This window comes from Endozoicomonas elysicola (genome assembly GCF_000710775.1).
GTDB classification, from domain to species: Bacteria; Pseudomonadota; Gammaproteobacteria; order Pseudomonadales; family Endozoicomonadaceae; genus Endozoicomonas; species Endozoicomonas elysicola.
Genome location: NZ_JOJP01000001.1, coordinates 2399400 through 2514742 on the forward strand (window position 1 = coordinate 2399400; position 115343 = coordinate 2514742).

Sequence of the window (115343 nt, forward strand, 5' to 3'; positions counted from 1 at the left end):
CCAGTTGGTCATCCGTAATCAGGAACAATTCGAGCTTGAGCACCTTGTTGTGGTTGGTTTGCCTGCTGATGATCTCGCAATGCGTCTGCTGGATGATGGTGTTGGCTTTATCACAGCATTAACCCGGGATTTCAGTGCCTATCGGTGTTTACTTCCATTAGAAAGTCGTTTGACTGATCGATTTTCTCTGACGTTTGCGCCGGTACTGTCAGCTGAGCTTTCCCGCCCTGTTGATGGTGTTCTTGTTTTTCTTCAGAAAAGTAAGCCATTGATGGACTTCTGGCTTGAGATGGTGCTGAACTTTTTACCAGAAGGCGTACCCGTCTGGCTGGTCGGTGAAAACGATGAAGGTATCAAATCCTGGAAAAAGCGGCTGAAGGGCAGTTTTGGCGTGGTTAAGAGTGTGGATAACGCCCGTCACTGTGTATTGCTGGAAGCTTTAGAGCCATTGAAAAAGCCGGATAACTTCACTCTTGAGCAATGGTTTGAAACGTTTTCAGTCAGCGCAGCTTCTATGGATATGGACATTACCTCGTTACCCGGAGTCTTCAGCCATGGTCGCCTGGATCGGGGGACTCAGGTTCTTCTGGAAACACTGGATGTGGTGCCTTCTGGCAAAGTGCTGGATTTTGGCTGTGGCGCTGGTGTGATTTCCGCTTATATTAATGCCATGGCGGGTGATCATGATTTTACTCTGGTGGACTGTGATGCTCTGGCCTTGGCCAGCAGTAATAAAACCATGAGTGCTCTGGGGAGCAAGTCGTTTGCAGTGTTACCAAGCGATGGCCTCTCGGAAGTGACCGGTCAGTTCGATATGATCATCTCCAACCCTCCCTTTCATCAGGGTGTTAAAACGCACTACGAAGTGACAGAGCAGTTTCTCTCCCAGTCGCACCAGATGCTTCGCCGGGGAGGTGAACTGAGAATTGTAGCCAATAGCTTCCTGCGTTATCCACCCATTATTCAAAAGGCTTTTGGCCACTGTGAGACGTTGCTGACTAAGGATGGGTTTTCAGTTTATCGCGCAGTGAATAGATAATGGCATATATAAGAAGTCGCCTTTAAGGAACCTTTTCTTCTGTGTTAACTCTTATTTTAAGGTTTACGTCTGTGGAAAGTTTTGGGTTTATTTCTTGGGACTATCTGTTTTTTTAAAATATACCTTCCAGCTAGGGGGGGCATATGTCCAATTGTGAACCTCCCCTGGTTTTGTAAACTTTCCGGCAGATTACTAAGTTCTGTTGACATAAGGTTCCAAACTCAGTGGTTCGTAAAGCCCTATTACACGAGGCGAGCTGGTACAGATGTAGTGGTTCTACATCAAACCAGTTCAACGAAGCTGGAACGCGGCTTTACGAATCATCCTCCGGGCTCAAGTCAGAATGCTTCTGCCGTTGTTGCAATGGCTTGAAAGACCTGAGTATTCCTGCGCCCTTGCGCCTAGTCAGATGCATTCTGACTTGAGCTGAGAAAGGAAACTTATGTCAACAGAACCTAACTCACTTATATTCAGGCACTGTTTTAGATGGGGTGCTTTTGCATACATGCAATAGAAGGTTGCCGTGATGCTCAGTCTGCGTAATTCGGGTCCAGTTGAGTCTTCTAATGGGTCTGGAGGAGCTTCTACGGGTGGCGTTTTCAACCGTGCTACCAGTTTTGGAAGAGACTGCTTTGCCTGGGTTCAGTCCAGGCTTTGCTGTTGTCTGAATCGAAGTGATCCTGATACGACCACTGCTATTGAAAGACGAAACTCACGCCAGCTTGAGATTGATGCAGTGCCTCACTTTTTCCCCGTCGCCGGAGCTACCTCTGACACCTTCTGCTTTGAACAATGGGATGGAGGGGGTGTAAAAAATCAACATCTGTGGTCTGCTCCACTTCCTGATTTATCGTCAGTTAGCACTGATGATGTTGAGGAAACCCCTGGAGGGTTAAGGTTACTTGAGGGAGGCTGGGGTAAAGGGGATGTTTATGAAGATGATGATGATGCACTTTGGGGTTGTTTTGGTTTATTTAAACAAAGGAAAATAAATTCCGGAGCATTTGGGACTGTCTACCAATATCAAGATATTGAAGGTACCGCTTATGCCGTAAAGATTCATAGCTTGGCAAATGATGGAACAACAGTCGTTTATCATGAGCACGAGGGTGGAAACTGCTATGACGATTTCAAAGCACGTAGGGGTGAGTTTGTTGGTCTAACGTTACCTCCTCATCCGAATGTCGCCAAAGTTCATACATTTATTATGCAGGATATAAACAGTGGTCAATACATACCCATCCATAGTATGGCGGATATAAGCGAGCATGATTGTCGAAGTTTGCAGTTAAAAATAATTATCAGTGAGTATGTTCATGGTATAGACCTTCTTGAGTTGCTGGCAAAACGGAAAAGCTTTGAACAAATCCCTGCAGGGGGGGTGTCACTGGCAAAGGAGCTTGCCTCGCAGCTTGCAGAGGCTCTAGATTTTTTGCATACCAGCAGAAAAGTAATCTATCGCGACCTTAAGCCTGATAATATCATTGTTACACTTTCGGACACAGGTCAGTGGGTCTTTAAACTGGTTGACTTTGGTCTTTCAAAGCAACTGTTTGAACATGGCCTAACGGGAACTTTTTGTGGATCTCCCATGGCTATTGCTCCTGAGATGCTCGGTTATGAAGAGGATGATAGTCGACTTTACTCTTATTCAGTTGACTTGTGGAGTTATGGGATTCTTTTATGGGAGACCGCAGCAGCCGGGTCGCGCAAGGAAATAGAGTCAATAATCAATAAGAAGTTTGCAGAAATGTTTCCAAACGAAGTGGTCACTAGTGACATGGCCGTGTCAGAGTCATCCTCAGTGTCTGATTCAGACTGTTTGAGTACAAAATTAGTACGAATGGGAGGGGATATTATCGGTCAGTTGTTTGATGCCAGTATTGCCCGTGAAAAGAACCACCCGGATGCTCCTTTATTAAAAAAAATGGTAACTGGTTTACTGGCACTTAACCCTGATGAGAGAATGAGGCTAGGGGAGGTCAGGACGCTTTTGAGAGAGCCCGCTTCATTAAGCTGACTGGGAGCTCTTATCTTCCTGATCAAGCTTCACACTTATCCGAACGGCAACAATATGAATAATAATATTAAGCCCGCGTGGATGTTTCTCGGGGTATTTCTGGTCACACTGTTGTGGGCTCTGGAGTCGGATAACCGGCCAAGAGTTCGACTGGCAATGCCATATTCATCTGATGATCTCCGTTCATCAACCATTGATGTAGCAAGCCCGCAAAGCCGTCAGGCTGATAATCTGAAGCCTGACGAGCAGTTGGCGAGTGAGGATCGGTCAGTCCGGTTCGGGAAAACGGAGAAAAAGAATAACCTTCAGCCGCACAGAGACAGCTTGTTAAGCGATGCTTCGAGAGATCTGTTGGTTAACTCTGCTAATCGACAGTTGCCTGCACAGGAACAGGCTTTTTACTTGCCGGATAAGGAACCGGTAGAACCGTTTCGTGACAATAATCCCCTGCATGCAGCTGATCGACTATATAGCTGTTTTGGGAACAGTTGCCTGAATATCGTTGCTGATCAATAGGAGCCTGTCCGAGAATAGACTGCCACCCTCGCTACGAGCGCTATTCTCGGTCAGGCTCCTGGCGCTTACAACGCCAGATAATAAGGCGACATCAGCAGCCTTATTTCTTCAGTATAATGCGGGTGCTGGTCATATATAGTCACCGTCTGCTCATGAACCTCCTGTGATTCTTCCGTATCGTTCAGGTGCTTTAGCACCAGAATATAACGGTGGTTATTGTGACTACTTGAAGAACGTAACCCAACCTGTTTTATCAACTTAAGTCCTTCTTGAACCGCTGCCGTCAGAAACAGAGTGGTGGATTCCACGGGGAGTAGAATCCATGCCTCTCCACTATTGGCCAAATGCTTGCCAATCGCTTTTGCAAGATCTGAAAAGCTCAAGCTGTCCGTATGGCGAGCGAGGTTTCTGCGATGATCGTTACCTTTGAACGCCTGCTGAAAAAATGGAGGGTTGGAGATAATACAATCAAAGCGTTGTTCACTGGTTGCAGAGAAGGACTGTATTGAGCTGTTGACCAGGTGCAACTGATCAGCCCATTGACTCTGGGCAAAATTATCTTCAGCCTGTTTTGACGCTTCTTCATCAAGCTCAATTGCGGTAATGCTTGATTGACTGTTCTGTGCTGCCATCAGACTGAGCAGTCCGGTACCCGCACCAATATCCAGAACAGTCTGGCTGTTCTGAAGAGAAGGTGACTGGCCGAAGAGGGCGCCAAAGATGCAGGCATCGGTGGTGACCTTCATGGCGCACTGGCCCTGTTCGATTTTGAACTGCTTAAAAGCAAAGTAACGGTTTCTGACCATGATATTTACTTTCTAGATAGGTGCTGCTGAGCCAGTACGGCAACAATAATCATAATCAGCCCTGCGTAAGTGGCCGGATAAATGGATTCTCCCAGTATATTGGCAATAAAGATCAATGATAAAAATGGGCTCAGATAGCTGATATTACTGATCATGGCCGTATTGTCTGCCAGCTTGAGTGCTTTCAGCCATAGAATATAAGCGAAGCCCATCTCAATCAGACCAACATAGGCCGCAGCAGCCAGGCCTTCTGTGGAAACTGGCCATACGCTGGAAAAGAGGAGGGTGGCACCAATAATCCAGGGCAGTCCGCAGAGAAAACAGATCAGTAGACTGACCACCGGATCCCCGTCACGACGAGTATTAAAAATCCAGTACAGTGCCCAGATAATGGTACTGGAAAGGGCAAGGACTACCCCCGTTGGGCTGGAAAAATTAAGATTCCGAAATTCTCCACGGGTACAGATAATCAATACACCCGCATAGGCGAGCAGGCAGCAGAGCAGGCTTTTAAAGGACAGTTTTCTGCCCAGCAAGGGAACGGCAAGCAGAGTCAATGCCATAGGCCAGCTGTAATTTAACGCCTGAGCCTGCTGAGCAGGCAAGAGGTCATAGGCGCCAAACAAGGCTACGTGATAGAGAAAGGGATTTAACAGCCCTAATAACAGGAATAGTCCGGGAGAGCGCTTAAATTGAGAGGCAATCAACCCTGTTTTGCCCTGAATGATCACAATGATGCTCAGCAGGATGGTTGAGGTAGCCACAGACCAGAAAACCAGTTGCCATGGGTCAAGGTGTTTAAGGGCTATTTTAAAGGCGGTGGCAATGGTCGACCACAATAAGGCCGTAGCCAGGGCGTAGAAACAGGCTTTGCTATTGTCTGTCATGAATACTGCTTGGAGACGTTAAGTGAGTAAGTTTGCGTTGTGACAATACTATCTCACAGGTCCCAAAAGAAACAGGCAAAAGCGTTTAACCACAGAGATCACAAAGACCACAAAGGAAACAACTTGTCTTCGTGCTTTTTTTGACCTCTGTGGTTACCTATAGATATGGGGGAAATACCTGATAGAGGTTAGCGTTCAATGGTGATGGTAACATGACGGTTATGTCTGCGGCCTTCTCTGGTTTGATCTCCGGCCTCCAGTACACCACCTGCAACCGCCTTGATTCGATTGCCATTGATTCCACGTTCTTCCAGGTACTTTTTGACACTTTCAGCCCGGCGCAGCGCGAGTTTCCTGTTGTATTCCACTGGTCCGGTTGAATCGGTGTAACCAACCGCAGTCAGGCGAACATTGGGTTGTTTTTTGGCAGCATCAGCGATTTGGTCCAGCTCCTGGCGACTCAGCTGATCAATGTCCGTTTTATCAAAGCCGAAGTAGACAATGCCAAGCTCTCTCTGCAGAGGACAGCCATCGGCATCAACGGGAACGCCTTTGGGGGTATTTGGGCATTTATCCATTGCATTGGGAACACCGTCGCCATCACTGTCCGAAGGGCAGCCATACTGGTCAACAGCAACGCCTGCCGGTGTATTGGGGCAACGATCCATATTGTCTGGAACGCCATCACCGTCAGAATCCGGGCAGCCGTCAGGGCCTACTTTTACACCATAAGGTGTATTGGGGCACTTATCCATGTAGTCAGGAACACCATCGTTATCAGAGTCGAGAGGGCAGCCACTCTTATCAACTTTGACACCCGCTGGCGTATGAGCACATCGATCTTTTTTATCGGGCACACCGTCGCCATCATTGTCACCTCCAGTCAATGCACAGATAGCGGCACCAACGAGAGCACCTCCAATAGCGCCATAGCCTGCTGATTTTCCACTGTCGGATGAGCTTTTACCATTGGCTGCAGCACCAATAAGACCACCTGTACCCGCTCCAATAAGGGCACATTGACTCCATCGACTCATATGGCCATCACTGGCACAGCCGGTGAGAAAAAGAGCGATCATGAAAAGGGTCAGCATTTTGCAGGGAGTGATGAAACGCATGAATCAAACTCCAAGTGTGTCGGGTTAGGGATGTGTTGACGTCTAATCGAATAAGAATTTCCCATCGCATGATCTGAACACTGTGCCTGACATTATCTGCCGAGAACTCCATTCAGGTTTTTAAGTAAGTCTGATCAGGAGTGAAGAGGGGCTTTGGTTGTCAGTTCATACTCAAGTAGTTAACCACATGAAATCATATTTTCTAATTAAGTGGGCAGCAGCCTTAGGACGTTACGACTCAGGTCACATGGCTATAACTATGCTCCCTATGTCGTGCCTTTGCATTACAACTATCCACTCAGCCAGAAATATTCTATTTCATATGGCCAACTGCTTATAACTGAAACAGGGTGCATAAAATGTGATGAGTTATTGGAGGATTAGCAGCTTCGAGTATAGGTCAAAATAATTAGTAGCCAGTAGAAAGTTACCAATAAAGCAAAAGGTTACGTTTGATATGGAATGATTTGCAGAGATGAACATCGTGCTGGTTTGATCGGTGCAAAAGTAGGCAGCAAGTTGGCGGCAGACTCTTATTTTTCCTGGAATGTGACCGATAACTGTGAGCATGCCCACCAAGATTCCAGTATCCATACAGCGAGTTATAGCACTCTTTCTGCGCCTCGTGAGGCGAATATCAGTGAAATCATGCTGGTTGTTTCTGCTTGTTTTACACGGTATGGAAAGTCAGGCTGAGATAATGCTGCACAGAGCTGTTGAGCCTGCCCGAATGGGGCTGGATATCAGTATTTCCGGCGAAAACCTGACGCTTTATATTGCCCTTAAGGAAGAGTCTTTATCAGTACTAAAGAAAAAAATGGATGTGGGGCTCTTGTATGGTCAGCTTAAGCGTATGTCGTATTTTGCCTTGCCGCCAGCTGCTGCCCGTTGTCGGGTGAAAGGGCATAAAGTCAATCAGGGGGCGGATCAAATTAACGGCTTTCAAGCGTTCCATTGTGAAAGACCTGAGCAGCTCAAATTCATTGATGTGAAACTTTATGATGCCTTGCCTGACTTGAAAGCCGTCGATGTGTGGCTGACCACCGAGAAGTGGCAAAACAAGACCGTTGTTTATCCTGACAAATTGCAGGTCATCATCAAGTCGGGGGTATTGAAATGATAGGTTCTCAAGCCGTTTCTATTCATGACCTTGAGCAAAAAATTGGTGAAACAGAAATTTTGAATATTCCGGAACTGGCAATTACTGCTGGTGAGACGGTTTGTATTCAGGGTGGCAATGGTTCTGGCAAAACGGCACTTTTAAGGGCTTTGATGGGGCTGACTCGTTGTAATAGCGGGGATGTGATTGTTCTGGGCAATGATATGAGAAGAATCGGTGCCTCTTCTCTGGAACGGCTCCGTGCCGACGCTATTGGGTTTGTCTTTCAGCATTATCGTCTGGTTCCTTACCTGAGTGCTTTCGATAATATACTGCTGCCCTGTTATTTCTCGTCAAAAAGGAAAGAAGAAGCTGAAAGGCGTTCTGAGACCGCAGCGAACGATGCCTTCCGTCTGATCAGGAAACTCAGTTTGAAAGACCCATCCCGGCTATCAAAAGATGCTGCGAATTACAGCGCTGGTCAGCAGCAACGTTTTGCTATTGCCCGGGCACTGGTCGGTAAACCTCAACTTGTTCTGGCAGACGAGCCTGCTTCTGCCATGGACAGTAATGGTAAGAAAGCCGTTTACCAGCTTTTGCAAGATGAATGTCGTGCAAGTGGAGCAACATTGATCTGTACAACCCATGATGAAAATAGCATTGATGGTTTTGACAGGTACTTGGATATGAAGACGTTGAACCTGGCCAGGGAGCGAGAAAACCGATGGTCATTATGAAGATTATGCGCAAAAGCCTCGGTCAGAGGGCTGGACGCTCAACAATATCAATTCTCGCACTGGCTTTCAGCGTTGCTCTCCTTTTAGTTATCAGCCATATCCATGAAGCAGTGAGATCCTATGCCAGACAAGTGTCTTCAGAGGCGGACCTTATTGTAGGGGCTCCTTCGCAGCCGGTACACCTTGTACTTTACAGCCTTTTCCGCATCGGACCTCCCCCTCGCGTTATTCCTTGGGAAGTTTATGAGGATATTGCTGGCCTTAAGGAGGCAGAATGGGTTGCGCCCGTGTCGACCAATGAAAGCCATCGAGGCTATACCGTCACCGGCAGCACTGGGCGTTATATGGATACTCTAAAACTAAAAGCAGTTAATTTTATTGGGTCCAGCGGGGCGGGCACGGTGTTCAGAAATGACCTTTCGGCATTTATAGGCTCTGAGCTGGCTGAAGAATATCATCCGGGAGAGACGTTAACCATTGCCAATGGTTTTTCACCTTCATTAAAGGATGAATATCAAACCCCATTTATTATCCAGGGTGTTTTAATGGAAACTGGAACATCACTGGATAATAACATACTGATACCTATAGAAGGGTTGAGAAAAACCCGAAAAGCTCATGGGATAAAATCTGACTATATCAATTTTATATTGATAAAGCTGAAGCACCGACAATCGCTGTTTAAGGTTCAGCAGGCCCTGAAGTCAAAATACCAGGTACCTCTTGAAGTGGTTATTCCCGCTTTAGAGCTGGAAAAACTGGGTCATTATGAGCGGATGTTGAATAATGTTTTTATGGCCATGAGCTTTATCATCGTACTTCTTTCGCTGATGATGATTTTTTTCAATCTTTCCGCCGGTTTTGCAGAGCGAAAACAAGAGGTCGAATTATTACGGATGGTTGGAGCAAGACCCTGGCAGTTGGCAGGCCTTACGCTGGCTGAGCCAGTACTTCAGATTATCTTTGCGCTGTTTTCTGGTGTTGTCTTATACAAAGTTTCCACTCTTTTCCTGGGTGGCTGGATTCCGGTTGTCAACAGCATCGCGTTACCTGTCGGGCACCTGTTCTGGCTGTTGTTGTTGTTTTTACTCGGATTTTTGATTGCCTGTTTGCCCGCATGGCGGATGTACGGTTTTTCTAAAAGAACCTAGTACATCATCTCAATGAGATTGATGGGTAGAGTTTTTTCAGCTTTACCCATGCGTCCTCAGTTTCGAACTGCCAATCCATTTTTGTGTCAACCTGATTTCGAACATTTTCCCAAGCAGTTACTAATCAACGCCCCCTAGAGGGCGGGCTTCACATTGTTCGAGGGATTTTTATAACATTATGGAACCTCCTGCTTCGCAATGCGGCATAACAAATTTAAATAAAGATGGGTGAACAGTCAGGCCTTTTTACTGCTATACAGAGAGAATATAGTTTTCAGGTGTTTTGGTTTCAAGGTATTTGAACTTTTGATTTTTGGCTGTGTGCTTAGTGGATCAGGACACGCCATGGATAGGAGTGGTATTGAAGGCGAAACATCAACATAAAAAAACGCAACAACACCAACAGTCCCTAGTATTTGAAAAACTATGCAACTTCATTTTGATCCAGACTAGTTTTTGGCGGCATCCAGGGATGGGGCTGCCACCATAGGGTATAAGTACCCAAACATATAAAATCATATTTTCTGATTCAACGATCAGCCACTCGGCTGCGCATTGTATAGTGCCTAACCACGAAGCCAGAAATGAACGATTTAACAGGTGCAGCTACTTATCAATAGAATTAACCCAGTGCTTAATTTATTAATGTGAGCCACACTACAGTTTTCCTGTAGTGGCTATTGGTGCAGAGTATTTTGAGAATGAAATATCTTAAGGTTTGAAGAAGGGGGCGCATGTGATTTCTAATTTGGCTTATCAAGTTCTGTTATTTTTACCTTAAAAATATGATGAAAGATGGATGCTGTTTTTGCTTTGGTAAAGTGCTCAGAATAGTTGCGCATCATATTATCGATGCTTTGAAAACGCTGGAAGGTGAAAATTAATTTGGTTAACTGCTTATAGTCTGGAAAAACAGATTTTTCTTAAAACTCACTAAGTCGTTTTTATGAGTTATTCCCATTTGGCTTCAATGATTGAGAATCAATGTATTTAAAATTAATTCTCTAGTTAACTTTTTTACTTTATTCTTTTCGATCATCGTTGACCATTCCTCATTGGTCTAATTTTTGGAATCACTTAGTTAGGATATTGTATAGAATACACACAACCAAGGAGGGGAAGGTTATGACTAAAGTATTAGATATAGTTAAGGGGTTTGAGAAAGCAAGTACACCTGAATATCATAAACCAGGTAGACCAAGCTTTCATAATTTGCGTGATGTTAAAAAAACTGAGGGCGAAAATAACCTAAGTATTCTGGATAGAGCCGAAATATTTGACAGCGTTACTGACGCTGCATTGACTCAATCCACCATATATAAAATTGACAAGATTGGAAACGAGCTTTTTTCAGTTAAAAAAGTAAATGATGATGAAAAGAGTGATGATGTATCTTCCTGTGATGATTTCAGAAAAAAACTATATCCTGACCCCATGGATTTTTATCGAATTTGCTTTGATCAGGAATCTACTGGAGATGAATATATTGAAGATGAATGGCTGTAGTATGATATACCTACAATATTCATCACTCAAACAATTTATCTATTTTGAATAACTGGGTGTTTTCAGTCAACTCGCTGGCTACACCCAGCTTGACTCATGATTAAGATTGAGGATAAAGCTTAAGAAAAAATTACGCTTATCATTAGATAGTCATCACTCTGAATGAAATTTTGGCATATCTGGAAGCTAAAGATTACTGCCTTATTAAAGCCAGTAATTGATAGAGTTTATGTAAAACAAGCTAAGTAATTTTTTCTATTATCGTTGGGCGATATCATGGAACCACTGATTTAAGTCGTTCAACCACCTTTAGCCAATACAATGATAAAAGTTAAAGAGAATGGTGATGTTGAACCATTTTCAGCTGAAGATATCTTAAAATTTAAGAGGAAATACAAAGGCAATAAATTACAGGTATTGTCTCACACTCGTAACGACAACCCAGAACCTACAGCTTCAAGTTGCAAGCATCCCCACAAATATTCCGACTATTATTGGGCTGCCAAGATGATTCACTCCGTCATGAACCCCGAGGAAACAAATACTCAGGCAAGCAGCATGAGCAGTAGTTTAAGTGACTCGAAAGCAGCAGAAGATCAGGCGATGTCAGAAAGCACCTCATCAAACAGTGAAGAGTGTCTGGAGGCAAAACTAGTGCTTGTTTTGCATCAGGTATGCTTACTAGAAGCCACAATACAAGTATCTGGCTCGAACCTCGAACTACTGCCTGCTATTAAAGTTCATCCAGAAGAAACGAAGGAGGTTGAACAAGCTTCTGAAAAAACAGAAACTGCTTCTGATAGATCATATATGCCAGGTCGTTTTCTTGATACCCAAATGGATGTAGATAAATATATTGCTCAATTAAAGCTAAGACTTTCTGGTGGAAAACAGAGGCTAATACTGCAGTTTTATTTTACTGCCGTAGAAACCTGTACGCGTAAACAGCATCTGCAAGGTTCTCTGGTCAATACTCTCCGGGATAAAGTGTATGATCTTGCCACCGATATGATGGCGATGATGGAGCTTCCAGAAGATAAATCAGCAAAGCGTCTAGCTAGAGTGGTTGCCGAACAGTTAATTCAGAAAGTGAAAGATATGCACGATGAGGAGTTTCATTTCAAACGATACCATCATCACTATCTAGGTATTTCTGATGAAGAAAAAGCTAAAATTCATGCTCAAGAAAAGACGTTCAGGAAAAATGATAAGAACATAATTGAAGGTATCGCGGCAGTTATCCCTGCATAGCTGAACGGTACGTGGAATGGGCTGTAGAGGTTACCAAAGAACGTAAGTAACTGGGCATGTGAAATCGAATATTTCTGTTTTTTTGGGCAGGTGCTATGTAAGGCACAACGTTGGAAACATAGCCTTAGCTACGTAACCGAAGTTGTAACAAAGCACGATTGATGGATTCGCAAGCTAGCAGCAACGTAGCACCAGCTGTACAAGGAGATCAGAAATATATGATCTCATGTGGTAAACAATTTAAATCACATGGGGAAAAATAATGGAAATAATGCTTGGTAGTAAATGAGGAAAATACTCTAAAAATTATTGAAACCATTCATAAAAGCCAAAGTCTATTGAAGGACTTATCAATAACCTGAGGTTTTTGTTATGGAAGGTGTTACCAGTGGCCCTATCGGTGGCGGTACTCCATATACAGGTACAGATGCTGCTAAAGAGGCAAAAAATGATAACGGAAAAGGCGTTGAGGGGCTTTCAGATACACGGCCTCAGACGCCTCCCCCCGGCTTGGAGGCTGATAAGGGCGAAGCGAAGAAAATGGCAGAACTGGAGATTAGTAAGCAAAAGGATGTTACACCTCAGGTAAATCCACCTGGAGGCGACAGCGAGCGAACGGATTCAATAGTAGAAGGTGAAACACCTGCTATAGCAGGAGACACTGGAGAGCAAGGCGCTGAGGAGCAGGTGGCTTCATCGGACACGGAGGCTTCCAAAGAGACCGCTACTACTGATCAGGGAGAAAAAGTTGCCACAGGAGATAAGCCTACGGAAGGGGGGGAAGGAGAGTCCCAGTCTGGTGAAGGAGAGCAACAGACAGCTTAACTCTCTATTTTGTGTGACCTGTTTTGCTGACAGGTTGTGGATGCTAATCAGTACAGATGATATCAGTGAAAGATACCTTGCCAGATTTATGAAGTTATAGTTTTAGAGTCACAGAATAGGTATTCATTCCACATCTCTCATTTGTTGATTATCATCCAAATGCTCATTCAAAGAAGGGGGTGTTTTCACCCCTTCTCATTATGAAAGCGCTAAATTAAATCAGGCATATGCATCTACAAGAATTTGCCGACTGATGGTCAGATCCATATCACCCGTTTCTGACAATGCAGTCATACCATGTTCTTGTAATGCATGAATAACCCGGTCGACTTCTCCAGGCTCAATGCCATATTGAGACAGTCGCGTTTTTACCCCCAGAGATTCAAAGAACGCACGAGTCATATCAATCGCCTGATCAACTCGCTCATCTTCAGTGCCTTCTGAAATGTTCCATACACGCTCGGCATACTGAAGCAGTTTTTCCTGTTTCTTTGCCTTACGGATTTTCCAGAGAGAAGGCTGAATAATTGCCAGGCTTTGCGCATGATCCATACCGAACAGATCGGTCAGTTCATGGCCAATCATGTGAGTGCTCCAGTCATGGGGAACGCCAACACCGATATAGCCATTCAGTGCAGAAGTTGCGCTCCACATCAGGTTGGCACGCGCATCGTAGTTTTCGGGCTCTGCCAGCGTTACCGGGCCAACCTCAATCAGGGTTTTAAGAATGCCTTCAGCCATCCGGTCCTGAACCTGTGCATCTACTGGGTAAGTGACGTATTGTTCCAGTACATGGACAAAAGCATCGATCACACCGTTTGCGACTTGCACAGATGGTAGAGAGAAGGTCAGTGTTGGGTCGAGAATAGAGAACTGTGGGTAGAGCAGTGGACTCATCACCGGCAGCTTACCACTCTCGTGGGAAATAACGGCACCCATGTTCATCTCAGAACCGGTCGCTGGCAGGGTTGCAACGGTAGCCAGAGGAACCGCAGAGTCAATCGGCAGCCATTCAAAGCCATGTTTTAGCAGGTCTGTTGCGTTACCCTGGTAAGGTGCAGCAGCCGCAATAAATTTGGTGCCATCCATCACCGATCCGCCACCCACCGCCAGAAGAAAATCGATGTTTTCGCTGCGTACGATTTCCACCGCTTTCATCAATGTATTGAACTGAGGGTTCGGTTCAATCCCGTCAAACTCGACAACCTTTCTATTGCCAAGCCCTGTCAGTACCTTTTCCAGGGTTCCATTTCTGCGGACGCTGCCTCCCCCGTAAAGCACCAGTACTTTTGCACTTTCGGGAACCAGTTGATTCAACTCATGCAGCCGATCCTTGCCGAAAACAATATGAGTCGGATTGTGGTAATTAAAATTCATCATGTTGGTTTTCCCATGTTTCCAATGGGAGCCAGCTTATCGTTTCCAGTGATGAATAGAATGGCTATTTCTGTCAAAAGCATGCCTAAACCGATCACTGATGATTCTTCCAGGTATGAATTAAGTTATTCTCCATCACATCAGGTGCATATCCATGGAAACTGTTGTATGAATCAATTGGCTCAGTGCCTTTCAAGTCTGGCAAACGATGAGGGATATAACGCGACCCATCTTCCAGGTGTTGGTGTTTTCAAAGCCAGTGAGTCCCGTGAAAGAGAGCCACTTTGTTACAGTCAGGGTATTTTTATTGTGGCTCAAGGGGCAAAGCGGGTTTTTCTGGAACAGCAGGTGTATGAATACAATCCGGAAAATTATCTGGTACTGACCCTGCCTATTCCTGCCGAGTGTGAAACCCGTGTAAGTCCCGGGGAACCACTGCTTTCGTTATTGATTGATATTGACCTGAGTCTGCTGCATCCACTGGTGAGGCTGTTTGATGAACATAACCAGGCGTTAGCTACCAGTGAAGGGGGGATAGAAAGTAGAAGTCTTTATGTCTGCCCGGTTTCAGAGGTATTTGCCGCTACGGTAATGAGGCTGGCAAACTGTCTGCACTCACCATTAAAAAGCGCTGCACTCGGGCGTGGTCTGGTACAGGAACTTTTATTTCTTATTCTCTGCAGTGAACATGCAGCGCCTTTGTTTGCACTTGCCCGGCATAATACCCATTTGGCCCGGCTTGAACGTGCGATGAAGTATATGCATGAACACTATGATGAGACGCTGGATGTGGAGCGTCTGGCAACACTGGCCAATATGAGTCCTTCAACATTTCACCGAAACTTCCGGCAGATGACAGCATCGTCGCCTATCCAATACTTAAAAAAACTGCGCTTAAGCCGTGCCCGGGAGTTGCTTCAGGATCAGGGGCTCAGGGTAAAGCAGGCCGCTGCCATGGTGGGTTATGAAAGCCCGACTCAGTTTAGTCGGGAATTTAAACGGTATTTTGGTTTAACGGCTCAAGCTTGTGCTCTAGGGGGGGCAATTAGCCCTAAGAGCAGTTGGTCACATGCCTGATTGTAAAGCCAGGGAGGCTTTGTATAAATTCATCAAATGCAGTTTTCAGGCTCAGAATTGATTAATAGAATGCAGTCAATAAAAACACTGTTGCCCGATATCTTGAGATAGAAAGTGGTTGAACTTTCTTGTGAATAACTTTGTCGATAGTGGATAAGCTAAAGTTAGTTTGCGATTTTAAAAGGTGTGTATGCAACGAGTTATGACTGGCAATACCTCAGGTCAGCTGGCTGAAAAAGCGGACGCTGATCGTGAAAGAACTCTTGATTCATGTTACAAGTATAAGGGGGCGCAGAGTGAAAGAACCTGCAGGCTGCAACCTTCGATGAAATGTTCGCCTATTTCGCAGAGTGAAAGTGCCTTGCAGTCTTTTCAGGCTCTTGAGACAGGTTCTGCTATAGGCTCACGCCTCGCCAATTATAGTGTTTGTTCTCTTGAAGACGTGAATCAAGTGAGTCGTTATATCAGTACTGAGTCGTTACAGTCTTCTTCTTCAGTGGTTGACCTTCGTACTCATGATGATGACCCGACAACATTGAAGCAAATTGAAAAAAAAGTTGAAGAAAGTGAAGTATTCGAGTTACAGGAACTGTCGGATCTTTATTCTCAATTCAGAGGTAAGTCTTCTGGCTCTTATAAAGAAATCTGTGGACTGAAAGACTGTGTTAGTGAAAGGCACTTCGAGGTGAAAGAGCTGGCGGACCGGTTCTTAAACCGCAATGCAACCTATCACTTGAATCGACTCATGGATGATGTTGATCATTGGAAATGGCTAATGGGAGATAAAATAATTAGCCTGTATCAGTTGTTGGAGAGAAAAAATATTCTAATTAAAGACGTTGCTCCTTCTTTACGTTTACCCGATTTAACTGGTCAGCAGATTATGCAGTTAGATTTGGCTAACTGCCATCAATTAGCAAATAGCTGGCCAGGGCAGTTTCTGCCGGAGACCCTGAAGGCTGTTAAATACGCACTTAACCCTTTGGAACTCAAGATAGCTGATATTCGGGTTTGCCTTTCCCCAGAAGATAGAGTGATATTAAAATTGGCAATTGATAATGCGAATGGCAAAATAAAAGATTTATACGTGGCATTAACAGGGTATGCTGAAGATGGGGAAATAAAACAATTTTTGAGAGGGATCCTTCTTCCTTTCAGTGCAGTGTTTATGGTAGAACATTGGCATCGAAAAGGTGCATGCCATCGCTTTTCTCCGACTGTTGAGCTGGACTTAAACGGAGAACTGACTGGTATCTTATTATCACTGGAGGGCTCGACTGCATTAGAATATGGGGAGTCTCTCTCTGTTCGTATTAATAATCCCGAAGATCTTTACTTTCTGGGAGATGAGCTACCTGATGTAAAGGCTGCTAACTGGTTACAGTGTTTAGATCAAGTGTCTGATGAATTATTGAATAATAAAGATATGTTTAATGAGCAGGCTGGGTGTCAGTTTAGATTTCTTTGCAGCGACTCTGGTTCTGAAAATAGATTACCGGGCTTTCCAACAATTACTTTCCTATCTCGATTCAAGGAACAGTTGGCTTTTTCACTGAATAATTAGAATACATCATACAAGTTTAATATTTTTTGAGTCGTTATGCCCTAATGTTTAAAGGATGTACATGTTTCCTGCAACAGAAACTAGAAGTAACGAACTAAAGCATCCTGTACGTTCTTGTGATAATAACTTCGAAGGTGAATCTCATGGTTCTGGTCGTCTGGGGCAATTTCAAGTTCGTCCATGGAGCGATGTTGTCGAGAATAAAAAACAGAAGTGCTCAGTTTCTTACCCTTCAGGTAAAGAGGGGGGGCATCAATATCGTGGTTTCGCTCAGCGTCAAATGGCTTTAGTTGACGATGATTCTCTACTTTCTATAGTTCCTCGTGGAATAAAGCAAGAGTTAGTGGATGGTTTTGAGGGGCTGTCATCTGAAAAGAACCTATTAGATTCGGTTGCAGTTAGGTCAAATAAACTAGACCATGGAGAGAGAGTGCTTAGTATAAGAGTGCTCGCCGGTTCATTGAATGAAGCTGTTGATCGTTTCCTTAGTGAAACGAAAGAAACTCTAAATGATCTATCAACCTCTTATATGCGTTGGGATAAAGCTCGGGAAAATCTTTTATGGCTCAATGAACAATTCAAGAAAATTGGCTGTCAGCAACTTGCTAGTTATGGTCTTAAGTATCCTTCACTCTCTTTTCCTGCACGAGATGATGTTGGTTGGTGTAAAGTTGATCTTGGAAGACTGTGTGAATTTTTAGAATGTGACGTTCCATGTGCCTACATCCCGAAAGTAATAGCTTCAATCAAGAGTGAAATGAGTAAATATCAATTTTCAGTAGATACGGTTCGTCTGGTTTCTGATGTTGATAGAGTGCGTATGCAAGTTTCATTCTCTCATCAGTTAAATGGGGCATGCTCAGTATCCCTTCCTTTGAGTAAAAATTTCTTTATGGAGATGCATATTCGGTTGAAGACCTTGGTTATGGAGTTAAAGATAAATCAATCTGATATGAGTCTAAGAACTCATTGTCATTTGGCCATAGGTTTTCCTGGTGAAAAATCACTGTTTCTACACGCTGTATTTAAAGTGACAAAGTCTGATAAAAGTGGGCAGCTATATGACTACAGAGTGAGTTTTGATAAAACTGATAACCTTTATGACTTAACTCAAGCCCCCCCCAAATTGAGAGTTGCCAATTGGGAAAGAGTGTTTGACTGTATCGAAAGTGCTTCTTGTGAGGGAGCAGTGAGGCTGCATTATGACCCCTTGCTTGACCAGAGCTCAAACAGTCGACGATATGAGACTGCAATTCTTAAACACCTTTTTTGGCCAAAAATTTCTGATTAGCGCTTTAATGGTATTTTTGACACGACTTCAACTTAGCAAATGCTTTCTGTGCAGCAATGACCGCTCATGCGCTTGAAAATGAGTACCACAGACTATCAGCATCAAAACTGTTCGTGTAAGTAGCGAATCAGATCTGTTGAGGTAACAATGCCTGCCAGCAGTGTCCCATCCGTAACCAGCACTGAATGCCGGTTGCTATCAGAAAGGATTTCAGCGGCTTCTTTGACGGTTGCATTCATGGGCAGAGTTTGCAGGTCGTCACTCATCACATCAGCAATGCTATGCTGCTGATCCATCAAGGTGTCCTGCATACGGCTATCGGTATTGGCTGCATCGTAGACCAGACGCAACAAGTCGGTTTCGGAAAGCATACCGACTGGCTGGTTATGGTTCATCACGGGGATATGATGGATGTTGTGTTGGCGAAAGATGGCACTGGCTTCACTGAGCTTTTGACCCAATTGTAAAGTGACGGGGTTGTCTGTCATGATTTTCTGAATGGACTCATGCCTTTTCATTATTCAAATCCTGCTTTTATCGTCATCATGATGGTTGAAGGGCGCTTATTACTATAGGTGATCAGAGGCATATATCCATTAATAGTATAGGGATTTATATTTTTGCGTACTTGTATCTATAATATCCAGTGAGCTTTATCGGTATATTAAAGAAAATTGAAAAATAAGAAGAGATTTCCTGATTCACCAGCTATTAACCAATGGGATTGCTCTTAGCTGCTCAGAACAGGAAAGTAGGTTCTTCAGTTCTGGTAAAGGAGGGAAGCATGGGGCTTTCTGATTTCATCAAAGATAAAATTAATGATAGTAAAAAATCGGTAATAAAATCCAAAGCCAAGTCAGCCATAAAAGAGAAAATAGATATCGGCGATCACTTGGATAAAGTAATTACGGTTGGCAGCCAATTGGTTTGAGTGACTGTGGTGACAAGATCACGTTAATGAGCCGCAATGGTAGACAGATGGCAAAGCTCATTATTTCCAGTAGCGATTGGATTCGTCTTTAAAAAAGGGCGTAGCAGGTTACTTTTTGGCAATACCCTTAGGTTCTGTTGAAAAAAGTACACTGTATCAGCTCGAGCCAGAATGCCTCTGGTTATGCTGCTCATCGATTGTATAGATTTTCCGAAAAGGTTCGATCACTTCCCATTCCCCTGCAAAGCCGGCTGGAATGACAACGTGATCGCCAGCTTTCAGTGTCTTCTCATTACCGCTTTCATCACGGACGATGGAAATACCCTCCGAAATCTGACAGAACTCATGTTCGGTGTAGCTCACTTTTCAGTATCTGCGGTCGGATTCCCAGATAACAGCGTCGAACTGTTCACTGGGGGCGGAGTAATGGTTGGCGACAGCCTGTGATGGATTTCCAGTGATGCGCTTTTTCAGGCGCGTGGTAAGGCTCTTTTTCTGCCTGGGGAACGTTCTCAATTAGACATGTGACCAGCCACCCACTGGTACGTCCTTACATGGTTCTATTTATTTTATTGCGTTATTAAGCATCCACTCTATTGCAGGTGCGGACTATTATTCGATGACGTGTTATCCCAGTGTAAAGGTCTGCGAAGCCTCAGAGGTAAAGCTGACCATTTAGGCTATTGTTGGTGTTTCAGGTATGTGTTTACCCGTATAAAGCACACTGGGGGTGCTCACAAGTGGCTGGTCATATGTCTAATTGTGAGCACCTTCAGGCCTTCTTTTCATAGATTAACATTGTTATGGAGAGCTATTCATGAGTGATGCACTCGTGCTGGTCAGGCAGTTGCATCAGGAAATCCATGCCGTGGAGCACCGCATTCGTCATCATCCCTACTTTAAGGCCCTTGAAGCCCGGAAGTTTGAGCTGGTTGATCTGCAGTACTTCATTGGTGAACAGAGATACATAATTTCGTCAGATCTGCGTGGACTGGCATTGTTGATTTCCCGGTGTGAACAACTTCAAAGCCAAGTGTTCTTTCAGGATATTCTGAAAAGTGAATTTGTCGCTTTGGAAGCGCTTGAAGTATTGGCCAGTGCGGTTGGTATGGCCAAAGCTGAGCGTGAGACGTATGAGCCAGAGCCCGGAGCTCAGGCCTACAGTGCCTATATGGCCTGGTTGTGTCAGTATGGTTCGGATGCGGAAGTAGCGGCTGCGTTGTCGATCAATCTTGCCACATGGGGAGCCAACTGCGCTCGAATGGCCAGGGCTCTCCAGAATCTATACGGCTTTAAAGAACCAGACCTGCTGTTTTTTTCCCGTTTTGCCGAGTCGCCTGTGGAAGTGGGCAGTGCGGCGCTGGCCATTATTGACGCAGGGTTAAAAAAAGGCATTGCGCCTCGACGCATTCGCCGTGCTGTTCGCATGCTACAGGGTTATGAGCTGTTATTCTGGGATGCGGTCTATAAACTGAGTGTTGGAGGAGGAGAGCCTGATTGTTGAGTAAGGTGTCTCCTCGTATTGGCAGTTCAGGGCTTGCCCTCTGTTTTTCTGCGTTTATGTAGATTCTAACCGCTTGTTGGCTTCAGAGTATGGATAAACTCGCCGATTATTATTCTTAATCTTTTGCTGAAAATGGCCGGATAGGTAATGATGAGCGCGGATATACCTCCAAAAGATCGCCCTGAGTGGATAGAAATGGCACGGGGCCAACACCCGATGAAGAAGTATGTCCTGCAGTTGCAAATCGACAGGATCAGTAAAAAGATGGAAGCGAATGAGATGACCATCGAAGAAGGTGTGGACTACCTGTACGAGTACTTTTCCAAATACCCGAAAGGCTTTCGCAGTGACCTTGAGGAAGTTTTCAAAAGCTGGTGAGGCATAAACATACGGAATTGTTAATCGTAAAAAGGGTTTGTCATGAAAAAATTATACACTTTGGAAGACGTCTCCCGCTTGATTGAGCAAGGCAGGCTATTGTCGCTGGCTGGGGATGAGCGAATTCTGTCAAAGCTCCCAAAGGGACAGTGGGTTGCGGGTAGTACCCCCTATTTTATGGATGAACAGCAGGGAAAGTTTGAGCAGGATGCTATCTATGTAGATGATTTTTCGGACTTTGCAGAAGAGCATAAGGTTATTGTATATACGCCGGAAACAATAGCGTCCATTACGAAAGACCGCTTTGACAATGGTTTCACTTTTCTCGTTATCCCAGCCTTTTCCCGGATACATTCGGACTATGCCCTGCATGCCGGTGACTTCGAGAATATTTATGACAACCCTGTTCTCGGCTGGGTTTCAGGGATAGACCTTGATTCAGACGATAAACCCACCGTTTACAACGGGGTAACCGGAGAAAGTTCATCTGACTTTGCCATTGCCCTGCATATACAGATTCCTGATGGAAAAATGGCGCAGTTAGAGATTCTGAATATTCACAGTCAAGATCCCTGCAGTCCGGTGATTGAGTTTGAGAAAGACAGCTTCAGTGCACGTGAATGCCTTATTGACGGTAAAAGGCAAAACTTTGCCCAGTACATCAGTGAAAATGATATTGATACCAAACTACCCATTACCTGCAGTTATTCAGGTGCGGTCATTAATGTCTGTGTAAAAGAAGTGAATACAGAAAGTGGCCTGGTCGATTTTTATGCTCCGGTCTTTGAAGGACGACAATATAAGTTTGCCACCCCCATGGCAAACTATGCAGAGGAATTTAGCCGGCAGCTGCCGGGTAAGGGCAGTAATATGGCGTTCTCCTGCAACTGTATTTTGAACTTTCTTTATGGCGAGTTAGAAGGTAAAAAGGCGGGCTTCCCGGGACCGATCACCTTTGGTGAGATTGGTTACCGTCTGCTGAACCAGACCATGACCTACCTGGAAATTGTAGATATCGATTAGTTCATTCTTGTTGAGCTGGTATCGGCAGAGTTTCAGTTGTTTCTGCCAGTATCTATTGGCGGTGGCAGGTAATACCCATCGAATTTTCCCACGATAGCTTTGAATATGATGATCTGGATGTCAGTTCAATTCCCATAGTGCATAAAAGCGGATTGGTGAGTCATAGCAGGGCTATTTTGAGGAGCAACAACGCAGAACTGATGTTTATATCGGCAGTACACCATCATATGATTCCATGCGGCTGGGTATTTAAAAAGAATGGTAAACAGAGATGAAAGATAGGGAATGAACAGAGGGGGGGATAATTAAAATCGATTGTCTTATTATGGCAATAGTGATTGGGAACGACCCGTAATACCAATTGTATTTTCTAACTCCCTATTCCGCGGACTGCCTGAAGCGTAGATCTGCGTTGACGCTCCTCCCCATCGCTACGGCTATGACTCGTCACTTCGCCTTGTTTTATCATCAAGTCAGCCATGCTCATAAGGGGGTTAGAAAATTTAATTGGTATAACATTTTCGAAGTCGTTTCTGAAGTAGGAAAGCGATTAGTCGCTACTGTTCAGGATCATTAATCCTCCAACCGCAAAGCCCAGCGACCCAATACTCAGAAGACCGCCCATAACTGGAAACAGTAGTTCTTCGTCAATCATACCAAGCAGTGCCATCAGCTCAAAAGCAGCATGACAGAATACGGAGAGAAAGATTCCGGCAGTAATGATTTGGAGTCCTTTACCGACGCTGTTGCCCATCTGAAAGGAGGCGCAACCTAATATGGTTACTCCCACAAAGGAAAGAATCAGAGCTGTTGTATTAGCCAGAAATTCAATTTCCATTTGCAGCTCTCCTGATATATTTCTTCATTAGTTAAGTGGTGGTATCGGCAGTATTTCATTTATTGGTAATTAAAAATTTTCTTAGTTTATTTTGATATAAGGTTCCCGATTCTGCGTGTTTACACCAAAATGTTCCCGCTGTTGTCGCAGTGACTTGAATGACGTGATTACTTGTAATCTTTAGGTTATCCCTTCGTCCTTACGTCTGGCCAGAAGTATTCTGACTTGAGCTGAGAGAAGGAACCTTATGTCAACAGAACCTAATGAAGAGGGTAAATATAGGCGGTGTGATCAACCCTAAGGGCCGTCCACATGCCTAATTGGGAAGGCCGCCTAGTTCCGTGACAAAATAATAAACATCTCAGATGTAGGGGTTACTCAGAACTGCTGATTCCAGCGCAGAGGTCGCCTCAATTTTTAATGCAGTGTTACCTGCAGAGCTTTCAAAGATACCAATACTGTTTGTTTGAAAGGGGCGAGATGAATTGCTCGGAGCCTGCCCTTGAAGACAATATGCTAACTCATCCCTGCTTGCGTTCCTTGCCCAGGAAAGAGCACTGTTGAAAGAAGGGTGATAGCTAACAAAGGTCTCTTCTCGAAGGTGGGCTTGCTGTTGAGCAATAATTTTCAGTTTAAAGTCCGGAGATGATTTTTCCTTATTTTCCCTGCGATTATGTGTCAGCATTTTATCTAATAATACGCCAGAAAAACGCGTTTTAGTACAGATGTAAACCCGGTATGGCCTCTGTTCTGATATCCATTTTGGATAGCAGTGAATAAATGTGTCTTCTGTTTTTAGCCAGTGATAAACCTGACCTAAGTCTACTGTTTTACTTTTTCGATTTCTTTGAATTTGAAAATAATCAAAACATTGTTGATCAGAAAGTACATTGATTAATACTGTACTGTATTGTTCATTCAATTCTTTGGGGATTACCCTTGTCGCCGCTCGATTATAAAATGTCTGCCAACAGGTATATTCACGTTTTCTTGGTGAGCAGGGTGGTATTTCAACAGGGGATGGCTGGTACAGTGAAATAAGGTGCGTTTTAATCATACGCTGATCGTTAACACTTAAATATCGATGTTGGATTTTACGTACCTTTTTTTTGAAATCATTATTCAGATTGTGATCATCATTTATGGGTAAGTGTTTTACGGTATGGACCGAAGAAATAGCACGGTGATTGCACATCGTTTGAGTATTTTGACTGAGTTGTATTTCATTGGTGACATATGAGGGAGCGCTGTTTTTACAGCAGATGAAACAGGAAAAAGGTAAGCACAATGAAATATAATCCTGGTTTCAAGAGGGTATAGAGGTCCGACAAGTTAATATGATGAATGTCGGACACAAAGGCAAAGGCGTCGTATGTTAATAGAGCCAACAGTTAGCTTGATCTCTAAGCCGGTATGACCACCTTTTTCACTTCGTAATTGACTCTTTGCCCTGCCGGGGTATCTGTATACCGCTCGAGTTGTTTCTGGCCATTATCATAACAGAGCCTTTCTGTAGCCAGACCTTCATTCGTTCTTCTTGTACTTTGATAAGTCTCTAATTTTCCGAGTTTAGCTGGGTCAATCAGCCATGAGTTATTATCTTCAGATCGTTGGAAGAAATTTGACACGGAGATCCAGCTTATTGACCGTGAGATGATTTCCATTGCTGCATAAGCCAGCAAAGCAACCACTGCCGCAGGTATTAATGATAAGCCCTCTGCCATTGCTGCACAGAATGCCCCAACGGTAACTACAGCTTTTACCAATCGGCCCAGCCATGAGGAACCTTTGCTGGCATCATCCCCAGCTGTTGAGGTCGTCACTGGCGTTGTTGATTGAGTTTGCTGTGTTGCAGGCATGGCGCCAGTTGGTGGGTTGGCAGTCTGTGGCGGCTGTGGCATGGGTGCTGGCTGATAGGGAGAGGGCATCGGATATGCTGGGGGAGCCGGGGGGTAAGGTGCTTGTCCTGGATACATTGCTAAGACCTTTCTCTTTTTGTAAATGGTACTCACTTCAACCCTGTTTGATAGGGATATGTTCATTAGGTTCCTGAAAAATATACGTTCTTGTTCCTATACAATAAAATCGTTTAATAAATTAGCCAGATAATTCAAATAAAAATACCATTCTAAATAAAAGTTCTAGACTTTCTGCTACTCATATTTGAGCCGGGCAAGTCAATACTTATACTCAGACGGTTTTGTATGACATGTGTTGTGTTTTCTGTGAATATTGAAAAAAAGTAAGATATAGAATCAGCCAATAAGTAATAAGTGCCGTAGCTATGTGGCCGGATTTGCCTAGCAGTATGCCTATGGGGATACCAGTATCCACTGGTCATATTAAAGAAGCAATACAAGTGCAGAGTATGCCTGACCAGTCAGTGCCACTGAGCCCCTTGGGTTCTATTGACATAAGGTTCCAAACTCAGTGGTTTGCAAAGCCGTATTCCACAAGGCGAGCTGGAACAGGTATAGTGGTTTTGCATCAAACCAGTTCAACGAAGCTGGAAGGCGGCTTTACGAATTAGGCTACGCGCCCCGCCCGATGGACCTATAGGGCCTAAAGGCTCAAACCAGAATACTTCTGTCGTGTTGTAAGAACTTGAAAGAAGTGAGTGCTTGTGACCTTTAGTTTATTCCTGCGCTCTTGCGCCTAGCCAGAAACATTCTGGTTTGAGCTGAGAAAGGAACCTTATGTCAACAGAGCCTAATGCCAGCTGGGCTTAAGCCATTGGCGTGATCATACATGTCATGTTATCTCCGGAGTCAGCAGCAAGACCTTGAGAGGTTAATAGTGCAGCAACTTGTGCAGGGGTGTATGTTTTTAGCAGTTGACTCGCCACCCTACCCATTTCGTTGGGTGTGGCTACCTCAGAAAAACCATCACAAAATAACAATAGCTGCTTTCCAGGTAATTGGTCTTTAGGTATCTTGATGATTTTGGGTCTTGAGCTTGCTGCTGCATGGCCATCATCACCCAGCTTTCTGGTCATGGCGAGAACACCATTCACTCGTTCACAGCCAGACCAGTAGGAGATATCGCCTCCTCTGTTCTTCACCGACCGCTCATGCCTCTTATTATCCGGCTCAGCATCCTCTGTGAGGACTCGGGTATTTCCTTCACTATCAATCTCAATGGCCCTGGAGTCACCAGTATTTGCCACCCATCGGTCACCGTTTATTTTCAATGAAATAACCGCGGTAGTACCAGAGCCAAAGAAAGGTCTGTCTTTGCACAAGGTGTTGTTCAGGGTAACAAAAGCTATCTTGATGGCATTCCAGATATTGCGATCACTGAAGCCATGACTGTTAAAAGCCTGAAGCCAGAACTGTAAGTGAGCGATGATCCTGTTTCTGGCATATTCTGACCATTGGGTTCCACCGTGGCCATCAAACACTCCGGTAATCTCAATAAACTCTGTCTTTCCATTAACCTGAATAGGGAACTTGTCTGCAATGTGGGTATCTTCTGTTCTGCCTGTGCGTCGACCCTGACTGAAAGCAACACCGGTATCGAGTAACCCGGGAAGCGTTTCATACTCTATATAGATGTCGTGTGTTTCTTCTTTGCGGGTTGTTGGGTTCTTAGCGTTTACAGTACCAAGGAATACCTTGCCATTTTCGGGGGTTATGTCGGGATCAGAAGATAAAATAAGTGGGTAAAGACCAGTGTTTCCAATAAAATTCAGGTCTCTCTGCAGTATTTTTTTCAGTTTTGGCTCTTTCTCTTTTTCAAGTTCTGCATAGGCCAGTTCGCGGCCAAGCTTCTCCTGAATTTTCTGTTCATCAAGCTCAAGCCGATATTCCAGTTTCTCCCAGTCAACAATCGTTATTTCACCCTGTTCACACCAGCCCGTTAAGTCATGCCAACGTTCGGGGCGATAACACGCTGCCAGAACATATCGTTTCTTTATGAGCTTTTCTTTGATGACATCCACTTCCTCAGCCCAGTCCTCAAGCCGTGTCGGTAACAGAGCAATACTGTCGTTGGTTGCATCGGTAGTTTCTAGTGATAGTGGTGTTGAACATTCTTCTTCAGGCGGTTGGGTGAGGTCTTCAGGTGCACACACCTCCTTAATGTATGCCATATTGCTCGACTGAGATAGCTCGCAAGGGTGAAAACCCTCTAGCTGGGGCCCTTTGTATTCCGGTAGCACGAGCCGTTCCTGCACTCTCTGAGCCATATCCTTACTGAAGCAGTTGCGCCGCAGGAGTACTCTGCAATGCCTACTTAGACCAAAAAGGCTCTCTTCGGTCAGCTCTTCGAGACAGTTGCCAGACAGGTCGACTTTCAGCAGCTTTTCCAATGGTTGAAACGTATTGTCCGGGAGTATTTTGAGCCTGTTTTCACTCAGATCCAGGAGTCGAAGATTCTTTAAGCCCACAAATGCTCCGGAAGGAATACTTTCCAGTCTGTTGCCTCCAAGCAGCAGCATTGTTAACCGATCTTGTAAAGGATCGAGGAGAGGAAGTTGAGCCAATTGCTGGCAAGAGAGATCCATCAGACCAGGTTCTTTTTTGCTTGAGATCTGAGAGATTGTTGCTTTGACAAGCGGATCATCCTCAAGAGCAGAGCCCGGTTCTGGACTTAAGCAGGGCTCTCTGGCTGGTGAGTCATCAGGTTCGGGTTGCTCCTGTAGAAACGGCGCTGATGTATCACTGAATAGTATGGAGCTCCCAGCAGATACTTCTGGTTGTGCTTCTTGTTCAGCCAGGTGGATATGTTGTAAAAGGGAAGGTTTATCATGGACTGTTTGGGAGGGATCTTCCTCATCATCAGACAATAGCGCACTGCTATTATAACCATCATCTGACATCGTTTCAGTCCGGGAAGTCCAGGAGAGGGAAAAACAGTCGTTACTGCCTGTTTCAAACGGAAAAGGGTGCTGAACCGTTGTTGGATCCTGTTCATCTTCATCGTCGGAGACTACCTGACTGTTATAACCATCGTCTGATCGTGCTTCGGTCAGAGATGACCAGCGTCGGGTTAAACTTTTACTGTTGTCTGTTTCAATCAGAGGCAGGTCATGTGCAGCTTCTGCTCTTGCCTGTTCCGTCAATGGTTCATACGCTACCAGCGCAGGTTCATAACGGACTATTTGGTTAGGCTCTTCCTCAGCTTCAGACATTAGCTGGCGATTGCAACTATCATCCTGTTCCATTTCAGCCAAGGGTGTAATCGGGGGAGGGAACGCTACAGGGTTATTCTCAACGAGATCAGAGTTCGGTACTTCTTCTGGTTTTTCCGATTCTGGCGGTGGCATTTCTGTTACCAGTGAAGACGGGTCAGAAGAGGAGGTCTGGAAAGGATTCTTACTGTCCCTGGAAAAAAATGGGTCGGTACAACCATCACCTGACTCAGTTTCCACTGGGGGAGCCAAGCCTTCATTGCCTGTTTCAGTCAGTCTGGCGCTGTGAACACCGACCAGAGTAGCGCCCGTAAAAGGTGGCGATGCAATATCTGAGCTTATGGTTTGAGTGGTGGCATGACTGAAAAGGTCGAGGTCCAGTAGAATCAGGCAACGGTGGTGAAGTGTAGAAAAAACCTCTACAGGCAGAGTCTTGAGGCAGTTTGAGACCACGCTGATGCTCTGGATTTTCTCCAGTCCCTGGAACGCGTTGGGATGAATGGTATGGATGCTGTTTTCATCCAGCACAATGCGTTTAAGGTTTTTCAGCCCCTGAAAAGCCTTGACAGGGATGACCCGGAGTTTATTACCTTTAAGGTTCAGGGATATCAGAGTATCGGGTAGATCGTCTAGAGGAGGGATCGCTGTTAACCCCTGGTCAGACAGATCCAGCTCTACCCATTTCCTTAAATAGGTTTGAGGTGCAATGGTTGATTTCCCACCGACTTTAAAAGCCAGTATTCCCTCTTCTATAGTCTTTCTGTTCTGTACTTCAGCTTCACTGGCAGAGGCGCTTTCTGCCCACGCCTCTAATCGTTGTTCATAGGGCAGGTTACTGTCATACCATTTCGGGTATTCCTGTCGTTCCTGATTGCAGCAAGCCGCCTCCTCTGGACTTGGTAGCATTTGATTTACTGTGTGCAGGTGAGGGCCAGAATATTCCGTTTGCTGATGGCGTTCCAGCAGGTCTTGAACCTGGAGGGGACTGAAATGGTTGTAACTCAGTATCAGTTTACATTGTTTATTAAGGCCCTCGAGGCTGTTCTCGGGCAGTTCTCTGAGGCTGTTGTTAGCCAATGAAAGATAGTGGATATTATCAAGCCCCCGGAATGCCCCCGGGGCAATACAATGAATTTGATTGTCACTCAGCTTTAACCAGCGGAGATTCCCCAGACGTTGAAATACACCTGCGGGTAATTCTGTGATCTGATTTCCCGAGAGATCCAGAGCTGTCACTGTATCCGAGAGTTCATCAATCGGTGGAAATGTGGTTAACCCCTGATTGGACAGATCTACCAGAACAAAACCGGATTCAGGATCTTTATTGACGAGATGATGGGTTTCATTTCTTGCAAAAGCCAACACTGTATCACGCACCGTTTGTCGACCCTGTTTTTCTCTCTTATCGGTCGCCTGATTCTCCCAGGCTTCCACCCGGAGCTCATAGGCTCGGTCATGATCATAAAAATCGGTTATTGGTGCGGGGGTGTACAGTGAGCTCGAGTACAAGGAGAGGTTCTGGTGCAGCGATGCGTAATAGTCCTGCAGATCCATGGTTTGATTCTTTTCTATAGTAATTGTTATTTGGCAAGCAACCTGACATTGCCTTAAGTCATCAGGTTGCTCCTTGCTGTGTAGCGTGTGGCCAGGGTTAATACTCTCGACCCCAATGGATTATCGTCAGGGTTGGATGTTCAGGGGAGTGGCGAGTTCCCCAAATCTTATTCATTTATTGAGTCGCGTGACAAAGTGCCTATACAGTCCCGGGGTATGTTCACAGGATGAAGTAAGTAAGCGACAATTATCTAATGTCCTCGAATACACATTCTTGATCTTCATAAGAAAAATCAAATTGCGTTGAGGAAGGTTGCGGGCGCTTTGTTTTGAACTCCAGTGGTGACCTTCCATACGATTTTTCAGGGGCTATGGTTGAGGGTTCGGCATACTGTTCGTGCTTGTAAGGCACTCTTAAGTCCAGAGAGAGCTCTTCAAAACACTCGGGTTTCACATCCTCTTGCGTGTGATGAGTTTCCTGGTCAGAGCTATATGGGAAGAATGGGGCTTCTTCTTCCAGCCCATGCGTGTCGAAAGCTTCAAAGAGTATGCTTTTATCAGAGCCTGCATCAGATCCTGCATCAGAGCCTAAATCTAATGAAGGGACGGCAACCGCATAACCTCCAGAATTTGGTTGGAAGTTACAGAGAGTGTGCGACTGTGCGGTTTCTGGTAATGTACAAAATGAACTCTCTTGGACTGACATGGGGAACTCCAGCTCCTGAGCAGCTGGGCGGTGTGAGTCACTGTCTGGTTTCGCAGCTGTTCTTGCCGTCAGTTCTCTCTTCAGTCCTTGCTTTATACCGTCATGTATTTTCCACTGTTCAGCTCTTGGCATTAGATGAAAAATATCAAGCGCAGATGTTGATTGGGCACGGCTCAGTGTTTCTGACGAGAGCCAGTGTGAATCAACGGCATCTGGCCCTTTCAAACTCATAACCTGACTTTCCAGACTGTCCAGTGTTTCTGACTTATGAACTAAGTCCGATTTCAAGGAGGTATTTGCTTTTACGTAACCAGCAAGTATATCTTGAAGACACAGTTTCTCTTCGTGTTCCTCGTCAAGCATTGAATGCAGTTTCTCTATATTAGCAGCCATACTTGCAATTGTTTCTTCATGTCTTTTTTGTACAGCCTCAGAATCTTCACTCATAAGTTCTATTTTTGCTGTAAGTGTTAGGTCTGGTAGTGCATGTTCATTTTGTAGATCAGCCTCTTGATCTTCATAGGGCGAGCTTTTGATGGTTGTATTTACTTTTGAATGATGGGCAGACGCAGGCTTACGAAGCCCTGGTATTTGTTCTGAAAGAGGAGGCATACTCGTAACTTTTGCATCATACAATTTTTCAAGATCATGGGTTTCTGCTCTTATATCTTGAGTTACTTTATTTTTTGTTTGTGCTAACCGGTACTTAAATTCATCATATTCCCTTTTCAGTGCAAGGAGTGCCGCATTTACCTCGTCCAGCTGGTGCTTTAAATCTTGAATTTCTTCCTTATATTCAAGACTGCTGCTCATCATTTGGTCGAGAGAGTCTGCTCTTCTGGGAATTGCGCTTTGGGTACTGAGAAGTTCAAAATTAGCTAATTTTGCCTGGAGTTCAGCAAGCTGATCTTTTATTTGGGTGAGCCTTGCCTGTAATGATGCATTTTCTTGCTCAGCAAAGGCAATTTGCTGCTGTAGCTTCTCACGTGTTGTATTAGACTCAGCCTGATAAGTATTCATTTGTTCTGAAATAACCCGGACCTTATCTTTTTCTTCGCGAAGCTCATCAGTTAACTGTTCTTTCTGTCTGCGAACAGTATCAAGCGCCGTCTGAAGAGTTCGGGCTGTATTTTTCTCATTGAGCAATTGCTGTTCGTGCTCCAGCTGCAGTGTTTGACGGGATTGCGTTCTTTCAGCCAGTGTTTGTGTTAGACCGGTTATTTCTGAGAGGTGTAATTGAACCTCCTTAAGGGCGTTGTCTTTCTCAACACTGATCTCTGTGATTGCTTCTTCCACAGATTCGACCGTGGAACGAAGAGTACGGTTATCCTCCCTAGCCTGACAGACTGAGTCTTGAAGAGTCGAAAAAGTAGCCTTTGTTTGTGACAGCTCTTTTTGCAATGTCTCGACACGTTGCTTTTCGAGTTTGCATTGTTCTTGAGATTCCGTCAGTGCTGTGGATGCTTCTTCAAGTGCTTTCTGGTTTAAGAGTGCTTGCCCTCCCCACACAGCTTCAGCTTCCAGATGCTGGGTCTTAAGTTCTATTACTGTTTGTTGATGGTCTTTATTCAGCTGCTTTTGAGTACTGGCCATTCCTTCTACTTCTATGGTCTTAAGCGCCAGATGGTCGGTTAACTGTTTCTGGTCTGCCTGAAGTTCCTGAAGTTTAGAGTTCTGACTATCAAGTACAGATTGAAGCTCCAGAACTTTTTGCTGCGCAGTGGTATTTTGTTGAATCGCTTGATCTTTTTGTTGCTGTAGTTGCTGATGTGTTACATCCGCCTCAGAAATTTTAGCCTCAAGGGCTTTGATTTGTTCTGAGATAGGCTTAAACAAACTTTCAGTCTCATTGAGCTGTTGGGTAATTAACTGATTTTGCTGGCGAGCACTTTCAAGTGCTTCCTGAAGAGCCTGTGATGTTTTTTCCTTTTCCAATAGGCTTTGCTGGAACTGTTCATTCGTTAATTGTAGTGTTTGATGATAGTTAGCATTGAGAGCAAGCTGTTCGTTTAGCGCGGTAATTTCTTCGCATTTTGTATGCAGTTCCGATCTGTTTGTTTCTTTTTCAGACTCCGTTTCTCTCAATTTCATCTCTAATACAGAGGTTTTTGAAAGGAGAGCTTGATTCATCTCTTGAGCGTCTGTCAGCGCTGTAGATGATTTTTCATGAGCTTTCCTGACTGTGCGTAATTGCTCATTTAATGATGTTTCAGTTCTGTGATGCTTATCGTCGAGGGTTCTCATTGCTTGCTGGTGTTTTTCAACCTGCTTCCTTTGATAACCTTCCATTTTTGCTATTACGACTTCTTTCTCCTTGAGCTGCAGGGTTAACCGTTTATGATCCTCCTGCACTCTTTTAAGCTCAGAGAGCCAAGGTCTAAGCTCAGAGACTTCTTTTTCGGCGATGGCTTGCAACTGCAAAGCCAGGTTTCTTTCCTGCTCTAGCTTTTGGTGGGTTTCACTAAGTTGGTTCAGCTCAGCTTGATACTGTGATTTCTGGTGTTCAAAACCGTCCTTCAGATCATTATGCTGTTTCTGAAGCTGCTCAATTTCAAAGGCTTTAGCACTTAAGTCGCTTTGAAGCAGGGAGAATTTACTTGTCTTGGCGTTTTCTTTAGCCGTTTGACGTTGCAGTTGGGTCTGTAACGTCATGAATTGCTGTTTGTGTTCCTGAATTAATGCGTCCTTGCTCTTCAGTTCATTTTGGTAATTATGCTTATCACGAAGAAACTGCTGTTCGCTTGTTTGTTGAGCTTCTTTCACCTGCTTCAGTGTTAAAGAGAGCGCCTTTTCGGCTTGTGTATTTTGACGGATAGTGGCTTCTTTCTGGTCGAGCTGTCTTTCTAAATGTGTTTGCTGGTCTTGAGCTTTTTCCAACTGCTTCATGACGATATTCAGGTTTTGTCTAAGCTCGCCCAATTCACGTTGAGCCTCTGAGTTCTCGGCTGTAAGCTGTTGGAAAGCCTGTTGTGATTGTTTAGCCTTGGCCACCAGGTTTTTAAGGCGAAGAGCACTTCTGGTGATCATGTCGTTATAGCCATCAATGATCTGAATACTCTGTTCAAGCTCCTGACTCAGTTTTTTTACCTCCGACTTAGCAGATTCACTACGCTTCCGTAAAAAAATGCTATTTTCTGCACACTTTGAGTATTGGTCTCTGGCGTCAGTCAGCTGTTCCTTAAGCTGTATGGATTGCTGCTGCAACCCGGCGATGGCCTGATCCTTATCATGAATTTCAGCCTGGTGTCGCTCATGAGATTGGTAGAGTTGGTCCGCGGTTTCCTGACCGGTCTCTTTAAGGGCGGCGTTCTGCTCCTGCAATGTTTTATTGAGTTGCATGGCTACAGCATGTTGATGCTCAGCATCTGCCAGCTTTTGACTCTGGATTCCTGCATCGCTTTTCAGTGCGTCCACGTGATGCTGAGTGTGCTGTCCATCATTTGCCACTGGTTTTTGTGGGGCTGGAACGCTTGCATCAGCCACGTTCAGCGGGTTCTGGGTGCTGAGTTGAGGCTTTGGAGGGGCGTGCTGAATTTTCCGTGCAACAAGTTTAATTACGGTATATACGCCAGCGAAGGTAACAAGAGCAGCGCCTGCTGCAATCAACGTTGATACTCCGGCAACCCATAAAGCTCCAAACATGACTGCTGATAACGCAAGTGAAACCACTTCAGGTAGCACACTGACGATGCGATCTTTCCAGGTAGCTCGGGACTGGTTATGATTAATCTGGCTGATTTGATCAGACAGTGGATTCAACTGAGGGTTAAAATCCAATGCGGTCGTCATTGGCAATGCGGGAAGCATAAGAGATCCTTATCAATATTTCATTTCTCTTTATAATTCCCTTTTAGAAAATAGTGATGGATACAAAGTTCCAATACTTTTAATAATGAAAAGAAATTTAAATATTTTTTTAATAAGTAATTGTATTGAGGTATCGCAACGCTATTGGTTGTGTCTGAATATGGGTAATTCTCTGGTTTTATGTGGATTTTTCCATGGATTTAGCCGCATGGAAGAGATATTTCGATTAGTTTTATTACGGAATTAACCGTGGTGTTATCCTTATAGGATGCCAACAGTCTGCTGATAATGGAGTTCATGGATGAATGATGGCACTCTGCGCCCAGGTGAGTCCCTTGATGTATTGGAGGCAAGTCATGCTTGCATGCCTTCAGATACCGGTCTTTTGGAGGAATCAACAGAGTTATCTTCTCCCGACTGTATTCATCATCATCTCATCAATATTATTGATCCTGAGATCCCTCTTGTGGGTAAATACGGCCCTTCCATGAAAGAGGCAGTTGACCGTTACAACCGCCATGGCGAAGAGTTCAACGCACTGGTACATCAACAGCATCTCGGACATTCGCCAAAACGGCCGGCAGGAAGCCATAGAATTGATCTTCTGGTGTCGGATGCCTCATCCAGAGAGCTGTTGGTGAGTGGCCGTATACAGCAGCTGAAAAGACTACTGAAAGCCGATTATCTTCAGCTACAGGATATCTGTCGCGCGAATGCTGGCCGGCAACTTATGGACATACCGGAACAGGAGCGTGATGATGCCGTTATGGTCATTACTGCCATCTATGCTGAGCATGCACTCCTTAAACAGCAGCTGGATGAGACCTGGAAATATACCGATGAGCAGAAACGTGAGATTCGTAAACAGCTGGCACAGTTACCTGAAGAGGCTGATCTGGCAGACCAGATAGAAAGGCTGGTCCGCGATATTGACACGCACCGCGGCGAAGCAACCAAACTGAAGGGGGATCTGGAAAAGTATCAGAAACGGATTGCTGACAGTCCGGACGATAGCAGCTTCTTCGAGTTGAGGCTTAACACCTGTTGGGAAACCCTGGAAACCGAAGAGAAGTATTTGGCAGAGCATCAGAACCAGCTTGCGGAATCCGGACGACAGCTGGAACACGTGGTAGGGCTGAAAGTTCGGCTTAAAACCCTTGAAAACAGTCGACAGGAGGCACAGGCAAAGGTGGACGACTTTTGGTTGAATGTGGAAGAAAGCGTCCATGCTCCATGGGAGCAAAAGAGCTGGCAGGCATCAGCTTCTATTCATCCCAAGGTTAAGAATATTCTGAACATTCTGAGGGAAGATGTAGAAGTTCTTGTGCAGTGCTCTGAACTGCCCTGGGTGAAGGTAAATAGTAATCAGCAAGAGGATCCTACCTGGTACTATTTTGCCTTGGTTCAATGTAAAGAGTATTAGAAGGGGGCGTTAATACTCAATTGTCCGAGGTGAGACGGTAATCTTTAACGAGGAGATGAATAAAAAAACGGATTATTGATTCCTTTTTATTATTTTAATTTATTTTTATATTTCAAAATCTTTAACTTGACCATGAAACTAATTTATAACTTTCCTCTCTAAAACTGGAGTTCAATTTATTAACTTCGAATAAAAAAAGTGAGAGGGAATTATGATGGATGCTGGTCCTGTTTCTAATAATCTATCGGTTAATGTTGTGCCAGGTGCTGACCAGCCATCTACGATTGATCAAGTCCAGTCTGGAGCCAGACAGATAGATCAAACCGCTAAAGAAGTGGTTGAAACTCAGGGTTTCGGAACATTTTCCGTCATCTCCTTAGGCAAGGCTATTTTTAGGAAGTGCGGGCTCATTCTAGGTACCCCTCTTGTTTTAATGTCTCTGCTGATTAGCCCATTTTTATGTCTGTACGACGTCTGTAGATTTGTCAGCCTCTCGGGCAGAAAAATCACACAACCAGAAGGGCCAGTACAAAAACTCCTCCCAATGACGAAAAATCATGTCGAGAACGTTGATAAGCTGAAGCAAGAAAATACTGGACTTTCTAATGAAGTCGCTGCCCGGAAAATTGAGACTGACCAGCTTAATTCTGCAAAAGCTCAAACAGATCAACAGTTGGTGCAGTTTAAGCAGCAAAATGATCAGTTAAAGCAGCAAAATGACCAGTTAGGCCATCAGGTGGCTCAGCAGCAAAATGATAATGCAGAGATCGCAGCGCGCGCAGAAAATGCTGAAAGGCAGGCAGCTGCTTTAAACGACCAGCTGGCTCAGCTGCAACACGATAATGCAAACGTCGCAGCGCGTGCTGAAAGTGCTGAAAGGCAGGCGGTTGCTTTGAAGGGGCAGGTGGCTCATGCACAGCAGGAAAAGGGCCAGTTAGATCGTCAAATGGCTAAGCTGAAAAAGGATCAGGCAGACGCGGCAGCCCGTGCCGATAGCAGGGAGTCCAGCCTGAAAAAAGAGGCAGAGCAATGTAATAAAGATAAGAGTTTGTTGACTCTTGAATTAGAATCGCTAAAAGCAGAATTCGATGCTCAGGTGGCTGATAAAGAGTTACAAATTCAACAGATAAAAGAAGCGCTTGATACAGCTCACCAACAGCTCAGTGATTCCCATGCTGATGATCACAGGGCCAAAGAGGAGCTGACAGGGCAAATTCGCTCTCTTGAGGAACAATTGGTTACTCATCAAAATCAGGCGCGTGCTTTAGGGCAAAAGCACCAAGATCAAATGCGCGATCTTAAGCTTCAGCATCAAATGGGTATGGAAGTTTTAGAGGCTCAGAAAGATGCAATGATGAAAGAGCTTTACACCGAAATCACTCGTCTGCAAGAGGAAAAGCAAAGAGGAGAGCAAGAACACAATCGTAGGCTTAATGAACTCCAATCTAGAGTGTTTGACCAGAAGGAACGTATTGCGCACTTTGAAGCTCAAGAGCAAGAGTGGACAAATAGGCTACGCAATTTTGCAACACAACAACCCGTTCAGGACTTACCAACTGATCAAGGGGTGATGAACTATAACTATTTGGTTCAGCATCAGCAAACAGAGCAGAAAACAGCGTTGCTTGAGCAGACTCAACTGCGCACTCAAGCTCAGGAAATGTACCAGAAGCTGGCAGCTCTGGTTGAACAACAAAAACAAGAATACTCGGTTGAAAAGGCTAATTATGAAGAAGCACTGACTAGCCTGCAGGCTCAGTACAATGAGCTTGAGGCAATCAACCTTGAGCAGGATAACGCTTTCAGGCTTGCTGAGCAGAAACTTAAGCAGCAGTTGGAAGATGCCAAGGAACAGCTACCCCAGAGAGCCCTTCATTTCCAAAGGGCACTGGGAGCTCAGGGGATTGAAAATGAGCAGCTTCAGTCGCGCATCAAAGAGCTTGAAGAGCTCCAGCAGAGTTTGGAAAGAGGGGGCAATGAACTGGAAGAGCAACTGAGTGCCCTCAAAGAGAAGTGCCAGGTACTTGAAAGCGAGGTTCATGAATCAGCTGAGGTGAAAGGTCAGCTTGAGAATCAACTGGAAGCCCAGAAAAAAGGGAATGATGAACTCAGCGTAAAAGTTACTGAGCTGCAAAACGAGATTGAAAAAGCACAGGAAGGTGCTGATAATAGTATTGCTTTGGCCATGCAACTTAGGGAATTTATTAAGAGTAAGGGCGCTGAATTACCCTCTCCTGAGACAATAAAAATACACTCTGATGTCTTGGAACTGCCGGTTAGGATGAAATGCATCACGATCAATCAACATTTAAGAGCTGTTGTTAAAGAGGTTAAGGTTATTCGTCAAAAACTTGAGCTTCTGGAAGAAGAATCGAAAGTTAAGCCGCAACAGTTAGAAGATTCGAAAGCGTCTGCAGAGAGGTTGAAGGATGGTTTCGAAGATGAGCAGAAAAAGCTAAGCGCAATGTTAGCTCGACAAAGAGGTGTAAACCGGCAATTGGCAGAAAAATTAGAAGGCACTGAGAGTACAGTTCGTAAAAAGCGTGATGAAAAGAAACAGCTGGAATCTGAACTTCAGGGAGCAAAAGCAAAAGTCCAAAGTTTAACAACAGAGCTGGATGATGCTCGTGGCTTGTTGGTGAGAATGGGTGAAACTCTTGAAGGTTACGAGCGTGAAAGTGAGGAATCTAAACAAAGATTAATGAAGGTTTCTGATGCTGCGCAAAAGGCGGGAACCCTTAGTCAACAGCTGGTTAAGTCCGCTATTAACTCTGATCGAGGCGATATTGACCTTAGCCAGGATCGTGAAGCACTGGTTAGAAAAATTCAAAGCCTAACCGTTAAACATCACGATATGGAAGTACAAATAAGGTCTTTGCAACTCCAAAAAGAATCTCTAAATAATCAACTTACGCAACAGATGCTTGATAGTGAACAGCGGGATGGGGAATTGATTGAATTAAAGAGGAAAGATATTGCCGATCTTGAAGAGAGGCTTATTCAGGTTGAAGCTGAGAAAGAAGCTATTAGTGATGAAATAGCTGGATATAGAAAATCTAACAGTGAGTTTGTCGTAAGGAACCTTAAATTAATAGAGGAAAATGAGAAAATAAATGGGAAGTTGAAGGTTGCGGAAGGTATAAATAGCCAACTTGAAGAGCAAGTCGAAGGGTTAGAGTTTAAATGGCTTGAAACAGAGCAGGCATTGAATTCACTAGATGTGGAATACAGAGGACCTGATGCAGGATCGCTCAACCCAGAAGAACTGAAAACCCGAATAAGAGAAAAAGATCGGCAGCAGACAGAAGAACTAGGCCAAGCATGGTCTGAAGTTCATAAAGAGCGTGAACGAAACGAAGCGCTTAGTAATCACCTCAAGGATCTAAAAAAACCTGAGTTTGAAGAAAATGATCATCTTATCCGGTCGAATGCAAGCCGCATTGTCGAAGGTGCTATCTCTGGAGCCTTGGCACAGCTTGCTACAAAAAAGTAGCTAGGCCAGAGGAAACTCAAAGGACGGCATTTTCAGTCGAAGAGGGTGGATCAAATACCTCCACCCTTGAAGAACAAATTCCTGATGTTGAACAGGAAGCGACAACGTTAACCGTACTGAACACCTCACAGGGCACAGGCGCTTCTGAAAAAGCAGTATCAGAAGCACCTGTGCCTTTGTCATTGCCCCTTGATCCTGATGGTACAAGCGTGTCGTCAGCAATCGACAGTGAGCCCCATTCCCCCTGCCACGGGCTGGCAGAATCAGGGTTGCCAGAACCCATCGATGAGCAAGAGTGCATACTCCCTCAAGAGCTGGAAACAATGCTCTTTTCTGCTTCGGATACGTTACCCGATCTGGTCAAGGTGGAAACAGAACAAGGCACAATACCCAAACCACTCACTGATACTCCACCAACGGAAACCTACCTGGGCAAACAGTTGACCCGAGCTCTGGATGAAGAGGTTTTTCAAAATGGTGAGAGTGCTACTGGATTTTCGGAAAATAAAGGACTGGAAAAGCCGTTGTTGAGCAGTAAAGATACATTGGACTCTGGCTTTTATGAAACACACTCGCTGCCAACTCTCTGTCGGGATACATTATCTGATCCTGAATCTGATGCTGAGTCCTGGCAAGATGCCATGGATTTCCTCTCTGAACCCTTACCATCATTGCCTGAGGTAGAAGAGGGTGGGGCGATGTTACAACAGGGTTTGCAAATGTCGGAGTCGGATATTTTCATGGACTGTTTGCCATGGGAGACTTTCCCTGTTGCTGGTAATGGTGAGAGACCAGTAGACAGTCAGGCCACCGTTATTCCAGAGCCTGTTGAGGTGAGCGAAACACCTCCAGCAGAGATAAGCGCTAGCGTGAGAATCTCTTCAGTGAATGCTACCCCTTCACCCGGTATTGTGAGGGCTTTGGCAAACGGTGCTTATCAGCGTGTTAAAAATTCGGTAGGTTGGACATTGGGTCATGCCGCATCAATAGCTGGATGGGGCTGGAAAAAGTTATGGGGTGATGCTTCTGGTCAAGGTGTTGAGCGTACCAGCACAGCAGGAGAATCGGCTTTGGAGCATGGGCAGGAACATCAGCAGGAGCGTGCGCCGATTATGGTGTCCAGCTCACGTGGTTCAGCACCTCTCGAGGTTGATCTACCGGATCCGTCAATAGTAAGAGGCGGCACCGTAGAGGAAGACTCTGCTGAATCTCAGGAATAGCACCAATGGCATACACCAGAACCTGACTCACCGGGAAAGGAGATTACACTTGGAGAACCACAGTCTACATGCGATCAAGGATAAACTGGATGAAAGTCCATCAAGGTCCCTGCTTTCTATGCCCTTTGAATATCGTCTGGAACGACTGGTGATTGGACACATGTCCAGTACATCGTCTCAATGAGTTTGACGTGTTCAGCCATAGTGAGCGCTTTCGTGGCAAGGCGCAATAGCGAATACCATCCGTCTTTCAAGCAAGTCCAATACAGACGGATGGGCGTTTTACAAGCCACTGAACACGTCCAATCCATTGGAACGATGTATCAGGGAACTACGTCCTTTGGGCGGGGTAAGCCGTCTGGCTCGGAAAAATGCCATCTGCGTTGTCAGATTTGCTTGATGTAGAGTAACTACGGATCACACAATTCTTTCTTGTGTATGATGATTTCTGAGCCACTGAACTTGGCAACGAAACGACAATAAACCCTAATACTCATCGTACTTTCTAAATCCCCCATTGTGTTGGTGATCTGAACAGAAATCCTGCATTGAAGCTCCTCACCATAGCTACGGCTATGACTCATCACTTCGCCTTACCTTTCTGTTCGGCTAATCATACTTATAACGAGGTTAGAGAATTTGGTTGGTATGATGTTAACACCTCCCGATAATGAGTCAGAAAAATAAATATCATTTATTCAGTTACTGAAGGTTGCAGGACATGTTGGGGGCATTAGAACAAATAGGAAGTGGTTTTTGATACTGAAGTTCAGTATCTATTATAAAAAAACACGACAGTTGAATAGTATTGGTTAGGCTGGCTTAATATTCACGCATGCGGAGAAAAGTACGCTATTACCAGTAATCAATAAGTTGAGTAAGAATTAAGTAAACGAAGAGATCATCTATACATTGAAAGATAATAAATACTCGTGTCTTGGCTGATGATGGATTTTTTATTCAATAAAGAAATTAAGTTTTTTTTTTGATTTTTAAAAAAACTATAAAGGGCTGCAACTTCTTCAGGTTTTTCATCTCAAAGAATTGTTATTTTGACCCAACAAAAGAATGGAAGGTATATAAATGGCACATGTAGGTTTTAATCCTCATCAACCGCAGTACAATACCGGGTTCCAGTCGGTGCAAGGGCAGCCGCCAATGACTGGGCATAGTCACAGTCTTGGTAGTGTCGCTCCTCATAATGCCCAGAATCAAATGCAGACTAGCTCGCTTCCTGCTCAAGGGGCTGGACAAAAGCAAATGTCACAGTGGGTAATGACACCAGCTCATCATCAGTCAGGGTTGTTAAACCAGGCAACATCGGAGAGAAATCAAGCCTACTTAGAAAACGTTACTATTGCCGGCAAGGTTTTGGATGTAAATACTCAGCTGCGTGCTGAAATTGCTGGTTTACAACAACAACTAAGCGATAAACCCAGTTTAAGTCGTGATGCCTTAACAGCTTTCACCGATAGAATGGAAGTAATCATTCAGCAGCACGGCGAATTTGCACAGGAAAATGTACAATTTCATAAATTTGGTGAAAGAGCCAGCACCGTTACTAAAGAAGCGTTAGCGAAACTTAAAGAGTTGGAAGCTGACCTTGCCAGTTCAGAACAAAAGCTTGAAACCTCAGAGACAGCTAAAAAAGGGCTAGAAGAGATCCTTCAGCAATTTACAACTCAATTGGGAGAAAATGAGAAGAGTATTAAAGAACTTAAAGCTCAATTGTCTACTGCTAATACCAAGGCGACTAGTTTTGAGTTGACAGCTCGGCGGCAAGAGAGTGCTAATCAGGGTTTGACATCTGAGAATCAAAAGCTGACGCGGTACGCTCATGATATGCAAGGTCAGATAAGTGATTTAAAAACGAGCAATGCGAGGCTAACGACAGAAAACCAAAGCAATGAAGGCCTAATTAAGGGGCTGAAGGAAGCGCGCAGTCGAGATGAAGCAACATTGGGAGGAGTCTTAGCTGATTTAACCAAGGCGAAATCTGATAATGCAGGTTTACAACTGGAGGTGGCAACCCACCGGAGTGCGTTGGGTCAAGCGCAGAATGAGGCTGGGAAACTGAAATTATCACTTGAGCAAAGTGAAAAAACGTTGGAAGCAACACTATTGAAGGTGGACAGCTTAACGACGCAGGTTAATAAGTTGGGCATTGAACGTGATGTTAAACAAACTCAAATAGAAGACCTGAAAAGTCGACTCCAAGAGATGACGAGTGAAAATGAAGGCAATGTCCGTCTCTTTACCAGGGCTCAGGGTGCGCTAAAAAAACTGATGGATGAACGGCAGGCGATAGATATTGAACTTGGACGTACTGAAAGTGAACTCAATACAGCCAAAACTAATGCTGGTATTTCCAGTGAACGTATGACCAGGTTATCAGGGCAATTGGAAGCTAAGGATGCGCGAATTTCTGATTTGGTACAGAAACTTAGATTGTCTGAGTCAGCATTGGCTGAGCAGACGCTTGCCACATCAGAACAAAAACGCGTTGCTGAGAAATTGTCAGCAGATCTTGAATCCACAAAAGGTCTGTTAGGGCGTGAAAGGGAGACCCATGCATCCGTTCAAGATCAGCTAACTCAAGAGGAAAGATTTTCTCAAAAGCTGAATAGAGAAAACGGCCAGTTAAAGCGCGATTATCAAGCTATCAAAGGTCAATTGGCTCATCAGGAAAAGGCACATCATGATGAGCTGCAACAGCTTCATGAAAATCATCATACAGAGACGACTCAGTTAAAAACTCAGATTACCAGACATACTGCAATACTTGAGCAGGTAAGAAGCGAGAAGACAACGCTTGAACGACATGTGAGAGAACTAGAGGGAGGCGCTGATAAGAGAGAACTGGATGCGCTTAAAGGAGACTTATCGGTTAAGGATGCGTCTATTCGAGAGTTACAAGGTCAAATCTCTGATCTTAAGCAAGATTTGCAAGCCAAGGAAGTGGAGCATGAACAAACCGTGAAAGGTATGGAGCGGCAGTTTGCTGAAAGCATGGGGCAGGCACGGCAAGAGAGTGAGGGTCTTGAACGTAGTCTGCATGAAAAGGATATTGAGCTTCAGCAGAGTGCTCAAACAATTCGTGAGCAGGGCATGATAATTACTGGCCACCAGCAGGCGAGTAGTGAGGCGCTACAGCAGTTGAAGGAGCTCAACACTAGAGCTAATGATTTAGCAATTGAGGTTACGAATTTTCAAGAAGAGGTTCAGATGAATTCTGAAAATGGAGCTAAGATTCAGCGTCAAATTGATCAGGTTGTTAGCAAGTTAAAAGAGAGGATACAAATGGATCAAAGTTTGCAAACTCTTTTGACAGATATGGAGGAGGTACAAGGAACATTTGAAAATTATGACACAGGTAATGGACAACAAGCTTCAAGGTATGCATCTTTGGAATCTAAAGCAAAAATTCTTGCTCGTGATACTTCTGCTGCACTAAGCATGAGTTCTACTGCCGGCAGAGAGGATGTCCTTGTTGAGAAGGAGGTTGTTACAACAAGACGAGAAGAGGTAACGGTAACCCAGCAGCAGTCATTTGGTCGCTCAGAACATACTACAGAGCCTCATATGACACAGACGTATTATGGAGCTGCGCGGACTCCTGAACTTGATCCTGCGCGTTTACGTGTGGTTATGGACAAGGATTCTCCGGACTTAGAACAACATAAACCAGGTATGTCTTTAAGAGCAGGCGGTGACCTGGGTCATCAGGTTGAGAATATGGGAACGGATACGGAAGAAGAAGTCCGAGATATAATGGGGACCACACGGACTGGTACCTTCGATCATGAACTTCAAGAGCTAATGGGTGTCCGTACTTCCCCAACTGAAAGTATACTCGGTGATACTCGACCAGGCGGTCAGCAGGCGTTCAGTCTCATTGGGAAACAACCCCAACTCCCTAAATAAATAAGTCTTTTTTGTGAGTTGTTTTATGAGTCAGTATTGAGTGAACCACTGACTGTATTTGAATCGGTAATGCTCAATGCCCCTGAAACATTCAGGGGCATTTTTCGTAACGGTTCTATTTCATTGCTTGATAGCCCTTTTCGGTCATTCATTCAGGCTATTCTTCTGTTTATTCAACGGTTTGATAAGGTTAAAAATGGTATTAATTGGAGCAGTAAAGCAGCTGTAAAACGTTCAGGTTCTCTTCATAACCATACATCAGCGTATGCGGTGCTGGATGTATCCTTGCATTGTACGTTATCAGTATCAGCTTCATGCCGTAAAACGCGTGCTTTTGATGCTTTGCTACAGGAATTGATGGTGGATATCTGAAGTGATGAATCTCTGTGCAACCTATCAATGCCCGGGTTTTCTTCCATATCATTATCCGGCTTGAAAATATCTCTGTGGCTCGCAGTCCTTCTCAATATGTTTTTATTGTCTGTTTGTCTTTCTCTCTCGGCTTCATGCATGTTTAATTCTCCTTCTCCGTCACTGCTGCAACAGGAAACGGTCCTGAAAGTGTTACTAGTCCAGCATTTGCAGCGTGCCATGGGTTGGCAAAGAGTTGTGTGATCCAGGCAGTTGATATCGTCTGACTCTGGAGCTGTGATATCTCGGTTTGAAACTGGGCAGAATATTCTGGCAAGGCAGTGCATGGAGATGTTATTTCCTGATGATAAGTCGAGCCTATTATAGGCATGCGCTGCAAATCTCTTGAGGTCTGGTCGGCTACCGAATTATCATCTTCCTTAATCTGCTGGAGAGAAGGGCTATGTTATTCATTATGTGTTCAATGAACATTGCGAAGGTGAAGACTTGATAGGTACTGTTAGTTAGTTAATTAATGCATAAACCAGGTTTGTTCTTTTGACATTAGACTTTATTGATGAAAAAAATGTTGCCTGATGACCGTACTATAATGAAAAGGCTCTTGTTATCAGCAAATGTTTCCAGATGTACGCCCTGAAGTTATCAGGGAATATGAACCTCTTCTCCTCCCAGTACGGTCAGTAAATGTATTATTGCTCTCCTCTGCTGATGATTGAGGCATCGGACTCCATGATGGATCGCTTCAAATTCTGGGTTTCTACCAGCGGGAGCGTCGTTGCGGAAAATAGGTTCCCTGCCTTCCAGATACCAGTCGGTAGTAATGCATAAAGACGACAGAGTGAAATCAAATCGTCGAGGTTTCGGGGGCAGGCACCATTGTCTGCTTCCCAGGCATGAATGGTACTGATGCTTTTTCCAAGGAGTCTGGCTACTTCGGCTACGGTGTATCCAGCCATTTCTCTGGCAGCACGCGCTCGTCTCTGCTTGTCTTTCATATACCGCTCAGCTGGAATCTTGCCCTGTCTTTCCGGTTGAGCTGGAATCATAATGACCGGTAGCAGGGAAGTGATGAATAACCCTTGAAACTGATGAGAGAGTTTATAACTGTTTGTTTTTAATCCAATCGTTAATAACAAGGTCGTTATTCTTTATGCTGCATCAAGAGAGCCTGTTGGAACGGACGCAGAATCAGGGCACCTTATGCCCGGCTAGCCTGATTCTTCTTCAGTGGTTAAAAGCCTGGAAGATACAAGACCCTGAACAGAGGTTAGCTGCTTGCTGCCGCTGTAAGGTGGCCACTATTCAGTGGCAGCAGCAGTATGATGGATGTACAAAGCGGTAAAATGAGAAAGGTCAATGATCAAAGAAGGAGGGGATACCTCCTTCGGGTTATCGCAATTCCAGAGCGGTAACGATGCTGTTGCTGTCTAACTGATCAGCGAGTACTCCTGCCCGTTGTGCATGGCGGTAGATGGCGGTATACACCCTTGCACGTTCTTCGATACTCAAATTTATTCCTTCTTCAAAGGCCGTATCGTCAACACATTGGATAACTGAGCGCATAAGCTGGGTTGATATGGTCGCATTCTGCTCCATTGGCTGGTTGTCCAGCAGTTCCTGAAACAGGGCATCGGTTGATGACAGCCCTCTAAATGGAACCAGCATGGGAGCATTGTTTTTATCCCCCAGTAACTGGTATGGGCCAAGTTGGCCATCGAGTAATGAGACCATTTGAGTTTGTGTAATCCGATGCTCATGGAAGCTCTGGTCAGGGTTTCGCATGTGATGACGGCGTACGACGGCGGCAGTCTCTTGAGCGATGGGAACTGGGATCATGCGGTAATGCTGATAAGGGATCTGCTTTTCTTTGTATTCATACTTTCCAGGGACACTCTGAATTAACATCAAACGTTGACCATCGGTAAAAAAGTGCAGCGATACTGGCTCGTTTGATGTTTTAACGTCATTGTTGAGCATGTTTTCAAGGTCATCAGGGCCTTGGCAATTCTCAAGTTGAAAAGGAACGCCATCACCCGCAACCAGCCAGCCAATGCTGATGCACTCACGTTTGCGGATCATTTTTAGGATTTCCGGCCCGGGAATATTCCCCTTCCCCATGTTTTCTGCGGCTCCTCTTGAAGCCCCCATGGCTGTGACCCATGGGTAGAGTTTCCGTCCTGCCAGCAGGAGAGAGAGCCTTTCACTGAAATGGTTCATTTAGTGATGTATAAATAATTGTTATTAATGTTAACAATGTACAACACTGTTTCCTGGAAATCATTAAAAAATGCTTTTTGCTTTATTTTTGTTTGAATTTTGATCGGGATAGGCGTTTTTTTATAATATTGTCATAAAAAAATGGTGGTTCCTGCTGTTGCTCACTAAAAAAAGATTGTGTTGTTATCAATAGAACCTAAAACATGCGAAATCAATGTCGGTGTAATGAGCTGATGGCTGATCACATCAGCTCAGGTAAGATGGCGCTTTCAATTAATCGAGAATGCTATCTGGCTAACTCGTTTTAACAACAATAAAACCAGATCAACAGAGTGCTTCGCAGTTATATGAAGACCTACACTTGGCAGAATGAGCTTAGAGGGAATCGTTAGTTGTTATTCTGGTTTTCCCAAGGCTTGCCCCATTTTAATCTTATGTCCTGATTGATGATATTCAAGCCAGTTTATATCAGCATTGGCAAAAAGAACGATCACGGTTGAACCTAACTTGAACAGGCCCATCTCATCACCACGCTCAAGGTAAATGTTTTTATTCTCATAAGATCTGCAGGTAATTTGTCGTGATTTCGACTTTACCTGCCCAGCCCAGGTTGTCTCCATACTGCCAACAACCATTGCTCCGACCATAATGACAGCCATTTCTCCGTACTCTGTATCAAAAATGCTGATCACCCGCTCATTAAGAGCATATAGCCCCTGGATACTATTTGTAGTCTTTTGATTGACTGAATACAAAGACCCGGGTACATAGATCATTTGTTTAAGTCTTCCGTTGTTGGGCATATGGACACGGTGGTAATCACCTGGTGACAGATAAATAGTGCTGAACAGTCCATGGTTGAATGTTTTGGCCAGCTCTTTGTTACCGGCAAGTAATGCTGTAAGGCTGTAGTTATGTTGTTTGGCCTGAATAATCTGGCCGTTTTCAATCAGGCCTATCTGGCTGATAGTACCGTCTACTGGGCTGCTGATCAGCGTTGGGTCTTCAGGAAGTGGGCGAATCCCCTTTTTCAGTGGGCGCGTAAAGAAGTCATTGAAGGTTCGATAATGTTCAGGATGTTCATAAAGAGCTTCACTCATATCAATATTATTTTTATCAATGAAGTCACTGATTAAATGATTCTTGAGCCATGGCCACTGTTTTTCAGCGATAGAGTAGGCTAGGTAGTTTATCAGCTGATGAGGGAGAATTTTTTGCAGATATGGGGGAATGCTGAAAGAAGCCTCTACCTGAACGGGGGCCAGATCAGCGGTAGCCAGACTGCTTCCAGGAATAAACGTTCCTACTGGCAGCAGAACACTGATTATTAATATTACTCGGCTTAAACAGGGCTTTAGGGACATCGCGACCACTTCCTGTGAATGATTGACTGACTTTTTAGACCGTGAAAAATGACAAAAGTTACGTTGGTCTAAGTAAAGAGCCACATTTTGTCTGCCTGCCTACCCACTGGCTGTCGTTGTCATTAAAGAATTATAAGGCCGGTTTTGGACTTGGAGAGTGCCGGATATTCGGTGGGGATTATATAAATTTCATGTTTTTCAGATGGTTATCAATTATTGTGTTTGTTCTTTCCGTTTCCCTGGCTGTCTCGGTTATATTGATTTTGCACACCACTCACTGTCATTGGCATTGCCGCTAATGGTTGCTCCGATAAAGATCATTCTGACCCTGACATAATCTCATGATTTAAATACTAAAAAATAAAAGCCGGTAATTATATTTATCAAATCATATGCTTGATGATGAGCCTCCGGAGGCATTTGATAGTCTGGTTACAGGGGTGGAGTAGCCAGTTATTGGGAGTGAAGTGAGACCTTTTTTTCTGTGGTGGTGTGATTTTTTCCAGCAAGTGTCTGTTTTCTTTGCAAACTGTAATTTATGCCTGCCACAGGATATGGCTTTGTTGCCACATGTCAGGGTTTTCTTGCCACAGTACCTTGCTCACCGGTTTTTATTATCTCAAGGTGTTTTCTTTCTTTTTGCCTAATAAAAGAAGGTATTAAAAGAGAAATGCTGCGAAATAATGAACCACAGTTTTATTTTTATGGTCTGTTTGATATGCCACAGATTGTTCTGTCTGCCAGGAGGCTGTGTGTGGTGCCGGTATTTACATTGAAAGATAGAATCTGTCTTTCAGGACGGCTATATCAGGATCCTTGTTTTCAACGGTATCGCTGACGGTGGACATCCTTTACACAGCCTGTGTCGCTATTTCTCCCAGGGTGTTGTGAATGACCCCTGCTTTGGACTATAAAATTTATAACGTAGCCAAATTCCCACTCCACTTGGTTACGTCACATCATCCCCCCTGATGATGGCTCACTCCCTGGACTCCGGCTGTGCTCCCGTTTCTCTGCTCCCTTCAGAGATAACGGGAGCCGGTGGCCAATGGATTCCTCCGTACCTCATTCCTGAACGCCATGTGGTTATTGGTATCTCCTTGACAGACCAGCAAGGGGATTCCAATAGGCACTGGTATAAGAATGAAAACAGGAAATTACGATGGCTCAATATAAAACACCGAACGTTTATGTTCAGGAAAAATCGATTTTTCCACCATCGGTTGCTGAAGTGGCGACTGCCATTCCGGCGTTTATCGGTCGCACACAGATCTCTGGCGAGTTAAAGAATATTCCCCAGCGCATCACCTCCATGGTGGAGTTCGCCTCATTGTTTGGCGGCCCCAGTCGGGAGGCTTTTCACTTCAGTGCTTCGGTCGATACGCTGCTGGACAGTGGCGCAACCGAGGACAGTCTGGTGGATTTTGTTACCAGTGTCGATCTACAGACAATTGGTCTGGGTAGCGGTGGTAATGAAACCTTGGCACCCGTTGCTTCTCATTTACTTTACCCCATGGTGGAACACTTCTTTGCAAATGGGGGCGGTGCCTGCCATGTGGTAAGTATTGGCGACTATGATGAAACGGGCCTCTCCGATGCCAATAACCAGAATGGTGAAAAAGGTGCATTCAGTGCTGCCTTGGAAGAAATCGCCAAAGTAGATGAAGTAACACTGCTGGTGTTGTCCGATGCGATTCGGCTTGGTGCCAGTGATTATTACGCTCTGTGCCAGAGTGCGATGAACCAGTGTCGTAAGAATCAGGATCGTTTCACCATTATTGATGCACTGGACAGTTTTGATCCAAACAGCAGCAGTGATAGTGTCAACAAGAGTATTGGTGAAGATCTGGGTGTGATGAGAAATGCTGTCACACAAGACTTGAAGTATGGCGCCGCCTATTATCCCTACCTGCAGGTGAATGCCCCCCGTTATTACGATGAGTCCATGGTTACCGTCAAAATAACCGGCAAAAAGGATCCGGATGTGGATCTGGAAGGTACGTTTACCATGAGTGATCATGGGGGTACCCCGTTACATTCATTGCTGAAAACAGCCCTGGGGACCAATAAAATGGTGCTTCCTCCGGCAGCCGCCATGGCCGGAATCTATTCCCGGGTAGACGGCACTCGTGGTGTCTGGAAGGCGCCGGCGAATGCCGGGGTGTCTGGTGTTCTGGGGCCGGTACGTACCATTACCAATAGTGAACAGGAGGATATGAACGTGGATACACTGGCCGGTAAGTCGGTCAATGCCATCCGCGCTTTCACCGGTAAAGGCACTCTGGTCTGGGGGGCCCGTACATTGGCCGGTAACGACAACGAGTGGCGTTATGTACCCGTCCGTCGTCTCTTCAATATGGTGGAAGAGTCGGTGCAAAAGGCGACTGGGTTTGCGGTATTTGAGCCCAATGTACCACTGACCTGGCTGAAGCTGCGCACCATGATCAGCAGTTATCTCGAAAGCTTATGGAAACAGGGTGCCCTGTTTGGTGCTACCGCAGATCAGGCGTTTTTCGTCAATGTGGGCCTCGGTCAGACCATGACTGAAGATGATATCAACAACGGTGTGATGAATATTGAAATCGGTCTGGCGGCGGTACGTCCGGCGGAATTCATCGTGTTGACATTCTCCCACAAATCCATTTCCAGCTAATTCTGTTTGGGCAGTATGGAACCGCAAGTCTCCTCTGACTTTGTGGTGAACACATGCTCTGTCCGCCAGTACCTCTAAACAACGCCTGCTGACCAAACCTTTCTGGCAGGTGTTACCCACCGATTCGAATAAAGACGGAGCCTGATCATGGCTGATAAAGAAACGTTTGACTCTGCGTATCCATTACCCGCGTATCGCTTTGTAGTGGCCCTGGGGGACGATGACTCGATGACTTTCTCGGAAGTCAGTGGTCTGGATGTGGAGTACGAACCGATCACTTACAAGGATGGCCTGGGCACCAAGCACATGCCCGGTATGGCGACCGACACCAACATTACCCTTAAGCGCGGCATTATGCTCGGCAAGGCAGAACTGTGGGACTGGATCAGCAAGACCAAACTGAACTATGGCGAACGCAAGGACATCACTATTTCGCTGATTGACAAGGAAGGTGGCGACCCGCTGGTGACCTGGAAAGTTCTGGGCGCATTCCCCACCAAACTGACAGCTCCAACCCTTGACGGTAACTCCAACGAAGTGGCGGTTGAGACACTGGAGCTGAGGGCGGACGACGTACAGATTGAATTTGCATGACCTCCGGTTGATACCCATTCCCATACTGCTCTGCCCAGCGGCAGGGCGGTACGCTTAAAGGACTGAGATAATGGCTGAATATAAAACACCGAACGTTTACGTTCAGGAAAAATCCATATTTCCCCCGTCGGTGGCTGAAGTGGCCACGGCAATCCCCGCGTTTATCGGACGTACTGAAAAAGTCAGCTATGGTGCCAATAAAACGCTGGTGAACAAGCCCATGCGGATCACCTCCATGGTGGAATACGCCAAATGGTTTGGCGGCCCCTACCTGGAGGCCTTCGACTTTAATCGGGTGGAAGATGAGCATGGTAATCTGCTGAGCGTGAAAATGCAGCCCGTAGCCAACACGGTGGCTAAATTCATTCTCTATCATATGATGGCGCAGTTTTTTGCCAATGGTGGCGGCGCCTGTTATGTGGTCAGTGTCGGTGCTTATCATGACGAAGATGGCAACGAAGAAAGTCCTACTGCGTCCGATGAGAAAAATGCATTTGCCAGGGCTCTGGATGAAGTAGCAAAAGTGGATGAAGTCACTCTATTGGTTCAGTCCGATGCCATTGGACGTATGAGTGCAGTAGCCGACCATGGTCAGTATTACGATCTGGGGGAGCTGGCACTCCAGCAATGTAATGATAATCAGGACCGGTTTGCGGTGATTGATGTGATCGACACCTTTGACCCGATGACACCGGCTAACACACGAAAAATGGCGGATGACCTGGCGTCTATGCGTAATGAGCTGGCCTCGGATTACCGCAAGTACGGCGCAACGTATTACCCGAACCTGGTGGTAGCAACGCCACGAAGTTACGACGAGAGTCAGGTGATGCTTGGCGGTGTTGCCATGGATACTCTCGAAGGCAAGCCGGAACACGCCATGCTGAAAACGGCGTTGTCCCGTAATTACATGCAGTTGCCACCTGCAGCCTCAATCGTGGGTGTTTATTCCCGGGTAGATCGGGACCGTGGCGTCTGGAAAGCACCCGCTAATGTGACTCTTGCTGGTGTTGACCGCCCAACCCGTAAGATCACCAACGACGATCAGATGGATATGAACGTTCACAGTTCTGGCAAGTCGGTGAATGCCATCCGTGCCTTTACCGATAAGGGCAATCTGGTCTGGGGAGCTCGGACTCTTGCCGGTAATGATAACGAGTGGCGTTATGTCCCTGTCCGTCGTTTATTCAATATGGTGGAAGAGTCGGTGCAAAAGGCCACAGCCTTTGCCGTATTTGAACCCAATACGCCGCTGACCTGGCTGAAGCTGCGCACCATGATCAGCAGTTACCTGGAAAGCCTGTGGAAGCAGGGAGCTCTGTTTGGTGCCACTGCAGACCAGGCATTTTTCGTCAATGTGGGCCTTGGCCAGACCATGACGGAAGACGACATCAATAACGGCATTATGAGCATAGAAATCGGGATGGCCGCAGTGCGCCCAGCAGAGTTCATAGTGCTGACCTTCTCCCATAAATCCATCGCCGGTAGCTAATTAAGGTTGGCAAAGCAGTAGAACCACAAAGATCACGAAGCTCATCAGGAAAAGACTTTTTGTTTTTGTGGTGAAAAAAATCCAACTGTCTACCTTAACCCCGCCAGTTATCTCCGGCGGGGCTATTTACTGGATCAAAAAAACGACGGAACCCGATCATGGCTGATAAAGAAACCTTTGACTCTGCCTACCCATTGCCCGCGTACCGATTTGTGGTCGCCCTGGGTGATGATGACTCGATGACTTTCTCGGAAGTCAGCGGTCTGGATGTCGAGTACGAACCCATCACATACAAAGATGGCCTGGGTACCAGGCACATGCCCGGCATGGCTACCGAGACCAACATTACTCTGAAGCGCGGCATCATGCTTGGCAAAGCAGAGCTGTGGGACTGGATAAGCAAAACCAAACTGAACTATGGCGAACGCAAGGACATCACGATCTCCCTGATTGACAAGGAAGGTGGCGACCCACTGGTGACCTGGAAGGTGCTTGGCGCCTTCCCCACCAAACTGACTGCACCGACACTGGATGGTAACTCCAACGAAGTGGCCGTAGAGACCCTTGAGCTTCGGGCAGATGACGTGCAACTGGAGTTCGCTTAAATGTCCGCGCTGGATATCGCCGGTGACTTCATCACCGGTAGCTTGCCACCGCTGCCGGGTTACCGGTTTGCGGCGGTCCTGATGACTGGACTGGTGCCGCAGATCATGCCTCTGGATATGCGTTTTCAGAAGATATCCGGGTTAAAGTTGACCCGTGAGTTGCGTGAAGACCGGGATAACTTTCTGCTTAAGCCCTCAGTCAACCGCCGTGATCTGGTGCTGGAGCGGGGAATGCCCCGTCTGCCCACACCGTTGCAGGCTACCCATCTGTTGGAACAGGCCTTCTGGAATTCCCGCCTTATGCAGACGGAAATCCTGGTCGTGTTGTTAAGCGACAAAGACATTCCCTATCCACTGCAGGCCTGGGTGGTGCACAAGGCGTATCTCACCGGCCTGGAGTGGGGAGAGCTGAATGGCGAGGAAAACAGCGTCATGATTGAGTCCATGACCTACAGTTACTCCTCCCTGATTCCCGTCCCTGTGCCGTTGGCTAACTGAGACTCATTAAAACGAATCATTATGCCCATTCTTATCGATCAGCTGAACGTCAACGCCAAAGTACGCGACCGGCGTCAATCATCCCGCAAGCAATCTGAGCCACCGGCCTCCAGTGCTTCGGTGCCGTCACCGGTGGTGGTGGAACTGTTGCAACGGGCCCTTGATGCCAAAAGGTGGTAATCATGAGTATTCTCGGAACCCTGCTGGGCAGTCAGGCCGCTATGGTGCTGGAAAGCTATACCGATGCGGAGCGCAGTGCCGGCAAAAAGGAGATGAAACTGCCTTATAAGGCAGAAAGCCTGCAGGTAAAATTGGTCAACAAGTTCAAATCAGACGACGCGATTAATACATCCAGTGGCACCGCCAGCTATGAAGGTGGCGAAAGTGCCCGTATGACCGTTACTTTTCAGCACGACACCACTCTCTATCAGGACATCATCTCCTTCACCACGGGCAAGAAAGAGAAGCCCATGAAAGAGTGGGTGCAGGCACTCACCGACTTGATGTACGCCATGGAAGGCACGACCCACGAGCCACGCTATCTGTTGCTCAAATGGGGCGAAATGGCCATGGGGGACAGCAAATCCGGGGCGTTTTACGGCGTGCTGGAAGAGATGGACATCACCTATAACATCGTCGGGCTTGATGGTGAGCCACTGGCTGCTGAAGTCACCTGCACCTTTGTGGAAAGCCTGGCTCCAAAGGCGCTGGAAAAGAAAGAGGGCAAAAACTCACCGGATCTGACCCACACACGGGTGGTGTATGCCAGCGATAACCTGGCCTACAAAACCTGGGAAATCTACAAGGATCCGATGTACATGATCGCCGTCGCCCGGGTCAATGGACTGGACAGCATTCGTCGTCTTAAAACAGGGTCAACACTGGTGTTTCCACCAGTGGGTGAATAACACAGGGGAAGACGATGTCGGCAGTTAATGTAAAAGTCACCGCCGGAGGCAAGGAGCTGACACCTGCACTGCGAGTGGTGGCGGTGGAAGCGTCCTGGCAGTGCCATGAAATCCCCCGCGCCACTCTGCTGGTGGCCGATGGCAACACCGCCACCGGTGAATGGGAGTATTCCCCGAAAGCGGAACTGGCGCCGGGCAAAGAAGTGGAAATCAAAGCCAGTTTTGTCAGTGATAAAGCCAGCGAAGTCACCCTGTTCAAAGGCCTGATAACCGGTCAATCCCTGAAAGCCTCCACCGCCGGTGCTTTTTTGACCCTGCAATTACACGGTGATTTGATCAAACTGGTGGAGCCCCGGCTCACAAAGGTGTTTCCGGAGAAAAGCAAAGACGGGGACATCATTAAGAAGCTGATCACCGATGGTGGTGCTAAAGCGAAGGCGGTGGCCGCCACCAAAGTACAGCACACTCAGCTGGCGGTGTATGACGAGAGTGCATGGTCGTATATCAAATATCTGACCGAGGCGAATGGGTTGTTGCTGATGCCCGGGCTGGAAGGGGCCACTATTGATGAGCCAGGCAAAATCAAAGGCGAAAATCACAAGCTGAAAATCGACCAGTTCAAGCAGGTCAGTCTTGATCTGGATGATACCAATGCACTGGAGAAAGTCTCCGCTTCTGCCTGGAGCGTCAAAGACCAGAAGACGGAAAGTCCCGCCAAGGGTACGGCCCCGACCAATATTGCCGGTGGTAAGGAAAAACCGGCCACTGCCGCCAAGGCTCTGGGGCGAAAGGAGTGGGCGACGATGGCCGGCAGTATGCTGCAGGCCGGTGAACTCACCAGCTGGAGTACCGCTGAACTGGTGTACCGTGAACTGGATCGCTACCGGGGCAGTCTGTCGCTTCAGGGTATTAAAGCGGTACCCGGTGATACCGTAGAGCTGGAAGACTTTGGTGCCCTGTTCAACGGTAAGTACATGGTGACTGGCGTTACTCACCGGGTGGATAACGATGGCTGGATCACCACGCTTACTATTGGTTTGCCCATTACTCGCACACGCTTTTTCGAAGGCCTGCACAAGCAGGGACCCAGGGTTCGTGGCTTGCTGATCGGTCAGGTTCAGGCCTACAAGGATGACCCCGACGCCCAGTTCCGTTTCCCGGTACTGGTGCCTGCGTTTGGCAGTAAAGACAACATTCTCTGGGCGCGCCTCGGTGCTCCTTATGCAACAGCCGAAGCTGGGTTATTCCTGCCACCAAAACCCAATGACGAAGTGATATTGGGTTGGTGTGATGATGATCCCCGCCAGCCGGTCATTCTTGGCAGTATGCATAACCCCAAGAACAAACCGCCCCTGGAGCATGATAAAAAGCTGGAACAGCGTGGTCTGATCATCACCAAAGATGCCCTGACCCTGTTGTTTGATGAGAAAGAAAAGACAATCAGCCTGACTGCCAGCGACAAAGTCTCCACGGTGCTGTCGGAGAAGGATGGGCAGCTGCTGAGTCAGGACAAGAACACCCTGACACTGAACAAGGAAGTAGTGCTTGAGAGCGACAAGGACGTCACCCTGAAACCGGGGGGCAAGGCTATTCTCAAGGCCGGCGCCGACGTGTCGGTGGAAGCCAGTGGTAACTGCGTCATTAAGGCCGCGAAAACAGAAATTCAATAAGAGAGTTTTTCCATGAGCGACTCCCAGCTGACTGGCCGGGGCTGGCACTTTCCGCCTCGGTTTATTACTCCTGGCACAGGCCCTGAAATGGTGGATGGCGAAGAGGACATTCGTCAGTCGCTGCGTATTCTCATGGGTACAGCCCTGGGTGAGCGCATTATGCGACCCGGGTTTGGTACACCCATCGCTGAATACCAGTTCACCAGCCTCGACTACGACAGCCTCTCCATGCTCAGTGAGCGCATGACCGATGCCATCGACCGGCTGGAACCGCGCATCAACCTGGAACGGGTGGATGTCGATGCCAGTGAAGGTGCGGAGGGTATGCTGAAGATCAGCGTCGCTTATGTGATTCGCTCCACCAACGCCCGTGATAACTATGTTTATCCCTTTTACCTGCAGGAGCAACGTACCTGATGGCTGACTCTGCAATCATTACCGGCGACCAGGTTCAGTTCCTGCCTGCCCAGGGCGCAGCGATGCTGCTGGCGCCAGCCATGATTCCCATTAGCGGCAGTGGAACCATGACCGTGATGGGCAAGCCCGTGTGCCTCGAAGGGGATGAAGCGAATGTACAGATGCCCATTCCCTATATGGCCGGTCCTTACTGCATTCCTGGTATGGGGCTGCTGAAAATTAATGCCCTGGCCGGTGATCAGCTGTCAAAGAAGTTAATGAATGGCAAAAAAGTCATTCTCAAGGGGGCCCAGTTTGATGCGGTAATGGAGGTCACGGCTCCTGCCCAGCAGCCGACCCCGAGTGGGCCAGTGCCTGACGGTACACCGAAGTATTCCGGCAAGGGTCAGTTCATCACCACCAACATGAAATTCATGCCCTCATGAGTACGACACAGAATACCCATCTTCTTGCCTCAGGCACCCGCCAGAATCAGCGCGAGCCAGAACACCTGAACCCTGACAGTTTCTCGGTGGAAGAGCGCAGCACCAGCCAATGGCTGGAGTACCTTCGGGCATTTGCTGCGTGGTTGCGCTTTTATACGCCGAGCGACGTCAATGGCGACTGGCAGAACCTGCTGAATGAACCGGAAGGTCTGGAGCAGTGGCAACGTTGGCTGGAGCAGCAGCCGGGCATCTCCGATGCGGTCAAACAGCGGGCAGCATCCCCTGATCGCGCATTGCTGTTGACCTTTCTGCAGCTGCTCCGACATCCACAGGATCAATTTCGCCGGATTACTGAACGGCATTTGACGTATTACTACCGACAGGTTCTTGGATTTTCTGAGCAACCCGCCCAGGGCGACACCGCTCATTTGGTGCTGACCCTGGAAGAGGGGGCTCAGCTACAGACCCTGCCTGCCGGAACCCTGTTTGATGGGGGTGACGATGCTGAGGGCAATAAACGACTCTATTCGCTCTCGGAAGCCACCGCTATTAACTTCGCTCAGGTGGCCAGTCTTCGAACCCTGGGACTGGACACCCAGAATAACGACACCGGGTTTCTGCGCACTGAGCTTGTCAGTCTGGATCAAGGATTAACCTTTCCTGGAGGGGGTGCCCTGACGTTTGGTGAGGTCAGTGAATACGAGGAAGATCCTGACCAGCGGCAGAGCCGTCCACAGATCGGCCTGGTACTGACATCACCACTGCTCTGGTTATCCGAAGGTGATCGTACGATTACAGTGACCTTTCATCGCAGCCTGAATACCGGTGGCGACTTTCCTGACACCTTGACTGACCTGTTTGATATTGCCCTTAGCACCGCCGATGGCTCGGTAGTGTTGACTTCCGAACAGGTTGCTCTAGCCAGTAGTGGCACGACGGCGACCGTAACGCTATCGCTTGATGCGCTGCTTCCCCCGGTGGCCCCCGTACCGGAGCCGGTTTCGCAGCGGATTACCGCACCGTTTATCCAGCTGACGTTGAAAGCGGATCCGGCCAGCCAGCGTTACTCCCAGTACCAGTTGTTAAAGCAGATCGCGCTGGACCGAGTGCAACTGAGAGTCGAGGTTGACGGGCTGAAACAGGTGCTGATCCGCAATGATCTGGCACCGCTGGATCCGGGTGGCCCGATGGAACTGTTTGGCTCCCAGCCGCGCATTGGCTCCAACTTCCAGTTCACCCATGGGGAGCTGGCGGTTAAGCCGTTGTCGTCATTATCGGTGGAGATTGACTGGGCCAACCAGCCGGACGATATTCAAGATTACTTTTCAGCCTACAGTGAATACCTCACAGGCGATAAGGGAAGCTGGCCGGAGCCTCAGGTCAGCCTCGGCTCACCCTGGGGAAACACCAGTAACTCAAGCTTATATGGCGATAGTCCGGGTTCAGTCATCCAGCGTACCGTGGCAGGTGATAGCAACCTGTATCCGGCTGGTTTGAACTGGACACTTTTTCGCGACCTACCCATCCAGAGCCCCGAGCCCCGAGAGTGGCCATTCTGGTATCAGGTGTCGCTGGAAAATGCGGATTTTGGTCATACGCTTTACAACAAGGTACTGACTTGGGCGGCCACCGAAAACAGTAAGAACCTGATTCGTTATCAGCAGAAGTTGCCTTCTGTGCAGGAGGATAGCGACTACCATAACGATCTAAATAATTACATCTCCCAGGAAGCGGCATATGACGCTTATCTTGAGCAGAAAGCGCTCTGGGAGTCTGTTCGGAATATAGTCTGGTATCGGGTAGTTTCTGCAGAGAATTCGGGGACTGGCCGGACGGCCCAGCTGTACACCAGTTCTGGCTCTTCACTTCACGGTGGTGGGGCATATACCTTTTATGTGTCGTCTTTAAATCCATCCAGTAATCAATGGACACACTTTGAATATGACATGACGGGAAGCAGTTATACGTCGGCGCAACAAATGGCCAATGATCTTGCGGGTATTCCCTTCGGACATCCCGTCCTAATTTTCAGCGGTACTGAATCGGATCACCATTCTGGTAACGGTGGGTCTGGCACTGAAAACAACCGGGGGCTGTCTGACCTTGTCACTCAGGTGGAAATCTGTGGTGGCAGCAAGGCGCAGTTTGTTGAAAGTTCTGGTTCGGAGCATGGCGCCTATATGTTGATTGGCCGCAAAGGGCTAGGTACCGGCAATGGTTATGAAGAAAACCGGGGAAGTCATAATAGTAGCGCCTATATTGACCATATTATCGTGCTCAACGAGGACGGCGACCGGTTCCTGACGCCATCAGAAAGCCAGGCGCTCTATAACAGCAGAAATACACCGGAGCCAACACCAGTTGCTGCCCCCGGATCGATACCCAGCCAATTGTCAGAGCCGAACTACAACCCCATTGAGGTTAACCCGCCTCTGGTGCCGTTGAGTGACCACTTCAGTATCCGCTATTCGGCAGAAACTGAACTGACCGTCGAGAATGCCAAAGGCGACAACGACCGATTGTTAATGCACCTGCACCCCATCGGTACCCAGGTGGTGTCCAGCAGTGAAAAACTGGGGGTGTCCAGTGAGCATCCGTTTATTCCCTCTCTGGATAAGTCCGGCTACCTCTACATCGGGCTGGACAATACACCCGACACCGGAGAGGTTGCGATGCTCTTCGATATTGCCGCGGTGGACAGTCCGGAAGGGCTGGCTGGTGCCACGGTACGCTGGGATTACCTGACCGAAAATGGCTGGGTACGGTTCAGTACTGACCGTCAGCAGGATGATATTCCCCGGGCAATGGTGTTGGGTGATGGCACCAACGGGCTGATCAATACCGGTATTATTCGTTTCCAGCTGCTGGCGGATATGCGTCGCAGCGCTGCTTTTGCCGGTGATCACCAGCTCTGGCTGCGGGGATCGTTGGATACCGAGAACAGCAGCATTCCCAGCATCTGGTCACGACTTGGCGGTATCTATACCCAGGCGGTTTCTGTCGTGTTTTCGGAGGATTCCGAAATTACCGGGCAGGCCCTGACACCCCTACATCTGCCGGATCCCTTACCAGCGGCCACCATTGCAGCACTGTACGAAAACAATCCGGCGGTGTCCTCGGTGGCACAACCATTGCCATCCTCCGGTGGTCGGGCGCCGGAAGCATCAGGCAACTTTAATAACCGAGTCAGTGAACGCCTGCGTCATCGGGGACGTGCTATCACGTCCTGGGATTACGAACGCATTGTGCTTGAGCAGTTTCCCGAGCTGTTTATGGCTCGCTGCGTACGTGGAGAGTCTGACGGTGCTGTGGTGATGCAGGTGATTCCCAACACTACGGATCCTGATATTCTCAAACCGAGGGCACCGTTGTTTCTGCAGAATAATATCCGTGATTATTTACAGCCCCTGGTGCCACCCCAGGCACAGGTCACCGTCACAGCACCTCGTTTTCAAGAGGTGCGTTTCAGTATCGCCGTGACCCTCCATGAAGGGTACGACCAGGGCCTGATGATTTACACCCTCAACCAGGAGGTAGTGACACACCTCAGTCCCTGGGTGAATAGTAATCAAAGTGACTTTAAAAACGCCATTGCACTGACGGCCATTGCCCGTTATGTCTCCAGCCGCCCCTATGTAGCCCGAGTGCTGAAAATTACCGCAGAGCGTGAAGAGTGGGATGAAGACAACGAAAGCTTTGTGTTCCGCCCGGTGTCGGGTTCGGTGATTCTGCCCGATGATCAGCTCGGCAATCCAGAAGAAGTGATTCTGGTACCGGCCCGTCTGCACACCATTAATGTTCTGCCGCCAGGCGAAGAGATCTTTGAAGGCGTAGGGCGAATGGAGATCGAGTTCGACTTTGAAGTGGTGTAATACTTAAGGTTCTGGCTCCCATGCTTTGTGAGTGTCGCAGAAGGTAAAGATAGATAAGTATTGAGCCACAAAAGCATGAAGACACAAAAGATGCTCCTTTCTACTTGCTGTCCACAGCGCCGGTAATCTCCAAAAACATGGTGTTGTTATGCCATTGTGGTTCCTTGTTTTGCGATTGGATCAAACAAGAAGACGTACCTTCGTGGTGACAAAAAAGACCTGGCAGCAAAGCACAACCCGACTTTCGGATCCCCTATGACCAATCTTACAGTACCCAACCAGCCCCCGGTGGAGCTGGCACAGGATTTCTACGCCCTGCGCGAAGAGGCCCTGACCACCCTGCAGCGTCTGGCCGGTGACACCTGGACCGACCATAACCTGCACGATCCCGGTATTACACTGCTGGAGACCCTCTGTTATGTGCTCACCGACCTTGGCTACCGCCTTGATTTTCCCATTGAGGATCTGATCGCCAAAGCCAGCGACCATGAGCCAGAAGCCTTTCCCCAGCCTGCGGCCATGCTGGGCTGTCACCCGGTCACTACAGATGACTATCGTCGCCTTGTTCTGGATGTGCCCGGCGTTCGCAATGCCCTGTTGGCTCAGCGCGAACCCGGGCTATGGCACATCCAGGTGATTCCGGACAGCCAGCTGAATGACGAGCAGCAGCGACAACTGGCGCAGCAGGTACGGACTGCTTTTCTGGCACATCGTAACCTGGGTGAAGACCTGCAACAGCTGGAACTGACCGACACTTACGACGCCGTCCTGAAAATAAACATTGATCTGAACAGTCAGGCCGACCCGGTAGAAACCCTGGCACAGATCTACAATAGCCTGGCCAATATCATTGCCCCCCGGGTGCGCTTTTACGCACTGGCGGAACTTGAGCTCGCCGGTCATCAACGGGAAACGCTGAACACCGGCCCCTGGTTGACGCGGGGCTACCTGCTCGACAGTGAGCTTGAACGCCCGGCTCTGGTAGAGCGGATTTTTGTCTCTGATCTGATCAACCAGGTGCTGACCCATGGTGGTGTGAATGAGCTTAATGAGCTGAAAATTGCCAGCACCTCTGAGCCTTCGGAAGCGGATTTTGAAGACTGGGTGTATTCGCCCATCACCGATATGGTGCCAGTGCTGGACATCGAAAGCACCCTCAATTTTCTGACGGTCAGCAAAGAGGGAACGCCTATCAATATTCCCCGGGAACGGTTGATTGAGCGTTTTCTGCAGCTGCGCTTTGGTCAGCAGGACCCTGGACGTGACAGCAGCTGGCACGGTCCTGGCCGTTATCGTCATCCTGGCAACTATCTGAGTCTGCAGCAGGAACTGCCTTCTATTTATGGCGTTGGCCCCCAGGGACTGGCGCCGGGTGAAAGTGCCGAGCGGGTCAGTGACGTGCGTCAGTTGCAGGCTTTTCTGCTGATGTTTGACCAGGTGCTTGGCAACCAGTTTGCGCAGATTGAACACCTGCGCCTGCTGCTGGGGCAGCCCGATGGCGAATGGCTGGATCCTGTCAGTCAGCTGCTGGAAAAAATGCTCAACAGCGCCAATCTCAGTGATGCCGAGCAGAGCCTGTTCTGGCAATCGCTGGACAAGATTCCCCATTCCCACATCACCCAGCCGGTGGACACCATCAACCCGCAGACTGGCCGTGGCCATCAACTGCAGGAACTGCCGGATATTCTCGGGGAGCATCTGGACGATTACTACTCTCCGCCGTTGCAGGCATTGACCGAAGCCCCTTTCAGCCGGGCACAGCTGCAGCGGCTCAGCCGGGCCGGTGATCACCTGCTGGCGCGCAGTCATGAACAGTTGCCGGATGCCGCCCAATTACGTTACGAAGAAATCTTCTGTCACTACAGTCACGACCTGCTTAATCACCGTCATGCCATGTCCGGGCTCAGTGCCGATGAGCTGACCCAGCGTATGGCGTTGCTGAAAGAAGCGGTAGATCGCGCCCTGTTTGTGCGGGAGATCATGATCAGTGGTCAGCGGGGGCAGGGCAGTGACTACTCGGACCCAAGAGTCTGGGGTAGTGGCAATCTGGCGGGCCTGAAGCAGCGGATCTACCGGCGGCTCGGCCTCACCACCCTGACCAGTGACGTGCTGTCGACCAGCAATACCGAAGGTTTTCACCTGGTGGAAGATACCCTGCTGCGGCATGGCATTACGGACCTTGATCCTGAACTGAAATCGAATGTCGTTTATCTGATAGTGCCGAACTGGCCCAGCCGTCTGGCCGATGGCGATTTTCGTCAGCTGTTTCGACGCACGGTGGAGCTGGAGCTACCGGTACACCTGAAACCCAAGTGGCTGGAGCTGGATCGAAAAGCCATGGCGAATTTTGAAAAAGTCTATAACGCCTGGCGCAATGCCCTGGTCAACCTGCCTGATGATTACAGTGACAAACCGCAGGAAGAACAGGATTACCGAACGGCGCGGGCAGTAGCTCTGTCTGCCAACCTCCGAGAATTCCTGATTGCTGAAGGACTGGTAGATATCAGTCAGTGGTCACTGGATCCGGCGGCGATCAATACCGGGGATGCGGTCATTGGTCAGTGGGCCATCGGCTACGAAGCCATTGATATTCTCAACTACAACCCGGACAGCGATTCAGACGATGGCAAGGTCAGCACGGCAACCATTGGCGGCGGCGGCAACCCGATGGTGATTCGCATTGCCCCGGCCAATGATACCGATGGCGGTGATCATTAATACTCTGTCCTGGCGCTCGGTGATCAAACTTGCCATGAGCTAAGAAACACTGGCCAGTTATGGCCCGCCTATTGGCTATATTATAAGAACTCACTTGATGGATGAATTTTGTGGAAGCTTATCATTGCAATACCTCAACCAGAACCTGTGGGCAGAGTCATGGTTACGATTTACGGCAAAGACATCCCCCAAAAGGTCAGTTCAGGCAATTTGACGTCACTGAAATTGAAGTTGGAGAGAATAAATTAAGTGAAGATAGAAATATTGAAGCTGAAAAATCAAGGCCAAAGTTATCAAAATACAGAAGAAGAGCAGCCAATAACAGGGAGCGTGAGCGCATGCAGAAAATAAACAACGCTTTTGATACACTGAGAGAAAAGCTCCCAATACCGCTTCAAGACAAAACTTCAAAAATACAGGTTTTAACTGAGGCAACCTCATATATTAAAACACTCTATGGACAATTAGGGGTTAACCCCGACGCCTCTAACGCTCTTGAACCCACTGAAAATATGAGCTCCTCTATTGCCTCAAAGGCATAGACATACAAACAGAGACACATGGACACATGAGAATGAAGTAATACTTCTCACTACGTCTTTGTGGTGAACAAGACAGGCAAATTATTAGTGGATAATACCTGAATCACATCAGCACGCACTCCTCCGCACCAGAGAAACCAAACCGTAACCCTGAAGACAGCACCCAAACTCAGGTGTTGTCCGTTAATCACTTCTGCGCCGTTTGTATACCAAGACACTGAGACATAAAGAAAGGCTTTTCTTTGCCCCCGTGTCTCTGTGGGTCAAAGGAAAGTGATTCCCGAGCAACCCCTTAAACCGCTCAAACTAAGGACAGGTACCAAATATGGCCAAGCAGACCCGAACCCATCTGACCCAGGAATTCGCCAATAATGAGATGCCGGACGGCGATGATTTTAAAGACCTGATTGAATCCGGCATTAACCAGCAGGACGACAATATCCATGTTGACAGCAGTCAGCAGGTGGGAATCGGTACTGACACGCCAGAAGCGAAGCTACATGTCAGTGGTTCGACAAAGATTGATGGCAGCGCCACCATTACCGGTGACCTGAACGTTGAGAACAGCAATGTCACACTGGGCCAGAAGCTGTCGGCACAGGAAGTCGACGCTGACAGTGGTTCTATCGATACCTTCAACACCACCACGATTACGGCTTCCGGTGCTGCCAGTGCCGATTCCCTGACCGTCAGCAATCATGTTTCAGCTGGCTCTGCAGCCATTACCGATGACCTGAGTGTGGGTGACAAGGTCAGGGCTAACAGTACCGATGCTGACGAAGGCCTGCTGGCGGTGCATCGTCAGGTGGCGGATGGGGTTCGCCCTTCTCTGAGTATCACCGATCAGAATGATGCACTGCAGTTGAAACTGGATGATCGTGGTCGTTTTTCTCTGGGCGTTGATAACGCGGATGCTGCACTGCATGTGCAGTGGAGCCAGAGTGGTAACGCATTGCGCATCGACGACGATGTTAATGACAGCACACCAATGATCGTCGATGAAAGCGGACACACCGGTCTTGGTACCGCAACCCCCCAGGCACAGCTGGATATTGAAACCGGGCAGGGGGAAGTGGCGCTGCGTATTGCCCAGGAATCCGGACAGGCTTGGCTCACAGCTCAGGAATCGGGCGTGGTGATCAACCCGGGTATTACCGCAGAATCCTCTCTGCAGGTGGAGCAGGGGTTAACTACCAGAGCGGCCTCGCCAGAGGCCAATGCGATCCTGGTCGACGGTAAGGGGCAGGTCAAAAGCCACCTTCACGTGGGTATCAATCCACTGGACGGTGTGATGTTCAGTGTCCGTGGCAACACTCAGCTGGCCGGTGATACCACTGTAGACGGCGCTGGTTCGTTTAACAGCACTCTGGGCGTCTCCGGTCTTGCTACTCTGGGCAGCGGTGTGGATGTGACCGGCCATGCTGATATGCATTCCGGCGCTTCCATTGAGAATGGGTTTAATGTCACCAGTGGCGATGCGAAAGTCAGTGAACGGCTGGCCATTGCCGGTGAACCGGATGCGGATACCGAGTTAACTGTCCATGGTCAGGCCAGAGTGGGCAGTACCTTCAGTGCAGATGGCAAAGCTACATTGAGAGATGGGCTACAGGTCACCACTGGTCTGACCGACCTGGATGCGGGGCTGGAAGTCACGGGTGACACTCAGCTAAACCAGTCTCTAACTGTCGGTGTTTCCGGAGATCCGGCGGATACTACCCTCTACGGTGCCCTGAATACTAAAGGTGCCGGCACGCTGGAAAGTACCCTTGAGGTGACGGAAAAGGCGACGTTGAATAATGGTCTGCAGGTGGCCAGTGGTGATACCGATCTTGACGGTAACCTGAATGTGGCGGGCACCACTCAGTTAAACGACACCTTGACGGTGGGTGCCGATCAGGAGCATCACGACACCACCCTATACGGTGCCCTGACTGTTGCTGATGCCACCAACCTGAACAACAGCTTGACGGTAGCCCATGCCACCCAGCTGAATAACACGCTTGATGTTACTCTCCAGACGACACTGAACAGTGGTTTGCAGGTCTCCAGCGGGTTAACCGATCTGGGTGGTAACCTGGACGTGGTAGGCACTACGCAACTGAAGGACCAGTTGAGGGTGGGTACGGAACTTAGCCACAGCAATGCCGATATCCACGGAGCCCTGAGTGTTGATGATGCCGCTACGCTGGGCAGCACGCTCAGCGTTACCGATAAAGCAACCTTGAATAATGGGCTTCATGTCAGTGTCGGCGAGGCAGATCTCGACGGCAATCTCGATGTTGCAGGCACCACGCAGTTGAATGATGCACTGACCCTGGGCGCTAGTGATAGCGACACCAGTGTCCACGCCACGATTTATGGGCAGTTGTCGGTTGATGAAGCGGCCACATTGAGAAACACCCTGAGCGTGACCAGTAAAACCACCCTCAACAATGGCCTGCAGGTCACTGTTGGTGAAACCGACCTCGACGGTAATCTGGATGTAGCCGGTATCACCACGCTGCAGAGCAGTCTGGATGTGACCGGCGCCAGTCAGTTAAACGACAACCTGACCGTTGGCACCGAAGATACACCCGCCAATGCGACAGTGCGCGGAACCCTGATGGTGGATGATCTGGCAACCCTGAATAACGGTTTGCAGGTGACCGTGGGTGACACTGATCTGGACGGTAACCTAGGTGTATTCGGCACCACACAGCTGAAGAATGCGCTCACCGTTGGTACCGCCGATGCACACCGTGATTCGGTGCTCCACGGAGCCTTGACGGTAGACGATGCTACCATTCTTGGCAGTACCCTGGTGGCCGAGGATAAAGCCACGCTGAATAATGGTCTGCAGGTGGCCGCCGGGCTCACCGATCTTGATGGTGATCTGGACGTAGCCGGTGCTTCAACCCTGGGTAATGGCGCCACGGTCACCAACGGTCTGACCGTGGCCAGTGGTGATACCCTGCTGACTGAAAAGCTGGGTGTTACCGGTGAAACCACGTTGATGTCGGATCTTACCGTGGGTGAAGCGCCTGCAGACAATACTGTCACTCCTGCCGGTGCTTCTGTTTATGGCGCAGCAACGTTGCACAGCACACTGAACGTGGCTGACAAAACGACCATGGATAATGGATTGCTGGTCAATACCGGTCGTGCCGACCTGAAAGAAGGCCTGGTGGTCACCGGTGACAGTGTCATGAATGACAACGCTCAGGTCAGTGGCACACTGGCGGTAGGTACGACTCCGGAAGCGGGCAAGGCACTGTCGGTACTGGGTGACAGCTCCATCAATGGTGATGTGAATGTCAGCAAACATGCCACGGTCCATGAAGGCGCCACCATTAACAAGGGCCTGACCGTTACCGGTGATCTGGTGGATGACGATGCCATTCACGCCATGGGACATGTCAAAGTAGACGACAACGCCGTGATTGATGGCACCGTCACTATTGGCAAACAGGTACAGATCCAGAACTCAGACAATAATGAGAAAGCGCTGGAAGTGCTCGGTGTCTCCCATCTGACTGGCAGGACCCAGGTGACCGGTGAACTGGGTGTCAGTGACAACCTCACCGTTGATAAAACCCTGATCGTCAGTAATACCGATGCGGAAGCCACCGCTATTCTGGCGACTGGCGATGTGGACATTACCGGCTCCCTGGACGTCACTGGCTCTGAAAACCTGACCGGTACTCTGACCGTCAACAACAGTTCTGCGGAAGAAACCGCACTGGCAGTCACCGGGAATGCTGTGGTCACTGGCAATGCCTCGGTCAGCGGCGTGCTGGACGTCAGCAACAGTGCCGACGATGAAATGGCACTGTCTGTGACCGGAGATGCCAGTGTTTCCGGGACCATGAGCGTCAGCAACCTTGCCAGCGATGAGCAGGCCCTGATGGTCAGTGGTGCCTCACAGCTGCAGGGTATGGTTGATACCGGCGATACCCTGACAGTCGCTCTGCCAGAGGATAAAGAAGATCGCACGGCCCTGGTCGTTCAGGGTGACACTGACCTCAATGGTCATGCAGCCCTGGCCAGTGGCCTGACCGTCACCGGTGATACCGGTATTACCGGCACCACCACGGTGGCAGGCAATGCCATCGTCAGCGGCACTCTGGCGTCAGGCCCGGCCACGGTGACCGGAGGCGCGACGGTGTCCGGACAGGCGGTGATCGGTGGCGGCGAGGCGGAAGAGAATGCCAGCCTGACCGTACACGGCGATGGCCATATCAAGGGTGACATACGTATTACGGCTTACCTTACGGTGAACGACGATGCCCATATCAAGGGGCAGGTTCAGGTGGATGAAGGCCTGGTGATTACCGTTTCCGACACCACGGAAGACCGGCTCGCGCTGGATATTTCCGGTGATTCAGTGCTGGATGGCGATGTGGAGATCCGCAAGATTGCCAAGGTGGGCGGTTACCTGGACGTGAATGGCGGTGCCGGCATTGAAAACAACCTGAGCGCCGGTTCCCTGAATGTGTCCGGCGCCACCGGTCTGGACAGCACCCTGAATGTCGCGGGTACCAGCACCTTCTCTGGCATTGAGGTGAATCAGGATGCCTTTTTCAACAAAGACCTGACCATTAATAATGGCGGGGTGCTGACCGTTTCCGGTAACAGTCGTGTGATGGGCAGTGAACAGATCGATGGTGGTTTGTCAGTTGCCGGAGAGGCTGTGGCAAACAAACAGCTGAGTGTGACTGGTGACAGTCAGATCAGCGGTGTCTTGTCGGTGGGTGGTGATGCCCTGGCGGACAAAGCACTGACCGTAACTGGGGACACCCATCTGGAAGGTGATCTGAAAGCTACCGGCGAAGTGTCGGTGGATGGCTGGTTCCAGGCGCTGGATGACGTCACTGTGCGCGGAGTTCTGCGGGTTCCGGAAGACAATATCATCGCCTCCAAAGATCTGGAAGTGAAAGAGAACGCTGAGATTGATGGTGTACTGACAGCGGCAGACATCAACGCCAGTGGTCCGGTGAATGTCAGCAATCAGCTCACCGTCACTCATACGGTCAACGACGACAATCCCGATGCCATTGCCTTGCAGGTGGATGGCACCAGCCACATGAATGCTGACCTGCAGGTGGACGGTGACCTGACCCTGAACGGTATTCTGAGAACCGATCAGGGCATGGTGATTGATCCGGCGGATAAAACCGGTACGGCACTGGAAGTGCGCGGCGATATAGGTGTCACGGGTAATCAGACCATCAACGGTCAGGCAGAAGTTGATGGTTTTGCCACCCTCAACGGTGGCCTCTCGGTGGCTGCGCTGGCTACATTTTCTGATGACCTGGTGGTGCAGGATGATCTGGAAGTACAGGGCATCAGCCGTTTGCTCAGTGATGTCACTGCTGATAAAACGCTGACGGTAAATAATACCAGCGGCAGTGAAACTGCCCTGAGTGTAACGGGCGACAGTCTGTTCAGTGGTGATATCACCCTGAATGGTGCACTGAAGACCAGCGCCGGCCTCTCCATTGACCCTTCCAACGACGAAGGTCCTGCACTGGCGGTGCGGGGTGATCTGGAAGTGACCGAAACGCTCTGTGCTCTGGGGCAGTCTGAGTTCCGTGGGTCGGCTCTGTTCAAGTCTGTGATCAGCGTGGATGAAACGGCCTCATTTGCCCGTGATGTGGTGGTGAGCAGAAATCTGGAGGTCGATGGCCACGCTTCGGTCTATGGCGAGTTCACCGCCTATAATGCCCTGCGGGTAAAAGGCACCAGCCAGTTTGATGACGATATCGTTCTGAATGGCACTCTGCGGACCAGTGAGGGCATGGAAATCGCCCCGGTGGATGGCAGTGGCGTGGCGCTTAAGGTCAGTGGCCAGTTGCAGGTGACTGATAATTTCCAGGCGATGGGGCAGGCCAGGGTATTTGGTTTTGCCAATTTTGACTCTGGCATTGACGTCAGTGACAACGCCTCGTTCGGTGGCAGGGTTACCGTTCAGGGTGACCTGGAAGCCTACGACGACACCCGTTTGTTTGGTGATGTGACCGCTAATCGCACACTCACCATCAACAACGGCAACGATGCCTCCTATGCCTTGTCGGTCAACGGCCCGAGCCGGTTTGACAGTGACATTACCCTGAACGGCAGCCTCTATACTAGTGAAGGCCTGAGCGTAGCCGGTTCTGGCAGTCTGTCTCGGGTGATGAGTGTTGCCGGCAATACCTACATGAACGGTAATCTTGAAGCCACTGGTGAGGCACTGTTCGGCAACAGTCTTACGGTCAGTGGTCCATTGCAGGTGAATACCCAGGCGACGGTGCAGGGCAATTTGCAGGTTGGCGACAGCATTACCGTCAGCAATGATGTCATTGTTGGCGACAACCTCACTGTGAATGATCAGCTCAATGTTGGCCGTAATCTGGAGGTCAGCGGTGATGCATCGGTGTCAGGGCAGGGCAGTTTTGACAAGGGTGCAACCCTGTATGCGGACAGCCTGAGCGGGCTGGCACTCAGGGCCAATGGCCGGGTCGAGATCAATGGCACCACGGAAGTGGCCGGTACTGCGAAGTTCACCCAGGGGCTGGATGTGGTCAACAACACCCTGACAGCAGATTCGGTGGATGTACGCGGCAACAGCCGCATTAATCAGGACCTGCAGGTGATCGGAGGCCTGACCTTTGCCAATAACCATCGGGTGACCGGCATTGAGGATGACTATGGCCTGGGTGGTGCCGCCAGTTCCCATGAACGGTTGCCAACCCAGAAAGCGGTGAAGGACTATGTCGACCTGCACGCTTCGCCTTTTGGTTTTGGTGGCCGCACCTTTACCGTGCGTGACCAGGAAACCTTTGAGCAGGTGTTCGGCAGTGGGTCAGAAACCACCATCGCGCCATACACCACTATTCTGTTGATGCCACCGGCGGAGAGCGCCCAACCCAATGCGGTTGTGGTGGGTAATGATCCGGGCATTGCCAGCCCCAATGAGTGGCCGGCAGTCAGTAGCTATGTGCTGAAAAACAGTGTACGCCTTAGCAATGGTGTGAGCATTATCGGCTTCAATGTCAGAACTACCATTGTCGTTAAAGAACGGGCAGAACACCGCTTCATCATTGAAGGCAGTTCAGCGGCGGATACTACCTACGGTGTTCACTGTGAAGGCTGGACCTTTAATGGCGGGGCTCTTGAATTTCAGGGCAACGGAGGGGCTTTCCACCTGACCCACGCAGAAAACTGTGTGCTCAACTGTGCGATGGTCGGTCACTTTGTCAGCGGTCATGGTGGTGCAATCTTCGCCAGCAATGCCAGCCGGATCCGTGCTGAACATATCCGTGCCTGCCGGGCCAATGGCAGCAACAGTGCCGGTGGCGGTGTCTATGGCCTGCACGACTCAGTGATCCGTGTTGATGGCTGCTCCTCTGATCTATACGGCGGCGGTGCTGCCTACTGCACCGAAAGCCGGATCATTGTCATGAACTGCAGTGCTGAATACGGTGGTGGTGTGTACCGGTGTGATATGTGCCGGGTACATGCTCGGGACTGTGCCGCCAGCCAGCGTGGTGGTGGTGCCTGCTTCTCCAGCGATATGGTGTGCGAAGGCTACTGGACTGGCAACACCGGGCTGGACGGCTATAAGCACATCTTCGCCAGCAACTACAGCAACATCGAGAGTGACCGTGAGGAGCACTTCTGGCGTGGTGATTATGTAGGCTCCAGGCTTACATTCTCTTCCAGCGAATGGCGTAGCAGCAACCTCTGATTTTCTTAATACCAATGCTCTGTGGCTGTCGTGAAAGACCGCAGGTCGGCCCGATGGTTGCCGACCTGCGGTTGGCAAAGCTCGACACATTCCCGGTTCACCCCTTCCAAGAGAAACGACTATGGCTAAATACATAAAGTGCGCCCGCAGTAACGGGCTGGTAATGAGTGAGCGCGTGTTTGAAGCGCCTCAGGCGCTGGGTAACTCAACGGTCTTCTGGGTTCAGGTACAGGAGCCACCGATGGGTGTTCATCCGGTATGGCGTCCAAACTGCCCCGAAGACCAGTTGAAATTCCAACCCTACCAGCGGGTACCGGACAGTGGCAACTCGCCCACGGTGATCACCGAAAATCAGGGCCAGTGGCAGCACTCCATCAGTGGCCTGTCTGCCCAGCAGTACGCCCAGGAAATTGCTGAGAAAGAGCACGATACGGAAACCTATCGCCTGATTAAAGAGTGGTGCAATGGCCAGTCTGAAGGCTGTGAAGAAGCATTTCTTAACCTGGGGGTCCTTAGTCATACCGACTCCCGTTATCAGGCATACCTTCAAGCCGTGAATGAGATCAAACGCATACGTCGGGCGATGTAAATTATGCCGTCTCACTCCCCAGTGCGAATTCACCGGGCAGCATTGAATCTATCACTGCCCGACGATCATGACCGGCAGCGGTTCAGTCGCCGTTTTGAGCAGGCCCTGCGCAGCAGCCTGGCGGCCATCCCTGATCGGCTGTTACCTCAGGTTGAGGAAACGCTTCATCTTGGCACCCTCAACCTGGATCTGGGCGAGCTGGACCTGCACAACGGGTCCCGGCTTGAAGGCCTGTTTCAGGAGCGACTGCAGCAGAGGTTGCTGGCACTGCTGAAACAGGCAGCCAGAGCAGCAGCACCTGCAGCGGCGACTGCCGCCCGGTCATACCCCAAACCGGCTGTTGAGTCGGAACCTGGTCGTTCCCGGCAGAACCCGCGCAGTCGGGCCATTGCCAGTGTCCGGCAGCAACTGCAGAACCTGTTTCGGCTGGCCGGTCAACAACTCCCCGCCGCAGGCTCTGCGGTTGCTGACCATAACCCGAAGAAACAAGCGACCACCGTCAACGAGATAAAAGCGCTCTGTGCTGATCTGGCGAGCGTCAGTCGGGGCACGCAGTTGCCGGCGGAACTGCGGACAGCACTGGCAAAACTGGTCACTGATCTGGAGTGCTGGCTATCCCCAGGGCCGGATACTGCTCATGCACTGTCAGAGATCAGCGAGTGCCTGAAACCATTGCAGCAGGCCTGTGCAGAATCCACTGATGCGATGGGTGCAAGCGATGAGCAGCTGTTGCTTCAGGTGCTGGACAAACCATTGCGGGCATCAGAGCCGAACCAGCCTGTGGCAGAGGTTTCCTGCATCGCGCTGGAAGGGGTGCTCAAGGCATTGGTCGTACGACGGCAACTGTCACCGGCCGTTGCCGGGCGGCTGGGACTCTGGCTGGCGCGTCAGGTGCAGCTGGCACCGGTTTTGCGACTGCGCAGAATGCAGGCTCTGCACCGCTACCTGAGATCCCATTCTGGCAAAACCGGTGAGCTGGTTACGGTACTGAGCCAGGAAGACAGTGTGGACGGGGCTGCGGTGGAGGATCATCATCCGAATACTGGCAATGCACTGTCCGCTGCGGAGTCCGGGGCTGTCAGAGTCAGTGAACTTTCAGAAGACTCTGCGCAGATATCGACCCGCGATCAGGACAGTGCAGCCGGGGTTGATCAGAAGACGCCTCAGCCTTTAAAAACAGTGGCAGCTTCAACGCCTCGTCAGCAGGCAATACCGCTGTCTGATAGTCCAGACGTCACCCACCGTCAAAATCTGGCTGAAAATTCTGACCCGCTGGCAGACAAAACATTCGCCAGACCGGAGCTGGTCTCCGCACCCGTCACTGTTTCCAAAGCACGTATCCAGTGGCTGGTTGATACCCTGCTGCGCGACCCGCAGCTGCCTTGTCAGCTGGCAGTCAGCCTCAGGCAGTGGCGGCAGCAGTATGAACAGTTGTCACCGTTGTCCCGCTACCGCTGGCTGGCTGCACTGCTGCAAGATGTTAAGCAGGGCAGGGAAGAGACAGGAACAGAGGCCCAGCGCGAGCATGACCCGGAAAAAACGACAACAATCGTTGAACCTGAATGGCATCGCCTGCAGCAACGGTTTATTACCAGCTGGGCCAGTGCACCGGTTCATACTCTGCATGCTGATTGGTGGCCGGCGGTGGAACCTTTTACTGAAACTCTGGCTGAGTCTGAAGACCGGTTGGTGTTGTCCAGAGCGATACAGCGGTTGTTTGTGGTGGCCTCGGTTGCGGCAGAACAACACACCGAGATGGCCAGTTGGCTACGGCGTTATCGCAAACGCTGGCAGCAGTGGCTCCGGCAGCTGGACCCGGCTTCGCCTGACCTGTCGTTTACCCTGCGAGCGCAGCTCTGGTCCGAGCCACAGGAAACACTGCCCGGCTGGTCCGCAGGGGCACTGGTGCTGATACTGGAACAGCAGATGGGTGAGGGTCGTTTAAAAATGGCGCGCAGCCAACGTGTGCTGGAACCGTTGAAGCAACTGGTCCAGGCCAGCAAAAGCAGCCCTGTGGATCAGCTGGCAGCCGCTACCCGTCACTGGCTGGCAGCAGCGCCGACTCTACCGGTGTCGTGCCGACAGGTGATTGAGCAACGATTGATGCAACCCGCCAGCTTGACCGCACTGAGTCTACAGGAAGTGTTGAAAGCCACAGGCAAACAGCTGGAGCAGGAAATGGGCGCCAAGGCCGGGCAACTGAGCCGCTGGCGACAACTGACCGCAGCGGTGTTAAACCGGCAACCGCCGGTTGAGATTGCCAAGATGGCTGAATCCCTGCCATTGCCAACGGCACCGGAAAGCCGTTCGCCAGTGACGTCCTCGGAAAAAATACCAGACACCCTTATTGAGCAGGGGCAGCAACTTCTGAAGGATTTGAAGCAGGCATTACGACCTGCACGGGTTTATCCGCTGGAACACGATTACCTGGTATCGGACTCCGGACTGGTGTTGCTCTGGCCACACCTTAGTCGTTTGTTTTCATCGCTGCTGGATGACAGTCAGCAATGGTTGAGTCCGCAGCACCAGTGGCAGGCGCTGGCACACTTGTTATATCTGGGCAATACCCTGCCTGATGAAGACGACCGAAGCCCAGTGGCAGCACTGTTGGTTGGCTTGTCACCGGATACCCCGATGCCCGAGCTGCCGACCCTGACCGAGTCTCAGCAGGCAGCGTGCGACCTGTTACTTGGTGCTGTGATCAAACAGTGGCGGGCGCTGAAAGCGATGGCCACCGGTGGCCTGCAGCAACTGTTTATCCAGCGTACGGGCTACCTGGATCAGACCGCTAACGGCTGGCGGCTGACCACCGAACACCAACCCCAGGACATTCTTATGCAGGCAGTGCCCTGGCCGGTGTCTGTCATCCATCTGCCGTGGATGGAACATCTGCTGGCAGTGGAATGGCATACCGGCCCCACAGGGTTGTGGAAACCCTTTCAATAAATATTTCTTAACCACAAAGATACCTCTTAAATGCTCCCAGGCTCGGTACTGGGAGTGAGAATATAAAAATAAGGACTCAATCATGGCTGAATCACTTACGGATACTTTGATCCGCCACGAAGGTATGCGACTTGAACCGTACCATGACACCGTCGGCAAGCTGACCATCGGCGTTGGCCGCAACCTGGACGACAATGGGATTTCAAGGGAAGAAGCATTGCTGTTGCTCAGCAACGACATTGATCAGGCCCGCTCTGAACTGCTGAGCTGTTATCCCTGGGTGGCCAGCCTGAACCAGACCCGGCAGGACGCGCTGATCAATATGGTGTTTAACCTGGGGATGCCCCGCTTCTCAAAGTTCCGCAAGATGCTGGCGGCTATGGAAGAGGGTGATTTTGAGCAGGCCGCACAGGAGATGCTCGATTCCCGTTGGGCCGAACAGGTGAAAGGACGTGCCATTGAACTGGCTCGCCGGATGGCAATGGGGAGTGTCTGATGAGCAGTGCGCACAGGGAATCCGATCACCGACTGCTCAGCGAAATGTCGGCTCTGGCCCGTCTGGTGGATGATGCCTGGCACATTGCCCGGCAGTCACCGGACGACGATGGTTATGAGAAGGCCGTCGATGACTGGTCCACCCTGAAGGTCGAGGTGTTGTCGGCCTTGGGACAGAGTCCGCTGATGCAGAATCTGCAGACCCATTTCGGGCTTCGCCAGTGGCAGTTGGCTCTGCTGGGGCTCTGTGCATTGCCACAGCTAGATCCCCGTTACCAGGCTGTTTATGCGGACTTGCATCCGGGCAGTCAGCCGGTGTCCTGTCTGGAACTGTTGATGAACCTGATCAGCGCCTTTCCTGAGCAAAAACGACAGTGGGTTAGCGAGTTTCTGAATGACAGTCCACTGGTGAGATGGCGACTGCTGCGTCTACCGGAAGGGGAGCAGCTGTCAGATAACTACCTGATGACAGCCCCGGTCTGGCTGGCTACCGACCTCCTGCAGCAATTTATGGGGGCGGGTTCAGGTGAAGCATTGGACAGCAGCCACGGTTGTCTGACCCGTGTGCCCGAAACGGCCCATCAGTGTCCCGCTGTGGCCGATCACCCAGAGTTGGCCAATGCACAGCTGGTTCAATTACAGGGCGAGGCGGGCAGTGGTCGTCGTACGCTGGTTCGTGCTATTGCGGGAGAGCGTCCCCTGTGGCAACTGGACAGTGAGCGACTGTTGCAGCACAGTGACTACCGCAGTGTGTTTGTGGATTGCCTGCGCTTTGTTGCCCTGAGCGGAGGTGAACTGGTGTGGCCTCAGGGCATGGAACTGTCGCACAGCAAAGCCGATCTGTGCCGGTTGCTGGCTCAGTGGCTGGCCATGCCCGGTAATCGCTGCTGGCTGCTGGAGCAGGATACCAGCCCCTGGCCAGATGCGCTGGCTGTATTGGCACCAGTCACTGTGGTACAGGAGCGACCGGATGTTACCACCGGTGCTGCCATCTGGCAGGCGCTGGCACAGTACTATCTGCCGGGTGCAGAGCTGGAAACGCCCGGGTTATGGACGACGGTAGCAGAGCATTACCAGCTGCAACCCGGAATTATGCTGCAGGTGCTGTTGAATCTGCGGGGAGTCCTGAAAGCCGGTGAACCGCTGCGGGCACAGCAAGTCTATCAGGCGTGCCTGAAGCAGACACCGGCTACACTATCGGGCCTGGCCAGCCGGGTAAACCCTGTCTATCAACTGGATGATGTGATCGTCAATGACGATACCCAGCGACATCTGCGGGAGATTACCCGCCGCTTTCAACAACGCCATACCCTTCAGGAGCGTAAGCTCAGTTCAACCAAAGGGCTGCTGGCCCTGTTCTGGGGTAAGCCCGGCACTGGCAAAACCATGGTGGCCGAGGCACTAGCGGATGAGGTGAAACTGCCACTCTATAAAGCCAACCTGGCCTCTATTTCCAGCAAATGGATTGGCGAAACCGAAAAGCATCTGGCGGTACTGTTTGACGACGCAGAGCGTCATAACGGGCTGTTGTTCTTTGACGAGGCCGATGCCGTGTTCTCCCGTCGCAGTCAGGTGGAAAACAGTCACGATAAGAATGCCAATCTCGGTGTCAGTTACCTGTTGCAGCGCATGGAACATTTCCACGGGCTGCTGGTGCTGGCCACCAACTTCAAGGGCAATCTTGATCCGGCCTTTATGCGACGGATGCATTTCAGCGTCGAGTTTACCCAGCCCAACGGTGAAGACCGGCTGAAAATCTGGCAGCACTGGCTGGATAAAGTCAGTACAGCAGACAATCTGGACGAAGGCTGGCTGGCTAAACACCTTGAGCTGTCCGGGGCACAGATCCGTAATATTGTTCAGCATTGTGCCTCACAGGCGATTGGCACCGGCAATGAACGTATCGACCGGGAACGTCTGGCCAGGGCGATCTACCGGGAGTCCCAGAAAAACGACAATAGCTTTCTTATTTCCACCCGGTTGGCCGACTGGTATGACCTCCGACAGTCTTGCCGGCCTGCCACTGAGCAGGGAGCCAGCTTATGAGTGATGACGATGAAGTGATTGAAACGACTCAGACCAGCGAAGTGTATGTGGCTCCGTTTGAGGCCGTATCGAAAGCAATCAAGGCACTGATTCGCCGTGATGCGCTGAGCCAGGAAAATGGTGGTGACCAGATCGAGGTCCGCTTTGATGTGCCGGACACCGACTTTATCAGCAGTTTGCCAGAATATCCGGTGGTCAACGTCTACCTCACCAGTTTTGCCGAGAACACCACCCGTCGCCAGAGTGAGCCTTTCCAGATGCGCAGCGTTGACAAGGATACCGGGCGCGGCGTGGTGGTTCGTCGGCCACGCTACATTGATCTGTTCTACATGATTTCGGTCTGGAGCCGCAGTCAGGAAGAGCGGGCGCTGGTTGAGCAGTATTTATTGTCCCGGCTGGTGCAGAGCCTGGGTAAATACGAAGTGATGCCGGAAGAATTGATGAAGGCCCAGAACTACGGCTATGGCGTTAGCATGCTGCAGATGCTGGGTGACGTTGACCGGAGAAGTCAGGGCGAGTTCTGGAGTGCCCTGGGTTCGGCACCCCGCCCGGCGCTGAACGTTCAGGTGACGGTGCCGGTGCCGGTACATGAGCCGGAAGATACGCCGTTGATTCTCGATATCAATCGCCATATCCGGGACTACGACACACTCATGCGGGACGAAACACCGCCCACCAGTGAGCCGAAAGCCTTGACCGGCCAGGTGGCGCTGAATGGCCTGGACTATCGCAACTTTTCCGTACAGGCCGTGCAGACCAGCACTCTGAGAATTGAACACCGAACCCTGAACTCTATTGGCCTATATGCTTTTAACTCTCTGGATCCGGGACAGTATATGGTGCGTTTGATGAATCAGAGCACTGGGGTAGGTATCCAGTCGGGATACTGTGAAATCCAGCAGGATGGTCAGGGGCAATTCATCACACAGGAGGTTAACTTTTCTACGATCTGATAAGAGACCTTCTGAAACGGTACAGACTTCTCATACGGTCTCTGAGCAACAGCGTATTGTCATGGACGACATTGTGCGATCAAGCAGCCTGGTGGGCTCGCCCGGCAGGCGGCGAGGAACATGGATATGAAACCGGGAACAGCAAACTGGAAAGGCGTTGTTGCCAGCGTCGCCCCAACCGTGGCGGGCATGCTGGGCGGTCCTCTGGGCAGTGTGGCCGTTAACCTGCTGGCGGAAAAACTGCTCGATGACCCCCATGCCAGCAAGGATGATATCGCCACGGCCCTGAGTTCCGCCCGGGTAGAAGACCTGAACAAACTGAAACTGCTGGAAAAGGATGTGCGTATTCAGCTCAAGGAACTGGGCATACGTGAACATCGTCTTTTTAATGATGACCGGGCTGATGCCCGTGCCCGTCAGTTGGCCAGCAAAGATGCCATGCCTGATATTCTGGCAGTGCTGCTGACCCTGGGATTTTTCGGTGTTATCGCCATTATGGTGAACGGTCAGGTGGTTTCCAGCAGCGAAGCGCTGATGCAGGTGATGCTCGGTTCCCTCTCCACCGCCTGGGTTGGATCCATGCAGTATTTTTTTGGCACTACCCAGTCCAGCCGCGATAAGAATAAATGGCTCTCGCGATAAACGTCCACCGGAGGATAGCCCCGTGTTTATGGAAAAACAGAAATTGGCCCAGAAAAAAACGGCGCCATTGATTCAGAAGAAAAATAACACCGGCCTGCCGGATAACGTCAAGGGCGGGATCGAGTCCCTGTCCGGCATGAGTATGGATCATGTGAAGGTGCACTATAATTCCCCAAAACCGGCGCAGCTCAATGCCCATGCCTACACCCAGGGCTCGGATATCCATGTGGCCTCTGGGCAGGAAAAACATGTAGCCCATGAAGCCTGGCATGTGGTGCAGCAGGCGCAGGGAAGGGTGAAGCCAACGACCTCTGTTGCCGGGCAGGCGGTGAATGATAATGCGGGGTTGGAGCGAGAGGCGGATGTGATGGGCGCGAGGGCTCAAAGTTTGGGAGGATAGAGCGCGTTTACACAATGGGAACGAGGCCTAATAAATTTCACATAAATCAGCTAATGCTTACTATGTAAGAGATGAGATATGTACGCATGTATTGAAGAGCAAAGGAAAAGAGTAAAAGTTGGAAGTTTTGAACTTAATAAAATTAAAATTGGTTTTAATGAAAAATTAAAGCAATTTAAAAAAGTTAACGGAGGTACAGTACTTGGAAACATTAGTTCGACAGATTACCCACAGACAGTTAAGCATATCACTGAGTCTATTGATGAGGGAAATGCAAGTCAGGTTACGATAAATAGACCTAACGCATCATCTAATAGGAAACAATCCCTAGCCAATATTGAAACGATCAAAGGAACTGATAGGGATGAGTGGCCGATGGCTATGTTTAGTGAGGGTGGCAAAGGTGCCAGCGTTATGCACATAGATCCTTCAGATAATAGAGGAGCAGGATCAAAAATAGCTCAGATTCTTAAACAACAGCCTGATGGTGAGAAAATAGATTTCTCAGTACAAAACAATGGTGCTTCCATTCAACTCTAATAAGCTAAGGATAAGTAATATCTTAAGCCATTTTTATTGCTATTTTTTTGATATCGGGTTGATGTCCGTTGGCATGACTATTTAACTGAATTCAAAAGTTTATGGGTTCCCTTCCTGAAGACGTGGGCGTTTAAATATGACTCCGAAATTCATTATTCAACATCAGTAAAATTGAAGGTTTAAAATATGTATGCACAACAGGAAAAACTATATGTGAAAAGACGGAAAAATATTCAAATGATAATAAATTCTTTGAATACGTCTCGATCTGAAATAGCAAATAATGATCCAATACAACTAATAAGAAATGTAACGCATGATACTGTGAATTTTACTTTTGATGGCACCGGTGCAAAAACTCGTCCAGCACCACCAGGTACACCCACCAATCCAATTGGGCGGTCCGCCTGGCCAAATCAAATGATTGCTGCGAACCTTATTACTGGGACAAACAATAATGGAATGTATCAAAGTGGTCATCAGATTGCCCATCGATTTAATGGCAGTGATGTGGGTGATAATGTAGCAGCCTGGCCAGATAACCAGGAAACAGCGTACTCCGTTGAAGAAAATAAAATTGATATGGGGCTGGCAGCCAATCGGGTGAATGAGCACGGTAAACTGTCAGTAACTACTGGTTATTACGCAAGTAAATTGGTTTTGTATGAGATGGTCGATGAATGTTTAGATGCCATGCGGGCTCATCTACAAACCCAGGCTAATTGGGATAATTTGAATGCTGGATCAGCGAATGCTCACCCACCCTCTCAACCTACGGATGCTGAATTACTTGAAGGGTTGACGAACTTATTTAATACGCAGCAATATCAGGTGACGGATGATAATGTTGCCAATACAGTAAAAATGAAATACGAAGCGAAAAATGGGAGTAAGGTGAATGCCGCAAGGTCATTTGAGTACAGTGATTATTCTATAGACTTACCAACCTGGACAACCAACCAACTACACTGGCGTAACTATCTTCTGCAAAATAAACCAAGAATATCGGTGGGCGGCGAAAACTTTCGTCTAGAGCGCTGAAGTAATTTTGGCTTCTTATTATACCTCTTGTATGGCTCTACCGTGATAAGAAAGCAATAGACACCATAAAAAGAATACTATGACACCTTCAAACAACTGGCCCAGCCCCCGCGAGATCCAACGCAACGGCAACCACCCTTATAAATTCAAAATAACCGAAGACTACCACTGGGAATCCGGTTGGATTCTGTCTGAACCTTTTGATTCCCGGTGGCTCAGTATTTCAACCAGCGGGACGATCACAGTAAAGGCTAACGACAGTGGTTATGCCTGGGATGGCTGTACGCCGAAATGGAGCCTGCTGAACTTGTGGGTCATTGGTACGCCCGACGGGCATATCAACCATCGCACCATGAAGCCTTACACGTATTATGCGTCGCTGGTTCACGATGCCCTTTATCAGTATCTGGATACGGTGCCGGTGTCGAAACAAGTCATCGATCAACTGTTTCTGACCATGCTGGGTGATTTCAAACCCCGCCTTGTTTATTACCTGGCGGTTCGTCTGCTGGGTGGACGGGGTGTCGTAGGTCGATAATTCCTACCGACAATAAAACCAACCGAATGCCGTTTTTATCGGGTAATTGTCGGCACCCCTTCGGGTTACCGACCTACGTTGTTTGTGTTTAAACCATCATTTGTGACAACACCTACCTCGTTCACCACTGTGAGTGTGGGAACGAGAAAAAATAAAGTTCGAACTATCCAATGGGTTGCTGCCGTTAGCCCTCAATTCCCTCAATCACCAATTAATTCCAACAGGAAGGATTCCCTATGCCTGACAACCAAGATTCCGATCAGAAAGTCCTGATAAAAGGCTATCTTGCTCCGGGAAAAAAACCGACGGGCGATCAGTTTGCTGCATTTGTCGATCTGGCCACTGATGCCTCCGAGTTGTCTGGCACGGTAACCGCCGGGCAAACGCTGGCGATTCCCGGCAGTAAAATCAGTGGCAGCATGGATCTCGGCGCGGCTTCCACGTTGACAGCGACAGAGTTCGTTGGCAATGGCTCCCAGGTTACCGACCTGAGCAATACCAGTCTGCCGGATGATATCGATCTCTCTGGTCGAGGCACCGGTACTATTAAAGCCACGTCGTTTGAAGGCAACGGTGGCAGCCTGACCAACCTGAGCGCTGCCGAGTTGTCTGGCACGGTATCTGCCGGACAAGTACTGGATATTCCCGGCAGCAAAATCAGTGGCAGTATGGATCTCGGCGCGGCTTCCACGTTGACAGCAACAGAGTTTGTTGGCGGCGGCTCCCAGGTTACCGATTTGAGCAATACCAGCCTGCCGGATGATATTGACCTGTCCGCTCGTGCCACAGGTACGATTAAAGCCAAGTCATTTGAAGGAAGCGGTGCCAGCCTGACCGACCTGAACAATACCAGCCTACCGGATGATATTGACCTGTCCGCTCGCGCCACAGGTACGATTAAAGCTAAGTCGTTCGAAGGTAATGGTACCAGCCTGACCGACCTGAACAATACCAGCCTGCCGGATGATATTGATCTGTCCGCCCGTGCCACGGGTACGATTAAGGCTAAGTCGTTCGAAGGTAGTGGTGCCAGCCTGACTGACTTGAACAATACCAGCCTGCCGGATGATATTGATCTGTCCGCCCGTGCCACGGGTACGATTAAGGCTAAGTCGTTCGAAGGTAGTGGTGCCAGCCTGACTGACTTGAACAATACCAGCCTGCCGGATGATATTGATCTGTCCGCCCGTGCCACGGGTACGATTAAGGCTAAGTCGTTCGAAGGTAGTGGTGCCAGCTTGACTGACTTGAACAATACCAGTCTGCCGGATGATATTGATCTGTCCGCCCGTGCCACGGGTACGATTAAGGCTAAGTCGTTCGAAGGTAGTGGTGCCAGCTTGACTGACTTGAACAATACCAGTCTGCCGGATGATATTGATCTGTCCGCCCGTGCTACAGGTACGATTAAAGCCAAGTCATTTGAAGGCAACGGTGCCAGCCTGACTGACCTGAACAATACCAGCCTGCCGGATGATATTGACCTGTCCACTCGTGCCACTGGCACTGTTAAGGCCAAGTCGTTTGATGGCAATGGTGCGAATATTACCAACCTCGATGCCCGTCATCTCTTCAAAGCTATTCTGGCGGATAACGATGCAGGCCTGCAGGTTGCCATTGATGGTCTGGCCGATGGCGAAATGCTGGCCGTTTATCAAACCACACCAGCACCGTAACCGGAGGCCGCATGATTTATCTCAATCAGGGGGCGCTCAGCAGCCTGTATCTACGACCAGAGTCGGATACTAAAGTCTGCAGGGTTCAGCGTCTGTTGGTTCGCACGGCCAGTGGTCCACATGAAGTCTGGCTTTACCCAACCGTTGGCAGTGAACTGGCTAACTGGAATGGCGGTGAGCTGGTGTTTGGTGGACGAGGTGTGTTGTATACCAATAACACCAGTACGTCTATTGACCAGAACTTTATTGTGCCTGCTCATGTAGGGCGCCTGCATATGGTGGCTATTGGTGCCGGAGGCAGTGGCAGTGCATCGGCCTATGGCGGCACGGGCGGTGGCGGTGGTGCGCTGGCAACGTTGCTGAATTTACCGGTGACGCCGGGGGATGTGGTTAATCTGACGATTGGCGCCGGTGGTACTGGCGGGCTGAAGTATGGCTCATCAGGCTCCGGACAGGCCGGTGGTAATACGGTGATCAGCGGTTTTCTCACCGCAGGCGGTGGTCAGGGTGGAGCCAGCGTGGGTAGCAATACACCCAATGTTTTTGGTGGTGCTGGCGGCATTCCGGTAATAAACGATCTTGGTGCACGGTCTACCTACACGATCTCTTATACCGGCATCGGCGGCAAAGGCGGTGATTATCACGATTCCGATCCGAACGGTTCTGGTAGCTCCAATTCCTGCGGAGGAGGAGGAGCCGGCGGTTATGGTGTGGGCAGTGACGGCTCTGGTGCGGTTGGTGGAGCTGGTGGCGGCGTCAATACCGGGTCCATCTCAGGCAGCGGCACCAACGGTGCTGGCGGTGGCGGTGGCAGCTGTGGCGGTAATAGCGATGTAACTCATGGTGGGCGTGGTGGAATAGGCGGCGGTACAGGTCCCTTTGGTAAAGGTACAGAGGGCGCAGGTGTGCTTGCCATCGAAGAACCCGCAACCGATAGCAATGCTTTTCAAATCGGCAATGAGGGACTTTCCGGCAGTGAGAACAGCACGTATACCGACCGGGTATACGGCGGTGGTAGTGGGGGTATGGATACTGACACAGCTTCACCGGCAGAACAGACCGAGCCAGGTCAGGGCGGAGCTATCCTGATCTGCTGGGGGCCACCGGTCAGCGTATAAATAATGAATCAAAAAAGCGTTTACTCATACCAGGCCTCAAGTGATGCACTGCTCCACGGTTGATGCGCCAGAGGAGTGATATTGTGGCCAACAATAAAGTACAGGTAGAGCAGGCCTTTCGGTCGGGAAAAAAGCCCAGCGAGGATGACTTCCGCTCATTCATTCAACTGGCTACCGATGCCGGTGCGCTGGATGCCGGCACGCTGAACCCTGAACGATTGCCTGCAAACCTGAACCTGGCCAGCGCGCACGACGGGCAAACCACGGCCATCACCGCAGGACGTTTTACCGGTGACGTGGATCTGATCCAGCAGAAAGATGTCACCAATATTCGGGGGGCTGAAACACCTTACAACAGCCTGAGCAAGATTGCCGATGCGATGGCCGGTTATGCCGGCCAGCTGGCCGATCTGGCCCGGATTGATACCGATAATCTCGATGCTATCCGTGGTGGTGTGCAGGCTTCCCACGACAACCTGCAGAAAATAAAAACAGCGATGGACACTATTCAGCAGGATGTCGATGCCAATGAAGCTTCAGCAAACAGTGCTGTCAGCCAGGCCGAAATCAATGCGGTCAGCACCCTTCGGGGCGCTGTGAGTTCGACCTACGATACCCTGAAAAAGGTAGAAGACAAGCTGATTGCAGTGGATCAGCAAATTACACAGTTGCACTCTGGTGGTGACAGTCAACCGTCGTCTTCTTATGTGGCGGAGATCAGCGGTAAAGGCGCCACCATTCTGGCAACCACTCACGCTCAAGGTGCTTACCCTGGGCTCATTGCCCAGTTTTATGATAGCAGTGGCCGGTTGATGCACGGTGTGGATTTGGTCAATACCAACGGCGATATCCACTGGGCAACCACAGCGCCGGTTGAGGTGGGTAGTTATGTGGTGATTCGTTAACCACAGAGATAATAAAGCCCACAAAGGAAAGAAAAGTTTTTTCTTAGTGTGCTTTATGATCTCTGTGGTTCAAAAAAATCATCCGAATTTGCAACCCTGTTTCCGACAGGAGTGCAGATAAACCAGTGATCAATAGATGTTTGATGATCACTGAGCGTCGTTAAATAAGCAGGGAGAAGCCCCATGGCAGAAATAGAATATGTCAATGATGTCAACCTCAATGGTCGGGATATTGTCAACATCACCGGTGCTTCGGTCGGTTACCAGAAACTGTCCGAGATTGCTGTAAAAGCTGAAGCTAACGCGAGTGATATCGCCACCCTACAGAACGATGTGAGTGCTAATCAAAACTACTCGGAAGGAGTTTCTGGCACCACCGGTACGATCACTGCAGTAACCCATGGTCTGGGTGCCATCCAGGCGCTGATCGTGCAGATTTATGACGACGCGAATAACCTGGTGCACGGAGCACAGATCAATAACACCGCCGGTGATATTACCTGGACCACCACCGCTACCATGGCGGCAAACAGTTACATTGTGATTGGTCGTTAATAAGGCTGAAGCCCAGCCGCCTTCCGGTTTGCGCCCCATGCCCGCTGGGCATAGCGGCGTGAATTCGGGATACTTGGTCGGGGTTTTGTATTTTCATCAACATCTACTTAAGAAACATTCAGAGAATGATGAAATAATTGGAACTTTTGTATTATTTAATGAACTAATCAGTACATATTGAATGAGCGTACAGTAACTTCCAGTGCATGCCCTTACCACCAATGTCTTAATTTTTGACGATAAATGATGTGGTACGATTTATAAAAATTTCAATGGAAGAAATGATAAGTCAAATAAAACAAAGCATTGAAGAAACCGATTTTTTTGAAAAGTCCTTGAATCCAGGCTGCCGTAAAAACAATCATCAGGCTTGTTATAACCATGGAGTAAAAGCGTTATGTCCAGACTTACCGATAGCCCGAGTTCCAGTGGCCATCTTTTTTTAAAGCATAACGCCGACATTGTTCATGAAACGTCGGGTCGTCCAGAGAATACACCGGTAATGAGAGCTGGTCGGACGATCAAAACCGCAGTTCGACCGGATACGGGCGAAAAGAAGCCGCGTGTCAGCCAAAGGTCAACCTTTGGGACAGCACCCCGATTTCAAGAGACATTCATAACGTCTAACGGATTATCAGGTATTTCCATAACCGGTCGGAACGCGTGCCATGCAACTCAGGGGTGTTCAAAGAACACATCGGTAACGAGAAGTATACGGACGGCCACCAGTGAAAAGTGGGCTGATAAGCATCTGGATCATAAAACCGCAGTTATTGAGAAAGACCTGACGAACAGTTCTGGTCCAAACAGTTTTGAGAGAACCCCTGTTGACATGAAAGCCCTCAGGGAAATATCCCCTGCCGCTTTTGACCCTGAGATTTTAGATGGTGGTTACGGCAGTACAGACACGCTTAGTAATGTAACGGACATTGAAGACTTTGAAGAAGATATATTTGAAGATGATAACCTTGATGAAGAACAGCTTGAGGTTATACGAGAAAGGTGGAAAGCTGAAACTCGGGAGTTGCTTGAGAAAATAGAGGCAATGCGGAAAGCTGAAGCCAGTAACACGGTTTTACCGGTTGAATTAATCAATCAGCATCACCGCCTGAAACAACGTGATGATTACAAATTGTTTGAATCTCGTTTCAATCAGGATTTGCCGCTCTTTATGACGAGTGGCAGCGCAAGTATGCAAGTCTACCGTGAGTTAAACCGGTTAATGAATGAGAATGGGTTTGACAAAAGCCGGCTGGAAGATAAAGCCTCAAAAGAAATCTTCGATATTTTATGGGATGAAAAAATCATAACCATGGATCTCATTCTTTCTTTTTTACGGCCAGCTCCGGGTAGTAGTTACAGCCCTGTAAATATATCCAAAGATGTCGATTTAGAAGGTTCACCTTTCTGGTAAATGACTCATATCTCTACCGGGAAAGGTGTGAATAATCCCCGCTGTATTTTCTAAATTCCTATTGCGCTGTCGAGCTGAACAGAAATTCTGTGTTGAAGTTCCTCGCCATAGCGATGGCTATGACTCGTCACTTAGCCTTTATGCCCTATGGGTATTGCCTTTTTGTCCAGCTCACCATGCTCATAACGGGTTTAGAAAACTAAATTGGTATAAAGCCCGCACTAAACGCTCAATTAGCCATGAGACCTCATGGCTGATTGGTAGCCTGATATTGAAATGGCCAACAGGACAGCAACCCATGACGGAATATGCCAGCGATATTGCTCCAAAGCTTGAGCAGGCCGCCCCTGCGGTGGTCGCAGAACCAAAGCCCAGAAACACACCTCAGATGACAGCCCCTGCACCGGCTGCTTTGCAGTTGATGGCGCAGAACTCGGTGCTTGGACAAAGCCGAAGTGCTGTCGTACAACGGGCTGTGCGTAAACCGAAACCCCGTCGCAGTGTGGCAGCGGACTCGGGCGATAAGCCCAAGTTTGAGATCTATGTGCCCGCAAAACACAGTTACAGTAAAAAAGAGCTGACCGGTAACGACGCTTTTAAGTTTGCTCAACAGCAAAACAGCACTTTTGTCAGCAATAATATGCCTCGGGGTTATGCCCTGAAGCTGGACCATAAAAACAAAACCTGGCATCTGGTCGGCCCCCTGGGGGGAACGCTGGAGGAAGCGAGAGCTGTGCTCAAAGATTTCCGGTTCAAGGGGAAGGTGCTATTGCGGGGGGTACCGGATAACCTGGGGAAGACGGACAAGGACAAGGACAAGGACAAGGATAAGGATAAGGATAAGGACAAAGACAAGGACAAAGAAGAAGATAAAAAAGAGGAGGAAAAGATTAACCGGTTTGATGCAAGCGACGGATTTGTCCCAGAGAAAAAAGGCTTCGCTCCGAAAATCTCCAGCAAATACCTGGATAACGAGGGTAATGTCACCCGCACCGATGACGCTGACCAGACATTCACCGCCTTGGGCAAGGTAAAGCGGGTCGAATTCGAGCAGCTCAGTAAAGACAAACAACAGATAGTGGGCAATGCCTCAACCCTGCGGGAGCGGGTCAACAGCCTGGAGGCCGCAGCCGCTATGGACACCTCTGTCGCCAGCAGGCTGTATGGCGTACCGGCGAAAGTGGCCGCCGCAGCGACTGGAGAGATGCTGGCTCAAGGCACCATTGACTGGAGTCAGGAACTGCCAGCCAGTGCATTGACGCCACTCAGCAACCTGATGCAGCAGGCTGGGCTGGGCAAAGAAGACTTCCCCAAACTGCTGGATAACAAAAACAGCCTGGAAGACAGCGACACCGACGAGCTGTCGGTGCCTGACAAAGCCGCTGCCCGGGAGCGGTTTCAGCCCAACTCGGCAGCCGCACGGCAACTCCGACAGGCTCTGGGGCATGCCCGTGCCGGGGAGATCTGGAGTGGCCTCAGGGGGTACAGTAATGGCTACTTCGGACTGGCGGGCAGTATCCTGAAAAGTGAAGCGCTGCCACGACGGAACACATCGGCCAGCAGCCTGAAACCATCGCTGGTCAAAACTGCCGGTAATGGTGGGGTCGCCATCAATGGATCGGCGCTCTCCGTCTCCTGGCTGGGTGATAAAACCCATAAGGACTTCTGGTCCGGCAAGGCCGATGCGCTGTCATAAAGATCTTGAGAAAAGAAATATTAACCACAGAGATCACAAAGTGCACAAAGGTAAGAAAAGCTTTTCTTAGTGTGTTTTGTGATCTCTGCGGTTAAAAAAATACCCCCCAAAGTGTCCGTAAAAAGCCCAGCAAAGTTCACCCGGGCTGTTAACGCCAAATAGCGTTGTTCCCCCTTGTTGACCTCGATAAAAAAGGGTTTGGGTAACAAGGGAAGAGATCATGGAACTATCAGTTTATATCCAGAAACACAGTGACCAGCAGGTCGCCGAACTGCTGCAGGTGCCGGTGCGCACCGTCGCCTCCTGGCGTCGATTGGAACGGGCGCCGAAAACCCTGCAGGCGCTGAACATTATCCAGAAATCTGCCGGTATCGTGACATGGGAAGGCATCTACCAGCCCTATGCACGACACCGGGTTCGTCGGAATGACCGCCTGACTCACCCATCCTGAGGAGAGGCTATGCATCCGGCACAATTCCTGCTGTTGCTGAACCTCAAAAGCCCATCCTTAACCAGGCAATCCGCCAGCCATAACTGCTGGCAGTGGCAGGATGTGGCTGCCGCCCTGAGCATGGGGCAGTTGTCACCCCTGGCCATTGAGCTGGGCAGGGCCAAATACTGTGAAGACGAAGACAGTTGTCAGAATCTTTTACGACAGATGCAGGCTGTGGTTCAGAAACAGGCACGGCAGCACCGGTGGCGCGCCCATAAAACCCTGTTACCGCAGCTGGCAAAACTGGCGGTGTACGAAATGCTCTCGGCGCAGTTGTGCAAAAGCTGCCGTGGGCGGGGCGTCACCCGACGTGGTATCACCTGTACGGACTGCAAGGGGCAGGGGCGCCAGCCACTCAAGGCAGCACAGCGATATCACTTTGCGGGTATCGATAAACGCAACTGGGAGCGTCGCTGGCATGACCGCTATGAAGTGGTGTATGGCTGCCTGTGCGAAGCCGAAAGCCAGTTGCTCAGTCATCTTTCATGGCAGCTGAACGATGGAAGCACAGCTAAATAAACCGGTCACCCTCGGGCCACCGGTAGACGATGAGATTCGGGCGTTTGTCCCATACTCGCCAGAGGCCAGCGCGCTCTGGTCATTCTCCGGGCAACAGGGAACGCTGCCCGAGCCCTCAGGGATGAGAGAGGAACACACCATGGATAAATCCAGTGGCTCACAATGGAAAGAGCTGGTGGGCAGTGTGGCACCCACCCTGGCCGGTATGCTGGGTGGTCCGCTGGCCGGAGTGGCGGTCAGCATGCTGGCCGAAACCCTGCTGGACGACCCCCAGGCCACAGAAGACGACGTTGCCTCAACACTCAGTGCCGCCCGGGTGACGGACCTGAACAAGCTGAAGAATCTGGAGAAAGACGTACGGGTTCAACTTCGTGAACTGGGCATCCAGGAACAAAGCCTGATCAACGACGACAAGGCCGATGCCCGTGCCCGCCACCGGGAGCTGCGGGACATGATGCCCGGCGTTTTGTCCGTACTGCTGACCCTGGGTTTCTTTGGGGTGCTGGCGGCACTGATCACCGGTCAGGCCGACCCCGGCAATGAAGTGGTGTTGCAGGTGATGCTCGGTTCGCTCTCCACCGCCTGGATCGGTTCCATGCAGTTTTTCTTTGGCACCACCCAGTCCAGTCGGGATAAAAACCGGTTACTGCTGAGATGAGCCTGCCTCTGTCGGACACTACGTTACTAGGGGAGTTACCGCTGTTCCGCTTCGGTCAGGAGACGACCACGGCAATACAGCCCATGGCTGACGCTCATTATCCCGGCTGCAGTTTTACCCTGGGTAACCAGGCAGTGCAGTCGGGGTTCTGGGCGTTGGCACGGAGCTGTTATCACACCGGTATCCGCCATTACGGTGAACGGCTGGCCGCACGGTACAACCTGGCCCTGTGTGATCTGGCAACCGGCCAGCCGGAACGGGCCATGACACAACTGACCCGTGCACGACACCTGTTGGCGGGTGATGCCGCAGCTGGTGGCTCACCTGATAAACAGCGGATAGAACAGCGAATGGCGGAGTTGGCCGCTATTGAACAGTACTGGAAGCAGTGTTCATGGTTTACGCCGGGTAATGCCAGCAGTAAGCACATGAGCCTGGAGCCATTGCAGGAACGTCATCTGCCAGCACTGCCTGGCCTGATGGAAAGCTCAGCTTTTGCCCGGTGGGCCAACCTGCCAATGGTTCAAGCTGATGTTAAGGGAGAGAGCTGGTGGTCTAAATGGCAGCAGAGCGCCAGCTACGATCTGGCTGTCGTACACCATGACTTCGGTTTGATGGGGCTGTGTGGTCTTAGTCGTATCAATGAGGTGGCCTACTTCTACATCTGGTTGGGGTATAACAACCCACAGTCAGCGCTGGCCACAGAAGCCACGCTGCTGGCTCTGCGGCAAATGAGTAACCTGAGTGTGGGTAACCTTTGCACTGCAGTGTCGGAAAAGAACGTTTCAACTCGACGGGCTCTGCATCAGGCTGGTTTTGAGCAGTTGAATGGCCGTGGTCATTCGGGCGATGAGGCTGTGTTGTTTTATGGTTGTGACCTGGAGCAGGGCAGTGATCAGTTGGATACGCAAGCGCGTATGCAGGGTTGGCTGGATGTGGGGTTTTGAATTGCCGTTGTTTTGTTCACCACAGAGACTCAGAGAGCACAGAGAAAAAAGCGTTGATTCTTATCTCCATGTTCTCTGAGTCTCTGTGATAAAAAAGGAGGTTATTTCGGGACGTATCTTTAAAAAAACACTTCACTTTCCCCATTCCCATTCCCATTCCCCTCTTCTCTTTTTCCTTTTCACATACCCCTTATCCCTACAGCCCCAATCCTTATGGCAGTATATCATCCCCAAAAAAACCTAAGAAATGTAAGGATATGTTGTTTAATGATACTATTTTAGGCCTATGAAATTACACACTATTAGTTGTGCAAAAGAATGTTGTCAGACTACTCCTGAAAATGTCTGGATGGGCGGTAGAGTGGGTTTCAGTCGAGACAAATAAATGTAGAACTCAAAGCTCTGGAGATCGAAGTTTCTGTTTCTATCTGCCTACTCCATTGATATTGAGATAATGCAAACAGCTTAAAAATTTAAGTAATATTGCGCCGTTTTCTTTTATAAAAAAGTTGAAGAAAATCATAAAAAATTGAAAGATTAAGTCTAGACTAAAAAGGTTTAAAGTTTGGTTCTAATAAAAGAGCACGTTCTACACATTGTTATAACTTTAAAAAACCTTTAAATAATATTATTGATACAGAGTGTGTATCTTGTAATTGGATTATATGCGAATGTGGAGCTTGTGGGTGTGGTTATGGTGCAACCTGAAAATAGGGACTTAACAAGAATTTTTAGTTCGTTTCGGGGCTGCGCCCCTCCACCTGAAGCCGCCGTCGGAGGCGCAGCTGAAATTGGCATTAAATTAATATAGAGACTTGGATGTGTTAAATAAATATCTAAAAAAGCGAGCGATAAAAAAGTATATTTATATGATGTCACCAGAACTTTCAAAAAGATACGGAGCATTGCCGGAATACACTGTGTTTCAGCTAGAAGCAACAACGAAGAGTTGTGGCTTATCAGAGAAATATATTCCTTATGCAATTGCTCTGTTTAGGGAAAATGAATCTGAAAATACTTTGAAGCGCTATCAAATTGATCAGAGCTTCTTGGAGGTATTAAGGAAAGAAATATCACAATGGTTCTTTGCGGGGTATTCATACACAACGAAGGACATAATGAGTTTAGCAAAGCCTAAAGGTTGGCGTGGTGGGTACAACACAGACGCCCTTTCTAATGTATATGGCCAAAATAGCAGATATTAAACTTAACAAGCTGCTGCTGGGGAAAATGTACTTCCTCCGTTTTAGTGGATAATAACATCCAATTTAAACGGGGGGCTTTATGTTTGCTTACAAGGCTGGTAAAAAGACCAGGCAATACACCAATAATTTTAAAGTCACTGCTGTGCTGCTGACCTATAAACCCAATAAAATGATCAAAGATGTAGCTGAATATTTGGATATACATCCTTTCATGTTGCTCGCTGGTGTTTACACAGTAAAGCATCAGTAAGAGATAACGATGAGTTGATATTTGATCAGCTATTGAAAGTTAAACTTTTATATGAATAAGATATTCTTTCTAAGGAAGAGTTCGAGCAGAAAATGAAAGAGCTTATAAAAAAGATATAAAACTGAGAAAACAGGATCAAGCCTTTCATTGTCTATTAATTCAAAGTGAAAAATTTGTCCTCGGCCTTTTTTAAAGTCACAGGCTACTGACTTATTAAAAGAGAAATACTTCAAAACAACACATATACCACAATTATAAAATCAAGGCTCACACCATCTCTGACGGCTTTCACCCGCATAAGGTCTGGCTGTCCCGGCCTGTAGGTGCATGTCGGTCAAGCTCACTCCATCCACATAGATATCAGCAATAACCCTAAAATACTTCCACCGACGTATATCTCGGAGTTCAATCACATGTACATTATCCAGGGCTTCCACTGTCAGCTGTTTGGCGACCAGTGCAAGATCCTTCTCCTTCTGACACTTGCCCTTAATCTCAGGGGCATCAAAGCCGTATGCTCGAATGGGCATCCGCTCGCCAATAATGGCTGGCCATCCATCGATATTTACTTTGAAGGTATCAGCGTCATAAACCGGGGTCACCTCTTTGACGATGATGGTTCCGTAACTTTTTTTATCTGCTGAATAAACCGTACTACTGAGGATGAGAAACGAAAGCAGGGCTTGACGATACATCGTGAAAACAGCCTTTTTGTTCGATCTGGCTGTTATATAGAATAGCTTTGCTTGTAGAGAGTTGGGTGAGTTTGACGTGAGATTTTTAAAACCTGATGGGCCGGTTTTTTGAAAACCGAAGGCAGCGCTTGAATCCTGCATTATGATAAAATGTATGGCCGGATTCCTGATAAAAGTTGGGGTCAGGTCTTTCATTGTTTCATGTATTTAAAATGAAAAACCTGTCGCCAGCCTTATTGTTGCAGTTCGTACGGTTTAAATACCATGAGTGTTTTATGAAAATTTGCATGAGGCGATGTAGGTGTGATTGATTTTCTAAGATATGCTGATGGCGGAATATTTTCCACATCGCGAATGTTTAGATAAAGGGTGGATTCGACACGTAACCTGAATGCAGTTTCATCGTAAGTGCGGTGTATGTCTTTCCATTTCCATGGGTAAATAGTTTTGTCTTCTGGTTCTTGGCATTCAAAGGTTACATTACTTTGAGGGTCAGATTTAACAAATATTTCTACCCTTCGAATTTTATTAACGGATGATGCTGCTTTCCATAATTTATTGATGTCGAATTCTTCAATTCTTCCATGATTTACGACTATGATGCAGTTGGCAATTAAGTCATAACCAATCGCCACCGCAGCATGTTCTGACCATTGTTTTGTAAATGAACTATCAGGGCTTAGTGTTTTATTCACTTGTGCAAAAATAACAACTGGAAAACCATTGTTTATATTGTCGACAATGTAATTTAAATATTCATTTAGACTTTTTGCTGATAATTTTTCACTGGAAAAATTAACTCTTCCTGCTAGCGTTTCCAGTACTTCAGGTGAAGCAATTTCCCCCTGCACACTACCCGATTTTTTGGCATGTTCTCTAAGTGATGTTGATTTGTTTGTTATCCAGACTTTTTCACCATTTGTTTGAAAAAATAACTGCTTTTTGTAAGTTGGCATATAGGTGCAGAAGCCATGCTGCGAAAAATAATCATATACAGTCGCGAATGCCGCCAATTTACATGTCTCACCTTTTTGAACGAATGTGAGATCGTAAGGAATTGTGTGTGACGTTGTCATTCTCATTTCTTGAAAAGGGACACTCATATTATGATAGTGTCTATGTAAATGATTCTGGATAACTGCCCCATGAGCTAGAAGGTTTAGCCTTACGGCTGCGGAATTAACAGTATCATTGCAGTAAAACCCTGAAAGGAAAAGCTGTCTTTTTAAAGTATCAACCTCACGTTGCATTTCCTCATTTAATCGTAATAATTGTTGGTTTCTTTTAATAAGGTTTGTTTCTGAGTCGTATCGTGCCTCACTACTTAAAGATTCATCGCTATCCTCTGATAGGTTATGAATGGCCATCATGTAAAGGTCACTTGAGCACATCGATAACTGGCTTATGCTTCTTTCGGTTAACTCAGTGAGTTCTGTCTGCTGGTCAGAATTTTTGGGAGTAAGAGGCTCAAATGAAGAATGACAGGTTCTCTCCGGCAGGCTGGGGCTGGGTACATAGATATTTGGCAGTGATTTTGTAATCAATTTTTATACGTCCGTTAGTTTAATTGTTTATGGATAGAAACACGTGGTTTTTAATGGTTTCTGGTAATACTTGTGAGGATTTACAGGTTTATTTTTGGCTCCAACTCAGTCTGACAATTTTCTTTGTATGATGTTCTGAAAAAAACGGGGTTTTAAGTAGTTGGGCAGGTGGAATCAACTATTTCTGACTGAGTGGACAGCTAATGTGCAAGATGCAACGGAGGTGAGAACAGGAATCAGGCCTTTCATTGAGCATCAGTTCAAAATGAAATACTTGCTCTCAGTCTCTTTTATAAAGCTAGAGACTGCTGACTTATCAAAAGAGAAATACTTCAAAAGAACTTATACACCACAATTATAAAATCAAGGTTCACACCATCCCTGACGACTCTCACCGGCATAAGGCCTGGCTGTCCCGGCCTGTAGGTGCATGTCGGTCAAACTCACGCCATCCACATAAACATCCGCAATAATTCGAAAATACTTTCCCCGCCGTATATCCCGAAGTTCAATCACCTGTGCATTGTTCAGGGCCTCCACTGTCAGCTGTTTGGCGACTAGGGCAAGGCCCTTCTCCTTCTGGCACTTGCCCTTAATCTCAGGTGCATCAAAGCCGTAAGCTCGAACGGGTATCCGCTCGCCGATAATGGCTGGCCATCCATCGATATTTACTTTGAAGGTATCAGCGTCATAAACCGAGGTCACTTCTTTGACGATGATGGTCCCGTAGCTTTTTTTATCTGCTGAATAAACCGTGCTACTGAGGATGAGAAATGAAAGCAGGGCTTGACGATACATCGTAGATGCAGCCTTTTTGTACGATTTGGCTGTTATATAGAATAGCTTTGCTTGCAGATAGTTGGGTGAGTTTGACGTGAGATTTTTAAAACCTGACGGGCAGGTTTTTTGAAAACCGGAGGCAGCTCTTGAATCCTGCATGATGATAAAATGTATGGCCGGATTCCTGAGTAGGCAGTTTGTGTATAGAGCCGTATAACAATAAAAGGCAGTTTATGGACGATTATAAAAAGATTTTCATGGTGCTGATGATCACTGTTTTCTCATCAGTGAGCGCTTTTGCTGATATCAGCACTCAGCCTGAGAGTTATTGGGCTGAAAGTAGGGGGAATGAGCGTAAAGGGATCGGTGTTGCTCTGGCCGGGGGAGGGACAAAAGCAGCATCATTCTCCATGGGGGTGTTGTCTGCATTAGCCAAAGAAAACCATATGTGGGATGTCGATGCGATCTCGACGGTTTCTGGTGGTAGCTATGCTGGGCTGTTTTTATACTCAAGGCTTATCGCTGATAAACAACAGGGCGTGTTAAGCCCGGAGCACACAAAGCGCTATTTTCAGGATTGCATTCCGTTGACTTATTCCAGGTATGGGTCACCTCATTCTCCTTTTAATAACGCGATCTTGGAGAATCTCGACCGTCGCTTTTGTGAACCAGCGTGGGCAGACGAAAAAGACATCAAGCTTTCTCTGGACAGGCAGTACCTGGATCAGCAGTACGTTCGGTGTAGCCAGGATATTATCGAGAAAGGGTGTACATTCACCACCTCGAAAAAGGATAACTCCAGTATCCCCAATATTTCGGCCTTATTGGTCGGGACTGGTTTTTCACTGCCATTGAGCCTCACGGCGAATACGCTGTTTGACTGGCCGGTAAACCTGAGCCCATCCATGCAGGCTTATCAGGAAGGCATGGGGGTTGCTTATGCCATGCACCCTACTAAGACAGAGGTATTAACCCAAAACCATAAAGGCCGGTTCTGCGACTCTTCCTACAGTAATTGCGCTCTGATTGAGGGGGCAATGGAACACAGTCCCTCTTCTGTCATGCTTGATCCAGATAAGCGACAACAGTTTTCCGATCTGGCCACGTTGTATGAGGATGAGGCTGCTCCACCGGTCTGGATGTTAAACGCCACTTCAGCGCCCAGTCGCAGTATCTATGGCTGGCTGAGTCGTAATCAGACGGATATGGAACGCTATACCTTCAGCATGACCCCGTTTAAACAGGGATCGTCACAGTACGGGGATATTGATTTAGAGGAAAATAATGTCGATTTGCTGTCTGCAGCAACGGCATCGGCCGCGTTTTTTGATGCCAACCAGACCGTCGTTGGTCAGCCATGGAGGTCTGTCGCTGGAGCAGGGCAACACCTGCTGAATCTGAGTTGGGGGATTGATATTCCACACAGCGCTGCCTCGGACACACGTCGCACGATTCGGTCCATGCTGCCTTTCCCATTCTATTACGCCGATTACTGGATTTTTAAAGAGCCTGCTTATGTTCGCTTACTGGATGGTGGCTCATCGGACAACCTGGGCGCTTATCGATTAATTGTTGACGGTTTTAAAGATGTGGTGATTTCCGATCATGCCCAGGATGTCGATGGACGAATGGGGGACCTGTGCCTGCTGAGAAATGAACTTGAGGTGCGACATGGCCTGTATCTGCACATGTCAGGTCTGGATGGCTGGCCTAAAGCCTGTGCCTCCGTGGCAAAACGGTCAATGGAAGAGAATGGTGAGGAAATAAAGTGGAGTCAAGGTTGGTCCAAAGGTGAACAGAAGATTGAGTACCGCTACCCCATTCATGCCTGGCCATACCCTTTTCTTACGGGTTGTGTTTCTGGCAGTGATAATGCGGAGAGCTGCCTGAAAGACGACAAGAGCCAGCGGATCTGGCTGATTAAACCGGCCATGGACTTTGCTTACTATCATAATGAACAGGTGGATCGTCGTAGTGGGCTGGTTAAGGCGTGTGACAATCGGGAGGCATTCTTTTTGCCCTGCGAAACCAGTGGGTTCTTAATCCATAATTTTGGCGCTGAAAATAAGTACAGGTTTCCGCGGTTTCCTCAAAACGGGACGGTGGCTATGACCATTGATTCAAGCTCGACTCTTTATGGCGCTTACCGGGATTTGGCTGAGTTTTATACTTCTATCACCATGCAGGCGCGTCAAAAAGCGGAAAAGGATTCGTCGTATTTTCAGGCGCTGTTTAAGGCACAGCAAGAGCATAAGATCAAATACGCTAAAGAAAAGGAAACGGTGTTCAATCGCAACTGGAACAGTAGCGATATAACGCATGATGATTGGCAACTTGACGATCGAAATGCAGCCAGAAAGGCTTTTGGTGAAAAGCTATTTACTGAATGAGGAAAAAGCGGGGGCAGATCTTTCATTACGCATTAATTCAAAATGAAAGGCCTGGCCTCGGCCTTTTTTAAAAAGACAGGCTGTTGCTTTATCAAAAGAGGAGTACTTCAAAAGAGCTCCCTGCACTAAGATAATAAAATCAAAGCGCACATCATCCCTGAAGGCTCTCTTCCGCAAAAGGAGTGGCTGTCCCTGCCTGTAGGTCATACTCACTCCAGCCACATAGACATCAGTAATCATTCGAAAATACTTTCCCCGCCGTATGTCCCGAAGTTCAATCACTTGTGCATTATCCCGTATCTCCACTGTTAGCTGCTAAGCCGACAGGGCAAGACTCTTCTCCTTCTGCCAGGTCCGTTGATTTATCCCCATCCTTGTTTTCAGTCGTTGTACTCTCATTGAAATAATCTGTAAATTTTCCGTTGATCAAACACTTTGCGCTATCTTGGGGTTGTTCTGACACAAGGTTTGTGTTGAATGAGTATTAATACCTGAAATTATGAATCGAACGGGGCTGAATATGTATAGAATGACATTGTCGGATTCACCCTGCGTTGATGCCCGAAATTATGGAAACGATGGTTCAAACTTGCCTGAAGCTGAGTTCGACAACCGAGCTGTAAAAGAACTTGCAGAGAATTTTATTGAAAGAATGAAAGAAACATCAAAATCATGTGATGGTTTTTATAAAAATGAACTATTCAGGAATATACTTTGCCGATTAATATCAGAAATTAATCCTTTACCTTATATTAGTTTCAACCTTTCGTTAGTCCCAGAGAATGAAATCCCTCCTGGGGTTTATGATCAGGAAGAAGACTTATCAGTTCGTCATTGCTTGATTCAGGAGCTATCCAGCTCAGTTGTCGCACGCTATGAAGGCCTTAAAGCTAATTGTAAACAAGAGGGAGAGGACTGTGCCCGAGGATTCACCGTAAGAGTGGCTACGACTTTGCCAAGAGCAATAAATGGCAATAATTTTGGCTTTGAAGTTCATGCAACACCAAAAGTAACACCCCAGAGTATTCCTGGCCCGGTAGAGGCAATAGAAGGGAGTCATCATACCAATGTCCATAGTGAAAAAGTGGGCTTGGAAGGAATGCTTATTTACAGAACAGAGGAGCCTGATTCAGGAGAAAGTTCTGAGGAATAAAATGAATATTACTGGGATTATGCAGGGGCTTTTTAGTCAGCTTTTGTCACTTAACTGGAAAACCGGGGAGTGTCTTGTAAGACCAAGACCAGCCCCAATGCCCCTTGTCTCTATCTTCTAATTCGCCCTAAGGGCTAATTAGTATGGAGAAACCAGCCTACAAAACTTACCATCTGGCAGTTATCCAAATGAACATGGCTGGTCGGGGGACTGGGTGGTACTGACCGGCAACGCTTTGTACTATCTAAAAGGTAAGCTCTCATCAACTCCTAACAGTAAAGGCCTGACTCCTTCCTTCTGTGGCCCTATCCTCCAAATCTGCTTCTATTTTACCGGCTCTCTCGTATTGATAAAAAGCTAGTAGTGACTCTGAGATAAGTGAACACTTTCATGAATCATGAGTGAACTATTTCCTCGATATGGCATCCAAGTTTTGCAAAAACGCGCATAGATACCTGTTTAATAAGTCTTAAGTGTTTGTTTTTGCAGTATATAGACTGCTTATTCAATGATGGGAACGGCTAATAACTAAGGGATTAAAGTGGTATGGATATTGGAACTTCAAGTCATTCCAGCGTAGGAGGTAGAGAATTCTTCTCAAGGCTCGGTCATGGAATGTCTTATGCTGTGGCTGGTTGCTTTGGTCGAAGAGCGCGTATTCATCAGCTTGATAATGTTGAACGGTTGCTGGCTAACGTGACCGTTAGTGTTAACCCTGTATATTTTTCTTTTGAAAGCAGGCTCTCAATACCTTCAAGGCAACCATCTATACACCTGACAAGGCAATCATCTTTACCTCTGGCATCTCAGGAAAGTCTGAGTTCTAACCTCTCTCTGCAATCTCAAGGTGCAGAGGCTGAAGCGTCTCCAAACACTCCATTAGCGCGAGAGTTCTCGATAAATTCTGCCGTTGTAGGAAATGGTCACTACACAAAAGAGTTAGGAGGTGTTCTCGAAATACGGGAAGTATTTAGTAATTCCAACCACGTTGCAAAACCTGTACGGGATGATCTTGCTGCTCAAAATGAAATAAAGATGCTGGAAAAACTTAAAAAAGACCGTCACCCCAACGTAGCGAATATGGTCGGTACTATCACTCGTAAGGGACAGCGATATATTGTGATGGAGAATGGGGGTAAAAACCTGAAAGTCAGGTTAGATGAATCTTCTGGCCCATTACCTCCTGACGTCATCCGAACGATCATGCCACAGTTGATGACAGTTCTGGCTTATTTTGAAAGAAAAAGCATTGTCCATGGTGATATCAAGCCAGATAACCTGCTGCTCAAAGATTACCTGTTGAAAGTGTGTGATTTGGGTTTGGCAAGAAAGCGGGGTGAAGCTGTTATTGAAGGGCTGAGCATACCTGTTTCCTATATGCCTCCAGAAATAGTTTCTAATGGAGAAGCTGAGAAAGTGGATATGTGGTCAGCAGGGTGTACATTGGCGGAATTGGTTACCGGTGAGAGGCTGCTGACTATAACTGTCGAAAATATTCGACAGATTGCGGCGAATCAGTATGAAATATTCGATTATATTAAATGGCGTATTCATTGGGCTGCAAATAAAATAGAGGCTTATTTGGGCAGTGATTTCAAATGCCTTTTTCAAGGTATGATGCAAATTGACCCAAATAAAAGAATAACGGCTACATATGCTTTGAATTATTCCTTTATTGCTCAGCAAACAGGGAATACCCCAAAGGTGACCAGGCCATTCATTCGGGAGCTGCCACCACACATTCCCGTAGTTAATGAGCATTTACAATACGTGCCTATGGCTGGTGAGGTATCCGATACAGAAAGTGTTCCGTCAATGGTTAACTCTCAATTGGATGACGGCCAGCGGTTTCCTCTCACTCCTGTAATAGAAGTGCCCGCACCGAAAACGGGGGAGATGGGTACATCGACTAATCATTTTACGTTTGAAGAAGACTTTCTTGAACCTGAACCTACCTGGCGGGATATCAGAAATGGCGTGAATAACCCCATCTATTGGTGTGTTAAATCAGCTGATTTTGTAAACATAAACCAGCCTCCTCACAGCACAGGCGGTAATCTTAATGAAGGTAATATTCGGTGGTATTCCAGTCTGCCTATACTCCCTTCAGGAAAAATTTTTAAAAAAAAGCGGGTCAGGTCTTGAGTCTTGCAACGTTCGAAATGAATGACCTGATCCAGCCTTTCAGCCATTGCTGTTATTATTTCAACAGGCAGGTGTGAATATGCCAAATGTGGTTGGTGATCCAGGGAGTTTAATAAATACCAATAGTGTGGAAAGTCTGATATTTCCAAATACTTCAACATCCTCTGTCACTACACCAGTAGATATCAGAACCTTTGGAAGAAAAATAGATATCGTTAATGTCGTTGAGTTTAAAAATTTATCGCTTTCAGAGTCATCTATTGAACCATTCCCTTCTTTTGATCAAGATATTGGTGTGAGTAACACTGTCCAAAGTCAATATCAAGCTCAAGCCCAACTGCCAGAATATCCGGGTGTGACAGAGACGCTTGATTATGATCTGGCGTGCTCTCGGCCTGTTCAGAATCTTTCTAGAACGGTCAATAATGAATCTCTTTGTAATAATCCACATCATCTAGTTGGGATTGAGGAAGAGTCAATAATTAAAATAATTGGCGCTGATCATCTCTGTAAAGGAGACGTTCTTGTAAAAACAAGGGGGAGTAAAAATCAGTATCCATTACTTTCGTTAACCGTTGAAATTGGCTCTGATAACGAAACTGTTGTTGAACTGGTAACAGCCCCACTCACTCTGGAAGAGCACTGTGATTATCAAACGGAAGACTTACTGTCTATTGCAAAAGAGATACTGTCATCACCAGAAGGCGGCCATGATATCTCCCTGAGGCAGTTTGCGGGAAAGTTTAACCAGCATTTGCTCATGATTGAACACCCCCTGATGGCGGATTTGTTGATGACTTTTGCTGATCCTTCTGAGTCATTGAGAGAATCGCACACAAAGTATGGCGTTCCTGCCGCTGGAGCGACAGGAATAACCAGAAGGCTGGTCTCTTTGAGAGTACCCCAGCGACCTGACCGTGGAGAAGCGCACTGGTACAGGCAGAGTAACTTTTCATTTAACTGGGATAATATAAGGAGATTCCATGGACTCTTCCCAGAAGGCTGGCTTCCTGATGGTGAGCATGCCGATGTAAAATATCCAATGCTGGCATGCAGGAATCAAAGATGGGGTTATGCTACGAATATTGCTAAATCCCTGTCGAAACTCATTGATCCTGATGATAGGCAAACATCATTATTGCCTTTTCTCATACATTGGATGACAAGAATTCTATCCGTTCAAAATCAGATTGTAACAAAGCAAGAGGCGATATTCAAAGGGCGGTTGATTAATCCTATACGGTATATTGCTCTATCTGTCAGAGTAAGCTTTCATCAGGAAATATTTGAAATATTAAGTGATCAGGATATTGATGTTTTTTATCAATGGCTATCAAAACCACGACGTGATGCAACATTTCTCAGCAATACAATAATGTCACATGCCAGTAAAATACATCCTGATTCTGCATTCAAAAGTGAAGAGTTATTTTATTTTTTTTGTGACTTTGTTTGCGCACACAGTTCTGACATTGTTGAGTGTATCAAACTTCGAAAGCAGGAAGGCCGTCGGCAGGTCCATCTTGCAGAAACAGCAAATGCTTATATAGAACTCTCTGATGGCAGTAAAAATACGCTCCCCAGTACCTCTGCAACTGTTTTGGAACGAATAATCCGTGACAGGAATAGATTTTTTTATTTTGTCAAACCAGTCAGAATAATTGATGGAAAACCTTTTGTTGTACTGGAGTACAGAACACACATAGGGCACTCATCAAATGATGATGACTATATTCCATTTAATTATCGTTCGAAGGTTTTATGCGGTTTTCGTGATTCAATTGAACAGAATTTTTTAGAAAAACTATGGGCTTAATTGACTATGTAAGTAGTTGGATACATGGAATTGAATATTTCTGGGTAAGTGAACAGTTTCTATGCAAGGCACAGCGATGGAGCAGTTGCCGAGAGGGGCCAGTTATTTGCTCAGAAAATATGATTTCATTTGGTTAACTACTTAAGTGCTTGGTTATATGACTTCGGTTTTCATAAAACTTGATGCGCTCTTGAATCTTGCATTAATCCAAAGTGAACGTTCCGGCTCCCGACCTTTAAGGTAAAATGCACATGCAGACCTGAACTTGCACACACTGTCTCTGGCTGCTAGTAACCTGTGATTCTCCTGTTTACACTATAATCATCATTGACTGACAGGGTGGATCTCATATCGTACTCAGGATTTCTCCAAATCGACTCATAAGCCAGTGCACCACCACTTAATCCTGAATGCTTTGCAACTGCAATTAATTCAAACTGATCATCAGCCAGAGTGAAAATCAAAGTCACACACTCAGGGCTTCCTTTTCTCCCATGAGAAAAATGATAGATAGGAAGAGCATCTTCAGTGAATGTAATTTTCAATTTTTTTCTATTTATTTCTACACTATTATCACTCATTGATTTTAATCCCTCAAAGCATCGAATTAAATTGTGATACTGCTCCGATCTATACTGAAAACCGCACTCCAAAAGATTGGCCATCCATCCAGAAGCATCTTCTTCGGTAACTACGTTTCGGTTGCCAATACGCTCATCTTTCTGCTTAGGCGAGCTGCTACAAGGGTGAGGTTTTCCACGTGTTTTGACTTTTTCTCTTTTCACTGATGTCGCAGTACTTTCTGAAAGGTCATCTTCTCCCTGATCAAGGAGCTCAATAATTTCTTTATAGGTTAATGAAGAAGGCTCAGTACCTTTTAGGTCTACCTTTGACCTGAAATCATTCAATAGGGGTGGGGCAGGTAATTTGCTATCCTCAGCATCTGGTGTCGGTTCTAAGGTTTCATCTGAGTCACTGACTTTTTCATCAATATTTTGATCATGTTGTGTGCTGTCAGTGCTTTTATACTCAAGCATATTATCTCTTACTTTTCTTTTTGGCGGCAGGGAAGGATATAAAAAATATATCTGTTTTCTAAATTCAGTCTGAAGTTTTTCAGCTAACATCGTCTTACATGCAGAAAGAACTGACTGTATATGCATAGAGTGAAACGGCGTGTTTGCAAAGTTTCTGGTAAGGTGCATAATCAATGATAGAAATATTTCCTTATCAGAAAAACCTTGGTCTCGCAGCATTCTCATTAAACCTTCATCGATCACCTTTCTCAGGTTTGCAAGATCTTTTCTAATCATCCTGGTACGTTTTACTGGTAAAGATGAGTTTCCTTGTTCATATTCAATAAGATCAACGAAGTAATCAATCTGAGCAACGGTTATCTCTTCAGAAATAGCTTCTATCAGCCTCATACAGACCGCGCCGGTTCTACACCCGGGGTCAATAATATCTAATTTATATTTATGGTTCAGTGCTTTTATAAGAAGTTCTTTCGGAATAATCCCCTTAGCATTTTCAAGCATTTTTTTAATGATCTTAACCTCATCGTTCACCGTTTTTTGACAAGCATTCATAATCATTTTCTGATTTTTTTTTGCAAAGGTCTCTGCATTTCTTCTTAGGATTGGGACCAGAGCAGGTCTTACCGCATTAATATCAACCTGCCTGTCAGAAAGACACTGTAGAATGCTCAATATATTATCAGCACTGGATAGATAGCCGTAAAAAAATGAGGGTAATACACCGAGTGTTCTGCCATACAAAGCTTGAGTCCCTGCAGTCACTCTATTTATTATTCTGCCAGCACTGCAATGTTCAAGGTTAATGGTTTCTAACATAGGAAAATATTGAGCCATGCCATCATAAATCGAGTTAGCCAAGGCCCTTGTGCGCTGAAAATTGGCCATTTCACCAGAGATCATTTTGACAGGGTTAATTATTACCTGGACATACTTGGCGTAATTTGCCATGTGAGAAGCAGCAAATGTTGTTAACCCATATAAAGGGTCGGCCATACATACCGCTTTTAGAAAAGTAACATTCTCAACACTGTGATATGGCGTTACCTGTACACCACGAAAGTTACCAGCATGTTGATGATGATGATGATGGCGATGATGGCGATGATGGCAGGGACAATGGCAATGATGCTGTGCCATATCGTTATGGGCTGAATCTGGCATTATCTCTTACCTTCCGTATAAACTGTGAATAGAATAATAAATGAACGGAGTCTAGAATAATTTTAATCTATTAAAAAATGCTATTAGATATGAAAGTTCATTTTTAGAAATAGTCAATTAATAATAATTGGTGCCTGTGTCCTCAATGTATTTATTGGCTTAGTTTCTGATGATTAAATGTCAAAAATTGCTCACAGTTTTTAAATTCTAAAAATGGTAGAAACGGTAAATAAGGTTCTGGCGGCTATCTCATAAATCGTTCTTTGCAAAGATCATAAATCCAACAAGTTTTAAAAAACTTGCAGGTTTCCAGCTTGTATTCATTGGTGTTAACCGCGGCAAGGTGAACCATTTTAATATGTTTCGGATTATCTCAGGACAACGCGATTTCAGATCATACAACCATTATGAATTTTCAATGCCTGCTGGAGAGTCACAATCTGGATCGGGCAATTTTACGGATGTAAGTCAATGGCTGACAGGTTCTGGTATCGTTTTAAAAGAAGGCTCACTGGTCGATGCCCGTACAGGCTTGTCCCGTAGCCTGACGACAGCCGCCGCCAATGAATTAAACCTTCATCAAGCCAGTACTCTGCCACCCGGTGATGAATAGTTTATCATTGCCGGTGCTGGCGACAATTGAAGATCTGCTCCAAGCATAACCAGAAATTGTATCTCATACTCAAGAATAAATTTTTTGTTCAATCATGCTGGCACAACGATTTTATAGCAGCCTTTATTGCTTTTAATCCTTTCCTGTATCTTATCAATACATTCATCGATGTCTTCTGTTGAGGTAAGCTTAAACACAAAGCTCTGAAAATAATCAAATGTACGGTCATCAAAATGGGCTCTCGCGGTTGTGGCGACCGCTTTCGTTACACAAGTCCCCGTTTTTTGAAGACAGCCCTGGAGAAATAAACGCTCAGCTATAACCGGGGGAGCAATACGGTGTTTCTCTCTTCCAGGTTTATAGCAGGGAGTCAGTGTATTCCGCAGTAACGAATAGAAAAGCTATCTACCATCAAATGGAAATGGGTGATTACCCAATCTGATCGCTTTCAGATGATTGTACAGCGCCCTTGCTTTACTGATGGCTGAATCTGCAGGAGCTACACGATACTTCTCCCAAGGGACAGTAAACGTCATTCTGGAGAAGTCACCATAGCAGCCGGCACCGGTGTTATCGACAATCAGCCAGACTGAATCGTGAGAATCACAGACAATACTGTAAACCACGGTATGGCCGGCGTGTTGCCCAGTTTGATCAACGCCGGGAGGATAACCACCCAGTATTCGAATTGGTGCCGACGGGCTGAATGCTTTCAGCCTGCTCTCAATATCTTCGTTACTGTCGGGATCCTCCATAGTACGAACGGTAATGATATTTTTTATGGCATCCTTAGCCTGTTCCAATGATTGCAGATGGCCATGTTGTTCAGCGGGGCCGTAACGAGTGTTCAGAATACAGAGGTTGATCAGGTTTTTATAAACAGTGGGGATGTTATCCCGCTGCAGGCTCATCTTCGGTGCTTTGTCAGGCATTAACGACGCAAACTGGTCATGTGCCGCTCCCTGAAGTAATCGCGGAAGCGATGGGTCAGAACGTAATGAATCCAGAAAGCCCATGTCGCTTTCTGCCTGCTCTGTCATCTCAGGCTTCTGTAATTGAGCCAGCGTAGTGCTGTCACGCCATTCATCGCATTCTTCGCAGGGGTGAACATCCATCAGTTTTGGGCCTTGATATCCGGGCATCCGGGTACGGGCCTGTATGCCTAGGGCCGCAGATTCACTAAACTTGTTCCATCCTAAATAAACGTTGCAGTCAACGTTAAGCCCACGCAGGCTTTCGTCATCTAGATCGTTGAGGCAGTTGCCACATAATCGAATTTCCCGAGCTTCTTCCAGACCATGAAAAGCATCAGGCATGACCAGCTGAATATTATTACCACTGAGATCCAGGAGGTTAAGGCCAGTTATCCCATGGAAAGCCCTGGCTGGAATGGCTCTGAGTTTATTTTCACCAAGATAAATCATTTTCACCGGATGTTTTAAATCATCCAGAGGCGGTAAATTCGTTAAATCTTGACCCTCCAGGTTCATTGATGTTGTTCCATAAGCCTGCCCATTAAAAACAGCGTCGGCTCTTTCATTTTTTCTGAAAGCAAGAATAGACTTCATCAGCATTTCCCTGCTCTTCCTCTCCTTATCATCAGGAGCCGTATCTACCCAAGCTCGCAACCGGTTTTCATAAGGAATGATACAATCATAAATATCAATAGTCGGTGTGATTGAGTACAGATCCTGTTGAAATTGAAAAGGAATTGGAGCAGAGGATGTAGGATACATAATTCATTTCTCAATTTATCATCGTATTTTTACTCTCTAATCAGGCGATATTCTTTCGATAGAACCAAATATGCGTTTACTAATAAACGGTAAATTAGAGAAAAGATAAACAATTCAGCAGGCAATCAGCTGTTTTTAGATAAAACTGACTCTGTGGATGATTTAGACGGTGAGTTTATAGGAATGTTCCATAACTTATGTTCATATTTTTAAATCACAGCTTGAAGCAGGGCTGAGAAAATTATCGAATGACAGTGACATCGCCTACTCGTTGGGTAATGACAATCTGCGGGTGGATATTGATGTTTCTTTTAGTCTGGATGTAAAAGCCGAGCCACTCTTGAAGGTTTACACAAGCTTTGTATTATTCGGCTCAGGCCTGATAACGGTCAGGTCTTCCCCGGAACGCTATCGTTCACCATGGCTCGTAAGGCGGTGGTGCACCTTGTTGATTGATGTGGTGTTTTAGAGCCGCGACTGATTGTTCCAGTTTGGCCACTTTATAATGAAGCATCGCGATCTCGCCTCTTTTCGGCTGGCTGGTAATCACATCATATTTGTGGGCAATGGACCGATTGCCCAGTTCAGCACCAGTAATGCACCCCACTCCCGCTGAACAGGCGATGGCTGAAGTACTGTACCCGAGAAAACAGGTGGTTGCTGCTGCGGTTACCATGCAAAACAGGCCGCATTCCAGCGCGGCTTGATGTTTGCATTTTGTGGGCTCTTTCTTTATTTCGGAATCGCTGTACCCACTTACCACAAAGTTATCATAAATCGCTGATTTAACGGCATGCATTAACCGATTCCTTTAAGAACTGTAAATAGCGAGGTTCTATTCATTTGAATAGCATTAAATGAAATGGTTCCAGACAGTCTGGGGGAAGGGGTTGGGTCTTGCATAAATTCAAAATGAACGGCTCGACCTTGTCTCTACCCGGGAGAGGGTTTAATTTACTACACAATCTCTTCGATAGTTGAAATGCACTGAATGATTTTTATCATTCAAACGTTCGCCACAATATTCGCGACACCCATTAAACCAGTTGAGGTCATTATGGAATATCGTCGACTTGGAAGCTCAGGGCTCAAACTGTCAGCACTGTCACTTGGATCCTGGGTTACCTTTGGTAAACAAGTGGACCTGCACGATGCAACCATATTGTTGCAATCGGCCTACGATGCCGGAGTGAACTTTTTCGACAATGCCGAAGGCTACGAAGCCGGTGAATCGGAAAAAATCATGGGGGAAGCCATCGACAGCTTAGGGTTGCCACGGGATACGTTTGCGGTCTCATCGAAAGTATTTTTTGGTGGCAGAAAGCCGACCCAGATGGGGCTCAGTGCAAAACACATCCGTGATGCCTGTGACGCTGCTCTGGTGCGGTTGAAAGTGGATTATCTCGATCTGTTTTTCTGCCACCGTCCGGACATCGATACACCCATCGTCGAAACCGTTCGTGCCATGCACACCCTGATTCAGCAGGGGAAAATCCTCTATTGGGGCACTAGCGAATGGTCAGCACAACAGATCACTGAGGCCCATGCCGCAGCCATGGCTCATAACCTGACGCCACCCACCATGGAACAGCCCCAATACAACCTGTTCAATCGCGATCGTGTGGAAGCCGAGTATCGCCCACTTTATGAAAACTACGGTATGGGCACCACCATCTGGTCACCACTGGCCAGTGGCTTGCTGACCGGGAAATACAATGATGGTATTCCGGATGACAGCCGCTTGGCACTGCCTGGCTACGAATGGCTGAAAGACCGATGGAACAGTGAAGAGGGCAGAATGAAACTGGAGAAGGTTCGGGCACTGACCCAGTTGGCCAAAGACCAGGGCATGAGCGTTACCCATCTGGCGCTGGCGTGGTGTCTGAAAAATCCGAACGTGAGTACGGTGATTTTAGGAGCGTCCCGTCTGTCCCAATTGGAAGACAATTTAAAGGCCATGGACGTGGTTGAAAAAATTACGCCGGAAACGCTGGCAGCGATTGAAGCCATTGTAGAGAACAAGCCGGCAGCACCGGAACGTTATGGTCAGTAATTTTTCTGCTGAACAAACAATGGTCAAATACATAGACACTCCCATGCAGGGCTATCAGGGTCTAAAGGCATGGGAGCATGAAATAAAAAGGAGCATGAAATAAAAATAAGTAATAGTTGTCTGGGCATTATGAGCCCGGATGATCTGCATTTCACGGTAATACTACAGGAACAGGCCTGGCTCCGGACTCCATTTGGGGCCGGGCGCTCTCACAGAGTGAGAACGTCCATTCAACCATGCGTTGTCAAACGATGTGACTTGTCATTGATACTGACCAGCTTGTCAGACCATTGTTAGTGGTAATATGGCAGGGTAACCTTAAGCGTGTGTCTGGTTCCATTGCATCGAGAGAAATTTTTCACTTCAGACCAGGGCTGGTGAATGCTAATACAATGTTATTTGTAAGGAGTAAACATGCAGTCATGCAGTATAAAAAATGTTGTTTTTGATATTGGTAATGTGCTCGTTCGCTGGTCTCCTCTGGAAATCATCAGATTAACCTTTGGCGAATCGGAGCATCATAGAGACTTGCTGAAAACGCTTTTTCAGGGGCAAGTATGGCTTGATTTGAACAAAGGGTTAATGACTGAAGCGGAAGCAAAAATACAATATCAACAGGCGTTCGGATTCTCACCGGCCGAGTGTGACCGTTTTTTTTATTACGTGAAACAGACCCAGATATTGATCTATGGTTCGTTAGATCTTCTTAATCGTATTAAAAAAGCCGGGTATCGGGTGTATGCACTCACTGACAATATCAATGAAATTATAGAGCATCTGAAGTCAACGTATGACTTCTGGCCACTATTTGATGGCGTTACCGTTTCTGCGGAGGTTGGCCTTTTAAAACCTCAACCTGAAATCTACTTCTCTTTATTGTCACAGCAGGAGTTGCTGCCATCAGAAACGGTGTTTATTGACGATATGCCATATAATGTCGAAGGAGCAAGGGGCGTCGGTATGTTTGCTATTCAATTTAACCATGCGCTTCAATGTGAAAAAGAATTGAAAGAACTGGGTTTGGTGTTCTAAGTCTTATATTGGCCAGCAACCTGATGACGACATGGCCTGAGCTTTGCAATGAAACCTCAACAGGCCCGGGTTTGCTTATGATTAACGATTACTTTAAGGCGGAAAAGCACCAATCCCTGTGGGTTATTAAATAGCACCGTAACAGATGCTCGGATGAGCAAAAAGAGCGGTTGAATCATTGATTGGTGTAACCGCCCTTTTGGGTACTGCTTTTACCATCTTTACGATTGCACCATGCCCCATTATTCGAGCTGAACCCGGAGGTGATTGTGTTATTAATGAACCTGAAACCCTACCTGAATACATTTTTTCAGCTTAAAAATTGACTGGCTTGGTCTGCATAGTATTGATGCAAATCAGACGCTTCCTTGCTGGCGACAGCTTTAGATTGGTGCCATTGTGAAAACTTTTTCAAATCATGAAGATGTTTGGAAAGCCAGATCAGTGCTTCACGATCACCTTCATGAAAAGCAGCATCCAGATTAGCCTCAATAATTTCTGACATCTTGTGACTTTTTCTTAATTGCCCTCTCAATAGCTTTGCTGCTTGAGTATAACCTCCAGCATCATCTTCTCCTGCATAAATAAAATGCTTGAGTGCTACTTCAAAGTTACCCTCTTCAAGACTTTGTTGAGCAATAACCTGATGCTCAGATAAAGATCGTTTAACTTTCTTAGGCATTGGCTCAATCGCACGACAAGGCTTATTACATAAGCTCCGGTATTCACTGAGAAGTGTTTCGTTTGAAAAAGTATCTGGTGTATCTTGTTGTTTGCCTGCACCGCTGTATACATTCATAAATCCTAAAATAGCACTCCAGCTGGCAGCCCTGGGCAGCCAGCTATCAAAAATGCTTCCATGGTTTGCAGTGCCTACACGATAAAACCCTGTAATATTGGGGTAAATAGCATTCAGGTCCTGGGCAAACTTTATCTGCGGACCCTCCTTCACTTTAACATCACACCCTGCCTGTAAAACCAGTGTTGGAACAGGCGGCATGTTACCAACGTTATCGGTTGCATTTTTACCGGCATCTCTGGCTTCAACGACCCAGCGAACGGTTGCAGGAGCCAGCTTTAGTTCTGGCATCGCTCTGTATAGATCCTGCATCATATTAAAACGTGGCTCACTATTGGTGACATCATTCTGGGTAAAGTTTCTTTCTTGATATGGATCCAGAACAATTCTATGTTTAAAGGCAGTGTACAAACCACTCCACATACCACTTCTAACCAATGAGCTAATGCCAATATTGCCAAGAAAACCTGCTCGGCTGGTATCAATTTCGAACATTGGAGCACTTAATACTGAAGCATTAAAAGTGACCTGTGGATTATTTTCTAAATACAGCGCTGTCATTGTTGCGCCCATGGAATGCCCCAATAGAAAACGATCAGGGTAAGATGAAACATTGAAAAATTCGATCATTTCCCGCAGGTCAGTTACGTAATCATCAAAACTGTTTACATCACCTACTTCAGGCCTGTCTTTGATGAACCGCTCATTTGCACCCTGTCCTCGTTGATCATAAACACAGGCATCAAAGCCATGATGATGAAAATCCCTTAAAGACTCCATATGGAGCAATGTATTTTCACTTCGCCCTGAGACCAAAACAGCAATACGTGTATTATTATTAATAGTGCATCTCCAGTTCAAAGAATAGCCATCAGCCATTTGATGAACTCCACTCCTTGAAGCATCCCACACTTTCTTTATAGTTCCATTATTCAGTTCATTCGTGAAACCATCCTCTTTAATAAAGGTAGAGGACAACGCAAGAAAATCAGATTCTTGCTGAGCGACTGTGTAGCCGGGTAGATTCAAATGCTTCGTTGGATCACACTTTTTATCAGAAGCAGGCGTTGAAAAGCCCTTTGCTGTTCCTGTTGTTGTCACCCTGACCGTGGGTGTTAGTTTAGTACTTTTCTCTGGACCTTCAGTTACTCTGGGCCTTCTTGTTGAGTGTTGAGTAATCGTTTCTTTTGTCGGTTGCATCGAATGATGAAAAGCAGTCGTACCCGGAGTTGTCAGGTTTTGGACATCACCAGAGGAGTAAGGAAGACCTGGTATAGCCTTTTCTATTTCTCTTGCCCGAATGAGTTTATGTATCCCTATCCCCAACATGGATAAACCAAGCCCCAGGATAATTACACCACATCCTGCCATCGTATATTTCAGGCAGGAAATAGCCCTGCCTCTGAAACGGGTAGAACGATTGACAGGTAAAGCAACATCGTTCTGATCAGAGTTCAGATGACTGCGTTCAGCCATTTCAATATCATTTAGAGAAGGATGTCGGTTTTCTGAATGAATACAGCGAGAAATAGGACACATTGCTTTTTAATTCTCAAAAATCAACCTGGAAGGTATCTCAACACTCAAATTGAAAAGTGGAGATGATCTTTTTTATGTAATTAGCGTTACTGCCATGAAAGCGCTAACCAATATCCAGTTGGAGGGCTTGCTTCTCTTTCCCAAAACAAGTCAGACAGGCCGTACAGTAAGACAAGTACTTGAGCGGGTTCTCTGGATTGTATGGACAGGAGCACAATGGTACGACTTGCCCGACAGATTCCCCTCTTGTCAAACCGGCTATCGCCGCTTTTAAAAATGGCAAACAATGGGCGAACAAATTATTGAAGCTTGCCTCAAATTATCGAATGCCTTTAAACGCATACAGAAGACAAAAACGCTAAAACAAAGTTCATTATCGAGACCGTAATTTAAGCAGCGTAAATGGCTACAGGACGAATACACCTTAATACATTTGCTGGTCTGGTCATCGTAGAGGGTCACGGGAGCGCCAAGCTTTCCAGTTATCCGGTTAAGGCCTTACCGGTTAAATTAACCGCCTCGACAATGAACTATACCGGCGTAAATGAGTCTAATTATCGCTTGTCATTAATGGCGGAAGGTGTCATTTAGCCATTATATTTCTGGGTATTCTGTTAAAAAAACAGGTAACCCTATGAATGGCAAGGATACTTTCAGGAAGTGATGATAATAAAATGGAGTCAGATCAATGGAAGTGCACGCTCACCCCTGGTCCACTATTCTTGCTAATTTAGAGATAGCGAAAGCCACCAGCATTGATTCTGGAGCGCTGACGAAAGCGGTTCGGGTTAAACCCGAAGTCAGAAAACGGTTGTTGGCAGGCGTTCACTGGCAAGAGCTGCAAAATATAGGGCGTCGGAAAGTATTTGCTGTGAAGTGTGGCTTAAGCCATGGAAAAGAAAAAAACAGCGATTTAACACGCCATAAAGAAGCTTATAGTCCCTTCCTTTGGCCTGACGAGCCGCTTCATATA

The 115343-nt window shown here is 47.6% G+C and carries 90 protein-coding genes (2 of these 90 cut by a window edge); 68 read left to right on the forward strand and 22 right to left on the reverse strand.

The annotated features are described in order from the left end of the window. The 3 genes from GV64_RS10295 to GV64_RS10305 form a co-directional block, all read left to right on the forward strand. On the forward strand, nucleotides 1-1039 hold the 3' portion of the coding sequence (locus GV64_RS10295) for a class I SAM-dependent methyltransferase (RefSeq protein WP_020582734.1). The gene continues 29 nt to the left of window position 1, outside the view; 1039 of the gene's 1068 nt are visible here — the last part of the coding sequence; the start codon falls outside the window, past its left edge; its stop codon occupies nucleotides 1037-1039. A 526-nt stretch (nucleotides 1040-1565) separates the two neighbouring features. Further along, entirely contained in the window at nucleotides 1566-3059 is a 1494-nt protein-coding gene (locus tag GV64_RS10300) for a protein kinase domain-containing protein (protein WP_020582735.1), read from the forward strand. Between the two features lie 54 nt (nucleotides 3060-3113). Then, the gene (locus GV64_RS10305) at nucleotides 3114-3575 is read left to right on the forward strand and encodes a hypothetical protein (RefSeq protein ID WP_020582736.1); all 462 of its coding nucleotides are present in this window, start codon (nucleotides 3114-3116) and stop codon (nucleotides 3573-3575) included. 65 nt (nucleotides 3576-3640) lie between these two features. Here the strand turns inward: GV64_RS10305 and GV64_RS10310 are convergent, their stop codons facing one another. The 3 genes from GV64_RS10310 to GV64_RS10320 form a co-directional block, all read right to left on the reverse strand. Then, nucleotides 3641-4381, reverse strand: coding sequence for a tRNA1(Val) (adenine(37)-N6)-methyltransferase (locus GV64_RS10310; protein ID WP_020582737.1), 741 nt, complete (start codon nucleotides 4379-4381; stop codon nucleotides 3641-3643). Between the two features lie 5 nt (nucleotides 4382-4386). Next, entirely contained in the window at nucleotides 4387-5268 is an 882-nt protein-coding gene (locus GV64_RS10315; protein WP_020582738.1) for a DMT family transporter, read from the reverse strand. Nucleotides 5269-5456: 188 nt separating this feature from the next. After that, a complete protein-coding gene (locus GV64_RS10320) occupies nucleotides 5457-6386 on the reverse strand; it encodes an OmpA family protein (protein WP_020582739.1) in 930 nt (309 codons plus the stop codon). 462 nt (nucleotides 6387-6848) lie between these two features. Here GV64_RS10320 and GV64_RS25245 point away from each other — a divergent pair, with 462 nt between their 5' ends. The 7 genes from GV64_RS25245 (at nucleotide 6849) to GV64_RS10355 (ending at nucleotide 12955) form a co-directional block, all read left to right on the forward strand. Further along, entirely contained in the window at nucleotides 6849-7082 is a 234-nt protein-coding gene (locus tag GV64_RS25245) for a hypothetical protein (protein WP_020582740.1), read from the forward strand. A 4-nt stretch (nucleotides 7083-7086) separates the two neighbouring features. Beyond that, on the forward strand, nucleotides 7087-7506 hold the full coding sequence (locus tag GV64_RS10330) for a ZrgA family zinc uptake protein (RefSeq protein WP_020582741.1): 420 nt from the start codon (nucleotides 7087-7089) through the stop codon (nucleotides 7504-7506). Then, nucleotides 7503-8222: an ATP-binding cassette domain-containing protein gene (locus tag GV64_RS10335; RefSeq protein ID WP_020582742.1), complete on the forward strand. Its 720-nt coding sequence runs from the start codon at nucleotides 7503-7505 to the stop codon at nucleotides 8220-8222. Before GV64_RS10330 ends, GV64_RS10335 begins: the two co-directional genes overlap by 4 nt. Further along, entirely contained in the window at nucleotides 8210-9373 is a 1164-nt protein-coding gene (locus GV64_RS10340; RefSeq protein ID WP_020582743.1) for an ABC transporter permease, read from the forward strand. The genes GV64_RS10335 and GV64_RS10340 overlap by 13 nt, the downstream gene beginning before the upstream one ends. A 1125-nt stretch (nucleotides 9374-10498) precedes the next feature. Then, the gene (locus GV64_RS10345) at nucleotides 10499-10879 is read left to right on the forward strand and encodes a hypothetical protein (protein ID WP_020582745.1); all 381 of its coding nucleotides are present in this window, start codon (nucleotides 10499-10501) and stop codon (nucleotides 10877-10879) included. A 321-nt stretch (nucleotides 10880-11200) separates the two neighbouring features. Next, nucleotides 11201-12130 (forward strand): hypothetical protein, encoded by a 930-nt coding sequence (locus GV64_RS10350; protein WP_020582746.1) that lies wholly within the window; start codon nucleotides 11201-11203, stop codon nucleotides 12128-12130. Between the two features lie 372 nt (nucleotides 12131-12502). Beyond that, nucleotides 12503-12955 carry a hypothetical protein gene (locus GV64_RS10355; protein ID WP_020582747.1) on the forward strand — a complete coding sequence of 151 codons (453 nt, stop codon included), beginning with the start codon at nucleotides 12503-12505 and terminating at the stop codon, nucleotides 12953-12955. 219 nt (nucleotides 12956-13174) lie between these two features. On the opposite strand, the gene GV64_RS10360 is transcribed toward GV64_RS10355, so the two are convergent. Beyond that, a complete protein-coding gene (locus GV64_RS10360) occupies nucleotides 13175-14335 on the reverse strand; it encodes an iron-containing alcohol dehydrogenase (RefSeq protein ID WP_020582748.1) in 1161 nt (386 codons plus the stop codon). A gap of 165 nt (nucleotides 14336-14500) precedes the next feature. Here GV64_RS10360 and GV64_RS10365 point away from each other — a divergent pair, with 165 nt between their 5' ends. The 3 genes from GV64_RS10365 to GV64_RS10375 all read left to right on the forward strand — a co-directional run bounded on the left by GV64_RS10365 (nucleotide 14501) and on the right by GV64_RS10375 (nucleotide 18264). Continuing rightward, nucleotides 14501-15409, forward strand: coding sequence for an AraC family transcriptional regulator (locus GV64_RS10365; protein WP_020582750.1), 909 nt, complete (start codon nucleotides 14501-14503; stop codon nucleotides 15407-15409). Nucleotides 15410-15611: 202 nt separating this feature from the next. Beyond that, the gene (locus tag GV64_RS10370) at nucleotides 15612-16973 is read left to right on the forward strand and encodes a hypothetical protein (protein ID WP_020582751.1); all 1362 of its coding nucleotides are present in this window, start codon (nucleotides 15612-15614) and stop codon (nucleotides 16971-16973) included. Between the two features lie 61 nt (nucleotides 16974-17034). After that, nucleotides 17035-18264 carry a hypothetical protein gene (locus GV64_RS10375; RefSeq protein WP_020582752.1) on the forward strand — a complete coding sequence of 410 codons (1230 nt, stop codon included), beginning with the start codon at nucleotides 17035-17037 and terminating at the stop codon, nucleotides 18262-18264. 101 nt (nucleotides 18265-18365) lie between these two features. Here GV64_RS10375 and GV64_RS10380 read toward each other — a convergent pair whose 3' ends face one another. Beyond that, nucleotides 18366-18782: a CBS domain-containing protein gene (locus GV64_RS10380; protein WP_020582753.1), complete on the reverse strand. Its 417-nt coding sequence runs from the start codon at nucleotides 18780-18782 to the stop codon at nucleotides 18366-18368. A gap of 266 nt (nucleotides 18783-19048) precedes the next feature. Between GV64_RS10380 and GV64_RS25250 the strand changes: the two genes are divergently transcribed. Further along, the gene (locus tag GV64_RS25250) at nucleotides 19049-19195 is read left to right on the forward strand and encodes a hypothetical protein (RefSeq protein ID WP_157237005.1); all 147 of its coding nucleotides are present in this window, start codon (nucleotides 19049-19051) and stop codon (nucleotides 19193-19195) included. Between the two features lie 156 nt (nucleotides 19196-19351). Here GV64_RS25250 and GV64_RS25615 read toward each other — a convergent pair whose 3' ends face one another. Continuing rightward, nucleotides 19352-19558, reverse strand: a complete 207-nt coding sequence (locus GV64_RS25615) for a cupin domain-containing protein (RefSeq protein WP_020582755.1) — start codon at nucleotides 19556-19558, stop codon at nucleotides 19352-19354. Between the two features lie 454 nt (nucleotides 19559-20012). On the opposite strand from GV64_RS25615, the gene GV64_RS10395 reads away from it, so the two are divergent. The 3 genes from GV64_RS10395 (at nucleotide 20013) to GV64_RS10405 (ending at nucleotide 22100) form a co-directional block, all read left to right on the forward strand. Then, complete coding sequence (locus GV64_RS10395) at nucleotides 20013-20699, forward strand: thiaminase II/PqqC family protein (protein ID WP_020582756.1); 687 nt, start codon at nucleotides 20013-20015, stop codon at nucleotides 20697-20699. A gap of 147 nt (nucleotides 20700-20846) precedes the next feature. Further along, complete coding sequence (locus GV64_RS10400; RefSeq protein WP_020582757.1) at nucleotides 20847-21077, forward strand: hypothetical protein; 231 nt, start codon at nucleotides 20847-20849, stop codon at nucleotides 21075-21077. Between the two features lie 42 nt (nucleotides 21078-21119). Beyond that, nucleotides 21120-22100: a DUF6976 family protein gene (locus tag GV64_RS10405; RefSeq protein ID WP_020582758.1), complete on the forward strand. Its 981-nt coding sequence runs from the start codon at nucleotides 21120-21122 to the stop codon at nucleotides 22098-22100. A 550-nt stretch (nucleotides 22101-22650) separates the two neighbouring features. Here GV64_RS10405 and GV64_RS10410 read toward each other — a convergent pair. The 5 genes from GV64_RS10410 to GV64_RS10430 all read right to left on the reverse strand — a co-directional run bounded on the left by GV64_RS10410 (nucleotide 22651) and on the right by GV64_RS10430 (nucleotide 33668). Then, complete coding sequence (locus tag GV64_RS10410; protein WP_020582759.1) at nucleotides 22651-22938, reverse strand: hypothetical protein; 288 nt, start codon at nucleotides 22936-22938, stop codon at nucleotides 22651-22653. A gap of 361 nt (nucleotides 22939-23299) precedes the next feature. Continuing rightward, nucleotides 23300-23995 (reverse strand): hypothetical protein, encoded by a 696-nt coding sequence (locus GV64_RS10415; protein ID WP_152554004.1) that lies wholly within the window; start codon nucleotides 23993-23995, stop codon nucleotides 23300-23302. 346 nt (nucleotides 23996-24341) lie between these two features. Then, nucleotides 24342-24914: a hypothetical protein gene (locus GV64_RS10420; protein WP_152554005.1), complete on the reverse strand. Its 573-nt coding sequence runs from the start codon at nucleotides 24912-24914 to the stop codon at nucleotides 24342-24344. Between the two features lie 749 nt (nucleotides 24915-25663). Continuing rightward, entirely contained in the window at nucleotides 25664-29623 is a 3960-nt protein-coding gene (locus tag GV64_RS10425) for a leucine-rich repeat protein (protein WP_020582762.1), read from the reverse strand. A gap of 247 nt (nucleotides 29624-29870) precedes the next feature. Continuing rightward, nucleotides 29871-33668: a hypothetical protein gene (locus tag GV64_RS10430; RefSeq protein ID WP_236632934.1), complete on the reverse strand. Its 3798-nt coding sequence runs from the start codon at nucleotides 33666-33668 to the stop codon at nucleotides 29871-29873. Between the two features lie 769 nt (nucleotides 33669-34437). Between GV64_RS10430 and GV64_RS10435 the strand changes: the two genes are divergently transcribed. The 4 genes from GV64_RS10435 to GV64_RS26115 all read left to right on the forward strand — a co-directional run bounded on the left by GV64_RS10435 (nucleotide 34438) and on the right by GV64_RS26115 (nucleotide 40456). After that, on the forward strand, nucleotides 34438-35559 hold the full coding sequence (locus GV64_RS10435) for a hypothetical protein (RefSeq protein WP_020582764.1): 1122 nt from the start codon (nucleotides 34438-34440) through the stop codon (nucleotides 35557-35559). 211 nt (nucleotides 35560-35770) lie between these two features. Beyond that, nucleotides 35771-39052: a hypothetical protein gene (locus GV64_RS10440; protein WP_152554007.1), complete on the forward strand. Its 3282-nt coding sequence runs from the start codon at nucleotides 35771-35773 to the stop codon at nucleotides 39050-39052. Between the two features lie 209 nt (nucleotides 39053-39261). Then, nucleotides 39262-40272 carry a hypothetical protein gene (locus GV64_RS10450; RefSeq protein ID WP_152554008.1) on the forward strand — a complete coding sequence of 337 codons (1011 nt, stop codon included), beginning with the start codon at nucleotides 39262-39264 and terminating at the stop codon, nucleotides 40270-40272. Nucleotides 40273-40321: 49 nt separating this feature from the next. After that, nucleotides 40322-40456, forward strand: a complete 135-nt coding sequence (locus GV64_RS26115; RefSeq protein WP_269078660.1) for a hypothetical protein — start codon at nucleotides 40322-40324, stop codon at nucleotides 40454-40456. Nucleotides 40457-40682: 226 nt separating this feature from the next. On the opposite strand, the gene GV64_RS25875 is transcribed toward GV64_RS26115, so the two are convergent. Continuing rightward, on the reverse strand, nucleotides 40683-40856 hold the full coding sequence (locus GV64_RS25875; RefSeq protein WP_157237009.1) for a hypothetical protein: 174 nt from the start codon (nucleotides 40854-40856) through the stop codon (nucleotides 40683-40685). A gap of 574 nt (nucleotides 40857-41430) precedes the next feature. On the opposite strand from GV64_RS25875, the gene GV64_RS10455 reads away from it, so the two are divergent. Both GV64_RS10455 and GV64_RS10460 read left to right on the forward strand, forming a co-directional pair. After that, a complete protein-coding gene (locus GV64_RS10455) occupies nucleotides 41431-44196 on the forward strand; it encodes a coiled-coil domain-containing protein (RefSeq protein WP_152554009.1) in 2766 nt (921 codons plus the stop codon). A gap of 36 nt (nucleotides 44197-44232) precedes the next feature. Continuing rightward, a complete protein-coding gene (locus tag GV64_RS10460) occupies nucleotides 44233-44568 on the forward strand; it encodes a hypothetical protein (RefSeq protein WP_020582769.1) in 336 nt (111 codons plus the stop codon). A gap of 689 nt (nucleotides 44569-45257) precedes the next feature. On the opposite strand, the gene GV64_RS10465 is transcribed toward GV64_RS10460, so the two are convergent. The 3 genes from GV64_RS10465 to asd form a co-directional block, all read right to left on the reverse strand. Further along, on the reverse strand, nucleotides 45258-45704 hold the full coding sequence (locus tag GV64_RS10465) for a helix-turn-helix domain-containing protein (RefSeq protein WP_020582770.1): 447 nt from the start codon (nucleotides 45702-45704) through the stop codon (nucleotides 45258-45260). A 253-nt stretch (nucleotides 45705-45957) separates the two neighbouring features. Then, entirely contained in the window at nucleotides 45958-46785 is an 828-nt protein-coding gene (locus GV64_RS10475; RefSeq protein ID WP_152554010.1) for a hypothetical protein, read from the reverse strand. Nucleotides 46786-47180: 395 nt separating this feature from the next. Then, on the reverse strand, nucleotides 47181-48149 hold the full coding sequence (gene asd, locus GV64_RS10480) for an archaetidylserine decarboxylase (protein ID WP_020582773.1): 969 nt from the start codon (nucleotides 48147-48149) through the stop codon (nucleotides 47181-47183). 1162 nt (nucleotides 48150-49311) lie between these two features. Between asd and GV64_RS10490 the strand changes: the two genes are divergently transcribed. The 35 genes from GV64_RS10490 to GV64_RS26260 all read left to right on the forward strand — a co-directional run bounded on the left by GV64_RS10490 (nucleotide 49312) and on the right by GV64_RS26260 (nucleotide 93877). Beyond that, nucleotides 49312-50802, forward strand: coding sequence for a phage tail sheath family protein (locus tag GV64_RS10490; RefSeq protein ID WP_020582775.1), 1491 nt, complete (start codon nucleotides 49312-49314; stop codon nucleotides 50800-50802). A 147-nt stretch (nucleotides 50803-50949) separates the two neighbouring features. Then, nucleotides 50950-51396 (forward strand): phage tail protein, encoded by a 447-nt coding sequence (locus GV64_RS10495; protein ID WP_020582776.1) that lies wholly within the window; start codon nucleotides 50950-50952, stop codon nucleotides 51394-51396. Between the two features lie 70 nt (nucleotides 51397-51466). Beyond that, entirely contained in the window at nucleotides 51467-52888 is a 1422-nt protein-coding gene (locus GV64_RS10500) for a phage tail sheath family protein (RefSeq protein WP_020582777.1), read from the forward strand. Nucleotides 52889-53046: 158 nt separating this feature from the next. After that, complete coding sequence (locus tag GV64_RS10505) at nucleotides 53047-53493, forward strand: phage tail protein (protein WP_020582778.1); 447 nt, start codon at nucleotides 53047-53049, stop codon at nucleotides 53491-53493. 81 nt (nucleotides 53494-53574) lie between these two features. Further along, nucleotides 53575-53991 (forward strand): phage tail protein, encoded by a 417-nt coding sequence (locus GV64_RS10510; protein WP_157237011.1) that lies wholly within the window; start codon nucleotides 53575-53577, stop codon nucleotides 53989-53991. Between the two features lie 182 nt (nucleotides 53992-54173). Beyond that, nucleotides 54174-54899: a CIS tube protein gene (locus tag GV64_RS23745; protein WP_020582781.1), complete on the forward strand. Its 726-nt coding sequence runs from the start codon at nucleotides 54174-54176 to the stop codon at nucleotides 54897-54899. A 14-nt stretch (nucleotides 54900-54913) separates the two neighbouring features. Then, on the forward strand, nucleotides 54914-56569 hold the full coding sequence (locus GV64_RS10520) for a phage baseplate assembly protein V (RefSeq protein WP_020582782.1): 1656 nt from the start codon (nucleotides 54914-54916) through the stop codon (nucleotides 56567-56569). A gap of 12 nt (nucleotides 56570-56581) precedes the next feature. Next, complete coding sequence (locus GV64_RS10525; protein ID WP_020582783.1) at nucleotides 56582-56986, forward strand: GPW/gp25 family protein; 405 nt, start codon at nucleotides 56582-56584, stop codon at nucleotides 56984-56986. Beyond that, complete coding sequence (locus tag GV64_RS10530; RefSeq protein ID WP_020582784.1) at nucleotides 56986-57411, forward strand: hypothetical protein; 426 nt, start codon at nucleotides 56986-56988, stop codon at nucleotides 57409-57411. Before GV64_RS10525 ends, GV64_RS10530 begins: the two co-directional genes overlap by 1 nt. Further along, nucleotides 57408-61283 (forward strand): baseplate J/gp47 family protein, encoded by a 3876-nt coding sequence (locus tag GV64_RS10535; RefSeq protein WP_020582785.1) that lies wholly within the window; start codon nucleotides 57408-57410, stop codon nucleotides 61281-61283. The genes GV64_RS10530 and GV64_RS10535 overlap by 4 nt, the downstream gene beginning before the upstream one ends. Nucleotides 61284-61538: 255 nt before the next feature. Continuing rightward, nucleotides 61539-64001 carry a hypothetical protein gene (locus GV64_RS10540; protein ID WP_020582786.1) on the forward strand — a complete coding sequence of 821 codons (2463 nt, stop codon included), beginning with the start codon at nucleotides 61539-61541 and terminating at the stop codon, nucleotides 63999-64001. A 110-nt stretch (nucleotides 64002-64111) separates the two neighbouring features. After that, nucleotides 64112-64543, forward strand: coding sequence for a helix-loop-helix domain-containing protein (locus tag GV64_RS10545; protein ID WP_157237014.1), 432 nt, complete (start codon nucleotides 64112-64114; stop codon nucleotides 64541-64543). Nucleotides 64544-64868: 325 nt separating this feature from the next. Further along, nucleotides 64869-72251, forward strand: coding sequence for a beta strand repeat-containing protein (locus tag GV64_RS10550; protein ID WP_020582788.1), 7383 nt, complete (start codon nucleotides 64869-64871; stop codon nucleotides 72249-72251). 121 nt (nucleotides 72252-72372) lie between these two features. Further along, entirely contained in the window at nucleotides 72373-72840 is a 468-nt protein-coding gene (locus GV64_RS10555; protein ID WP_020582789.1) for a hypothetical protein, read from the forward strand. 3 nt (nucleotides 72841-72843) lie between these two features. Next, nucleotides 72844-75786: a contractile injection system tape measure protein gene (locus GV64_RS10560; protein WP_020582790.1), complete on the forward strand. Its 2943-nt coding sequence runs from the start codon at nucleotides 72844-72846 to the stop codon at nucleotides 75784-75786. 82 nt (nucleotides 75787-75868) lie between these two features. Further along, a complete protein-coding gene (locus GV64_RS10565) occupies nucleotides 75869-76282 on the forward strand; it encodes a glycoside hydrolase family protein (protein ID WP_020582791.1) in 414 nt (137 codons plus the stop codon). Continuing rightward, nucleotides 76282-78327 carry an ATP-binding protein gene (locus GV64_RS23750; protein ID WP_020582792.1) on the forward strand — a complete coding sequence of 682 codons (2046 nt, stop codon included), beginning with the start codon at nucleotides 76282-76284 and terminating at the stop codon, nucleotides 78325-78327. The genes GV64_RS10565 and GV64_RS23750 overlap by 1 nt, the downstream gene beginning before the upstream one ends. After that, on the forward strand, nucleotides 78324-79280 hold the full coding sequence (locus tag GV64_RS10575) for a DUF4255 domain-containing protein (RefSeq protein WP_020582793.1): 957 nt from the start codon (nucleotides 78324-78326) through the stop codon (nucleotides 79278-79280). Before GV64_RS23750 ends, GV64_RS10575 begins: the two co-directional genes overlap by 4 nt. 120 nt (nucleotides 79281-79400) lie before the next feature. Beyond that, a complete protein-coding gene (locus GV64_RS10580; RefSeq protein ID WP_020582794.1) occupies nucleotides 79401-79922 on the forward strand; it encodes a hypothetical protein in 522 nt (173 codons plus the stop codon). Between the two features lie 28 nt (nucleotides 79923-79950). After that, the gene (locus GV64_RS10585; RefSeq protein ID WP_020582795.1) at nucleotides 79951-80322 is read left to right on the forward strand and encodes an eCIS core domain-containing protein; all 372 of its coding nucleotides are present in this window, start codon (nucleotides 79951-79953) and stop codon (nucleotides 80320-80322) included. A gap of 78 nt (nucleotides 80323-80400) precedes the next feature. Then, a complete protein-coding gene (locus tag GV64_RS10590; RefSeq protein WP_020582796.1) occupies nucleotides 80401-80862 on the forward strand; it encodes a NucA/NucB deoxyribonuclease domain-containing protein in 462 nt (153 codons plus the stop codon). A 186-nt stretch (nucleotides 80863-81048) separates the two neighbouring features. Beyond that, nucleotides 81049-81903 carry a hypothetical protein gene (locus GV64_RS10595; protein WP_152554011.1) on the forward strand — a complete coding sequence of 285 codons (855 nt, stop codon included), beginning with the start codon at nucleotides 81049-81051 and terminating at the stop codon, nucleotides 81901-81903. Between the two features lie 79 nt (nucleotides 81904-81982). Beyond that, nucleotides 81983-82441, forward strand: a complete 459-nt coding sequence (locus tag GV64_RS10600; protein ID WP_020582798.1) for a hypothetical protein — start codon at nucleotides 81983-81985, stop codon at nucleotides 82439-82441. A 236-nt stretch (nucleotides 82442-82677) separates the two neighbouring features. Continuing rightward, a complete protein-coding gene (locus tag GV64_RS10605) occupies nucleotides 82678-84117 on the forward strand; it encodes a hypothetical protein (RefSeq protein ID WP_034844201.1) in 1440 nt (479 codons plus the stop codon). A gap of 11 nt (nucleotides 84118-84128) precedes the next feature. Further along, entirely contained in the window at nucleotides 84129-85235 is a 1107-nt protein-coding gene (locus tag GV64_RS26120; RefSeq protein WP_051087815.1) for a hypothetical protein, read from the forward strand. Nucleotides 85236-85318: 83 nt separating this feature from the next. Next, nucleotides 85319-86140: a hypothetical protein gene (locus GV64_RS10615; RefSeq protein ID WP_152554012.1), complete on the forward strand. Its 822-nt coding sequence runs from the start codon at nucleotides 85319-85321 to the stop codon at nucleotides 86138-86140. 183 nt (nucleotides 86141-86323) lie between these two features. Then, nucleotides 86324-86695 carry a hypothetical protein gene (locus GV64_RS10620; protein ID WP_020582801.1) on the forward strand — a complete coding sequence of 124 codons (372 nt, stop codon included), beginning with the start codon at nucleotides 86324-86326 and terminating at the stop codon, nucleotides 86693-86695. An 832-nt stretch (nucleotides 86696-87527) separates the two neighbouring features. Further along, nucleotides 87528-88109 carry a hypothetical protein gene (locus GV64_RS24695; RefSeq protein ID WP_152554013.1) on the forward strand — a complete coding sequence of 194 codons (582 nt, stop codon included), beginning with the start codon at nucleotides 87528-87530 and terminating at the stop codon, nucleotides 88107-88109. A gap of 298 nt (nucleotides 88110-88407) precedes the next feature. After that, nucleotides 88408-89805, forward strand: a complete 1398-nt coding sequence (locus GV64_RS25620) for a hypothetical protein (RefSeq protein ID WP_020582803.1) — start codon at nucleotides 88408-88410, stop codon at nucleotides 89803-89805. A gap of 220 nt (nucleotides 89806-90025) precedes the next feature. Continuing rightward, nucleotides 90026-90256, forward strand: coding sequence for a hypothetical protein (locus GV64_RS10635; protein WP_020582804.1), 231 nt, complete (start codon nucleotides 90026-90028; stop codon nucleotides 90254-90256). 9 nt (nucleotides 90257-90265) lie between these two features. Next, nucleotides 90266-90817, forward strand: a complete 552-nt coding sequence (locus GV64_RS10640; RefSeq protein WP_020582805.1) for a metallophosphoesterase family protein — start codon at nucleotides 90266-90268, stop codon at nucleotides 90815-90817. A gap of 139 nt (nucleotides 90818-90956) precedes the next feature. Beyond that, entirely contained in the window at nucleotides 90957-91475 is a 519-nt protein-coding gene (locus GV64_RS10645; protein ID WP_152554014.1) for a hypothetical protein, read from the forward strand. Next, entirely contained in the window at nucleotides 91472-92422 is a 951-nt protein-coding gene (locus tag GV64_RS10650) for a GNAT family N-acetyltransferase (RefSeq protein ID WP_081622134.1), read from the forward strand. The genes GV64_RS10645 and GV64_RS10650 overlap by 4 nt, the downstream gene beginning before the upstream one ends. 821 nt (nucleotides 92423-93243) lie before the next feature. Continuing rightward, entirely contained in the window at nucleotides 93244-93627 is a 384-nt protein-coding gene (locus tag GV64_RS10655) for a DUF6559 family protein (protein WP_020582808.1), read from the forward strand. Between the two features lie 79 nt (nucleotides 93628-93706). Next, nucleotides 93707-93877 (forward strand): transposase, encoded by a 171-nt coding sequence (locus GV64_RS26260; RefSeq protein WP_020582809.1) that lies wholly within the window; start codon nucleotides 93707-93709, stop codon nucleotides 93875-93877. Between the two features lie 260 nt (nucleotides 93878-94137). Here the strand turns inward: GV64_RS26260 and GV64_RS10665 are convergent, their stop codons facing one another. The 3 genes from GV64_RS10665 to GV64_RS10680 all read right to left on the reverse strand — a co-directional run bounded on the left by GV64_RS10665 (nucleotide 94138) and on the right by GV64_RS10680 (nucleotide 96914). Next, nucleotides 94138-94572: a thermonuclease family protein gene (locus tag GV64_RS10665; RefSeq protein ID WP_026258289.1), complete on the reverse strand. Its 435-nt coding sequence runs from the start codon at nucleotides 94570-94572 to the stop codon at nucleotides 94138-94140. 233 nt (nucleotides 94573-94805) lie between these two features. Then, nucleotides 94806-96116: a hypothetical protein gene (locus GV64_RS10670; RefSeq protein ID WP_020582811.1), complete on the reverse strand. Its 1311-nt coding sequence runs from the start codon at nucleotides 96114-96116 to the stop codon at nucleotides 94806-94808. Between the two features lie 363 nt (nucleotides 96117-96479). Further along, nucleotides 96480-96914 (reverse strand): thermonuclease family protein, encoded by a 435-nt coding sequence (locus tag GV64_RS10680; protein ID WP_026258290.1) that lies wholly within the window; start codon nucleotides 96912-96914, stop codon nucleotides 96480-96482. Nucleotides 96915-97129: 215 nt separating this feature from the next. On the opposite strand from GV64_RS10680, the gene GV64_RS10685 reads away from it, so the two are divergent. The 4 genes from GV64_RS10685 to GV64_RS10705 all read left to right on the forward strand — a co-directional run bounded on the left by GV64_RS10685 (nucleotide 97130) and on the right by GV64_RS10705 (nucleotide 104400). Then, on the forward strand, nucleotides 97130-99286 hold the full coding sequence (locus tag GV64_RS10685; RefSeq protein ID WP_020582813.1) for a patatin-like phospholipase domain-containing protein: 2157 nt from the start codon (nucleotides 97130-97132) through the stop codon (nucleotides 99284-99286). Between the two features lie 520 nt (nucleotides 99287-99806). Then, complete coding sequence (locus tag GV64_RS10695) at nucleotides 99807-100439, forward strand: hypothetical protein (RefSeq protein WP_152554016.1); 633 nt, start codon at nucleotides 99807-99809, stop codon at nucleotides 100437-100439. A 546-nt stretch (nucleotides 100440-100985) separates the two neighbouring features. Beyond that, the gene (locus GV64_RS10700) at nucleotides 100986-102584 is read left to right on the forward strand and encodes a protein kinase domain-containing protein (RefSeq protein WP_081622135.1); all 1599 of its coding nucleotides are present in this window, start codon (nucleotides 100986-100988) and stop codon (nucleotides 102582-102584) included. 79 nt (nucleotides 102585-102663) lie between these two features. Next, nucleotides 102664-104400: a hypothetical protein gene (locus GV64_RS10705; RefSeq protein WP_020582817.1), complete on the forward strand. Its 1737-nt coding sequence runs from the start codon at nucleotides 102664-102666 to the stop codon at nucleotides 104398-104400. A 287-nt stretch (nucleotides 104401-104687) separates the two neighbouring features. Here GV64_RS10705 and GV64_RS10710 read toward each other — a convergent pair whose 3' ends face one another. Further along, a complete protein-coding gene (locus GV64_RS10710) occupies nucleotides 104688-106598 on the reverse strand; it encodes a hypothetical protein (RefSeq protein ID WP_236632939.1) in 1911 nt (636 codons plus the stop codon). A 358-nt stretch (nucleotides 106599-106956) separates the two neighbouring features. Here GV64_RS10710 and GV64_RS10715 point away from each other — a divergent pair, with 358 nt between their 5' ends. Continuing rightward, complete coding sequence (locus tag GV64_RS10715) at nucleotides 106957-107211, forward strand: hypothetical protein (RefSeq protein WP_152554017.1); 255 nt, start codon at nucleotides 106957-106959, stop codon at nucleotides 107209-107211. A 401-nt stretch (nucleotides 107212-107612) separates the two neighbouring features. Here the strand turns inward: GV64_RS10715 and GV64_RS10720 are convergent, their stop codons facing one another. Both GV64_RS10720 and GV64_RS10725 read right to left on the reverse strand, forming a co-directional pair. Continuing rightward, complete coding sequence (locus GV64_RS10720; RefSeq protein ID WP_034844205.1) at nucleotides 107613-108947, reverse strand: leucine-rich repeat domain-containing protein; 1335 nt, start codon at nucleotides 108945-108947, stop codon at nucleotides 107613-107615. Nucleotides 108948-109362: 415 nt separating this feature from the next. Next, entirely contained in the window at nucleotides 109363-109746 is a 384-nt protein-coding gene (locus tag GV64_RS10725; protein ID WP_020582822.1) for a hypothetical protein, read from the reverse strand. Between the two features lie 192 nt (nucleotides 109747-109938). Here GV64_RS10725 and GV64_RS10730 point away from each other — a divergent pair, with 192 nt between their 5' ends. Next, nucleotides 109939-111000, forward strand: a complete 1062-nt coding sequence (locus tag GV64_RS10730; RefSeq protein WP_020582823.1) for a potassium channel beta subunit family protein — start codon at nucleotides 109939-109941, stop codon at nucleotides 110998-111000. 414 nt (nucleotides 111001-111414) lie between these two features. Further along, the gene (locus GV64_RS10735; RefSeq protein ID WP_020582825.1) at nucleotides 111415-112032 is read left to right on the forward strand and encodes an HAD family hydrolase; all 618 of its coding nucleotides are present in this window, start codon (nucleotides 111415-111417) and stop codon (nucleotides 112030-112032) included. A gap of 310 nt (nucleotides 112033-112342) precedes the next feature. Here the strand turns inward: GV64_RS10735 and GV64_RS10740 are convergent, their stop codons facing one another. Then, a complete protein-coding gene (locus GV64_RS10740) occupies nucleotides 112343-114307 on the reverse strand; it encodes an alpha/beta fold hydrolase (protein ID WP_157237017.1) in 1965 nt (654 codons plus the stop codon). 157 nt (nucleotides 114308-114464) lie between these two features. Here GV64_RS10740 and GV64_RS26265 point away from each other — a divergent pair, with 157 nt between their 5' ends. The 3 genes from GV64_RS26265 to GV64_RS10745 all read left to right on the forward strand — a co-directional run. Further along, nucleotides 114465-114644: a transposase gene (locus GV64_RS26265; RefSeq protein ID WP_160171786.1), complete on the forward strand. Its 180-nt coding sequence runs from the start codon at nucleotides 114465-114467 to the stop codon at nucleotides 114642-114644. Between the two features lie 128 nt (nucleotides 114645-114772). Beyond that, nucleotides 114773-114961 (forward strand): hypothetical protein, encoded by a 189-nt coding sequence (locus GV64_RS24710; RefSeq protein ID WP_152554018.1) that lies wholly within the window; start codon nucleotides 114773-114775, stop codon nucleotides 114959-114961. Between the two features lie 97 nt (nucleotides 114962-115058). Beyond that, nucleotides 115059-115343 carry the 5' end (the start) of a hypothetical protein gene (locus GV64_RS10745; RefSeq protein ID WP_020582827.1) on the forward strand. Its footprint extends 1347 nt past the window's final position, so 285 of the gene's 1632 nt are visible here — the first part of the coding sequence; its start codon is at nucleotides 115059-115061; its stop codon lies off the right edge, out of view.

What these genes read in the sequence shown, in the direction of transcription:
- GV64_RS10300 (WP_020582735.1), top strand. Translation starts at nt 1,566, where the DNA reads ATGCTCAGTCTGCGTAATTCGGGTCCAGTTGAGTCTTCTAATGGGTCT.
- GV64_RS10305 (WP_020582736.1), top strand. Translation starts at nt 3,114, where the DNA reads ATGAATAATAATATTAAGCCCGCGTGGATGTTTCTCGGGGTATTTCTG.
- GV64_RS10310 (WP_020582737.1), bottom strand. Translation starts at nt 4,381, where the DNA reads ATGGTCAGAAACCGTTACTTTGCTTTTAAGCAGTTCAAAATCGAACAG.
- GV64_RS10315 (WP_020582738.1), bottom strand. Translation starts at nt 5,268, where the DNA reads ATGACAGACAATAGCAAAGCCTGTTTCTACGCCCTGGCTACGGCCTTA.
- GV64_RS10320 (WP_020582739.1), bottom strand. Translation starts at nt 6,386, where the DNA reads ATGCGTTTCATCACTCCCTGCAAAATGCTGACCCTTTTCATGATCGCT.
- GV64_RS25245 (WP_020582740.1), top strand. Translation starts at nt 6,849, where the DNA reads ATGATTTGCAGAGATGAACATCGTGCTGGTTTGATCGGTGCAAAAGTA.
- GV64_RS10330 (WP_020582741.1), top strand. Translation starts at nt 7,087, where the DNA reads ATGCTGCACAGAGCTGTTGAGCCTGCCCGAATGGGGCTGGATATCAGT.
- GV64_RS10335 (WP_020582742.1), top strand. Translation starts at nt 7,503, where the DNA reads ATGATAGGTTCTCAAGCCGTTTCTATTCATGACCTTGAGCAAAAAATT.
- GV64_RS10340 (WP_020582743.1), top strand. Translation starts at nt 8,210, where the DNA reads ATGGTCATTATGAAGATTATGCGCAAAAGCCTCGGTCAGAGGGCTGGA.
- GV64_RS10345 (WP_020582745.1), top strand. Translation starts at nt 10,499, where the DNA reads ATGACTAAAGTATTAGATATAGTTAAGGGGTTTGAGAAAGCAAGTACA.
- GV64_RS10350 (WP_020582746.1), top strand. Translation starts at nt 11,201, where the DNA reads ATGATAAAAGTTAAAGAGAATGGTGATGTTGAACCATTTTCAGCTGAA.
- GV64_RS10355 (WP_020582747.1), top strand. Translation starts at nt 12,503, where the DNA reads ATGGAAGGTGTTACCAGTGGCCCTATCGGTGGCGGTACTCCATATACA.
- GV64_RS10360 (WP_020582748.1), bottom strand. Translation starts at nt 14,335, where the DNA reads ATGATGAATTTTAATTACCACAATCCGACTCATATTGTTTTCGGCAAG.
- GV64_RS10365 (WP_020582750.1), top strand. Translation starts at nt 14,501, where the DNA reads ATGAATCAATTGGCTCAGTGCCTTTCAAGTCTGGCAAACGATGAGGGA.
- GV64_RS10370 (WP_020582751.1), top strand. Translation starts at nt 15,612, where the DNA reads ATGACTGGCAATACCTCAGGTCAGCTGGCTGAAAAAGCGGACGCTGAT.
- GV64_RS10375 (WP_020582752.1), top strand. Translation starts at nt 17,035, where the DNA reads ATGTTTCCTGCAACAGAAACTAGAAGTAACGAACTAAAGCATCCTGTA.
- GV64_RS10380 (WP_020582753.1), bottom strand. Translation starts at nt 18,782, where the DNA reads ATGAAAAGGCATGAGTCCATTCAGAAAATCATGACAGACAACCCCGTC.
- GV64_RS25250 (WP_157237005.1), top strand. Translation starts at nt 19,049, where the DNA reads ATGGGGCTTTCTGATTTCATCAAAGATAAAATTAATGATAGTAAAAAA.
- GV64_RS10395 (WP_020582756.1), top strand. Translation starts at nt 20,013, where the DNA reads ATGAGTGATGCACTCGTGCTGGTCAGGCAGTTGCATCAGGAAATCCAT.
- GV64_RS10400 (WP_020582757.1), top strand. Translation starts at nt 20,847, where the DNA reads ATGATGAGCGCGGATATACCTCCAAAAGATCGCCCTGAGTGGATAGAA.
- GV64_RS10405 (WP_020582758.1), top strand. Translation starts at nt 21,120, where the DNA reads ATGAAAAAATTATACACTTTGGAAGACGTCTCCCGCTTGATTGAGCAA.
- GV64_RS10410 (WP_020582759.1), bottom strand. Translation starts at nt 22,938, where the DNA reads ATGGAAATTGAATTTCTGGCTAATACAACAGCTCTGATTCTTTCCTTT.
- GV64_RS10415 (WP_152554004.1), bottom strand. Translation starts at nt 23,995, where the DNA reads ATGATTAAAACGCACCTTATTTCACTGTACCAGCCATCCCCTGTTGAA.
- GV64_RS10420 (WP_152554005.1), bottom strand. Translation starts at nt 24,914, where the DNA reads ATGTATCCAGGACAAGCACCTTACCCCCCGGCTCCCCCAGCATATCCG.
- GV64_RS10425 (WP_020582762.1), bottom strand. Translation starts at nt 29,623, where the DNA reads ATGGATCTGCAGGACTATTACGCATCGCTGCACCAGAACCTCTCCTTG.
- GV64_RS10430 (WP_236632934.1), bottom strand. Translation starts at nt 33,668, where the DNA reads ATGCAACTCAATAAAACATTGCAGGAGCAGAACGCCGCCCTTAAAGAG.
- GV64_RS10435 (WP_020582764.1), top strand. Translation starts at nt 34,438, where the DNA reads ATGAATGATGGCACTCTGCGCCCAGGTGAGTCCCTTGATGTATTGGAG.
- GV64_RS10440 (WP_152554007.1), top strand. Translation starts at nt 35,771, where the DNA reads ATGATGGATGCTGGTCCTGTTTCTAATAATCTATCGGTTAATGTTGTG.
- GV64_RS25875 (WP_157237009.1), bottom strand. Translation starts at nt 40,856, where the DNA reads ATGAGTCATAGCCGTAGCTATGGTGAGGAGCTTCAATGCAGGATTTCT.
- GV64_RS10455 (WP_152554009.1), top strand. Translation starts at nt 41,431, where the DNA reads ATGACTGGGCATAGTCACAGTCTTGGTAGTGTCGCTCCTCATAATGCC.
- GV64_RS10475 (WP_152554010.1), bottom strand. Translation starts at nt 46,785, where the DNA reads ATGAACCATTTCAGTGAAAGGCTCTCTCTCCTGCTGGCAGGACGGAAA.
- asd (WP_020582773.1), bottom strand. Translation starts at nt 48,149, where the DNA reads ATGTCCCTAAAGCCCTGTTTAAGCCGAGTAATATTAATAATCAGTGTT.
- GV64_RS10490 (WP_020582775.1), top strand. Translation starts at nt 49,312, where the DNA reads ATGGCTCAATATAAAACACCGAACGTTTATGTTCAGGAAAAATCGATT.
- GV64_RS10495 (WP_020582776.1), top strand. Translation starts at nt 50,950, where the DNA reads ATGGCTGATAAAGAAACGTTTGACTCTGCGTATCCATTACCCGCGTAT.
- GV64_RS10500 (WP_020582777.1), top strand. Translation starts at nt 51,467, where the DNA reads ATGGCTGAATATAAAACACCGAACGTTTACGTTCAGGAAAAATCCATA.
- GV64_RS10505 (WP_020582778.1), top strand. Translation starts at nt 53,047, where the DNA reads ATGGCTGATAAAGAAACCTTTGACTCTGCCTACCCATTGCCCGCGTAC.
- GV64_RS10510 (WP_157237011.1), top strand. Translation starts at nt 53,575, where the DNA reads ATGACTGGACTGGTGCCGCAGATCATGCCTCTGGATATGCGTTTTCAG.
- GV64_RS23745 (WP_020582781.1), top strand. Translation starts at nt 54,174, where the DNA reads ATGAGTATTCTCGGAACCCTGCTGGGCAGTCAGGCCGCTATGGTGCTG.
- GV64_RS10520 (WP_020582782.1), top strand. Translation starts at nt 54,914, where the DNA reads ATGTCGGCAGTTAATGTAAAAGTCACCGCCGGAGGCAAGGAGCTGACA.
- GV64_RS10525 (WP_020582783.1), top strand. Translation starts at nt 56,582, where the DNA reads ATGAGCGACTCCCAGCTGACTGGCCGGGGCTGGCACTTTCCGCCTCGG.
- GV64_RS10530 (WP_020582784.1), top strand. Translation starts at nt 56,986, where the DNA reads ATGGCTGACTCTGCAATCATTACCGGCGACCAGGTTCAGTTCCTGCCT.
- GV64_RS10535 (WP_020582785.1), top strand. Translation starts at nt 57,408, where the DNA reads ATGAGTACGACACAGAATACCCATCTTCTTGCCTCAGGCACCCGCCAG.
- GV64_RS10540 (WP_020582786.1), top strand. Translation starts at nt 61,539, where the DNA reads ATGACCAATCTTACAGTACCCAACCAGCCCCCGGTGGAGCTGGCACAG.
- GV64_RS10550 (WP_020582788.1), top strand. Translation starts at nt 64,869, where the DNA reads ATGGCCAAGCAGACCCGAACCCATCTGACCCAGGAATTCGCCAATAAT.
- GV64_RS10555 (WP_020582789.1), top strand. Translation starts at nt 72,373, where the DNA reads ATGGCTAAATACATAAAGTGCGCCCGCAGTAACGGGCTGGTAATGAGT.
- GV64_RS10560 (WP_020582790.1), top strand. Translation starts at nt 72,844, where the DNA reads ATGCCGTCTCACTCCCCAGTGCGAATTCACCGGGCAGCATTGAATCTA.
- GV64_RS10565 (WP_020582791.1), top strand. Translation starts at nt 75,869, where the DNA reads ATGGCTGAATCACTTACGGATACTTTGATCCGCCACGAAGGTATGCGA.
- GV64_RS23750 (WP_020582792.1), top strand. Translation starts at nt 76,282, where the DNA reads ATGAGCAGTGCGCACAGGGAATCCGATCACCGACTGCTCAGCGAAATG.
- GV64_RS10575 (WP_020582793.1), top strand. Translation starts at nt 78,324, where the DNA reads ATGAGTGATGACGATGAAGTGATTGAAACGACTCAGACCAGCGAAGTG.
- GV64_RS10580 (WP_020582794.1), top strand. Translation starts at nt 79,401, where the DNA reads ATGGATATGAAACCGGGAACAGCAAACTGGAAAGGCGTTGTTGCCAGC.
- GV64_RS10585 (WP_020582795.1), top strand. Translation starts at nt 79,951, where the DNA reads ATGGAAAAACAGAAATTGGCCCAGAAAAAAACGGCGCCATTGATTCAG.
- GV64_RS10590 (WP_020582796.1), top strand. Translation starts at nt 80,401, where the DNA reads ATGTACGCATGTATTGAAGAGCAAAGGAAAAGAGTAAAAGTTGGAAGT.
- GV64_RS10595 (WP_152554011.1), top strand. Translation starts at nt 81,049, where the DNA reads ATGTATGCACAACAGGAAAAACTATATGTGAAAAGACGGAAAAATATT.
- GV64_RS10600 (WP_020582798.1), top strand. Translation starts at nt 81,983, where the DNA reads ATGACACCTTCAAACAACTGGCCCAGCCCCCGCGAGATCCAACGCAAC.
- GV64_RS10605 (WP_034844201.1), top strand. Translation starts at nt 82,678, where the DNA reads ATGCCTGACAACCAAGATTCCGATCAGAAAGTCCTGATAAAAGGCTAT.
- GV64_RS26120 (WP_051087815.1), top strand. Translation starts at nt 84,129, where the DNA reads ATGATTTATCTCAATCAGGGGGCGCTCAGCAGCCTGTATCTACGACCA.
- GV64_RS10620 (WP_020582801.1), top strand. Translation starts at nt 86,324, where the DNA reads ATGGCAGAAATAGAATATGTCAATGATGTCAACCTCAATGGTCGGGAT.
- GV64_RS24695 (WP_152554013.1), top strand. Translation starts at nt 87,528, where the DNA reads ATGAAAGCCCTCAGGGAAATATCCCCTGCCGCTTTTGACCCTGAGATT.
- GV64_RS25620 (WP_020582803.1), top strand. Translation starts at nt 88,408, where the DNA reads ATGACGGAATATGCCAGCGATATTGCTCCAAAGCTTGAGCAGGCCGCC.
- GV64_RS10635 (WP_020582804.1), top strand. Translation starts at nt 90,026, where the DNA reads ATGGAACTATCAGTTTATATCCAGAAACACAGTGACCAGCAGGTCGCC.
- GV64_RS10640 (WP_020582805.1), top strand. Translation starts at nt 90,266, where the DNA reads ATGCATCCGGCACAATTCCTGCTGTTGCTGAACCTCAAAAGCCCATCC.
- GV64_RS10645 (WP_152554014.1), top strand. Translation starts at nt 90,957, where the DNA reads ATGGATAAATCCAGTGGCTCACAATGGAAAGAGCTGGTGGGCAGTGTG.
- GV64_RS10650 (WP_081622134.1), top strand. Translation starts at nt 91,472, where the DNA reads ATGAGCCTGCCTCTGTCGGACACTACGTTACTAGGGGAGTTACCGCTG.
- GV64_RS26260 (WP_020582809.1), top strand. Translation starts at nt 93,707, where the DNA reads ATGTTTGCTTACAAGGCTGGTAAAAAGACCAGGCAATACACCAATAAT.
- GV64_RS10665 (WP_026258289.1), bottom strand. Translation starts at nt 94,572, where the DNA reads ATGTATCGTCAAGCCCTGCTTTCGTTTCTCATCCTCAGTAGTACGGTT.
- GV64_RS10680 (WP_026258290.1), bottom strand. Translation starts at nt 96,914, where the DNA reads ATGTATCGTCAAGCCCTGCTTTCATTTCTCATCCTCAGTAGCACGGTT.
- GV64_RS10685 (WP_020582813.1), top strand. Translation starts at nt 97,130, where the DNA reads ATGGACGATTATAAAAAGATTTTCATGGTGCTGATGATCACTGTTTTC.
- GV64_RS10695 (WP_152554016.1), top strand. Translation starts at nt 99,807, where the DNA reads ATGTATAGAATGACATTGTCGGATTCACCCTGCGTTGATGCCCGAAAT.
- GV64_RS10700 (WP_081622135.1), top strand. Translation starts at nt 100,986, where the DNA reads ATGGATATTGGAACTTCAAGTCATTCCAGCGTAGGAGGTAGAGAATTC.
- GV64_RS10705 (WP_020582817.1), top strand. Translation starts at nt 102,664, where the DNA reads ATGCCAAATGTGGTTGGTGATCCAGGGAGTTTAATAAATACCAATAGT.
- GV64_RS10710 (WP_236632939.1), bottom strand. Translation starts at nt 106,598, where the DNA reads ATGCCAGATTCAGCCCATAACGATATGGCACAGCATCATTGCCATTGT.
- GV64_RS10715 (WP_152554017.1), top strand. Translation starts at nt 106,957, where the DNA reads ATGTTTCGGATTATCTCAGGACAACGCGATTTCAGATCATACAACCAT.
- GV64_RS10720 (WP_034844205.1), bottom strand. Translation starts at nt 108,947, where the DNA reads ATGTATCCTACATCCTCTGCTCCAATTCCTTTTCAATTTCAACAGGAT.
- GV64_RS10725 (WP_020582822.1), bottom strand. Translation starts at nt 109,746, where the DNA reads ATGCATGCCGTTAAATCAGCGATTTATGATAACTTTGTGGTAAGTGGG.
- GV64_RS10730 (WP_020582823.1), top strand. Translation starts at nt 109,939, where the DNA reads ATGATTTTTATCATTCAAACGTTCGCCACAATATTCGCGACACCCATT.
- GV64_RS10735 (WP_020582825.1), top strand. Translation starts at nt 111,415, where the DNA reads ATGCAGTCATGCAGTATAAAAAATGTTGTTTTTGATATTGGTAATGTG.
- GV64_RS10740 (WP_157237017.1), bottom strand. Translation starts at nt 114,307, where the DNA reads ATGGCTGAACGCAGTCATCTGAACTCTGATCAGAACGATGTTGCTTTA.
- GV64_RS26265 (WP_160171786.1), top strand. Translation starts at nt 114,465, where the DNA reads ATGAAAGCGCTAACCAATATCCAGTTGGAGGGCTTGCTTCTCTTTCCC.
- GV64_RS24710 (WP_152554018.1), top strand. Translation starts at nt 114,773, where the DNA reads ATGGCTACAGGACGAATACACCTTAATACATTTGCTGGTCTGGTCATC.